104 protein-coding genes, 1 pseudogene and 1 riboswitch (1 of these 106 running past the window's edge) are annotated in these 115,343 nt (G+C 46.9%); of the genes and pseudogenes, 30 read left to right on the forward strand and 75 right to left on the reverse strand.

The window, feature by feature from the left end:
* Positions 1-276 precede the first annotated feature (276 nt).
* The 20 genes from ACFQ0N_RS14755 to modA all read right to left on the reverse strand — a co-directional run bounded on the left by ACFQ0N_RS14755 (position 277) and on the right by modA (position 23,466).
* Positions 277-864 carry a DUF1349 domain-containing protein gene (locus tag ACFQ0N_RS14755; protein ID WP_379327332.1) on the reverse strand — a complete coding sequence of 196 codons (588 nt, stop codon included), beginning with the start codon at positions 862-864 and terminating at the stop codon, positions 277-279.
* A 143-nt stretch (positions 865-1,007) separates the two neighbouring features.
* A complete protein-coding gene (locus ACFQ0N_RS14760; protein WP_379327334.1) occupies positions 1,008-1,550 on the reverse strand; it encodes a DUF418 domain-containing protein in 543 nt (180 codons plus the stop codon).
* A 102-nt stretch (positions 1,551-1,652) separates the two neighbouring features.
* Positions 1,653-2,285, reverse strand: a complete 633-nt coding sequence (locus ACFQ0N_RS14765; RefSeq protein WP_379327336.1) for a GNAT family N-acetyltransferase — start codon at positions 2,283-2,285, stop codon at positions 1,653-1,655.
* Positions 2,282-3,073, reverse strand: coding sequence for a helix-turn-helix domain-containing protein (locus ACFQ0N_RS14770; protein WP_379327338.1), 792 nt, complete (start codon positions 3,071-3,073; stop codon positions 2,282-2,284). The genes ACFQ0N_RS14765 and ACFQ0N_RS14770 overlap by 4 nt, the downstream gene beginning before the upstream one ends.
* A gap of 184 nt (positions 3,074-3,257) precedes the next feature.
* A complete protein-coding gene (locus ACFQ0N_RS14775; RefSeq protein WP_379327340.1) occupies positions 3,258-4,448 on the reverse strand; it encodes a hypothetical protein in 1,191 nt (396 codons plus the stop codon).
* A gap of 35 nt (positions 4,449-4,483) precedes the next feature.
* Positions 4,484-5,371 (reverse strand): carbohydrate ABC transporter permease, encoded by an 888-nt coding sequence (locus ACFQ0N_RS14780; protein ID WP_379327342.1) that lies wholly within the window; start codon positions 5,369-5,371, stop codon positions 4,484-4,486.
* A 17-nt stretch (positions 5,372-5,388) separates the two neighbouring features.
* Complete coding sequence (locus ACFQ0N_RS14785; RefSeq protein WP_379327344.1) at positions 5,389-6,294, reverse strand: ABC transporter permease; 906 nt, start codon at positions 6,292-6,294, stop codon at positions 5,389-5,391.
* 28 nt (positions 6,295-6,322) lie between these two features.
* Positions 6,323-8,002 carry a type 2 periplasmic-binding domain-containing protein gene (locus ACFQ0N_RS14790; RefSeq protein WP_379327346.1) on the reverse strand — a complete coding sequence of 560 codons (1,680 nt, stop codon included), beginning with the start codon at positions 8,000-8,002 and terminating at the stop codon, positions 6,323-6,325.
* Between the two features lie 115 nt (positions 8,003-8,117).
* Positions 8,118-9,794, reverse strand: coding sequence for a response regulator transcription factor (locus tag ACFQ0N_RS14795; protein ID WP_379327348.1), 1,677 nt, complete (start codon positions 9,792-9,794; stop codon positions 8,118-8,120).
* Between the two features lie 24 nt (positions 9,795-9,818).
* Positions 9,819-11,954 carry a twin-arginine translocation signal domain-containing protein gene (locus ACFQ0N_RS14800; RefSeq protein ID WP_379327350.1) on the reverse strand — a complete coding sequence of 712 codons (2,136 nt, stop codon included), beginning with the start codon at positions 11,952-11,954 and terminating at the stop codon, positions 9,819-9,821.
* A 97-nt stretch (positions 11,955-12,051) separates the two neighbouring features.
* The gene (locus ACFQ0N_RS14805; RefSeq protein WP_379327352.1) at positions 12,052-13,809 is read right to left on the reverse strand and encodes a sensor histidine kinase; all 1,758 of its coding nucleotides are present in this window, start codon (positions 13,807-13,809) and stop codon (positions 12,052-12,054) included.
* 163 nt (positions 13,810-13,972) lie between these two features.
* Positions 13,973-15,115, reverse strand: coding sequence for a Gfo/Idh/MocA family protein (locus ACFQ0N_RS14810; RefSeq protein ID WP_379327354.1), 1,143 nt, complete (start codon positions 15,113-15,115; stop codon positions 13,973-13,975).
* 17 nt (positions 15,116-15,132) lie between these two features.
* Positions 15,133-16,086 (reverse strand): nucleoside hydrolase, encoded by a 954-nt coding sequence (locus tag ACFQ0N_RS14815; protein WP_379327356.1) that lies wholly within the window; start codon positions 16,084-16,086, stop codon positions 15,133-15,135.
* An 828-nt stretch (positions 16,087-16,914) separates the two neighbouring features.
* The gene (locus tag ACFQ0N_RS14820; RefSeq protein ID WP_379327981.1) at positions 16,915-17,310 is read right to left on the reverse strand and encodes a RidA family protein; all 396 of its coding nucleotides are present in this window, start codon (positions 17,308-17,310) and stop codon (positions 16,915-16,917) included.
* Positions 17,311-17,565: 255 nt separating this feature from the next.
* Entirely contained in the window at positions 17,566-18,414 is an 849-nt protein-coding gene (locus ACFQ0N_RS14825; protein ID WP_379327358.1) for a GNAT family N-acetyltransferase, read from the reverse strand.
* A 72-nt stretch (positions 18,415-18,486) separates the two neighbouring features.
* The gene (locus ACFQ0N_RS14830) at positions 18,487-19,368 is read right to left on the reverse strand and encodes an NAD-dependent epimerase/dehydratase family protein (RefSeq protein ID WP_379327360.1); all 882 of its coding nucleotides are present in this window, start codon (positions 19,366-19,368) and stop codon (positions 18,487-18,489) included.
* Between the two features lie 170 nt (positions 19,369-19,538).
* On the reverse strand, positions 19,539-21,233 hold the full coding sequence (locus ACFQ0N_RS14835; protein WP_379327983.1) for a M3 family oligoendopeptidase: 1,695 nt from the start codon (positions 21,231-21,233) through the stop codon (positions 19,539-19,541).
* Positions 21,234-21,361: 128 nt separating this feature from the next.
* Positions 21,362-21,880 carry a GrpB family protein gene (locus tag ACFQ0N_RS14840; RefSeq protein ID WP_379327362.1) on the reverse strand — a complete coding sequence of 173 codons (519 nt, stop codon included), beginning with the start codon at positions 21,878-21,880 and terminating at the stop codon, positions 21,362-21,364.
* A gap of 101 nt (positions 21,881-21,981) precedes the next feature.
* A complete protein-coding gene (gene modB, locus ACFQ0N_RS14845; RefSeq protein ID WP_379327364.1) occupies positions 21,982-22,650 on the reverse strand; it encodes a molybdate ABC transporter permease subunit in 669 nt (222 codons plus the stop codon).
* A gap of 3 nt (positions 22,651-22,653) precedes the next feature.
* Entirely contained in the window at positions 22,654-23,466 is an 813-nt protein-coding gene (gene modA, locus ACFQ0N_RS14850) for a molybdate ABC transporter substrate-binding protein (RefSeq protein WP_379327366.1), read from the reverse strand.
* Between the two features lie 172 nt (positions 23,467-23,638).
* Between modA and ACFQ0N_RS14855 the strand changes: the two genes are divergently transcribed.
* Positions 23,639-24,658: a ThiF family adenylyltransferase gene (locus ACFQ0N_RS14855; protein ID WP_379327368.1), complete on the forward strand. Its 1,020-nt coding sequence runs from the start codon at positions 23,639-23,641 to the stop codon at positions 24,656-24,658.
* Positions 24,659-24,675: 17 nt separating this feature from the next.
* Here the strand turns inward: ACFQ0N_RS14855 and moaC are convergent, their stop codons facing one another.
* Positions 24,676-25,182, reverse strand: a complete 507-nt coding sequence (gene moaC, locus ACFQ0N_RS14860; RefSeq protein WP_379327370.1) for a cyclic pyranopterin monophosphate synthase MoaC — start codon at positions 25,180-25,182, stop codon at positions 24,676-24,678.
* Between the two features lie 65 nt (positions 25,183-25,247).
* Between moaC and ACFQ0N_RS14865 the strand changes: the two genes are divergently transcribed.
* The 4 genes from ACFQ0N_RS14865 to moaA are packed head-to-tail and all read left to right on the forward strand — an operon-like array spanning position 25,248 to position 28,241.
* Positions 25,248-26,510, forward strand: a complete 1,263-nt coding sequence (locus tag ACFQ0N_RS14865; RefSeq protein ID WP_379327372.1) for a molybdopterin molybdotransferase MoeA — start codon at positions 25,248-25,250, stop codon at positions 26,508-26,510.
* A gap of 24 nt (positions 26,511-26,534) precedes the next feature.
* On the forward strand, positions 26,535-26,945 hold the full coding sequence (locus ACFQ0N_RS14870) for a molybdenum cofactor biosynthesis protein MoaE (RefSeq protein WP_379327374.1): 411 nt from the start codon (positions 26,535-26,537) through the stop codon (positions 26,943-26,945).
* 14 nt (positions 26,946-26,959) lie between these two features.
* On the forward strand, positions 26,960-27,199 hold the full coding sequence (moaD, locus tag ACFQ0N_RS14875) for a molybdopterin converting factor subunit 1 (RefSeq protein ID WP_379327376.1): 240 nt from the start codon (positions 26,960-26,962) through the stop codon (positions 27,197-27,199).
* Positions 27,200-27,227: 28 nt separating this feature from the next.
* On the forward strand, positions 27,228-28,241 hold the full coding sequence (gene moaA, locus ACFQ0N_RS14880; RefSeq protein WP_379327378.1) for a GTP 3',8-cyclase MoaA: 1,014 nt from the start codon (positions 27,228-27,230) through the stop codon (positions 28,239-28,241).
* Positions 28,242-28,301: 60 nt separating this feature from the next.
* Here the strand turns inward: moaA and ACFQ0N_RS14885 are convergent, their stop codons facing one another.
* A complete protein-coding gene (locus ACFQ0N_RS14885; protein ID WP_379327380.1) occupies positions 28,302-29,630 on the reverse strand; it encodes a sensor histidine kinase in 1,329 nt (442 codons plus the stop codon).
* A 1-nt stretch (position 29,631) separates the two neighbouring features.
* Positions 29,632-30,318: a response regulator transcription factor gene (locus ACFQ0N_RS14890; protein WP_379327985.1), complete on the reverse strand. Its 687-nt coding sequence runs from the start codon at positions 30,316-30,318 to the stop codon at positions 29,632-29,634.
* A gap of 200 nt (positions 30,319-30,518) precedes the next feature.
* Between ACFQ0N_RS14890 and ACFQ0N_RS14895 the strand changes: the two genes are divergently transcribed.
* Together ACFQ0N_RS14895 and ACFQ0N_RS14900 are read left to right on the forward strand one after the other, a co-directional pair.
* Entirely contained in the window at positions 30,519-31,553 is a 1,035-nt protein-coding gene (locus tag ACFQ0N_RS14895; protein ID WP_379327382.1) for a DJ-1/PfpI family protein, read from the forward strand.
* Between the two features lie 50 nt (positions 31,554-31,603).
* Positions 31,604-32,236, forward strand: coding sequence for a DUF2306 domain-containing protein (locus ACFQ0N_RS14900; protein WP_379327384.1), 633 nt, complete (start codon positions 31,604-31,606; stop codon positions 32,234-32,236).
* A gap of 12 nt (positions 32,237-32,248) precedes the next feature.
* Here ACFQ0N_RS14900 and ACFQ0N_RS14905 read toward each other — a convergent pair whose 3' ends face one another.
* Positions 32,249-32,980 carry a hypothetical protein gene (locus ACFQ0N_RS14905; protein ID WP_379327386.1) on the reverse strand — a complete coding sequence of 244 codons (732 nt, stop codon included), beginning with the start codon at positions 32,978-32,980 and terminating at the stop codon, positions 32,249-32,251.
* 340 nt (positions 32,981-33,320) lie between these two features.
* Between ACFQ0N_RS14905 and ACFQ0N_RS14910 the strand changes: the two genes are divergently transcribed.
* On the forward strand, positions 33,321-35,033 hold the full coding sequence (locus tag ACFQ0N_RS14910; protein WP_379327388.1) for a PQQ-dependent sugar dehydrogenase: 1,713 nt from the start codon (positions 33,321-33,323) through the stop codon (positions 35,031-35,033).
* Between the two features lie 118 nt (positions 35,034-35,151).
* Here ACFQ0N_RS14910 and ACFQ0N_RS14915 read toward each other — a convergent pair whose 3' ends face one another.
* The 3 genes from ACFQ0N_RS14915 to ACFQ0N_RS14925 all read right to left on the reverse strand — a co-directional run bounded on the left by ACFQ0N_RS14915 (position 35,152) and on the right by ACFQ0N_RS14925 (position 36,371).
* The gene (locus ACFQ0N_RS14915; RefSeq protein WP_379327390.1) at positions 35,152-35,493 is read right to left on the reverse strand and encodes a hypothetical protein; all 342 of its coding nucleotides are present in this window, start codon (positions 35,491-35,493) and stop codon (positions 35,152-35,154) included.
* Between the two features lie 25 nt (positions 35,494-35,518).
* Positions 35,519-36,037, reverse strand: coding sequence for a DUF3231 family protein (locus ACFQ0N_RS14920; RefSeq protein WP_379327392.1), 519 nt, complete (start codon positions 36,035-36,037; stop codon positions 35,519-35,521).
* A 169-nt stretch (positions 36,038-36,206) separates the two neighbouring features.
* Positions 36,207-36,371, reverse strand: a complete 165-nt coding sequence (locus ACFQ0N_RS14925) for a hypothetical protein (RefSeq protein WP_379327394.1) — start codon at positions 36,369-36,371, stop codon at positions 36,207-36,209.
* Positions 36,372-36,488: 117 nt separating this feature from the next.
* Here ACFQ0N_RS14925 and ACFQ0N_RS14930 point away from each other — a divergent pair.
* Positions 36,489-37,554 (forward strand): IS630 family transposase gene (locus ACFQ0N_RS14930; RefSeq protein ID WP_379327396.1). Its coding sequence is split into 2 segments (ribosomal slippage): positions 36,489-36,986 and positions 36,988-37,554, totalling 1,065 coding nucleotides; the frame shifts between segments, so codons are not numbered across the junction.
* A gap of 57 nt (positions 37,555-37,611) precedes the next feature.
* Here the strand turns inward: ACFQ0N_RS14930 and ACFQ0N_RS14935 are convergent.
* The 3 genes from ACFQ0N_RS14935 to ACFQ0N_RS14945 form a co-directional block, all read right to left on the reverse strand.
* A complete protein-coding gene (locus ACFQ0N_RS14935; protein WP_379327398.1) occupies positions 37,612-37,971 on the reverse strand; it encodes a hypothetical protein in 360 nt (119 codons plus the stop codon).
* Between the two features lie 44 nt (positions 37,972-38,015).
* Positions 38,016-38,606 carry a hypothetical protein gene (locus tag ACFQ0N_RS14940; protein ID WP_379327400.1) on the reverse strand — a complete coding sequence of 197 codons (591 nt, stop codon included), beginning with the start codon at positions 38,604-38,606 and terminating at the stop codon, positions 38,016-38,018.
* 95 nt (positions 38,607-38,701) lie between these two features.
* Positions 38,702-40,918: an S-layer homology domain-containing protein gene (locus tag ACFQ0N_RS14945; protein ID WP_379327402.1), complete on the reverse strand. Its 2,217-nt coding sequence runs from the start codon at positions 40,916-40,918 to the stop codon at positions 38,702-38,704.
* Between the two features lie 429 nt (positions 40,919-41,347).
* Between ACFQ0N_RS14945 and ACFQ0N_RS14950 the strand changes: the two genes are divergently transcribed.
* The 4 genes from ACFQ0N_RS14950 (at position 41,348) to ACFQ0N_RS14965 (ending at position 43,857) form a co-directional block, all read left to right on the forward strand.
* A complete protein-coding gene (locus ACFQ0N_RS14950) occupies positions 41,348-41,911 on the forward strand; it encodes a PadR family transcriptional regulator (RefSeq protein ID WP_379327404.1) in 564 nt (187 codons plus the stop codon).
* Complete coding sequence (locus ACFQ0N_RS14955) at positions 41,908-42,636, forward strand: ABC transporter ATP-binding protein (protein ID WP_379327406.1); 729 nt, start codon at positions 41,908-41,910, stop codon at positions 42,634-42,636. The genes ACFQ0N_RS14950 and ACFQ0N_RS14955 overlap by 4 nt, the downstream gene beginning before the upstream one ends.
* Positions 42,627-43,376 carry an ABC transporter permease gene (locus tag ACFQ0N_RS14960; protein WP_379327408.1) on the forward strand — a complete coding sequence of 250 codons (750 nt, stop codon included), beginning with the start codon at positions 42,627-42,629 and terminating at the stop codon, positions 43,374-43,376. The genes ACFQ0N_RS14955 and ACFQ0N_RS14960 overlap by 10 nt, the downstream gene beginning before the upstream one ends.
* A 118-nt stretch (positions 43,377-43,494) precedes the next feature.
* Positions 43,495-43,857 carry a hypothetical protein gene (locus tag ACFQ0N_RS14965; protein WP_379327410.1) on the forward strand — a complete coding sequence of 121 codons (363 nt, stop codon included), beginning with the start codon at positions 43,495-43,497 and terminating at the stop codon, positions 43,855-43,857.
* Here the strand turns inward: ACFQ0N_RS14965 and ACFQ0N_RS14970 are convergent.
* From ACFQ0N_RS14970 to ACFQ0N_RS14980, 3 genes are all read right to left on the reverse strand, one after another.
* Positions 43,835-44,419, reverse strand: a complete 585-nt coding sequence (locus tag ACFQ0N_RS14970) for a TetR/AcrR family transcriptional regulator (protein ID WP_379327412.1) — start codon at positions 44,417-44,419, stop codon at positions 43,835-43,837. The genes ACFQ0N_RS14965 and ACFQ0N_RS14970 overlap by 23 nt on opposite strands.
* A gap of 4 nt (positions 44,420-44,423) precedes the next feature.
* Entirely contained in the window at positions 44,424-45,173 is a 750-nt protein-coding gene (locus tag ACFQ0N_RS14975) for an alpha/beta fold hydrolase (RefSeq protein WP_379327414.1), read from the reverse strand.
* Between the two features lie 293 nt (positions 45,174-45,466).
* On the reverse strand, positions 45,467-45,808 hold the full coding sequence (locus tag ACFQ0N_RS14980; RefSeq protein ID WP_379327416.1) for a cytoplasmic protein: 342 nt from the start codon (positions 45,806-45,808) through the stop codon (positions 45,467-45,469).
* Positions 45,809-45,910: 102 nt separating this feature from the next.
* Between ACFQ0N_RS14980 and ACFQ0N_RS14985 the strand changes: the two genes are divergently transcribed.
* Positions 45,911-47,365 (forward strand): glycoside hydrolase family 18 protein, encoded by a 1,455-nt coding sequence (locus ACFQ0N_RS14985; protein ID WP_379327418.1) that lies wholly within the window; start codon positions 45,911-45,913, stop codon positions 47,363-47,365.
* A gap of 525 nt (positions 47,366-47,890) precedes the next feature.
* Here the strand turns inward: ACFQ0N_RS14985 and ACFQ0N_RS14990 are convergent.
* Both ACFQ0N_RS14990 and ACFQ0N_RS14995 read right to left on the reverse strand, forming a co-directional pair.
* Complete coding sequence (locus tag ACFQ0N_RS14990) at positions 47,891-47,998, reverse strand: transposase (RefSeq protein ID WP_379327987.1); 108 nt, start codon at positions 47,996-47,998, stop codon at positions 47,891-47,893.
* A gap of 234 nt (positions 47,999-48,232) precedes the next feature.
* Positions 48,233-48,748: a DUF1281 family ferredoxin-like fold protein gene (locus ACFQ0N_RS14995; protein ID WP_379327420.1), complete on the reverse strand. Its 516-nt coding sequence runs from the start codon at positions 48,746-48,748 to the stop codon at positions 48,233-48,235.
* Between the two features lie 305 nt (positions 48,749-49,053).
* On the opposite strand from ACFQ0N_RS14995, the gene ACFQ0N_RS15000 reads away from it, so the two are divergent.
* Positions 49,054-49,641: a uracil-DNA glycosylase gene (locus ACFQ0N_RS15000; protein WP_379327422.1), complete on the forward strand. Its 588-nt coding sequence runs from the start codon at positions 49,054-49,056 to the stop codon at positions 49,639-49,641.
* A gap of 14 nt (positions 49,642-49,655) precedes the next feature.
* On the forward strand, positions 49,656-50,276 hold the full coding sequence (locus ACFQ0N_RS15005) for a DNA-3-methyladenine glycosylase (RefSeq protein ID WP_379327424.1): 621 nt from the start codon (positions 49,656-49,658) through the stop codon (positions 50,274-50,276).
* A gap of 176 nt (positions 50,277-50,452) precedes the next feature.
* Here ACFQ0N_RS15005 and ACFQ0N_RS15010 read toward each other — a convergent pair whose 3' ends face one another.
* The 8 genes and pseudogenes from ACFQ0N_RS15010 to kdpA all read right to left on the reverse strand — a co-directional run bounded on the left by ACFQ0N_RS15010 (position 50,453) and on the right by kdpA (position 60,871).
* A complete protein-coding gene (locus ACFQ0N_RS15010; protein WP_379327426.1) occupies positions 50,453-51,481 on the reverse strand; it encodes a serine hydrolase domain-containing protein in 1,029 nt (342 codons plus the stop codon).
* Between the two features lie 61 nt (positions 51,482-51,542).
* A complete protein-coding gene (locus tag ACFQ0N_RS15015) occupies positions 51,543-52,367 on the reverse strand; it encodes a MerR family transcriptional regulator (RefSeq protein WP_379327428.1) in 825 nt (274 codons plus the stop codon).
* Positions 52,368-52,466: 99 nt separating this feature from the next.
* Positions 52,467-52,652, reverse strand: coding sequence for an EamA family transporter (locus tag ACFQ0N_RS15020; protein WP_379327430.1), 186 nt, complete (start codon positions 52,650-52,652; stop codon positions 52,467-52,469).
* Positions 52,653-52,732: 80 nt separating this feature from the next.
* Positions 52,733-53,950 (reverse strand): aspartate aminotransferase family protein, encoded by a 1,218-nt coding sequence (locus ACFQ0N_RS15025; RefSeq protein WP_379327432.1) that lies wholly within the window; start codon positions 53,948-53,950, stop codon positions 52,733-52,735.
* 144 nt (positions 53,951-54,094) lie between these two features.
* Positions 54,095-56,437: a histidine kinase gene (locus ACFQ0N_RS15030; RefSeq protein ID WP_379327434.1), complete on the reverse strand. Its 2,343-nt coding sequence runs from the start codon at positions 56,435-56,437 to the stop codon at positions 54,095-54,097.
* A 58-nt stretch (positions 56,438-56,495) separates the two neighbouring features.
* Complete coding sequence (kdpC, locus tag ACFQ0N_RS15035; RefSeq protein WP_379327436.1) at positions 56,496-57,107, reverse strand: potassium-transporting ATPase subunit KdpC; 612 nt, start codon at positions 57,105-57,107, stop codon at positions 56,496-56,498.
* Positions 57,108-57,145: 38 nt separating this feature from the next.
* On the reverse strand, positions 57,146-59,176 hold the full coding sequence (kdpB, locus tag ACFQ0N_RS15040) for a potassium-transporting ATPase subunit KdpB (protein WP_379327438.1): 2,031 nt from the start codon (positions 59,174-59,176) through the stop codon (positions 57,146-57,148).
* 13 nt (positions 59,177-59,189) lie between these two features.
* Positions 59,190-60,871 (reverse strand): annotated as a pseudogene (gene kdpA / locus ACFQ0N_RS15045) (potassium-transporting ATPase subunit KdpA).
* Between the two features lie 235 nt (positions 60,872-61,106).
* Positions 61,107-61,270: riboswitch (cyclic di-AMP (ydaO/yuaA leader) on the reverse strand.
* Between the two features lie 340 nt (positions 61,271-61,610).
* Between kdpA and ACFQ0N_RS15050 the strand changes: the two are divergent.
* From ACFQ0N_RS15050 to ACFQ0N_RS15080, 7 genes are all read left to right on the forward strand, one after another.
* Positions 61,611-63,182 (forward strand): ATP-binding protein, encoded by a 1,572-nt coding sequence (locus tag ACFQ0N_RS15050; protein WP_379327440.1) that lies wholly within the window; start codon positions 61,611-61,613, stop codon positions 63,180-63,182.
* Positions 63,169-63,870 (forward strand): response regulator, encoded by a 702-nt coding sequence (locus ACFQ0N_RS15055; protein WP_379327442.1) that lies wholly within the window; start codon positions 63,169-63,171, stop codon positions 63,868-63,870. The genes ACFQ0N_RS15050 and ACFQ0N_RS15055 overlap by 14 nt, the downstream gene beginning before the upstream one ends.
* A gap of 111 nt (positions 63,871-63,981) precedes the next feature.
* A complete protein-coding gene (locus ACFQ0N_RS15060) occupies positions 63,982-64,584 on the forward strand; it encodes a DedA family protein (protein WP_379327444.1) in 603 nt (200 codons plus the stop codon).
* Positions 64,585-64,769: 185 nt separating this feature from the next.
* Positions 64,770-65,903: a glycosyltransferase family 4 protein gene (locus ACFQ0N_RS15065; RefSeq protein ID WP_379327446.1), complete on the forward strand. Its 1,134-nt coding sequence runs from the start codon at positions 64,770-64,772 to the stop codon at positions 65,901-65,903.
* Positions 65,900-66,901, forward strand: a complete 1,002-nt coding sequence (locus ACFQ0N_RS15070; protein ID WP_379327448.1) for a phosphotransferase — start codon at positions 65,900-65,902, stop codon at positions 66,899-66,901. The genes ACFQ0N_RS15065 and ACFQ0N_RS15070 overlap by 4 nt, the downstream gene beginning before the upstream one ends.
* Before the next feature lie 48 nt (positions 66,902-66,949).
* On the forward strand, positions 66,950-67,741 hold the full coding sequence (locus tag ACFQ0N_RS15075) for a YheC/YheD family protein (RefSeq protein ID WP_379327450.1): 792 nt from the start codon (positions 66,950-66,952) through the stop codon (positions 67,739-67,741).
* On the forward strand, positions 67,738-68,832 hold the full coding sequence (locus ACFQ0N_RS15080; RefSeq protein ID WP_379327452.1) for a glycosyltransferase family 4 protein: 1,095 nt from the start codon (positions 67,738-67,740) through the stop codon (positions 68,830-68,832). The genes ACFQ0N_RS15075 and ACFQ0N_RS15080 overlap by 4 nt, the downstream gene beginning before the upstream one ends.
* 280 nt (positions 68,833-69,112) lie before the next feature.
* On the opposite strand, the gene ACFQ0N_RS15085 is transcribed toward ACFQ0N_RS15080, so the two are convergent.
* Positions 69,113-70,015, reverse strand: coding sequence for an aldo/keto reductase (locus ACFQ0N_RS15085; protein ID WP_379327454.1), 903 nt, complete (start codon positions 70,013-70,015; stop codon positions 69,113-69,115).
* Between the two features lie 1,275 nt (positions 70,016-71,290).
* Entirely contained in the window at positions 71,291-73,033 is a 1,743-nt protein-coding gene (locus ACFQ0N_RS15090; protein ID WP_379327456.1) for a histidine kinase N-terminal 7TM domain-containing diguanylate cyclase, read from the reverse strand.
* Between the two features lie 332 nt (positions 73,034-73,365).
* On the opposite strand from ACFQ0N_RS15090, the gene ACFQ0N_RS15095 reads away from it, so the two are divergent.
* Together ACFQ0N_RS15095 and ACFQ0N_RS15100 are read left to right on the forward strand one after the other, a co-directional pair.
* Complete coding sequence (locus tag ACFQ0N_RS15095) at positions 73,366-74,277, forward strand: EamA family transporter (protein WP_379327458.1); 912 nt, start codon at positions 73,366-73,368, stop codon at positions 74,275-74,277.
* 84 nt (positions 74,278-74,361) lie between these two features.
* Positions 74,362-74,697: a hypothetical protein gene (locus ACFQ0N_RS15100; RefSeq protein ID WP_379327460.1), complete on the forward strand. Its 336-nt coding sequence runs from the start codon at positions 74,362-74,364 to the stop codon at positions 74,695-74,697.
* A 26-nt stretch (positions 74,698-74,723) separates the two neighbouring features.
* On the opposite strand, the gene ACFQ0N_RS15105 is transcribed toward ACFQ0N_RS15100, so the two are convergent.
* The 13 genes from ACFQ0N_RS15105 to ACFQ0N_RS15165 all read right to left on the reverse strand — a co-directional run bounded on the left by ACFQ0N_RS15105 (position 74,724) and on the right by ACFQ0N_RS15165 (position 90,452).
* Positions 74,724-75,650, reverse strand: a complete 927-nt coding sequence (locus tag ACFQ0N_RS15105; RefSeq protein ID WP_379327462.1) for a phosphotransferase family protein — start codon at positions 75,648-75,650, stop codon at positions 74,724-74,726.
* 95 nt (positions 75,651-75,745) lie between these two features.
* The gene (locus ACFQ0N_RS15110) at positions 75,746-76,660 is read right to left on the reverse strand and encodes a GNAT family N-acetyltransferase (RefSeq protein WP_379327464.1); all 915 of its coding nucleotides are present in this window, start codon (positions 76,658-76,660) and stop codon (positions 75,746-75,748) included.
* 348 nt (positions 76,661-77,008) lie between these two features.
* On the reverse strand, positions 77,009-77,563 hold the full coding sequence (locus ACFQ0N_RS15115; RefSeq protein WP_379327466.1) for a GNAT family N-acetyltransferase: 555 nt from the start codon (positions 77,561-77,563) through the stop codon (positions 77,009-77,011).
* Between the two features lie 89 nt (positions 77,564-77,652).
* A complete protein-coding gene (locus ACFQ0N_RS15120; protein WP_379327468.1) occupies positions 77,653-79,341 on the reverse strand; it encodes a beta-L-arabinofuranosidase domain-containing protein in 1,689 nt (562 codons plus the stop codon).
* 30 nt (positions 79,342-79,371) lie between these two features.
* On the reverse strand, positions 79,372-80,265 hold the full coding sequence (locus ACFQ0N_RS15125; RefSeq protein ID WP_379327470.1) for a carbohydrate ABC transporter permease: 894 nt from the start codon (positions 80,263-80,265) through the stop codon (positions 79,372-79,374).
* Positions 80,266-80,288: 23 nt separating this feature from the next.
* Positions 80,289-81,191 (reverse strand): ABC transporter permease, encoded by a 903-nt coding sequence (locus tag ACFQ0N_RS15130; RefSeq protein WP_379327472.1) that lies wholly within the window; start codon positions 81,189-81,191, stop codon positions 80,289-80,291.
* Positions 81,192-81,287: 96 nt separating this feature from the next.
* Positions 81,288-83,066, reverse strand: a complete 1,779-nt coding sequence (locus tag ACFQ0N_RS15135) for a type 2 periplasmic-binding domain-containing protein (RefSeq protein ID WP_379327474.1) — start codon at positions 83,064-83,066, stop codon at positions 81,288-81,290.
* A 141-nt stretch (positions 83,067-83,207) separates the two neighbouring features.
* Positions 83,208-84,836, reverse strand: coding sequence for a response regulator (locus ACFQ0N_RS15140; protein ID WP_379327476.1), 1,629 nt, complete (start codon positions 84,834-84,836; stop codon positions 83,208-83,210).
* A gap of 4 nt (positions 84,837-84,840) precedes the next feature.
* Entirely contained in the window at positions 84,841-86,535 is a 1,695-nt protein-coding gene (locus ACFQ0N_RS15145) for a sensor histidine kinase (protein ID WP_379327478.1), read from the reverse strand.
* A gap of 210 nt (positions 86,536-86,745) precedes the next feature.
* Positions 86,746-87,420, reverse strand: coding sequence for a M24 family metallopeptidase (locus tag ACFQ0N_RS15150; protein WP_379327480.1), 675 nt, complete (start codon positions 87,418-87,420; stop codon positions 86,746-86,748).
* A gap of 468 nt (positions 87,421-87,888) precedes the next feature.
* A complete protein-coding gene (locus tag ACFQ0N_RS15155; RefSeq protein WP_379327482.1) occupies positions 87,889-88,371 on the reverse strand; it encodes a hypothetical protein in 483 nt (160 codons plus the stop codon).
* Complete coding sequence (locus ACFQ0N_RS15160; protein ID WP_379327484.1) at positions 88,368-89,165, reverse strand: DUF3100 domain-containing protein; 798 nt, start codon at positions 89,163-89,165, stop codon at positions 88,368-88,370. Before ACFQ0N_RS15160 ends, ACFQ0N_RS15155 begins: the two co-directional genes overlap by 4 nt.
* A 24-nt stretch (positions 89,166-89,189) precedes the next feature.
* Positions 89,190-90,452: a M20/M25/M40 family metallo-hydrolase gene (locus ACFQ0N_RS15165; RefSeq protein WP_379327486.1), complete on the reverse strand. Its 1,263-nt coding sequence runs from the start codon at positions 90,450-90,452 to the stop codon at positions 89,190-89,192.
* Positions 90,453-90,710: 258 nt separating this feature from the next.
* Here ACFQ0N_RS15165 and ACFQ0N_RS15170 point away from each other — a divergent pair, with 258 nt between their 5' ends.
* On the forward strand, positions 90,711-91,514 hold the full coding sequence (locus ACFQ0N_RS15170) for a DUF2935 domain-containing protein (protein WP_379327488.1): 804 nt from the start codon (positions 90,711-90,713) through the stop codon (positions 91,512-91,514).
* A gap of 20 nt (positions 91,515-91,534) precedes the next feature.
* Here the strand turns inward: ACFQ0N_RS15170 and ACFQ0N_RS15175 are convergent, their stop codons facing one another.
* Both ACFQ0N_RS15175 and ACFQ0N_RS15180 read right to left on the reverse strand, forming a co-directional pair.
* Positions 91,535-92,608 (reverse strand): NAD(P)H-dependent flavin oxidoreductase, encoded by a 1,074-nt coding sequence (locus ACFQ0N_RS15175; protein WP_379327490.1) that lies wholly within the window; start codon positions 92,606-92,608, stop codon positions 91,535-91,537.
* 25 nt (positions 92,609-92,633) lie between these two features.
* Positions 92,634-94,112, reverse strand: coding sequence for an Lsa family ABC-F type ribosomal protection protein (locus ACFQ0N_RS15180; RefSeq protein ID WP_379327492.1), 1,479 nt, complete (start codon positions 94,110-94,112; stop codon positions 92,634-92,636).
* Positions 94,113-94,530: 418 nt separating this feature from the next.
* Between ACFQ0N_RS15180 and ACFQ0N_RS15185 the strand changes: the two genes are divergently transcribed.
* A complete protein-coding gene (locus ACFQ0N_RS15185; RefSeq protein WP_379327494.1) occupies positions 94,531-94,755 on the forward strand; it encodes a hypothetical protein in 225 nt (74 codons plus the stop codon).
* Between the two features lie 358 nt (positions 94,756-95,113).
* Here the strand turns inward: ACFQ0N_RS15185 and ACFQ0N_RS15190 are convergent, their stop codons facing one another.
* The 3 genes from ACFQ0N_RS15190 to ACFQ0N_RS15200 form a co-directional block, all read right to left on the reverse strand.
* A complete protein-coding gene (locus ACFQ0N_RS15190) occupies positions 95,114-95,575 on the reverse strand; it encodes a DIP1984 family protein (protein WP_379327496.1) in 462 nt (153 codons plus the stop codon).
* Positions 95,576-95,639: 64 nt separating this feature from the next.
* Positions 95,640-96,278: an HAD family hydrolase gene (locus tag ACFQ0N_RS15195; RefSeq protein WP_379327498.1), complete on the reverse strand. Its 639-nt coding sequence runs from the start codon at positions 96,276-96,278 to the stop codon at positions 95,640-95,642.
* A 26-nt stretch (positions 96,279-96,304) separates the two neighbouring features.
* Positions 96,305-97,285, reverse strand: a complete 981-nt coding sequence (locus ACFQ0N_RS15200; protein WP_379327500.1) for an ROK family protein — start codon at positions 97,283-97,285, stop codon at positions 96,305-96,307.
* 184 nt (positions 97,286-97,469) lie between these two features.
* Between ACFQ0N_RS15200 and ACFQ0N_RS15205 the strand changes: the two genes are divergently transcribed.
* Both ACFQ0N_RS15205 and ACFQ0N_RS15210 read left to right on the forward strand, forming a co-directional pair.
* The gene (locus ACFQ0N_RS15205) at positions 97,470-97,916 is read left to right on the forward strand and encodes a VOC family protein (protein WP_379327502.1); all 447 of its coding nucleotides are present in this window, start codon (positions 97,470-97,472) and stop codon (positions 97,914-97,916) included.
* A 383-nt stretch (positions 97,917-98,299) separates the two neighbouring features.
* Positions 98,300-98,890: a TetR/AcrR family transcriptional regulator gene (locus ACFQ0N_RS15210; protein WP_379327504.1), complete on the forward strand. Its 591-nt coding sequence runs from the start codon at positions 98,300-98,302 to the stop codon at positions 98,888-98,890.
* A gap of 139 nt (positions 98,891-99,029) precedes the next feature.
* On the opposite strand, the gene ant(6) is transcribed toward ACFQ0N_RS15210, so the two are convergent.
* From ant(6) to ACFQ0N_RS15230, 4 genes are all read right to left on the reverse strand, one after another.
* Positions 99,030-99,884 carry an aminoglycoside 6-adenylyltransferase gene (gene ant(6), locus ACFQ0N_RS15215; RefSeq protein WP_379327506.1) on the reverse strand — a complete coding sequence of 285 codons (855 nt, stop codon included), beginning with the start codon at positions 99,882-99,884 and terminating at the stop codon, positions 99,030-99,032.
* A 179-nt stretch (positions 99,885-100,063) separates the two neighbouring features.
* On the reverse strand, positions 100,064-101,215 hold the full coding sequence (locus ACFQ0N_RS15220) for an MFS transporter (protein WP_379327508.1): 1,152 nt from the start codon (positions 101,213-101,215) through the stop codon (positions 100,064-100,066).
* Positions 101,216-101,281: 66 nt separating this feature from the next.
* The gene (locus tag ACFQ0N_RS15225) at positions 101,282-101,878 is read right to left on the reverse strand and encodes a TetR/AcrR family transcriptional regulator (protein WP_379327510.1); all 597 of its coding nucleotides are present in this window, start codon (positions 101,876-101,878) and stop codon (positions 101,282-101,284) included.
* A gap of 72 nt (positions 101,879-101,950) precedes the next feature.
* On the reverse strand, positions 101,951-102,931 hold the full coding sequence (locus ACFQ0N_RS15230) for an aminoglycoside phosphotransferase family protein (protein ID WP_379327512.1): 981 nt from the start codon (positions 102,929-102,931) through the stop codon (positions 101,951-101,953).
* Positions 102,932-103,075: 144 nt separating this feature from the next.
* Between ACFQ0N_RS15230 and tlp the strand changes: the two genes are divergently transcribed.
* Positions 103,076-103,306 (forward strand): small acid-soluble spore protein Tlp, encoded by a 231-nt coding sequence (gene tlp, locus ACFQ0N_RS15235; protein ID WP_379327514.1) that lies wholly within the window; start codon positions 103,076-103,078, stop codon positions 103,304-103,306.
* Between the two features lie 105 nt (positions 103,307-103,411).
* Here tlp and ACFQ0N_RS15240 read toward each other — a convergent pair whose 3' ends face one another.
* From ACFQ0N_RS15240 to ACFQ0N_RS15275, 8 genes are all read right to left on the reverse strand, one after another.
* The gene (locus ACFQ0N_RS15240) at positions 103,412-104,395 is read right to left on the reverse strand and encodes a carbohydrate ABC transporter permease (protein WP_379327516.1); all 984 of its coding nucleotides are present in this window, start codon (positions 104,393-104,395) and stop codon (positions 103,412-103,414) included.
* Positions 104,396-104,413: 18 nt separating this feature from the next.
* Positions 104,414-105,319 (reverse strand): carbohydrate ABC transporter permease, encoded by a 906-nt coding sequence (locus ACFQ0N_RS15245; protein WP_379327518.1) that lies wholly within the window; start codon positions 105,317-105,319, stop codon positions 104,414-104,416.
* Positions 105,320-105,323: 4 nt separating this feature from the next.
* Positions 105,324-107,897 (reverse strand): DUF5696 domain-containing protein, encoded by a 2,574-nt coding sequence (locus ACFQ0N_RS15250; RefSeq protein ID WP_379327520.1) that lies wholly within the window; start codon positions 107,895-107,897, stop codon positions 105,324-105,326.
* A 3-nt stretch (positions 107,898-107,900) separates the two neighbouring features.
* Positions 107,901-109,949 carry a YIP1 family protein gene (locus tag ACFQ0N_RS15255; RefSeq protein WP_379327989.1) on the reverse strand — a complete coding sequence of 683 codons (2,049 nt, stop codon included), beginning with the start codon at positions 109,947-109,949 and terminating at the stop codon, positions 107,901-107,903.
* 28 nt (positions 109,950-109,977) lie between these two features.
* Entirely contained in the window at positions 109,978-110,850 is an 873-nt protein-coding gene (locus ACFQ0N_RS15260) for a carbohydrate ABC transporter permease (RefSeq protein ID WP_379327991.1), read from the reverse strand.
* 5 nt (positions 110,851-110,855) lie between these two features.
* Positions 110,856-111,743 (reverse strand): carbohydrate ABC transporter permease, encoded by an 888-nt coding sequence (locus ACFQ0N_RS15265; protein ID WP_379327522.1) that lies wholly within the window; start codon positions 111,741-111,743, stop codon positions 110,856-110,858.
* A 13-nt stretch (positions 111,744-111,756) separates the two neighbouring features.
* On the reverse strand, positions 111,757-114,657 hold the full coding sequence (locus tag ACFQ0N_RS15270; protein WP_379327524.1) for an extracellular solute-binding protein: 2,901 nt from the start codon (positions 114,655-114,657) through the stop codon (positions 111,757-111,759).
* A gap of 80 nt (positions 114,658-114,737) precedes the next feature.
* On the reverse strand, positions 114,738-115,343 hold the final stretch of the coding sequence (locus ACFQ0N_RS15275) for an ABC transporter substrate-binding protein (RefSeq protein WP_379327526.1). Its footprint extends 762 nt past the window's final position; only the last 606 of its 1,368 coding nucleotides appear in the window; its start codon lies off the right edge, out of view — the gene reads right to left on this strand; it ends in the stop codon at positions 114,738-114,740.

A 115,343-nucleotide genomic window follows, 5' to 3' on the forward strand; every position in this document is an offset into this window, starting at 1 on the left:
AAGGGAGTTTAGGAAGAGACTCCACTTGAGGCACGGCGATCCCGTAATCCGAAATGGACAGTTGGTTGGTATTCTCATTGGACATGTTTGTGTTTGACATTGGAACTCCCCCCGGCTCAGATCATGTAAATATGATTATACCACGAAAACGAGAGAATTTGTGAGAAAATGAAAGAAAACCCTTCATTTCATGGAGAAAATGAAGGGATCCGAATCATGAGATTCATCGCACAGGGCAAGTTGTGAAGAATTAATCGACGCTCTCTCTGGAATCTCCTATTCATGCGCTTCCCATTGGCATTCCGTTATCTCCATCTCCCTAAAAACAGATTTAAAAGAAGAATTTCCAGGACTACATGCATAAATCCCCAGTTGAATTTCCCCACTGCCTTCAAATAAATGAAAAATGCGCATTTGTTTATATTCTAAACCATCACATGAATTTTCGATGCAGAAATCGCTTTGACGACGGCTAAGTCTGTAAAACATACTTTTAATATTAGAATTAATATCTGTAGTCGCCCAATCTGAATATCCGTTGTTCGTAACGACGCTTCCTAATCGTTGATACGTTTCATTTTCGTATTCAATTGAAGCCTTGAACCAATTATCACTGTTTTGGTAGATAACGACACCACATTGGTCAAAACGATCTTTGCTATCAAACTCTGTTCTAACAACGAAAGAAAAATATGGCTCATTTATCTTGAATAACAGCGCAGGAGCATTATCGTTTCTAAAACCATAGTAGGTGCGCTGCCAGAAGTCAGTGCCAGGGTCAGTGTTAATAACAACCTCATCTTCCTCAATAGAATAACTCACGGGTTCATTTAGCCAAAACAATTTTTTCGAATCGTATCTCATCAAGCATCCCTCCAGAACTGTTGTTGAACTACCCCTTCTTCTCATGTTAAGGATAATGGATTGTCCTGGAAGGAGCAAGATCGTTTTCTGGACCTGGTCTATCTTGTACATTCGCGACCCGCTTTGCAGCCATTCGGCCGCACTTAGCATAATTTTCTCATCATTAGCTCAATCGGCCCTCTCGTCATCCATTTTCTCCACGTATATGAAAAGATAATGGCTATGATAAAATATGAGGTACCGTACATCATGGCAAAAGCAAGAGAGCGATTTTCCAAATAGCCCGTTATTTGAAGCAGCCCCAATCCGGTCACCACATGTCCGATATAATGTGATAACGAGAACATACCGAGTATTATATTATCGGATACGGTGATCAACACCGCAGCCACAAGCATGAACACCGCATAATAATGAAAAATATCGGCGCTCCAGTCCATTAACAATAAAAGCATGCCGGCAATAAACAAGAAAGCGGCTCTTCGGTAAAAGCTGTTCCGGTTTTGGTGAATAAGCTCCCCGTTCATTGAGCTTCGGGCTTTCGAAGTCAATAGTGTTACTCCGATGCCGGCCAGCACGACAAACAATGCCGATGCTCTTCCTTCAAACAGGCCCGCTATCGCCTGCAGCCATGCCGGCCCGCTGCTCTCTGCCTGCATCGCAAGCTTGTAGTTTACAATAATCATGCGAAGATCGCCAACGCTCTTGCAAAATCAAGGCCAGTGATCCGCGCTTTCGATTGGCTCATTCCCTATCCTCTCCCTGTCAAACGAATGCAAGCTGTTCTTTTAACCCTTTATCACGTTAACCATATATTCCCATTCAAGCTCATTGAATAAAAAATGCCACACATAACTGTTCTCTTGCAAATGCGTTTGAAACGATAGCTGTTCGTATAAATGCTTGGCCCGCGGGTTTTTGCCGGAGACATACAGGCTGAGTCTATCCAGCCGCGGCTCTGACAGCACAAACTGGTGAGCCCGCTCTAGCAGCAGTTTGCCGACGCCCTTGCCTCGATGATCCGGGTGGACAACGACGTCAGCAATATAACATTCCCCCGCCTCCGGCTTATGATCGAGAAAATACAACCCGACCAACATTTTTAGCAGATTCCACTTGCTGAACATGTTGAAATTTTTCCACGAAGGCAGCTTCTGTTTTTCTTGTTTCCTATCTGCCTCCACTTTCCATTTCAAAGACAATGTGCCAACGACTTCTCTCCCTTGCACCGCTACCATTCTTTGGCCGGCCGGCTCAGCAGGATACTGATCAAAAAGCTTTTCGAAAAAAAGCGCAAGCTCTTCGTCATTCAGATTTGTCAGGTGCTGAAATTTCCCGCGAAACCCGTGAACTAACAACTGGCCGACCTGAGGATTGTACTTGAGCTGCATAGGTTCAATCATTATCTGTGCAGCCGTCATGATTGACTCCCCCCTTCCGAATTTGGCGTGCGGCTGATCATGGCCTGCAGCTCGTAATGTAATTTATTTTCACTGAACAGGGATAAATAAGATTTTTCGATGAGGATTAAAGGCCCTGTTATGACATAAGACTGGGCTACAGCATAGTCGCAGAACTCTTCCATCATTGGTTCGAGCTCATGCTCCTCCTCCACCAGCCTCTGCATACAAAGATAATCACCCGCAGGCAAAGAAATATCGCCAGGCGCTTGCGTTTCAGCGCATAAAGCAATGGTGTCCGAACCATCAAAAATATGATGAACGTCCGATTCGAATAAATACGGAATGCGTTTCGGCTGCTCAGCCAGCAGTTTGGCGGTAAGCTTTGCGGTCATATCCATTTCCATCCAGCGGGCCAAATAGGTAGTGTCCTTCCGCTTGATTTGATATTGGTCAGGCTGTGAACTAAAGGTATGCTGTTCATGCAACACTTTCTTGATGAACTGTCGCAGATCTGTAAGCCGCAGCAGTTCCGCCTCCACTTCCCACAAGGAACGGTGAAGCAATTGCCGATACTGGTCTGTAGAAAAGGAAGTCATGCATTCCTTGATGGCATGAACTGGCACGCCCAGCTTGCGGAGTAACAATATTTGTGCGAGCTGATAAATTTGTTTCACGCCGTACATTCTGTACTGATTGTTATCGGTGTAGGCAGGTTCGAGAACTCCTTTTTCCTCAAAGTAACGGATTTGATGAACCGACACGTTCATCAGCTTGACCAATTCACTTATCGTAATTTCCGTCTTCATATGCATCCTCCTAAGGGCTGCGGCTTGGAATACCTTAACAATACACCTTAGGTCTGACCTAAAGTCAAGAAATTTTTGTTCAGTATTTTTGCCAAGAAAAAGAACGATCAGAGCCCGGCCTTTCGGCCGAGCTCTGAATCTATGACTATCCTATAGCAATGAACATCGCCAGATGAGCACCTAGCTATACATACAGAGATTGTATAAACATCGCCGATTCCGATATAAACCGCTCGCACGCTTCTTCCGAATAGGGAGTCGTCTCGATCTCATACCCTCTTAATCCTTCCCCGAACGCCTCCAGCGTTGGTAGATAGCCGTCATAGCCGTTGGATACACCGGCGGCAAGCGTGAATCGGGCCGGCGAATGTGTTCTGATTTGCCCGGCATAACCATTAAACGTCTCCAATGAGGTAGCAAACAGCAGAATATCACCGATCATCAGCGCATGCATAGTTGCTTCTAAGGATGGCTGATAATAACGCTCATTCGTCGGCAAAGCCACTTTTTTTTGCGCACTTCTTATTGGCGCTCCAGCAACCGTTTGGGCTTGCGGAAGCAAATCGATAATATTTTCACACAATGCTTGCCCCATTTTTACGACCTTCGGATACGTATCGGTCGTCTCTGCCCAAAATTGATTGATTGGACCAACATCGCCGCTAAAGCCTTGAATGAACGTGGCGACGAACTCGCCGCCGAAGCGCTTTTCCAGCCCGCTCATCGCCAGTCCGACAAATTCTGCCGACACTCTGGAAGACGTATGCGTTAATAGTGTCGGATGAACGGCACAATTTACAAGTGCGCCGAGCGGCTCACCATTGGCTGATTCAAACAGCAAGACATGAAGCGAGCGATCTATCGCCAAGTCGTCATTATGGCGCAGATTCGGCCGGCGATTGACTGACACTGCGCATTCTCCGGAAGCGACCTTCACAGTTGCCGGCTGTAATCGGCTTGTCATCTTCTTGATTTCGGCTGCGATCCGCGACGTATACTTCTGTCCGATATAAGCTGGCGCAGTATGCGTATGGGTCGCATGGGTGGTCACTTTGTCGGCAGTTACACCCGCAGCTTCCCCCCACAAGCGCTTCGTGCCCTCGGGGAATGTCGCTGCCAAATAATTGAAGGCAACCTCTTCCACAAAAGGCTTAATGGGCAGAAACGGTTCCTCATTTACTAAACAACAGTCCACACTAATGATTACATTACGCTCTGCGCCATCGTCCAGTATAACAATTTTTGCATACAGTTCATCCAATATATCCTGCGTGGGATTCGCAATATTCGTTGTAACATCGTAGCCTTGCAGTGGAGCGTATTCCTCTGGCGTAATGTTCACCTTTCCGAATGCAGCCCGCAACGTTTCCGGCATGACAGCCATCCTCCTTCACTCCATACAATCTGGTCTTATCCTTTCGTACTGCCAAGCACAATACCCTTTACAAAATATTTCTGCAGAAACGGGTAGACGAGCAGGATCGGCAGCGCGCCCAGAAAGATTTGCGCTGCGCGCGTGGTTCGGTCCGATATTTCTGCAAATTTAAGAATATCGCCCGCGCTCATCTTCATCGGGTCACTATTGATTACGACTAACTGAAGATAGGTAGACAGCGGGTACTTGTCCGGAAAGTTCATCAGAATCATCCCGTCGAACCAGGCGTTCCAGTGACCTACGAGCGTAAACAATGATATCGTTGCCAGAGAAGGAAGCGATAACGGAACATACATCTTCCATAGCACCTTCCAGTGTCCTGCTCCATCCATAAATGCAGATTCTTCAATCTCTTTGGGCAACCCCCGAAAAAAATTCAGCAGCAGAATCACATTGAAGACAGGTACGGCTCCAGGAATAACAAGCGCCCAAATCGTATCAATTAGTCCCGTCTCGCTCACCGTTAAATACCATGGAATCAGACCCCCGCCGAACAAGATGGTAAAAATAAAGTACCACGCATAATAGGTCCGGTATTTGAAAGCGCTCGTTTCTTTGGAGAGCGGATAAGCACATAGAATAGACATCAGCATATTGAGGATAAATCCAAGTGCAACCCGCTGCAACGTAACGAGGAATGACTGGATAAACTCCTGCTTCTGCAAAATATACCGGTAAGAGGACAGTTGAAAATCAACCGGCCACAGCTTTACCAGGCCGGCCCCTGCGGCAGAACTGGAGCTAAAAGAAATAGCCAGCACATGAACAAGCGGGAACAAGCATAAAAAAGACAGAAAAATAAGAAAGGTATAATTGCCGGCGATAAAAGCCCTGCGGCCAATCGACAGATGATGATGCTGCAAAAAATTCCCCCCTCTCTTCAAAATATGCGATAGTTGGCCAAACGATAAGCCATATAATAGGAAATCGAGATCAGTACAGTGGATACGATCGATTTCAAAAGCCCTATCGCTGTAGCAACGCCGAATTGCGCATCTATTAAGCCCATCCGATAGACTACCGTATCCAGAATGTCTCCACTCTCATAGATCGCTGGACTATAGAGATTGAAGATTTGGTCAAATCCGGCATTTAACACATTGCCTAAGCTTAATGTGGTCATCAGGATAACAATCGGCATCATGCCAGGAAGAGTAATATGCCAGGTTTGCCGCCAATGGGAAGCGCCATCCATAATGGCTGCCTCATATAATGTAGGATTAATCCCGGTAATGGCTGCCAAAAATACGATTGTACCAAAGCCAAATTCCTTCCAGACCTCCGATACTACCATTACATAAGGAAACCATTTATTCGATCCCAGGAAGAATATAGGGTCAATTCCTGCCAGTTTCAATATTTGCGCAATAATTCCTTGAGAAGGCGATAAAATATCGATCAGGATCCCGCCCAGTAGTACCCATGACAAAAAGTGCGGCAAATAGATTAGCGTCTGAACGCCTCGTTTGACCACTTCCTTCTTCACTTCATTCAATAATAGCGCAATGATTAGCGGAGTAATCAAGCCCGCGATTATTTTCATCGAGGCGATGTACACCGTATTCCACAATACTTGTAAGATATCCGGCATTTGCAGCACATAACGGAAGTTCGCCAGCCCGATCCAATCCGATCCGAACAAACCGTTCGTGGGAAAAAAATTTTGAAATGCGATGGAGATGCCAGCCATGGGGATATAATTGTAAATAAACAAGATGACTACGCCTGGCAGCAGCATCACATGCAAAGGAAGTTCACGAAGAAGCCGTCTCCTTGATTTTGTCATACCCATTATCTCTCACTACCTCTTCCAGCTATTGCATTGCAGCCTGAACTTCCCGGGTAATATCATCACCGCCAAGTTTTTTCCAATTGGCGACGAACTCATCAAAGGAATCAACGGAGGCTTCGCCCATTATAATTTTCGTAAAGGCACTCAGCTCCAATTTGGCCAGTGTATCTCCGTGCTCGACCATTTTCGGTGTCGGTACCCCGATAAATTCCGTTATTTTAAAAGCATTGTTTTTGTCGTATTCAGTCAAGACGGATTGCGAACCTTCGGGACCGAAATCCATGTAGTAACCCCATCCGTTGATAACTCCATTGAGATATTCTTTCATATGTTTATACACATCCGGCTCACCTGAGTTGGGGTTCAACACAGATTCATCATTATTATCGATGGCGGCATTCACATTTCGATAGGCATCAAGATTTTGCGTCGGAATTTGATTATGGACGAGCCTGTACACCCACTTTTCAACCCCATTATTGAATTCAAGCTTCGGTGCCAGGTTCCGTTCCGGATATTTCTTGCTCCATAATACCAGGCTTGCGTTCATCATTTTCACTAAAGCCTCAGGATGTTCAAATCCTTTACGTACCGCATAATAAGCATTAATCGGATAGCCGGCCTTCGGTTTGGCGGGTGTATCATCGATCGACAACAGCGGATAAGGCTTCCATTCCATTTCAGGGTCCTGATTTTTGCCCGCTTGCAAGTAAAGCGGCAGCCAGTCGACAGAGTAAGTGATTCCTATTTTCCCGGCGTTAACCATTTGTCCTACTTTATCCGCGTCTTTAACAACTAACTCCTGATCGAGCGTCCCATTCTTATATAGCGCTTGCAGCTCCGCCAAGGCCGTTTTCATTTCCGGTTGAATACTGCCGTAAACGATTTCCCCGGCTTCATTCTTGATCCAAATTTTCGGATAGGCATGATAACTGTTGAAGAAACCGTCCACCCCAAACAAATCCGTATACAAATCTTTGTTGACGACAAATCCATACGTATCCTTAACATTGTTGCCGTCCGGATCCTGATTCACGAAAGCTTCTGCGATTTTCAGGACGTCATCCATCGTTTTAGGTTCGGGCAAATTCAGCTTTTTGAGCCAGTCGGTGCGAATCCATAATAACGGCGCCGAGCCTGTATAACCGCCGAGCCAAGGCAGCGCCAAAATTTTTCCGTCCTTCGTCACGGTGTCGAGGCCAAGCTTCCCTCCGCCCGTGTAGATCTTTTTCAAATCCTCTGAACCGTATCGCTCAAGCGCTTCGCTCAAGTCTTCCAGCTGATCCGTCTCGGCCAGCCGTTTAAACTGATTGCCGCCAAGCGGCATAATGTCAGGCAGCTTACCCGACACCATCGTAGCATTCATCTTTTGATCAAATTGGTCGGAGACCCATAAATACTTCAGCTTAATGCCAAACTCGCTTTCATAGAAATCCATCCACCCATTCTTTTCATAGGTTTCCCCTTCGTCAAATTTTAAAATAGTGGCTGCCCGGACAGCAGTCACCTCAATAGGCGGATCATACTTGCCGAATGGGTCATAGCTGTCCTTGTTGTTCGAACTGCCGGTTGGCGTCGTCTTTGGCGCATTGTTTGCCCCAGTATTCGGTTTGTCATCCGGGCTGTTGCTGCTGCAAGCCGTGGATAAGAGTGCACATACCAGTACAGCGCCGACAGTGCCATTCAATCGTCTGAGCTTCATACCATAATACCCTCCCGTTTTTTAGATGTTGTACTTCCTTTTGTATTTACAGCTTAATTATAGTGAACCGACAAGCCGCAAGATACGAGCATCCTTTTACTTTTCTTGACCGCTGTTATCCATTTCTATCAAGCTGCTGAAAGGTATCCCGGTATTCTTGAGGCGTCACATTGAACCACTTTTTGAATGAACGGGTGAAAGTCGGCGTGGACTCATATCCGACCTCAGCGGCGATCTGGTGGATCTTCATCGCAGTTTCAGATAATAACTCCTTCGCTTTTGTCATACGGCACTCGGTAATGAAATTGAATAAGGTTACCCCCGTCTCTTTTTTGTATAATCTGGACAAGTAAGCCGGACTGTGGTTCACGAAAACAGCCAGACTCGTTAACGTCAATTCTTGCTCCAAATGGGTCTTAACGTACTGCTGGATAATTTGAATGGTTCTTTGTGTGCCCATATCCGAGTGGTTTTGCCTGCCCGCGAACAATAACTGAGCGAATTCCAAGAAATAGTGAACAATGTCTTCCCATCTTTCATGAGCATCAAACTGTGTCATTTTGCCGATATTGATTTTAGAAGAAAGAAGATGCAGCATCCCTGTACGATTAGCGTAAGATAACAGAGCAAGAGAAACGGAATAAAAGCGTTCAAGCAGGTCGGTATTCCTACAAGTGGGTTCTCGCTCCACGATCTGCCCGTAGAGTTCCATGAATGCACCGGATTGACCGCTTTCCAGATATTCTTCCAATTGCCCAAGCTGTTTCCTAAGCTTATGCGAACCTGCAAAATACTTGCGATTTTTATCAATATCTACACCGCCAAGCCGATTCCCATCTTGAATCAACAACTCCTGCTTGCCATCGAAACCGTGTCCGAGCAACATCTTCAAATAATTGAATTGCTTGCCGAATCCCTCCCAGCTAACTGCTTCAGAACTAATGGCAAAGGAAACCGATAGCTTCAGCATTTGCTTGCACGCCGACTGCGCATCCTCCATAATTCCTTGCCCGCTGGCGATCAAGCGCTTCCATAGCTGATCCTGCTCTGCTTTCGAGCCGTTTGAACTGACCGGTTGCAGTAACCAAAGGAACTTATAATGATCGAAGACCACTGACACGCATATAGACACAGCACCCAAATATTCATCCACGATATTTTGCACGGCAAAGGCTAGAAGCTCCCGATCCTTCCCGCACTTAACATGATCCCAGTTATCTATCCTTCCTATAATCTGATAGACGGGTTGATTGGCTTGAAGCGGCATTTCAACCTGCCGGAATTTCTGAGTCAATAGCGCCGGGGAAGGATTATGATCGTAAATCAAATCGAACAAAACATTTTTTTGCGCGGCTGAGAGCGCCAGCTTCAGCTTCGTTCGCGTCCGCAAGGCATAGCTTTCGGACTGGGCCTGTGCGTCGATGATGGCAATGGCCTTCTCTACCGATTGCAGGATTACATCATCCTTCTCATGCTTAAGCAAATAATCGCTCACACCGCCGTTTCGTATTGCTTGCTTGGCGTACTCGAATTCATTGTACCCGGTCAAAAAAATGATCTTGCACAGCGGCCATTTTTCCACAATGAGCTTTTGCAGCTCAATGCCGCTTAATCCCGGCATGCGAATGTCGGAGAGCACCACATCCATACGGTGCTGCTGCAAAACGTCCAAGGCGGCATAGCCGCTGTATGCGCGGTAAATCTCCAGATCCAAATGGACGGCCTCGCGAAACAATTGATACATACTATTTACGATAATCGGTTCATCGTCGACAATTAATAGTCTGTACACATGGATTCTCCTCTTTCCAATCGGCTAAAATTCGAAGGCTTTCGTATTGAAGTCTACAACGGCATCAAGATTCGTAATAGGACTGCCAAAGCTGAATTTCGCTCCCCCGTGTACTTCCACGCCAGAAATCGGGCTTTGCACCGGACTAATGAAGGTCATTACGGCTGAAGCAAGCGCCTTGGCCTTCGGTGCCATATCAACAGTGACTGTGCTCAGGGCTGTTCCGGATAGAACGACTGCGCGGCGTTCGAAATAACGCTGTACAATTTCTAATGTCTCCCCTTTCGTACGATCATCGTTGCTTGCGCATAAACCAAAGTCACCCTGATTAATTCGAACACCGGTAAACTCATACCAAGCTGGAGAGTCCGGCATCCGCAGCTCCAACATAAACCAGGAATCCTCGGTTAAACTGGCATGTGGGCCTACCCAGAAAGGAAAGGTAAATTCCTGAAAGCTGGATGTCAGTGCGACGTTTTCCGCTTTGATTTCCGCCGGTTCAATGGCTGACCGCGAATAAGCCGCTTGCGCGACGACACGCAAATTGGCAGCCGAGGAAGCACGGGCGAACAATTGAACAGTACATACATGACCTGCCACTTCACTTAAGGCCGGCACCATGAAATAAACGGATTTGTAACTGCCGGTGCCTCCCGGAGCGAATCTCAGCGCGTACTGTGATTTTCTTGTCCGCATTAAGTCGGCATTGTTCAATTGAACACGAGATGCAGAACAAGCTGTAAAATCGGTCTTGACATACCACATATCTGCCAGTGGCGTAAGCTTGCTCGGAGGAACCGTAAAATTATCACCCAACTGAGACACCGCAAGCGCGCCGTTTACGACTTTTTTATGATGAACACCGTCTACATCAATGACATGAATCGGATTCGAGGTGACCGGCAAAAGCGGCTGGTAAGAAGCTGTAAGATTACGTACCTTGACCGCTTGTCCCGGCTGATCGTTCAAATGAAACACAGGCTGTTGTTCCCCGCCCATGATGAGGGTTACGCCGTCGATGTTGAGGCTGGCGACTACACTGGCATTGGCCGTATCCAGAAACTTCCCCTGGTTGTGCAAATTAACGAAAATATCTTTAACGTTGATCAATAAAATGTTGTTGTTCGGCTGAGGGGTTGGATCTCCCAGACGAATCGAGGTTCCTCCCAGCGGCTGCTCAAAGTAACAATTGACAACCTCCGACATCAGCGAAGGGTAGCCAAGCTGCACGCCAACTGCCGCATTTTCAAAATCGCTCCGGCTGATTAACGTCTTCACGGCATTGGTGTAAATGCCGATACCACCAACAAGCACACCGTGCCATTTGCATTTGTTATCGATGAAATTCAGACGCGAATTGCCTGAACCTCTATAGGCGCCGCTGCGTCCATCATCGATGGCCTTTACAAAATTCTTGGCCAAGTCATCCAATGATTCCCACCGGCACCCCGTAATTTCCGGCCACCAGTTTTGTGCCTCAAAAGTAATCGCCCAGCTGTCAGGATGGCCAAACTGGTTAAAAATACAATTTTTTATGCGTGCCATAAGTCCGGTAAACGGTGCGAAGCTAATGCCGGTTGTCATATTTTTGCCGCCGGTAAAATGAAGCCCCTCCAAAATGTAATGGTCGTCGTTGAAAAGGTTTCCACTGTTGCGTCCATCATCCGCTCCCATAGCCAACATGATGCCTGAACCTGTATAATTCAACGCCTTTGATACGCTTCCTACGATCTCCACCGGCCTGGTAAATCGGACACCTGTGTTGAACGTATATTTTAACGGGGCAGATGCACGGTCAATCTCGACTCGTACCGGTATACCGTCAACAATGCCGAGCGGCTGGGTTCCATTAGGAAACCCATTCACATATCCAGCCAAAGCGATCAGCGCCGCTGTGTCAGCCTGTACTGTTCCGTCAGCGCCAAAATCGACAAGCTGAACTTGAACTTCGGGATCATTCGGATCGAAGTGATTATTAGCTTTTCCCTTTTCCTTGCCTTTTCCCTTCCCTTGCTCGTCCGCTGCAAACGCACCTGATGGTAACAAGCTCCCTGCAACGATCGTCGCTCCGGCAACTCCTAGCGCTGCTAACAACTTTCTTCTGGTAAAACTACCTCCTGCCCCAAACCGTTGTTCAATGGCATCTTTATCCTCTGACATTGTTCATTCCTCCTTCATTAGTTTTGCTGAGGAAACGCTTACATACACTACTCTTTCTATTATAAAGATGCTTTTCTCCCGATCAATGGGCTTATTTCTACTTTTGTTGACACTCATTGTCTTTAATTGGTATGCTCAGTCGTACCAGCAGTCCTCCCAAGCTGCTATGCGCGATTGAAATTCCTGAGCTCTCTCCATATTTAAGCTGAAGCCTGCGGTGGATATTGATCAGCCCTGTGCTTTCTCCGCCATTCTCTACTTGATTCAGCTTGTCCGTTAGGTCGTTGAACGCCGACTCATTCAACCCCGAACCATTATCTTCTACAATAATTCGCAATTGTTCGTCAGTTGCTGCGAAACGGATCGTCAACTTTCCGTGCTCAACGATTTCTTCAAGTCCATGCTTATAGGCATTCTCAATGATGGGCTGTAAGATTAGCCGCGGAATCTGAATTTGATGAAATTGTGCGGGTAATTCTTCAAATATGGCGTTGATCCGGTTGGAAAAACGGACATTTTGTATTTCAACGTAGGATCTGGCATGCTTCACCTCTTCCAAAAGAGAAACTTCCATTTTCGCATTCCGTGTAACATACTGAAAATAGTCCCCTAAATTTTCGGATATTACTTTAGCGGAATCGATGTCATAATTCAGGATCAAGCGATGCAAAATGAAAAAACTGTTATAGAGAAAATGAGGGTTAATTTGCGCTTGCAGCTGCTGCAGTTCTGCATGCTGACGCCTGATCTTCTGTACATAAAGATCATCAATCAAAACCTTTAAATTGCGCACCATCTTATCAAACTGTCTAAACAAGTAACCGAATTCATCTTGATTTGAATAAGAGGCGGATACATCGAATTGTCCCGCTTCCACTTTCTTGAATTGCTCAATTAATCGTCTCAACGGTTTATGTATAAGCATATAAATAATATAGGAAAATACAACAACAACAATCAAAGAACTGACAATTAGCAACCAGAACCAATTTTGATAGGATTTCAGCGTACCGAGTACCTGGTCTTCAGGAATAATGAAAAGAAACCTTGTATCCAAAATCAGAGACTTTTCAAAAAATATGAGATAGTTTATACCTGCTATTGAAATCGTCGACTGTAAACTTTCAGAAGCTTGATTGAAATCCAGTTGACTGCTAATTTTGTCGAAGAGCATTAAATCTGTATGACTTCCTACAGCCCATGTATCACCGAATAATACTGTTTCTCCGTTTGGATGAAAATTTTGCAGTGTAGTTCTAAGCCCATCCGCGGATAGTTCCATTTGCAATATAATGGATTCTTTTTCATCTGAATACTCGGAAACCGAGTAACGGGGTGACTTTAAATTGATATAAAGACGTTCATTCAACGAAGCGAGCGGGAATCCTTTATTGAAGATAGCTTGTGATATCGCCTTCACGCTATTCTTGGTGACTGTATTTTCGCTGGAATTTGCAGTTGTAATCACATCATTTAGCGAATGTACATATAGGCTGGCATCTTTAATAATTGCACTGGATTCCTTGAAGCTCTTTAATTTTTTTTCTAAATAATTAATTGTTTGGGCTTTTTCATAGCTAGATAAAATCGATTCCATTCCAACTAAATTTTGCAATTGCTCATCATCGACGATCTCTTGTTGGTTCTTAAGAATTTGCTGAATTTCATTCTGAAGGGATAATGAATAATAGTGGATTTGCGATTTCATCGTGTTTGACAATTGCGTTTGCACTTCTGCTTTCCCTAGCTCATTCATATAAAGACTGAGACTGAATAAAGGTAAAGTAATCAAAACAAAGGCCAGGATAAGCTTATGTAATATAGATAGCTTTCTTATGTGTGACAGTATCCGCACGATGTTATCCCTCCTAAAAAGAAACCGTTTACATTTTCTTGTTTTAATTATAGCAGAGCATTTATCATACTGCCAAATGACCTATATGATGAAATTTCCCCTTCATTTAAAGCTGATAGCGACCCTTAAGTCAAGAGTCGCTATCACTTTATGTATTGGCTGTTTATTCCGACCACTTTATTTCCTGAAAAGTTCGTGTTTCTGCTGACTCTTTTGCCTTCAAGCAAAGTAGTGCACTTTGCATAGCCTCTTCAAAGGGGGTCTGGGAAGGAAAGCCTTTCGTAATTGTATCAAGCAGGCTTTGACATACGACTATGTCACCCCCACCATGGGTGTCATCCCCAAAAGGAATATCGTATATTTCACTCCGTGTTGTGTGATGCATATTTACATGTATACGGTTTGTATAATAGTCGAACTCCATAGTTCCTTTATATCCCAAAAATCGAAACATTCGCGTTGCCGCTTTATTCCGGGCAAAAAAGTTTTGGGAATAGCTGGCATGCATCCCGCTCTCATATTGGATGATTGCACTTCCAGAGTCCTCATTTCCGGTATCAACTGCAAAACAACACATTTCGCCATGAACAGGTTCCCCCTTTTCCCGATGCAATATTGCACTTTCCGGGCACGTATCCTGCTCTTCGCATGCTGCACATGTCAGTCCAGCCGGTTTATCACCTTTGAATATTTGTTTGGACTTTACTGCACTGATCCAGATCGGTCTTAATTTTAAAATATACTGGATCATATCAAAATCATGAGTTGCTTTTTGCAAAAAAAGTCCACCGGTTTCCTCATCATCCCTGTACCAGTGTTGAAAGTATACTGATCCATAGGAAACATTATTAATCGCCTGTACATGCTCAATTGTCCCTAGAATACCTGATTCTGCAATTTCCTTCGCAGCTTGACCGAGTGTATTCAGCCTCAAAGAAAAAGGTACAGCGACTTCAGTACCGCTCCTTTCATACGCTGACTTGAGAGCCATTAAATCCTTCAGATTAGTGGAAACGGGTTTCTCAAGAATAAAAGGAATTCGTTTCTCCAAAACTTTAATAGCAATTTGAGCATGGGATGAACATCTGGTGCTGATAATAATACCATCCGGTGTTTCATGATCAAGTAACTCATCTACAGTGTCGTAAAAATCGATATGACCTGAGCTTTCCCCAAGTTCATTTTTAATTTCCTCTATCCGGTTATCAACGATAGCTGATATCTTAACATTTTTGTTCATTTTCAACATTAGATTACTTAATACTTTCCCTCGAAAACCATATCCAACAACCGCGATGTCTATCATTTACGTTGTCCCTCCATTTAACCTTTGATATATTTGACATCAATTTCTTTGCTCATAAGCTCGTCGATTATTGCCTCAATCTCAGCCTTTGCTCCTTTCATCTTAATGTAGCTATGCTCCTTGTTGGAGATTTTTCCTGTATTCCATTTGTTTTCACCCATTTCATTCACTTCAACCCAACCCTCATGTTCTACATCCCATAATTCACATTCACCTCGTACACCAATCAAGACAGTAATCGGATCCCAACTGCTCCTGGTTTGTCCCTTTTCTAAATATAGTTCATAAGCTTTGCGTACAGGGTGATCTGCAGCTGTATGACTGAACAATCGTGATCCGGTTAGTACATCTATACCCACTTCATATCCGCAAAATGTTACAGGTGCAGGCCAATGATCGACAACAAATTTCGCTGCAATGGGATGCATTTCGAAATTCCATTCTTTCCCTGATGGATAAACCCCACCCATGACGACCAATCTGTCAACCTTTTCCTTAATCAAAGTTTCGCCATCCCATGGATAAATATCATCGGATTTAGAATTCATTAAATGATATAAATTAATTAAAGGCCCGATTGCGATAATCACTACACTTCGATCAGCGGCTGTTGCCAGAAGTCTTCGATATAAAGTGGTTGCATCCTCAGCATCTCTCCCTTGTCGAAGAGAGTGCAGATAATGCTCAGAGAGGTATATATTATACTTTTGATACACAGCATCATTCAAAAAACAACCATCTTGCAAAGTACCGATTGGAATGTCCGCTCTTCCAAAGTAAGTATTGATCGCGGAAATACATCCGCTTCCCCAAGGGCTTGACGTACAATGCATAACGCCCAAAATTTCTGCTTCCCCCTGATTAGCCAACGATAGCAAGACAGCGAGCGCTCCCGCATCATCGCAATCGGGACCCATATCCGTATCTAAGATGACTGGTATCGCAGCATTCTTTTGACCCTTTTGTTTCAAGACGAATCACCCACCTGCTCTGTGCTTGATTAGCGTTCAACGTTTTAGATTTGAATCAGTCCTGCTGTTGCACAAACTATTATAGAAAAGGATTGACCCGAAAGATACAAGCTTTCTTTTACTTTCCTTGACCTCCGTTATCCATTTGGATCGAGCTTCAGAAATTTGACGTACAAAGAACAGAATCGCTTGCCAGCTCCATCAAACTTTCAACGTATAGACGAGCTCATGTTCTGGCATACACACAAATAAAGAAGCGATCTTGCAGTCGCTCCCCTATTACTTGTCTTATTTTAGAATTCGCTCGAACTCTTTCTGCAAACGATCCATAGCTTCTTTTGGGCCAATCTGCTTGGTTAAAGCTTTGTGTGGACGTAGAATGGAATCGCGATTATTACTGGCGGAATGGGACTTAACTCCTGGCATGTAAATTTCAATCTTCGAAGGAATAGAACAATTAATTAGCGACTTCAACGCTAGGATTTAATGCTTATTTTGGTTGTATCGTCTGTGGGGACGAGAATGTGTACCATAAGTCTCATCTGGATTTGCTATTGAAATGCATGCAGCAACTTAGAGTTTCTTCAAATGAAGGTTTACCCAAATTTCACCAAAACACAATGGTTTGGGGGCTTGTATCGGAGGCCTCCACTTGCAGAAATGCTTGATGAAGACGGCGCCCGTGCTGGGCGTACTATGACAAAAAGCTGGTGTTTTTAAAACACCAGCTTTTTTTAAAATATATGAACGGTTTCTACTCTTGGAATTGTCCAGCCCTCAGTATATGGACCGAGCCGCAGCATAGACTCTCTTATTAGGATTTCAAAATCAACCGGCCGCCCAAACATCTAATTCAATTTTTAATTCAGGTAAACCTAATCCTTTAATATATGCAATCGTCATTGAAGGAGGTGTAGTACCGAATACTTTATCCCATATTTCATCAAAATGATCCCAGTCAATCTCTTCTGTGGCCCAAATGTTAATTTTAATAACATTATCAGGAGTTAACTTTTGAGAAAAAAGGATTTCAACAATATTGCTCATTGTATTTGTTACTTGTTCATTGAAATCTGTAGGGATATGATTGTTTTGATCGATACCAATTTGACCAGAAAATACATACAAATCAGCATTTCTACTTATTTTAGTTACATGACTATAGTTTCCAACAGGTTTCGCGATATTTTCTGGGTTATATCTTGAAATTATATGATTATTGATGTTCATCGTTTAAAGTCTCCTTTTAAATATTTTTTCTCTCAATTTTAGACAGACTTATCCCGCCAAAATCAATTCTAGAAAAAAATGGCAGTAGAATACCCAATGCCCGAAGATAAATATTTTATCGATCTTTTTTTCATCAGGTATTCCCTCCTTCATATTTAAAAGGAATTATTTTATACGTCAGAATTATAACATAAAAGCAATTGAGTTGCTAATGGAAGGAACAATGTGAAGCACAGTGGGTCCAATTGGTCACAAAGCTTTCTCCATCTCATATTGCTCAATATAAACGTTAAGACCTATTCTTCCAAGGAATCGGATAGATTCGGCATCTCGTTTGTCTACATTGTTAACGGTAACGGTCGAATGCCTCTTTCCAATCCACTGAAATAAAGAATATCCGTATCCCTGGTTTCTTTTTTCGTGCAGGACGCCGAACTGAAGAACCGCCCCATTGGCCGATTTAACGACAGCATACCCATACACCTTGTTATCTTCCCTGATCGTGATTACATCGTATAAATGCGGATTACGTAAAATAGCGTGAACGGATTGTTCCCAGGAGGGTTCAAAATTCCAATAAGAATGCGCCGATTTCCAATCGAATTCATCCGGACGAACAACAATGATGGATTCGTGTCGATGGTCGGCTGGAAGGTTTAAATCTACACAGCCTTTCAAGCAAACCAGTTCTCTTTTGATTTGAAAGCCTAAAGCGCTATACGCTTTAATCGCTTTTTCATTCGTTTGGATTACTTCAAGCAAACATTTTTGCACATGATGTTCTTTAAGAATGGGAAAAGCATGATGATAGATTTGGCCGACAAGCCTTCTCCCTCTGTATAGAGGAACAACTCCTGTAGCGGAATTGTAGGCTGTTTTTTCGCCGTTTCGGTCGCCGATGCCATGCATAATAAAGGCAATCTGCTTATCTTGATCAAAGGCGCCGAACGACAAATGGTAATTGACCCCAGCACCTGCAAATTTATCAGCTAAATAATCTGCAGATACGTGAAATGGAATGATGTAGTCGGAGAAGGCTTCATTAAAGCAAGTCGCAAACTTTTGTAACTTAATATCTTCAAGACTTTTGATGATCATGTTACTCACCTCTTATCATTTTAGCATGATACGAACAGTAGCAGTATCCGCCGCTGAAAGCTCTCGTTTTATCTATGAACTCCGCGACATCTGCGCCAATCTGTGTACCAGCGGGATGAACCAGCCCGTCAATTCAGAAAAGGCAAACCCAGCTTCCCGCGCGTGCCGATTATCCATAAACCAATGTCCCGGCACACCAAATGGCGAATGATTCTCCTCGGTAGGCGGTACGATGATCGCTGCCCGGCCGACAGCCTCCTCTACTACTTCTACAATACGGGCGAGAGACAACTCCCCGTTGGAGCACGCATTGACAGGTCCCGCACCGGGATGATCTTTCAACCAGTATAGAACTGAAGCTGCTTCATCCGAATCAATAAACGACATTTTCGCCTCCCGGTTCGGGATGCCAATCGGCTCCCCTCGCCGCACCCGTTCCACATGAAAATGAAGCCGCCGCGTATAATCATCCTCGCCGAGCACAATCGGGAAACGAACGGCATAGACCGGGATATCCGCTTGCTGGAAAAAAACCGCTTCTGCCTGCCGCTTCGCTTCGCCATAGTCCATCTCAGCAGTTGTTTCAGCTGCGACCGGATAGTCATACGGATCGAAGCCCTGCTCCGCCTGAGCGTGATTCGCCCATGGATACACCGACAACGACGACGTAAAAACATATTGCTTCACCTTGCCGGCAAAAAGCTCACATGCCATCTGTGCTTCCTGCACCGTAAAGCAAATATTGTCATAGACGACATCCCATACCTCGTCCCCGATCGCTGCTTGCAGCGAATCGCGATTGCTGCGATCGGCCCGGACACGCACCACCCGATCACCAAACGGATCTGGCGCGGCACCCCGTGTTACAATCGTAACCTCATCGCCATTGTCGATCAGCTTCTGTACTAACCGCTTCCCGAAATACCTCGTCCCGCCCAAAACGATAATTTTCACTTTGCTCCCTCCACCTCTTCGTATCATCTATACAATACAATATCTATTATGATAACGAACGAGATAAGCCAAAAGATACGCAGTTCGCCTGCTTACAGAAAAGCCGCACACGCCCTTCTGCGCATGCGGCCTTGCCACACTCCAACCAATAGCATTCTACGATCCTAGATCTACAGCCTTGTATCATCCACTTCATTCAGCCATCGTTCGATTACACCGATAACCGATGCTACACATCCGTCCTCAAATGGCGAGATAAGGCCGGCTACAGAGACTAGTCCCGTAAATGACTGACTGCCGCCGGAACGGCACAGCTTCAAGTAGTCAGACCATGCCGCTTTGTAATCTTCGTTCATGCGCTTCCAGAATTGGAAGGCACAAATTTGCGCCAATGTGTAATCAATATAGTAGAATGGAGAGCCGAAAATATGTCCCTGCTTATGCCAGAACCCGCCGCGTTCCAAATAATCGCAGCCTTCATAATTGCGGTGCGGCAAATATTTGCGCTCAATCTCGCGCCAAGCCGCGCGCCGCTCCGCTGGCGTCGCCTCCGGATGCTCATAGACAAAATGCTGGAATTCATCGACCGATACGCCATAGGGCAAAAAGAGCAACGCAGACGACAAATGATCAAATTTATATTTCTCCGTCTCCTCTTCAAAGAACAGCGTCATCCACGGCCACGTAAAAAACTCCATACTCATGGAATGAATCTCGGCAGCTTCCAAAGTCGGCCAGTTATATTCCGGCACTTTGAAATGTCTGCTCTCATAAACTTGGAAAGCATGTCCCGCTTCATGCGTCAGGACATCGATATCGCCCGAAGTGCCGTTGAAGTTCGAGAAAATAAACGGCGCGCCGAACTGGCTCAAATAATCGCAGTACCCCCCGCTTTGCTTGCCCTTCTTGCTGACGAGATCCATCAGCTCATTTTCAACCATAAACGTAAAAAATTCATTCATTTCCAGAGACAATTCTGCATACATCTTTGCGCCATTGGCAATAATCCAGTCCGGATCGCCCTTTGGCGTCGCATTTCCACTCTTGAAGCTAAGCCCTTCATCATAAAAACGAAGCGTATCGACACCGATCCGGTTGCGTTGGCGCTCGCGCAGCCGGGTCGCAAGCGGCACGATATGGTCGAGCACCTGCTGGCGGAAATTCGCAACCATCTTCGCATTATAATCCGTGCGGTTCAGCCGCGCATAAGCCAGCTCCAAGAAGTTCGTATAGCCCAACTTCTTCGCCATCTTCGTGCGAACCTTCACCAGATCATCATAGATACGGTCAAATTCCGCTTCATGTTCCGCCATAAATTGATAATACGCCTCAGAAGCGCACCGTCTCATCTCCCGATCCGCAGACTGCGCGAACGGAGCCAATTGCGCCAGTGTGCGTTCCTCGCCTTCGAACTGAATTTTAGCGGATGCAATCAGCTTATTGTACGCTGTCGTCAGCTTGTTCTCCTGTTGGAGATCTTCAATAATATCCGGGTGGAACGTCTTCACCGCCAGTTCAGCCAGTTGGAACAATTGGACGCCCCATTTTTGCTCCAGCTCCGCACGGAATTTCGAACCGGTCAACGCCCGGTAATAATCAGTTATGTATTCTTGAAATACCGGAGCAACTTCATCGACATAATCCTGCTCCGCCTTGTAAAACTCATCATTCGTATCAATAGAATGACGTATGGAGGCAAGCTGGCATTGCGTGTCGAAATGACTGCGCAGCTTATTGATCGCTTCCATGGCACGATCTTGCTCCTCCAGAGTCGCCGCTGCCGTGAATGTGTGCAGATGCTCCTTGAATTGCTTGCCTAGCTGTTCGATATTCGGACGTTCATAACGAAATTCGCTAAATTTCATGCCTTTCACACCTTTCAACGATAATTTTGCTCTCCTTTATTGTACAAAGACACCTCCAAGGTTGTCTCTATATCTTACAACATAGGAACATTCTCTTGAAGGTGTTTAGATTGTAACACGTTATGGTCTTAACGGACAGTCCAATGCCAAATCAATGCTTGCTTTTCAACTTTTTTCACAAAATCGTTTTTTCCGTCCCCATACCCCTCTATGTCATTTGGATATTTTTTTGCCAGTTCTCTTTTTAATTCACCATACTCCTGCGAAATTTCAGGATGATGGCAAAGAAAGTCTCTAAAGGATAGATGGCGCTCGATTTCTTGGACGTTATCATACTGGAAAGCGTGAATTTGATGTGTTCGGTTGTCTCCTCCTTTACGGAAGTATCTTCTGCCACTAATACCGAACTCGCCCATCACTTCGTAGCCAAGCTTTTCAAATTGTATGGTGTAATGATCCAATGCATTGATGTCATTCACTACAAGCAAGATATCAATAATGGGTTTCGCTTGCAGGCCAGGAACGGAAGTACTGCCAATGTGAAAGCTATTCACTAATTCACCTTTGAGAATCTCTTTAATTTCGCTTTCTTCCTTTAGATACTCTTCCTTCCAATAAGGATTGTGTTCCACAACAGTGATATTCATAGATTCACCTCTTTTCGCATTCAATATTTTCACCTTGCAACCAAATGAGGGCATTACATCAATGTACAAAATTTGGGCCATTGTGTCAATGAAATTGCATTTTACTTTATCGCACGAGCTAGTAACAACAAAACAAATGAGATGTGAATCATCACCAAAGTCCATAACCAGGTGAGAACCATCTCATTCGATTCTACAGCCCCATAAATTGCGGTTGGTATCGTTTGCGTTCTGCCCGGAATGTTTCCGGCAACCATTAACGTGGCGCCAAATTCACCAAGCGCCCGTGCAAAACCGAGTATGTAAGCTGTAATTAAAGAGGGCTTAGCTAGCGGCAATGTAATCGAAAAGAGGACCTGCCATTCGTTTGCCCCATCCAGCCAGGCCGCCTCTTCATGTTCGAGTGAGACGTTTGAAAATCCGGTTTTGATCGACTGGTAGACAAGCGGAAAAGTTACAACGATTGCAGCAATCACCGCAGCAGCCCAGGAGAAGATAATCGGCTGACCCGTTATCCATTCGAATGCCTTTCCTATCCAACTTCTGCGACCTAGCAAAACTAATAGAAGAAATCCTACAACGGTCGGCGGAAGAACAAGAGGCATCATAATGGTTGTTTCGAGAAATATTTTCCCAATAAATTTATGTCTAACCATCCAATACGAAATGATAATGCCTAGTGCTAACGAAACCGTACTTGCTATCAGACTTACCTTCAACGAAAGCAAAAGCGGCTCTGCAAATAAACTCCAATTTAACGCGCAGCACATCCTTTACCCTGCCGGACGGAAGCCGTATTTTTGAAAAATACTTTGCGCTTCGGTGTCTAAAAGGAATTCGTAAAAAGCCTGGGCTTGCTTTGTATGCTTCGTATCTTTGGCTGTTCCTACATAATAAAGAATTGGGCTATAAGCCGCTTGATCCACAATGTACGCCATCTTAACTTTATCTGAAGACAAAGCATCTGTTTTATATACAAACCCAGCATCGGCATTTCCGGTTTCAACGTACGCTAACACTTGGCGCACATTATTACCAAATACGGCTTTATCTTTAAGAGCGTCCCATTGTTGTGAAAAACGCAATGCTTCTTCGGCATATGTGCCTGCAGGAACGATACGAGGTTCACCAAGCGCAACGTGTTTGAATGAATCCCGTAATAGATCTTGAATATGCTCAATGCGATTTGTGCTTTCTGCTGGCACCACGACGACAAGTTCATTACCCAATAACGCCGATTGCCGATTGATATCAATCAGGTCTTGATCGACCAGCAACTTCATGTTTTTCTCGTCGGCTGACAGGAACAAGTCCACTGCTGCTCCCTGTTCGATTTGCTGGCGAAGTGCGCCGGAAGCCCCGAAATTAAAGTGGATTTTAACCTTGGGCTGCTTCTTCTCGAACACCGTTTTAATCTCCTCCAAGCTGTCAGATAAGCTAACTGCTGCCGAAACAAGCAGATCTGTTTTGTCGGAAGCTGATTGGTTGGCCGCTCTAATCTCCTTAATTATTTCGTTTCCGATAAGTGCCACCGCGATTATCATAACTAATAAGAAAAATAAAGGACGTCCGAATCGTTTGAACACGACATTCACTCCCGTTCATGCTCTGGCGTTTACAATAAACTATGCTAAATCGTATGTAGGGTATGTTATAGAGGTCATATTTAAATTTTCTCCATAATACTGTTATTAACGAAAGGGTCAACCATGTTACCGAGCCGGAAGACTGTTGTCTTAGGAAACGGAGGGAAACTCGATGGATGAGCGATATTCGCGGCAACAGAAGTTCAAACCGATAGGTCAACATGGTCAACGTCTGCTGGAGAAAGCTACAGTTGCAGTTATCGGCTGCGGAGCCCTCGGTTCCGCTATCGCGGAAATGCTCGTACGTGCGGGTATAGGCCATCTTCATCTCGTGGATAGGGACGTTGTCGAAATCTCCAATTTGCAACGGCAACAACTTTTCTGTGAACGACAAGCCAGGGAAACAATGCCGAAAGTGGTGGCTGCAGAACAACGATTGCGCGAAATCCGGTCGGATGTGCAGTTGACGATTACGATTGATCATGCAGACGGTACGCACATTGAACATCTGGCAAGACAGTGCGACCTGCTCATGGACGCGACAGATAATTTTGAAACGAGGATCATGATTAATGACGCGGCATATAAATACCGCCGACCGTGGGTTTATGGCGCATGTGTTGGCAGCACCGGCGTTGTATTCCCCTTTGTCCCCGGTTCTTCCGCATGTTTGCGTTGTTTGTTGCCCTCCCTCCCAGCCGTTAACGAAACATGCGACATGGCCGGTATTATCGGATCAGCAGTTCAAATGACAGCCGCTTTGCAGTGTACGGAGGCATTGAAATGGTTAACTGGCAATAAGGATGCTTTAATCCGTAAGGTTCATCATTTTGACTTATGGAGCCATACACGAATTGATTCGGGTTTAACAAGGATAAAACGTTTGAATTGTCCGACATGCGGAGATTCGCCGACTTTCGAATCCTTGTCGCCGATAAGAAAAACGCAAATTGAGATGCTTTGCGGACAGAATACCGTACAAGTGATCCCCGGCAATAGTCGGACAATTGATTTTGATGAAGCAGAAAGGACTGGAAGACTTGCAAATATTTCCGTTCGGCGCACGCCATATTTTGTTGAAATGCACATAAAGGAGTATCGCATGATTTTATTTTCCAACGGACGACTACTTATTCATGGATTGAATGATGTTCATCAAGGAAGAAAGCTCTACCACCAGCTTTTCGGTTAGCGCACTTTTCGACGAAGTTAAAAAGAACTTTCGCTGTCTATACGCAAATAATCACCGTTTTTGCCTCCGGTTTTACTGACTAACAGGGTCGGTCCGATTATGATTTCTTTTCCGGCAGCCTTGCACATATCGTAAATCGTCAATGCGGAGACAGCCGCTGCGGTAAGAGCTTCCATCTCAACGCCCGTGGGACCTTTTGTTTTCACTTCGGACCTGATGTAAATGATGTAACGGTCCTGCTTTTCGTCAACCTCCCAACGGAATTCAATGTTCGAACCGGTAAGCAGGATTGGATGGCACATCGGAATGAACTGCGCCGTATTTTTGGCAGCCATAATCCCGGCAACTTGTGCGACAGCAAATACATCCCCCTTTTTGTTGGTTCCATCCATAAGTTGACGATAGATATGGGCATTCACCATGACTTGAGACTGTGCTGCCGCTGTGCGTACTGATTCATTCTTGAAGCTAATATCGACCATTGTTGCCCGTCCCTGTTCGTTAAAATGGCTAAATCCAGTCATCGTGATCATCCTCTTTTTTAAATTATCCGTTCCCAATATAAACCTATGCCGAAGGAGTGCGCGACATGGCAAAAAGCAGAATTGCTATTTCCGTAACGGAGGCGGTGGATCTTGTAATGGCCCATGTAAAACACTTCGAGGCGGAATCAGTCCTTCTTCCGCACAGCTATGGACGGATTTTGGCCGAACCGGTTATCGCCAGACATGATGTCCCGCCTTTTCACCGGGCTCTTTATGACGGTTTTGCCATACGTTCGCAGGATTCGGCAGAAGCGGATGAAAACCGTAAGATTTTGTTTCGCGTGGTTGATCATATCGGTGCGGGAGATATCGCTGGCAGAGCATTATCTCACGGCGAAGCGGTGCGCATCATGACCGGGGCAGCGATGCCTCCTTATGCCGATGCCGTTGTCATGCTGGAACAGGCAGAAATCCTGGAAGCGGGTCACTCCTTTGCGGTTCGCAAGGCGTTCAACGCGATGGAGAATGTATCACCTCAAGGCGAAGACGTCAAAGCAGAAGAGTTGGTAATCGAATCGGGCCGTTTCATTCATCCCGGAACGGTTGCACTGTTGGCTACATTCGGTTACACCGACGTAAAAGCAGCAAAAAAACCCGTTGTCGGGGTCATCTGCACGGGGTCAGAACTGTTAGAAGTATATGAACCGTTAAGTCCCGGTAAAATTCGTAATAGCAACGGACCGATGGTGAGCGCGCAATTAGCCAGAATTGGGATTCATTCACGAATCTATAAACAGACGAAGGATGATCTTGGCATCTGTCTGGATTTAATTCAAACCGCGTTATCTGAATCAGATTGTATCATCACGACAGGCGGGGTATCGGTAGGAGATTATGATTATTTGCCGGCAATCTACGAGCGGCTGGGAGCAAAAGTATTGTTCAATAAAGTAGCAATGCGTCCGGGAAGTGTGACTACAGTTGCCGTGCTGGGCGAGCAGTTTTTGTTTGGCTTATCCGGCAATCCTTCAGCTTGTTACATCGGATTTGAGGTATTTGTCAGGCCGGCTCTGCTAAAGATGATGGGATGCCATAGACCATTTTTGCCATATACCCAGGCCGTATTAACGGAGGATTTCGTTAACCCCAATATGTTTACACGATTTATTCGTGCGATCTATCAGTTCGACGGTACACTGGCAACGATCACTCCAGCGGGATTTAATCAATCCAATGCCGTGAGTTCAATCGCTCGAGGCAATGCGATGATGATTTTGCCAGGCGGTACGGATAAACACGCAAAAGGAACTTATGTTGGCGTCTTATTACTCGGGATAGAGGAAGGCGCAAAAGAATGGAGGATCTGAATCTCATAGGGAGGAGCGTTCTAGATGGGAAGATATGAAATTGTAGAGGACCCTATTTGTATCCAACCCTATATCGATGCTGTGTTACACCCTGGTGCGGGTGCGGTGACTGTATTTACAGGTCATGTTCGCGAGTGGACACACGGTAAGCGGACACACTGTCTTTCTTATGAAGCTTATATTCCGATGGCGGAAAGAAAATTGGCCGAAATCGGCGCTGAGATTGAGACAAAGTGGCCTGGGACAATTGCAGCGATCGCCCACCGCACTGGTGATCTGCAGATTTCGGACATTGCCGTAGTCATTGCTGTTTCTGCGCCTCACCGCAAAGCGGCTTACGAAGCCAACGAGTATGCCATAGAAAGAATCAAAAAAACAGTACCGATTTGGAAAAAAGAAAGACCGGCTGACAATGAAACTATAGACTACAAATAAGGGAGTGCATTTACTTGATTACGCTTCGTTATTTCGCAAGTTTGAAGGAGATTACCGGGAAAGAGCAGGAAAGCATTCCATTAATCTCGACGACCGTACGGGAATTGTGTGAATGGGCCGCGCTGACTTACGACAACTTTCCGAGCAGATCAGGGTCCATCCATGTGGCGGTAAACGAAGAATATGCTCTGCCCGAAGATGAGATTGTGTCGGGTGATGTAGTTGCTTTCATTCCGCCTGTAAGCGGGGGATAACAAGTATGTTAAGGAAAGTGAAGCAGCGATGATCCAGCCAGTAAAAGATAGTCTTCATAGACTTATGCGCGACTTGAGGATATCTGTCACCGATCGTTGCAATTTTCGCTGTACGTATTGTATGCCGAAGGAGATTTATCATGATAATCACGCTTTCTTCAAGAAGCAGGAGCTGCTGTCGTATGAGGAAATCCGCCGATTGGCGGAATTGTTTGTGTCCCTGGGCGTAAAAAAAGTCAGGCTGACGGGCGGAGAACCCCTTTTGCGAAAAAATCTTAACGAACTTGTCAGGCAAATTGTTTCCATCAAAGGAGTGGAAGATATTGCGTTGACAACCAACGGATTGCTGCTGCATCAACAAGGCCAGGAACTTTTTAAAGCGGGATTGAGAAGAATCAATATTAGTCTGGATGCCTTAAATCCGGAAATATTTGGCCAAATGAACGGCAGAGGGTTCGATCCTGCACAGATTCTGGATAATATCGATTACGCAACGCAACTTGGTTTTGAAATTAAAGTGAACATGGTGATACAAAGACACATCAACGTTAAAGAGATCATTCCGATGACAACCTATTTTAAAGATCGCAATTTAACGATTCGGCTGATTGAGTTTATGGATGTTGGCAATGACAATGGATGGGATTCCAAGCAAGTTGTTACGAAAAAGGAACTGCTGCAACTGCTGCAGAAAGTGTATGAACTTGAACCGGTGGAACCGGCATATCTTGGGGAAGTCGCTCAATATTACCGTTATAATCAAAGCGCGGCTAAAATCGGTTTTATCAGTTCGATTTCTGAACCTTTCTGTTCCGCATGTACACGGGCAAGACTGTCGGCAGAGGGAAAACTATTTACCTGTCTTTTCGCTTCGGACGGGTTTGATTTACGTTCGATGTTGCGCGGCGGAGCATCAAATGAAGAATTGCTGGAAGCGATACAACGGGTGTGGACGGAGCGAAACGATCGCTATTCAGATGAACGCAGCACCCACAATACAGAACAGCGGAAGAAAATCGGTATGTCCTACATCGGGGGATAAAATTCAGCAAAAATAGGCTATTGACATCCAGAGTCGAAAGCCTATTTTTCACTTCGTCGGTCATTGAGCACCGCGCGGTATCCAACCAGTTAGCAGAGCTCCACCTTCCGAATGGTTACCTGCGGCAAGCTCACCTCCGTGTCGCCTGACAATTCTTTGAGAAATGGTTAAGCCTAATCCGCTGCCTCCAGTTGAACGACTTCTGGATGCTTCCCCGCGATATAGCGGTTCAAAGACGCGCTGCAGTTCTTCCGAAGAGAACCCCGGCCCTGTATCATGTATCGTAAACTTTACTTTATTGCCATCTTTATAACATTGAACAACAATTTCGCCACCTATGGGTGTGTGTCTGACGGCATTATCCAAAAGATTGTTCATGGATCGTTCCAATAAGTCCAGGTCGCCGCTAATGATGCAACCGTCTGTACAATGGTTTGAGATAGAGATGTGTTTTTGCCGAGCTAGCGGACTCAGACTTTCAATAGACTTTAGGAGTATGAATTTAAGATCAACAGTCTTATCGTTAAGTTTCGTCTCCACATACTCCATCTTTGTAAAGGTGAAAAGGTCCTCTACCAGCCGATCCAATTGTGCCGATTTTTCCTTACAAACTGCCAAATATTTCGTTATTTTCTCCGGTGATTGAGCAATCCCTTGTTCCAGACCATCCAAATAACCTCGTAAAGCAAACAACGGTGTCCGTAAATCATGCGCGACAGCTGCAATCACGAATCGGCGTTCTTCTTCCAATTCCACTTGTTTCTGATAAGACTTTTGAAGTCCATTCACCATAACTTCAAATCCATCGCGTACTTCGGCAATTTCTGTGATCCTGGACATGGGTAACTGCACATCCCAATCTCCTGCCGCAATTTGTCTGGCTGCTAAACTCATCCTTTCGAGGGGCTTAAGAAGGAACCTTCGCATTCCCACACCAATAATAAAGAATGCTAGTAATAATCCAGCAAATATCGAAATCATTTGAACCGTATTCGACTTCGGCAAATAAATGACAACTTTCCCAAGTAAATGACCGTCCTCTATGACGGAGAACCGTTCAGTTGATGACAAAGCGCCCCGGCGCCCCGGGTTAGACCGATAAATATCTTCATCTGACGCAGTTAGAATAGCCACGTCCATCTTCGCTTTCTGTAATTGGATATGCAATTGGTTTTGCCAATTGGGGTCCATCCATTTGTCCGTATTGGTTTCGATCAGGTGGATCGTCTCGGACAAATGTCTTTGCAAAGTTTCATTTTGCGAATGGCTTTTTGCAAAGCTTAACGTTTTGGTTTCCATGAAGTGAGCGGCAACAAAGAAGAGCCATGGCAATGACAGAATGAAGAAGAAGCAAAGCAAAGTAAACGTACGAATGCGAAGTGTCTTCATCTTATCCTCCCTCGAAGCGATACCCTACTCCCCATACGTTGATCAGGTATTGCGGATGGTTCGGATCGGATTCAATTTTCTCGCGAAGCCGACCGAGATGGACCCGAATCGTATGCTTATCGCCCACCCCATCCCAAAATTTTGCAAGTAATTGTTCATAGGAGAAAACATGTCTGGGGTGTTCAACAAACAATCGCAGCAACTCATATTCCTTAGGAGTGAGCACTACGTTTTTCCCCTCCACTACCAATTCTCTTGCCGACAGATTGAACTGGAAGCGTCCATAATCCAAGATTCTTTCATTCATTTGCTGCTGGGAAACGGAACGCCGCAATACAGCTTTTACCCTGGCAACAATCTCTCCAGGTGAAGCGGTTTTGACGATATAGTCATCGCCGCCAAGCGTCAGCCCGCGAATCTTATCCACATCATCGCTGCGCGCACTCAAGAATAGGATCGGGACGTTGCTCTCCTTCCGAATCTGACGACATAACTCAAATCCATTTTGTCCCGGCATCATGATGTCAAGCACTATGCAATGTATGGAATTCTGCTCAAACAATGCCCATGCTTCAGAGGTGTCACAAGCAGTTAATACTTTAAAATTTTCGTTCTCCAAAAAGTCCCTCAATAGTTCAACGATACTTTGGTCATCGTCTACAACGAGTATCGTATTTAATAGGCTCATGATCATCCCACCTTCACATCCAGTTTATCATTTTTTCTGCAAAAACAAACGAAACTCTATGTTTTGTGATGAATTGTTTATTGTTTTGTGACCTTTTAACAACTTCATTTGAGATATTCGTTTGTTATGATTCTATTGCAAAGACGAACATCATCATAGGAATGACACATGATGTACTTAGGATAAGGGGGATTTATTTAATGTTAACGGCTCAAATCGCACTTTTTGATGGTTTCGATCTTCTGGATGCTATTGCACCCTATGAGGTTTTTTGCGCCGCTGCAATGAATGCCGACAACGCGTTAAAGGTAGAATTTGTCACCGCGGAAGGGCCGAGGTCCGTGACTAGCGGCATCAACGGATTAAAAATTGAAGCGAACGGTAGACTGGATCCAGAACGTGCAGGCATCATTCTCGTGCCTGGTGCGTCCGGTGAGGTCGAAGGAGATGGTCCTGACTCCATCCCGGCTATTCTGGGTCGAGCCATGAATACAGAATTGACGGGTTTGATTGGACAGGCACTCGGGCAAAAAGACATCGTAATCGCTACGGTATGCGGCGGTTCTCTGATTCTCGCTATGGGAGGATTGCTGGAAGGCAGACCGGCGGTAACGAACCATCTGGGCATGGATTTACTTGGAGCAACCGGGGCCATTCCTATCCCGGCACGTATCGTGGATGACGGTAACCTGGTTACCGGCGGCGGCGTAACTTCCGGTCTCGATGTAGCACTGTATTTGGTGGAACGTGAGCTTGGACCGCGGATCGCGCACGCGGTTGAACGATTGTTCGAATTTGAACGGAGGGGAACGGTGTGGAGAAAAACAGGAATGGCTCCTGGCAGTAATAAATCATCAAGGGGCGGCGAACCGAACATCGTGGCAGACACAGTGACGAGGAATTACGGCGCCATAGATAACAAAATCGCACAGGCATCTATCTTCGACGGGGATTGGGATACGACAATCGCTACACCAGTTGGGAAAATGGAGGTCAAGCTTTCGATATCGACAAGTGATAGTATGATCAAAGGAACAGCAACACAAGGTGATGAAACGGTCGAATTTATGGACCCTGTGCTTCAGAGCAATAAGCTTACCTGGTCGCTTCGAATCACGAAGCCAATGCGCTTAAATCTGAAATTCGAAGTTGCAGCCGACGGAGATCAAATGACCGGAATCGCCAAAGCCGGTATACTGCCGGCATCCAAATTAACAGGAAAACGGATCTTCTAAAGCGGCATTGTTTAGTGATATTAATATGGAATTGCGGGTGTTTTGATCACATGAAGAAACGAAAAAAAACGTTATACGGTCTTTTGACCTGTGTAAGCATTCTATTTATCCTGTACGCCTTGGTGAAAAATTACATGATTGATCCCGGAGCCGAAGGATTTTTAAGCCATAAAACCGGACTCAAGCGTCAGCTTAATCTCCCCGTCTGGCTGAATGTAATGTACGTTCATGTTGCATTTGCATGTATGGCCATGGCGTCGGGGCTGCTCAACTTTTCTACTCGTCTTTTTGAAAAAAGCCGTAAGCTTCATCGCATCAACGGCTACGTTTATTTCGTGTCCGTACTTCTTGTCGTGGTGACTTCCGGATATATGGCGCCTTACGCCACCGGAGGAAAAATTAGCAGTATGGGGTTTAATGTGCTAAATATTGTATGGCCGCTTATAACCATTATGGCGCTCGTACAAATTAAAAAGAAACGGATCATTCAGCACAGGAACTGGATGATCCGAAGTTACGCCTTCTGTTTTACGAATATGTTGATTCATCTCATCTCCTCCCTTTTTCATCAGGGATTCGGTCTCATTTACGTTACCAGCTATACAATTGGCGTTTACGCCTCCCTTGTGCTGTTGCTGGTTATACCTAACGTCATTATTAGAACGATCGGTCAATCCAGGTAGGCTTCGCCGTTTTCATTTATCCCGTTCGATTCCCCAATCCAACACGTCGAGCCCCCCGAAACCTATTTTGGCTTCAATTGACGAACCCTCCGGCGAAGCCACTTTCTTTAGTTTAAAAAATCCTCCTTGATCCTCTACCGGGGAGATACCGGGCGGCAGCAGTAGATCCACACCGCCGAAGCCGCAATGAACTTTGATTCGCTCCGTTCCGCGCAGTTCCGTCCAGCCGAGCGTAGCGCTGCCGAGCGAAACATGGATATCGGCCGTGCCATGCAGCTCATTCAGCGATACGTCGCCGCCGCGCAGGCGAATGGTTACGCGCTCGGAATGTGTGATGCCGCTGACTTCGCCGAACTTTCCGCGAATGTTCACCTCTCCCGTACCACCGCTCAGGATCACGACGCCGGCCCAGAACGAAATATTGACCTTCGTATGCTCCGGTACGCGAATTTCAATAAGAATCTTTAGCTTTTGACCCGATCGGAAATACGAGCCGAGGTTACGCCCCTCCACGACCAAAGTATTACCCTCTCGTTCGACCCGCTGTGGAAGAAGGTGCCCTTCTCCCGCAGCGGTTACAGAAACATCGGTTTCCGCATCAAAGCGAATGAGTACATTTCCTAATGTTTGTACATCGATACGCAACTCTTCCAAGCCAGCGGCAGGAAAAGATTTTGCTATTAGCGGGTCGCGGATCTCCCCGATCGGGAATTGCTGCAAAGACTTCGGAATAAGCAACGGCATATGGGTGGCCTCCTGTTGATCATGGCTTTTTCTTTATTATAAAAGGCCATGGAACTGAAGACATTGAGCGCAAGGTTGATTTTTATCTCCTTCTGAGGTCGGAGAAAGTTCCTCTTACGAGCATCTCCTTTGAAATCACCACATATTTTACCGCAGACTGTTCTTTCCCTTGAAATGTGGACTCTTAGCGTTGAACTCAATTTGGCCTTCCACTGGTCTTCCGGTTCCGGTTCTAACAGATCTCGTTTTTGAATATACATTACGGTCATTTTTTAAAAATCCGGGGGCAGATGGAGATCATCGGGTCGTTTCCGATGACGCGCAGAGGAGGTTAGCGATAATGAAGGAGTATATTCCTAATGGCATGGTTCAGAAACAATATCGATGGGAGTGGGTAAATTATTATCTCTATCAATACCTGCAAGAGAATAACGCATTTCCCAAATTAAGAGATACATTTGCCGAGCTGCTGAATGAGCAAGAAAAGCAATTGTCGTCTTTGCAAAAGCTTGCCATGTCGCAAGGGATCCGCATCCCATCGGCAAGCATCAAAGTAGAGTTCAAGCGCGTACTTGAATGCATCAAGGAGCTGTATGACCGGGAATATCAATTATTGCAGGAATATAAGAGTTATGCGGAATACTTTTTACCAGCCTCTTCCCCGCAGTTACGGATCCCAGAGCTCGTAAACAGTCAGCTTGCTCAATTGAATACACTTGTCGGGCTAAAACAAACTTTATCTGAATTATTCAAGGAAGAGGGACATACCCAAAAACCAAGTTACATATTGGAAGAAGGCTATCGGTTGGAACGGATCGCGATCGGGCTCACATTTCCGACCGTGATTGCTTTCGATGAGCAAGGAACAATTTATATCGCAGAGGCGGGGTTTGCGTATGGAACCGAACCGGGGAAAGGTCGCGTCATGCGAGTGGAGAAGGACGGTTCGTTAACTGAATATGCCGCTGGCTTCGGGGGGCCTGTTACAGGTCTGGCATGGCACGAGGGTGATCTGTTTGTCGCAGCGGGTTCCCTCGGCGAAGAGCACGGTACTGGATGCGGCCAGATCATCCGAGTGTCGCGCGGCGGCATGAGAGAAACGATTGTCACCGGTCTCCGAACATGTGGGGATCACTACACCGGGGACGTGCTGATTGGCCCGGACGGCAAGCTCTATTTCTCTGTTGGGACCGCAACCAATTCGGCTGTCGTTGGTCTCGACAACGGCTTGATCTTAAAGTATCATCCCGATTTTCACGATGCTCCGGCTCGAGACTCCGTATTGGCGGGAACGAACTTTATCACTCGTAATCCTTCGACGGATCATCCTGATGTGGCGGTGACGGGGGCATATAAACCGTTTGGAACGCCAAGCCGCGACGGTGAAATTATTCCCGGACAACTCTCTGCCAACGGGGTTATCTATCGCTGCAATCTGGACGGAACCGATTTGCAAATTGTTGCCGACGGATTCCGGAATACGTTCGGCTTAAAATTCTCCCCGTTCACCGGGAAGTTGATCGCGACCGATCACGGAGCCGATCCGCGTGGAAGCCGGCAAATCCGGCAGGATTGGGATAAAATGTGGGAAGTCACGCCTGGCGGCTGGTACGGCTTTCCGGAATTGTTCAGTGGTTTGCCCGTTACCCTTCCTCATTTTTATGTGCCAGAACAAGCGAAGCCCACTTTTTTGTTGAAGGAACATCCCCCACTCGCTAGTCAGCCGCAAGTTCGTTTCCAACCGCACAGCGCTGCCATGAAGTTTGATTTTTGTACGAATGCCGATTTTGGTCATTGGGGGGAAGTGTTTGTTGCGCAATTTGGGGGGTTCGGAGTCGTAAGAGTAAATCCTGATACGGGACAGATTGCTAATTTTCTGGTGAATCCGAACGATGAGTCTACTGCGGATGGACCTTTTCGGCCGATTGACGTCAAATTCAGTCCTGCCGGAAGCGAGCTCTATATGGTGGATTTCGGGATGATGGGAAGTGGTCATACCGGATGGAAACCGAAACCGGGCACAGGAAGCCTTTGGAAAATCGTTAAAACGTGAAAATGAAATATCCGGGGCGAATACGGCACCTGTCTGCAGAGGTTCAGCGTAAAAGCCCCAAAAAGGAAGCCCCGGCGAAGAGGCTTCCGTTCATTCTCTTTTGAGGGGATTCCGATTTTTATTGGTAATTTCTAAATGTACTATAATTGTTGCTTGGCGTATATGCTTGATTAAACTGCATCGCGTTATTAGTCTGAATCGACTGTCCCAACTGCTTGCAAATTTGTGTGACTTTCTGCATTTGCTGCATTGCCTGTTGATGACCTTGCAATGCTTGTTGAATCGTTTGTACGGCTTTTTGTTCTCTTTGGGCCAATTCTTCTAGCCGAGTTTTGTTTTGTTGTTCTTGTTGCAGCAATTGCTGGTACATTTGCGAAGCCTGCTGAGTTTGATTCATTAACTGATGAATAATTTGCTCACATTGATTGATTTGATGCGTCAGATTTTGTTGTTGATGCATTTTTACTTCTCCTCATTTTTAAATTTTATGCTTCAACTAGCTCGGGTCGTTTTACATGCAAAGGAGGTGGTACAAGCCAGCCTTTTTCTTTGCTCATCTGTAGTATTCTCAAACCCGTAGCTGCTTTCAAGGCATTGTATTTTGCAAATAACGCTCCAATATCTTCCCGAATCGATTTGCCCATCGTTAGGCTGCATGCAGCCATGCTTGCAGCTATATCTGCAGCAATTAGCGGGGCAATTTCTTGATCTGTTAGCCTCGCCCCTACAGGAATGTCATTTAAATTTGCTTGTGGTCGTTCAGGTAAGCTGGGACTTGGCGCGATTCCATTATTAATTAAAACAGCATCACATTCTTGTTCTTCTAACTTGGATTGCTTAATCAGATCGTCAAGAAGGTTTTTCAGATCTTTATCGCCCGCATGGTAATGGTAAGCTTGATAGATTGAAACACATCCTTTTGCTTTCACAGAAAATGTCCACAGATCGTATATCTCTCCATAGTGAAGAGGCTCGTCTTTAGGATTCCCGCTTAAAATTCCCATTCCTGTTCATCTCCTTGTGCAATCGTTTTTGTTCTGCCGCCGAAATATTCCGGCTTTTGTATGTTGGCCTATCCATCACTTTTTATTCGTTTGTATTTCTGGATCAAAAAATGAAAAAATGCCACCAGGCATTGGCGGCGATCGGTATGACAATCTTCTATTGGCCTTGTTATAGTTGAATTGGCTTATAACTAAGTGCTTTTTCAACGACCTGTTCTGGTGTCAGTTCAATTTCATTCCAGAATATTAGATCACTAACTTCCGGATGCGGAACGCTTTGTTCAAGAAGTTCAATCATACGATCAATTTCTTCTTCAGTGCCTTCAATGTTCATAATTTTTCTTACTATATAAGTTCAAGAAAAGAACATCCCCTGCAAGAACAGAGGAAGGAATTACCTCCCACGGCTGTTGAAATAAATAGATAGCCAAAATCGACGGGAGAGAATGGGATGGATCACCAACAAGACATCAATGAATTAGAACGCCGAATGAAGAAAGAAAAAGATCGCCGGATGTTCGAGCGCTATCAGGCCGTGTATCTTTATACGCAAGGCAGGACACGAAAAGAGATTGCAGCGATCATTGGGCGCAATGAAAAAACGGTTTCGAAGTACATTCAAGCGTTTCAAGACGGTGGTCTCGACGGACTGCAAATGAATCACTCTCCCGGTGCGCCGCGGCGGCTGACGTCCGAGCAAGAGGAGCAATTCAAACGTACGGTAGTCCAGCACCTTCCACATGAGGTAGGTTTTCCTTCCAAGTTTAATTGGACGCTGAATTTGATGGGAGCGTACATCAAGCGCGAATTTCAAGTGTCCTACTCGCTTCAAGGGGTTGCCGATCTGGCGAACCGACTGAATCTCAGTTACACCAAACCGACCTATACATTGGCTGCAGCAGATCCGATCAAACAGCAGACGTTTCGTGAAGTGGCGTTCCCCGAGTTAAAAAAAACTGGAAATCGGAGAAATCGACCACCTTCTGTTTGAGGATGAGTCTATGATCCGCGACTACCAAGCGCTACAATATACCTGGTTTCTGAAGGGGAAACAGCGAATCATTCCCACGACCGGCAAACATCGGGGCGTGAAGCTGTTGGCCACGCTCAATTATGAAACCGGGCAGATTCATTGGACAGAAGATGAGCAATACAATGCCCAGACCTTTCTGGCCTTTCTTCGGCAGATCCTTTCGGCCTATCCAAGTGGCAAAATCGTTATGGTATTGGATAACGCCAGGATTCACCACGCTCGTTTGCTGCAACCCCTTCTGGATGAGAACCGGGATCGGCTGGAATTCGTTTTCTTACCACCGTACAGCCCGCAATTGAATCTGGTCGAAGGATTGTGGAAATGGTTGAAGGCCGATGTCATCAACAACGTGTTCTATTCGACTGTTGCCGAAATCCGTCGGAATGTGACCGGGTTCTTGGAACGTATATCTCGTGAACCCCAAACGATCATTGATCGCCTTTGTCTCCGTCTGGAAGATGACCATCTTCCGGATTTTCTTTAGTTGAACTTATATAGTTCAATTAAATCCTCTTCGCTTAACTCCTTCATTATGCGTCTCCTAATTAGGAAATTTTCCTTGCAGGTAAGAATCCCATAGATTATTGATAAATTCAATATCGGTCTTGTTGTCAAACGCCTTGGAAATTAGACCAAAGTCGTCCGATGTATACCCCGCCAGCTCTGAATTCTGAGTGATCCGAAAAGTTTGCTTGAACACAAACTCCCTAATTTCTCTGATCATCTTATTTTCAGAGGGATCAATTTCATTAATTTTATCGTAACTGGAATTCCATGCCGCTTCGAATTCAATTGCATCCCTAGCGTCCAATTCAGCGTCCCAATCAACATTTTTATTAAAGACATTCTCAAAAAAACTGCCATTACTGATTATCGAAAATATCTCATTCGCTGTTATCAACGGAACCCTGCCTCCTTCAATTATAATAGCCTCTTCAGATGGCCCTACAAAATAACGATACCCGGTATCTTTTCCAACAGCACCCTCAAATCGCTCTGATCGACCTTGTATTCTTTTGCAAAAACAGCAGCATCGCCAAAGATCACGTTGCATCGGGTTGAATTATCCGTGTAGACGTCCATACGGATCCCCATATTGGACGGCCACGTCTGCGTCAGCACATAATCCCTCGCAAGGTAGGGATTGACGATAGAGAAACGAGGCCAGACCGGAAACACGATTCGTTCCGGGTCACACTCGTAGACCCGTGAGTCGCACACCTTTGCCTGCGAGAAATCGCAGTCAAGCGCCTTTCCGGGCAATGATTCGCTGTTATTCCCGAAGTCGCAGCCGACAAACGTTCCGGTGAACTTCACACCGCTGAATATCACACGGTCGAATTGAAAATTTTTGAGCGTCTTTCTTTGATCAAAAAAACCGCCGACCATTTCCGTATTACTGACAATTAGCGACCGGGTCGTGCAGTCTGAATTGATGGTGCAATTCTCAAGTTTGAGATTGGGCCCGAGCGTATGCACTTCCGTGGCATCCAGATCAATAACCGAGTTGCTGATTACCTGATTTCTCAGCTTCATTCCGTCCTCCTAAAATGTGATTATTCTGAGACTAGTCTGGTAATCAATATAAATTCGATTCTTTTTTACCTCCCACCTTCTTTTTTTAAAAAACACTACATTTTCACTTTCAGCATATTAATTATCGCGGTTACGGCCTCGGCGCGAGTCGATGGCTCATTCGGCTTGAATTTGTTGTCAGTAATGTAGCTGGCAATGCCATACATTTCGGCTGCGGCTGCGTTGCTTCTCGCAAACTTGGGAATATCCGCATTATCCAGGTACCCAGTCGCTGCACCATCTGCGGTCGGCAATTTGCCTGCCAGGACGACCATATGAATCATCTCGGCATGGCTGATCGTTTTGTTCGGACGAAACGTGCCGTCGGGATAACCATGGATGATGTTGAGCTCTACGCATTGCATAATTTCTTTCGCTGCCCATGAACCGATCGTGCCCTTGTCTTTAAAGGTTAGCTTCACGCCATTGGCAGAAGGCTTCAGCGCATTCATTAACATTACGGCAAACTCGGCGCGAGTAATTTGACGATCCGGCTTGAAGGTGCGATCGGGATAACCACGCACGAAGCCTGTGCTCACCGCCTGCATGATTGCATCTTTCGCCCAATGTCCGTCGATATCTGATAGAGCAATATCCTGCGCAGGCAACTCCTTCACATTATTCGTTTCACTTACACGCACGACACTAACGGCAGTAAATCCTCCATCCTCTGTCTTCGCGGTAATAGTCGCCGTACCAGTAGATTTCCCCGTTACTTGGCCGCTGCTGTCAACATCGGCGACTTGTTGATTATCGCTGCTCCACATGACTTGCTTATTTGTCGCATCGGAAGGAGAGATCGCCGCTGTCAGCTTGCCTATCTCCCCTGTTTTCAAGACGATTGTCGGCGGATCTAGTTTAATGCCATTAACACCCACTCCGGTTACAGTCACAACGCATTGCTTATAGTAACCTCCCTCCTCCGACGTTGCCGTAATCGTTGCCGTGCCTGGCGCGATGCCTGTAACTTTGCCGGTAACGTCCACTTTAGCTATACGATCGTTGCTGCTGGACCACGCGATTTCTTGATATGAAGCGTCTCCTGGGGCAACTGTCGCCTGCAGCGTTTCACTTTGCCCAGCTTCCAATTTGAGCACTGTTTTATTCAAGTTTACTCCGTTAACGTATACCATTCCGATGGCATATAATTTATGGTCGCCAGATCCAATATATACCGCTCCGTCAGGACCGACAGCCGCTGCAGCGACGATTTGGCCATTGGTTTTGAACTCCCATTTCTTCGTTCCGTCCGGCTTTATCGCATAGAGCTTACTATCGGCCGATCCGACATAGATGGCGCCGTCCGCGCCGACTGTAGGCGTAGCGATCAAAATGCCGCCCGTGCCCGGTTCGAATTTCCACTTCTTCGTTCCGTCCGGCATGATTGCATATATGCCTGAGCCACCCGCTCCGACATAGATGGTGCCGTCTGCACCGATCGTTGGCGAGGAATAAACAGTGCCTCCATAAAGGCGATTATCCAATTTATATTCCCATTTTTTCGTCCCATCCGGTTTGATTGCATACAGACTCTCGGCGCCAGAAGCGATATAGATGGTTCCGTCTGTGCCGATCGCCGGCGAGGTTTTCACTTCATTGACTGTAGTGAGTTCCCATTTCTTCGTTCCGTTCGGTTTGATCGCATAGAGCTTCTTATCGCGGGAACCGACATAGATGGTACCGTTAGAATCGATGGCAGGCTTGTAGCTCATCGGTCCCCCTGTTGCGAACTCCCATCTCTTCGTACCGTCCGGATTGAGCGCATAGAGTTTCCCGTCCTCACATTCGAAATAGACGGTGCCGTCTGCTCCAATAGCCGCTGTGGAGTAAACAGCGCCTCCTGCTTCGAACCGCCACTTCAACATTCCATCCGGTGCAATTGCATATAGATTGTGGCCAGACCCAATATACACGGTGCCATCTGCGCCAATTGTCGGTGAGGAGTATACTTTATCTTCTGTTGCGAATTCCCATTTCTTCTTTCCCTTTTTATCGGCTGCATAAAGCTTGCCGTCCAATGATCCAATATAAACTGTGCCGTCGGCACCGATTGCAGGCGAGGACAAGTTGATCTCTCCCCCTGTTTCAAACCCCCATCGCTCCACGCCGTTTGAACCTGGCAAATAAAGCTTTGTGATAATGTTCGGGTTCACCTCTAGCTTAATATCCGATTTTATTTGATTATCAAGTGCCTGAGCGGATTGAAGCGGAGTTAAGCAGGCTAGCAGCAAAGCACTAATGAGAACAGCATATAGCGATTTCTTATAAACCATATGAAAGCCCCTTTCTTGATCAAAAGAAACACGATGACCGTTAGCTGCACATCAAACTCGCATACATGGGAGAGTGCCGCAGTGATCATTCGAAAAAAACGACATAAGCGCGGAAATCCCTCCTTTAGATAAGTGTAAAGAAGAGATCGTTTCAAAAGCGCTTCAAAACATCAGGGTATTGATGTAGGCGGAGTATCTTATTGGGAATAAACAGAGAAAAGAAGTTTGGGGGAGGTGTAACGATTGCCGCACTTTTGGACTTTGCTGCTGTACATGGCTGAGGTAGAGTAATTCGGCATGCTGCCAGCTCAAGGAAAAGCATTTAGTACGCGCCGCCACACACCTTTACACTTCAGAAAGAATATGGTAAATTGAATGAAGATATAGTCAACGTTGACTATACAATATCGTATGAATTGGGGTGATAGCATGACGCGGCTCATGGTGTTAGGTTTATTGACGAAATATCCGATGTCGGGGTACGAGATCCAGCAGATTTTGCAGCAATCCCAAACCGACACATGGGCGGGCATCCTGCCGGGATCGATCTATCATGCGTTAAAAACGATGGAGAAAGAGAAGTTGGTGGAAATCGATTCGGTGCAGCAGACAGGGCATCGTACCAAAGCAGTTTACCGTATTACGGAACAGGGACGCCGGGAATTTGTCAAGCTGTTGGAGGAAGCTTTGCGGCAGTCCTCCATCTCCTTTCCGACTACGACCTATACCGCCATTACTTTTCTGTACGCACTTCCTCGAGATATCGTGCTGGATGCATTGGCCGAGCAGCGCAAATTGATCGAACAGCAATACGCACTGATGAAAGCCGGTGAACAACAGAAGGTAACCTACAAGGATTACACCGAGATCGTCCAATTAACCTTTCAAAACATGTACGACCACTATGAGATTCAATTGAAATTTCTTGCCCGGTTGGAGGAATTGATTCAGAAACAACCTCATTTATTTTCTGAAAGGAGTGCAGTTCAATGAATGAAAGAATGCTGCTGCTTCAAGCGGAACAGCTGACGAAAAGCTATGGCCCCCGCACCGTTGTCAACCAGGTAAGGCTTCAGGTTCATGAGGGAGAAATACTGGCCGTTATCGGGCCCAATGGCGCCGGCAAATCCACCATGATCGAAATGCTGCTCGGCTTACGCCGCCCCGATCAAGGGAAAGTCACCTTTTGGCGTCAGGACCATTTATCTCAAATAGGGGTTCAATTGCAGGAGACCCCTTTCTTCCCGAGCTTAAGCTGTATCGAAAATTTAAGACTATTTGCAGCCTTTTACAAAACAAAGCTCGACATGGAAAAAGGAACAGCGCTGCTTAGCTTATGTGGATTGCAGGACGCCGCGGGCACCGAAGCCTCTCGCTTATCCGGAGGCCAGCAGAAGCGCCTCGCTATTGCCATCGCTACGGTTCACGATCCGCAGCTCGTGTTTCTCGATGAACCTACCTCCGCTCTGGACCCGAGAAGCCGGCTGGAGATTCATACCGTCATCCGCAAGCTGGCCGCTTCCGGAACGGCAGTCGTATTTACCTCCCATGATATGGAGGAGGTTCAGAAGCTTGCCGATCGGGTAGTGATGATAAGCAGCGGCTCCATAATTGCCGAAGGGATTCCTGAGCAGTTATGTGAGCAGCATGAGGTAAGTCATATGAATGATTTGTATTTAAAGTTGACAGCGAAGGAGGTGCAAGCCGCATGTTCATGACCATATTTCGCTCCATGATCGTCACAGCACTAAGGGACCGAATTTCTCTTTTCTATTCCATCCTGTTTCCGGCTGGCCTGTTGATCGGACTCGGCTTATATTTTGACTCGCCCGAATACCGGTTTACCCTGCTCACAGGCACTGTCGTATTGAGCACGGTTTTCTGGAGTGTTCAGGGGACCGCCTTCCAAGTCCATCAACAGCGAAGCCGCGGTGTTTATAAGCTGCTAAAAGTGACTCCTTGCTCCAATCTTTCCTTTGTGTTCAACATGACTCTTGCCCGAACGGTTCTCGGGTTAATGATTAACGGGATCATTCTAGCTGGCGGGATAATCGCTTTCGGGATTTCAATCTCTGGGGCTAATCTGGCCGTCTTGGGATTCATGCTGGCATTGGGAACTTTATGCTTTACGGCCATGGGCTTCTTCGTCACAAATCTTGCCCGGAACGAAGCGCAGATCAACATGTTCTCGAATCTGCTTTATATTCCGATGCTGTTCGGCTCCGAAACTTTCTACAGCTTGCAGAGTGCACCCCAATGGATAAAAACAGCGGGCAATTTGTTCCCGTTAACCTATCTGGTTAAGGGCGTGCGATTTTCTTTTACCGATTTGGGGGAAGTGCTTCCTTATGTAGGGATCGTCACTGCATATACCATTGCATTAATCTTTTTGGCCGCCCTGACCTTCCGCTGGGATGCCGAGCAACCGCTCCTATCCAGAAGAAGCCATAGCGTCTAGTTTATTTTTTACCACAATAGTCAACGTTGTATATTCATCATTAATTAAATTCCCCTTTCTGGCGTTTAAGCAGAAAGGGGTTTTTGCCAACGCGTCGGAGTTCAAATGATACCTACGTTTGTTATGCAGCGCAGACTTCCCCGATCCTGACGGCCCAGTCAGGAACAGAATAGCGTTATTTGCAGGTGACGGAAATTTAGAGGATCCCGACACACCGGTTTCCAGCATTGATTCGCCTAACGAAAGAACTTTACGTCTTGATCTTTTGGGGACGGTGATGGTAGAAGGCAAGTTAGAACAAGATACAACCTATGACAAGGCAAGAATCAGCATTATGAAGTCCACAAAAATCTACAAAAAAGCAGGTGAAAAATTAATTGCCTCACAATTTAAAGACCTGCAAGTGATACCCAAGCCAATATCGATGAAAGGCACCCGGGCTAAAACGATCTCTGGTATCATTCACAAAATTCCAGAATGATCTGTGCCTTGATTTCTTCAATAGGAAACTGCTCCGGATAGGTTGAGATCATCAACATAATGCCTTGAAGCGCAGATGAAAAATACAATGACCGTTTTCTCGGCTCTTTAACCCCTAGGTTTTGGAACATCTCGCATTGTAAGTTGAACTGTCTGGCGCTTTCTTCGATCAGCAGTTTACTGTATTTTGCCAACACTTGGTCGGATTCAGGCTGTGTCTGTAAATGAAGATAGAACCGGAACACTTCCGGTTTTTCTTTGACATTATCGATTGCGCCTTCAGCAATATGCTTAAGCTGCCCGGCAGGCGTCTCCTTCGTGGCCGCAACTTCCATAACCTGAACCATTTCATTGATTCTGGCTTCAACCATGGTCCCAAGCAGTTCTTCTTTCCCTTTGTAATAATTATAAAGCAGACCTTTGGATATATTCGCATGTTTGGCTACATCGTCAATAGACGTAGCGTGATATCCCCGCTTCATGAACAACTCCATGGCAGCCATGAGAATTTTATCTTTGGAAATCTGACGAATGCGTTCATTTTCTTCCTGCGTGCGCGGCATCACTTCACCCTCCCAAAAAACGGATCATATGGCGGCACAGTTCATTAGGATGGGTTAATGTAACCATATGATCTGCACCAGGTATTGTAATCGACTGAAAATCCGGAATATCCCGGAAACATTCTGCCGTCCGAATGTTATCTGGCAGTTCTTCATCCCCAATCAAAAGCATTGTCCTGACCTGCATGTCTCCCAACCGATCAATAGCTGGGGGCTCTGGCCAGACCGATTCAAAGGTGCCCCATTCCGTCGTCTTCTTCAAATGATGCCGGAACATGTCAATCATCAATTCCCAATGCGGGCTTGACTTAATGATGCGATACGACGGAGCATCGAAGGAACGTTCAATGACCTTATCTATATCAGGGAAGGCCGCATTGATCCGCTGCATCCATTCCTGGAATTCCTGAGAGAAGTTAAAACCTGACAGTGCAGGACCGACAACTACGAGTTCCGATACACGATCAGGGTGTTCCAGCGCAAAATCGGTGGCGATTCTGCCGCCCATCGAATGACCGACAATCGCAGCTTGGCCAATCTCCAGGTGATCGAGGAGAGCCAGCAAGTCTGCAACATAGTTAGCCGGTTCCGTGGGCGAAGGAGAATTCCCTGCGCCGCGCCCATCAAAAGCAACTACTTGATAATGGTTTGCCAAAAAAGGTACGACATACGTCCAATCCCGTAGATCTGCACCACCACTGTGAAGGAGCACAACAGGCTTTCCATTCCCGCTGACCTCGTAATATAAGTGCATTTACAATCCCTCCATCTATAAATTTTAGTAGGCTTACAGATTAATTTTATTATTGAGTGAACGTTTAGTCAATATAAAAGTCTTCAGTTTCTCCATTGCAGCTTCACTAAGGAAGGCGTCAGTGCTATGATCTACTATTTGAACAAAATAAGCCTACCATTTTGGCCGACATATTTTGTCATGGAGTCACTTTAGAATACTGATTTAAAGCAGAGTCAGTAAGGTTACCGAACTTTTGACCGCGCGGCGCCATCAGAGGAATGAAGAGGTTACCAGCATCGAGCAATTTACCTCTACTTTAATAACGTCGAAATCAACTGCTCATTTTTCACTTCTTCAAGATACTCCTTATACACATGATCTCTACCGCCATTTTCTTCATACCATTTATTTATTCGTTTAAGGTGTTCACTGTCACTCCTAACATTTGCTTCTATTTCTTCGTACTTCTCATAACAGTCATACTCCCAAACAGCAAAAATCTCTGTGGTTGAATCATCGTGTGGTGTCATCCACCTTCCTACCAATCGAGCTCCATGCTTAATTTGATTAGGCAAATTAGTTTCATTAAAATGTCTGTTGAAAATATCAACAAATTCATTTTTTACGATATAAAACTTCCTTCTATAGAACAAACTGGTCACACCCTTTCGATTGTTTGAAAAATAGATAATCTGATTGGTTCAGCCTTCACTAATGTGCTCGTAATGGTATTATCAAATTACTCCAGGAATATAATGTATAAACTAAAACGAAGAAGCGAGGTATTCCTTGTGCACATTCATGTGGTGCAAACTGGAGATTCTCTATGGCGACTGTCTCAGCAATATGGTATTGAAACCAATGAAATAGTTCGTGCCAACGGTCTTGAAAACCCCAATCATTTAGTAATTGGCCAAGCAATCATCATTCCTACACCCTATGTTAGGTATACGGTGCGGCCAGGTGACACCCTCTCAAGCATTGCTCAGCAGTATGGAACTACAGTACAGGCGATTATGCAAGCGAGCCACATCACAAATCCTTCTATGATTTATCCAGGACAAACCATTACAATCCCCGTTATTTTCTATACAGTAAGACCGGGAGATACGCTTTGGAACATCGCGCTGTATTATGGAACTACAGTGCAGGCCATTATGCAAGCAAATCGGATTGCGAATCCCGATCAAATCTATCCGGGACAGACTTTAACGATCCCGGAAAAACCGAAACCAACGATTGACGTGAATGCTTTTACGACCCAATTCGGGCCGGCAGGTGCGCAAGGCGTTCGTGAGGTGGCCTCTGATTTGACCTACGTAAGTCCTTTTGGATATCGCATGCGCGCGGATGGAAGTCTGGAGGGCATCGATGACAACGCGATTATACAAGCCGCGATATCCAATGGTGTCGTTCCGATGATGGCGATCACGAATTTTTCGGCAACGGAGACAGGCACCGCGCTTGCGCATACGATTTTAGCCGACCCCGAATTAGTCGAAAAGCTGTTGACGAATATCATTAATACGATGAAAGAGAAAGGGTATCGCGGACTTAACGTAGATTTCGAAAATGTCGCGCCCAACGATCGCGAACTATATAATCAATTTCTAAAACGTACGGTCGACCGGCTACATCCCGAAGGTTACTTTGTATCATCCGACTTGGCCCCCAAAACAAGCGGAGAGCAACCGGGCTTGTTATACGAAGCGCACGATTACCCAGCGCACGGACAGATCGTCGACTTTGTCGTCCTCATGACGTATGAATGGGGTTACAGAAAGGGCCCGCCACAAGCCATATCTCCAATTGATCAAATGATCGCGGTTCTGGATTATGCCGTTACCGTCATTCCCAGAAACAAGATTTTGATGGGATTTCAGTTGTATGCGCGCGACTGGATTGTTCCCCATGTCCCAGGTCAAGAAGCCGAAACATTTGATATGCAGGAAGCAATCCGGCGGGCGATTAAATATCAAGCAGAAATTCAATATAGCCAGACTAGCCAATCGCCATTTTTCAAATATAGGGATGAAAAGGGACGCTATCATGAAGTCTGGTTCGAGGATGCGCGCAGCGCCCAGGCCAAGTTCGACTTAGTGAAAAACTACAATTTAAGAGGGATCAGTTATTGGGAATTGGGTTATCCGTTCCCGCAAAACTGGGTACTTCTGGAGAGTAATTTTAACGTTCGAAAATATGAGGTTTAAGCTGCAAGTGACGCATATCTCTTTTATTACAAAGGGAAGTTGTATCTTTAAAACTGAGACTACAACTCCCCTTTGGCCGCATTTCGTTTCGTAACGGATAATGTCGACACTCGAATTTGCCGCGGCTAAACTTATTAGTCAAATTTTATGATCTTCGAACGTGTTCCATGCTTTGTAATAATCATTAATTGTTTGGAAGCGATACCCCCTTTGACGGGTATTGAACTTTCGAGGTGAAAATAGTGGGATTAGCCACTAAAATTCACCTCTCTCAAAAATGTCAGTAAGTGTGGTGATGTCCGTTCCAACGGTGACGAGTTGCGGTTCATCACTATGAATTAATATTGGTTCCATCGATCCATCAGGACGGTAATGGATGTTGTCGAAGCGTTCGAAGCTCATGTCCTTGTCGAACTTCGGTTTGCGTACTGTCGCTCTCGTGCCGTATAAAACCTTCGCTCTCAACACATCGTATGAATACCCCTTTCCTGCCTTTTCTACCGACTTGATGATGTTATTCACGCTTTAGGTGTAGGCGTTTGTTAATGGATGCAAGAAGTAATTGAATATCTCTTGCTTGAAATTGTTGAACGTCTTCTGGATCTCCTTGAACTGCTTAAACTCGGTCGGTATGCCTTGCTCCCATTGGTAGAAGCGTTGAAACGCCTCATAGCGATCTTTGGAGTTTTTGTTCTTTTGTGATTACATTGAATTCTGATAGATTAAGCATTATCTTCACCTCGAAAGTTGTCTAATAGGTGACGTTATACAACTAACAAGGCTTTTGGTGAACTTTCAAGGTGATCAATCGTTATCTATGCACTCGTAGGTGTTTTTCTCTTCATTGAATTTGTACCAGGATGGTATTTAACCGTTTTCAGCTAAATCAAACGCTAATTCGTATGCTTCCTTAGAGCCTGATTGATAATGAATTTCTTCTAATACTTCATTCTCTTTAAAGCGATAAATGCCACAATTGCTACTTCCTAAATCTTCATTTGCAAAACTGTATTCAAGTGTCACATTGGGGAAAATCCAAGCTATTTTTTGTATAATATCTGGCACACCGTTCCATGCGGTTTGAAAATATAAAGTATCTTCGGTATTACGAGTATCAGGCTGAGAAAAGGCATTCCATTTAGTTCCCCAATGCTGTCTTGCCCAGCCTAACGATGTATTTTCTCTTCCCCATTTTTTTTCGTCAGAAAGGCTGATGCCCATTACGTCTGGGGAGCTTCCGTATACCCATCTCGGCATTGGTGTAATTTTATTGAAATCGATTGTGCCAATTCCTTCACTATCGTATTTAATAAATTCCATTACTTCTTTCACTTGTTCATTAGTACCAATGATTCTTAATTTATTTGAAATATGATCCGGCATGATTATATCTCCCTTTGAATTGAACTTTTTCACCCTTATTGTTCAAGAAAGTTTAGCATTGCTTATCTATCGATTGGAAAGAGTTTCACCCTGAAAGTTGCATACCCTTTTGTTATCATTCCTACCACCCTACTTGGTATATTACGCCACCAGTTGCTAGTAGTGAAGAGTTTTCTGTTAATTTGTCCGTCCCCCTTGAAATTTGCATATAAATCGTCTGATTGCAAAAACTGTAAATATTTGCAGCGTTAAATCCGTCATCGGACAAATCGTTGTTTTATCCAGAAAGAAGGGAACTAAACATTATGGAAGGTTTCAACCCGCGTTTATTGAAGGAAGAACCACCTCCTCCTTTCGCTGTTCAATGTCAAAAATGCGAACTGTCCAATCACCGCGAACGCGTGATCTGGGGTGAAGGTAATCCTTCGGCTAAGATTTTTATTTTATTGGATAATCCTGGTATGCGTGAAGATGCTGAAGGGAATCCATTTGTTTGCGGGACCAGGGAAACGCTGCAGCGCGGCATCTTGGATGCGGGAATGGAACTCGACAACGTCTATATTAGTTATCTGCTAAAATGTCGTCCGAAACGGGCTTATAATAAACCGCTTGCCAGAGACGCTTGTTTTTCACATTTTCAGCACCAGCTTGCAGAGAAGAATCCCCGCTTGCTTTTGGGATTGGGTAACACAGTTGTCGAAACGCTTTTTCCGCATTCGGATGCCGATGTGAAAAGTTTGAGGGGGAGATGGCATATTTTCGAAGATATACCGGTTGCATTTTCATACCACCCTTTGGCGATACGGCGAAGACCAGTGCTTCATAAGTATTTTATTGAAGATTTGAAATTACTTGCACAAGAAGCATTAAAATATGGATTAATTGAAAACTAACAAGGGGGACCACAATGATTTTACAACCTGTATCCGCTTCGTTTTTTGAGCTTCCGACGCAAGAACTGGCCCAAGCTTTGCTGGGTATGGTATTAGTAAAGACAACAAGAGATGGTACGGCCTCCGGATGGATTGTTGAAACAGAATCATATATCGGGCCGGAAGATAGAGCAGCACACAGCTATGGAAATCGAAGAACGCCAAGAACGGAAGTAATGTTTGGTCCAGCCGGGCACGCCTATACGTATGAAATGCATACGCATTGTCTTTTGAATGTTGTTAGCGGAAGAGTCAATCAACCTGAAGTCGTGTTGATACGAGCAATCGAACCTTACACAGGAATACATTTGATGCGTGAACGTCGCGGGCCAGGCAAAACTGACCGGGAACTTACTAACGGACCGGGCAAGTTAACAAAAGCACTAGGTATTACAAAAGCGGACTACGGCCATCCGCTATTCGAAGAGCCACTTTATATTGCCAGCGGCAAACATATCGACTCGATCGCCATTGGACCGAGAATTGGGATTGATAACAGCGGCGATGCTAAACATTATCCGTGGCGATACTGGGAGCATCAAAATCCTTTCGTTTCGAAACCGGTGACAAATGTGACTGAAATTCGTTATATGTAAGACCTTTGCCTTATATGAAGTCGCATGTTGTGACATAAGGTCAAATAAATAAATCTGTGAGTGCTCCATTCATTTTGGCAAATTGGAGCTTCCGGTGCTGTCCAAGAATAAAGTTCCTTCTCCATCATCTTACCGAATTTCTGCCAGGTGATCAATCAATATGGATGAAATCGCATTTACAACACCTCTATTACAGCCGGGATAATATATTCCTTAATCAGTGTCCACTGGTCCCGAGGATTCATGATGAAGCCTGATGCAATTGCCAGGACGAGGTCTTTTTCTGGAATGCAACAAATGAGATTACCGCCATCGCCCTGTGCTGCGTACGCAAAAACTCCGTCTTCCTTGCGCAACCACCATAGATAACCGTAATTATAGGGGTTCATCGCTGTAGATTCGTCAACCCATGTCTTGGGAATTATCCGATTTTTGTCCCAAATGCCACGGTTCAAATATAGAAAACCAAAACGGGCCATATCGCGCGGAGTTAGTGTAAGTCCCCATCCTCCGGTGGAGTTACTGCTGGGGTCATTAACCCACCCTTTAATATTTTTCCCGAATAAATCCTCAAACCCAAATGATGTCATTTCATAATCCGGTATCTCTTTCATACCAATGGGTTTAAATAAGTGTTCGTTGGCAAACTCACGGGCACTTTTTCCTGTGCTGCGAGTGATGATGCTTGAAAGTAGGTGTACCCCTGCGGTAGAATACTTAAAAGTCCCAATATCTCCTTTTTGACCCAGAGTATCGAGGATATACTTTATCCAATCAGGCTGCATACACATCTGGTCCAGCGGTTCGTGCCAGTCCTCAAAAGGATAGGGAGCCGTCATAGTGAGAAGGTGGCGTATGGTGATTTCTCGTTTCTGCTTGTCAGCAGCATCGGGCACATATTCAGGGAAAAAATCCAGCACCTGCTGATCTACATTTTTAATATATCTTGCATCTATGGCAATACCAATAAGCGCCGATATTATACTTTTCGTTACAGATGCCACATGGTGTGTATCATCCGGGCCGTAGCCATTATAATATCGCTCATAAGCGATATAGCCATTTCTCACAACAACAATACCGTTTATATTGTTGTACTCGGATTTTATTATAGGTTCAAGCTGTGAAAGCTTTTCAGTGTCCATGCTCAAAGTTGCAAGGTCTGCGGTCTGCCATTCTGCAGTTGGCCAGTAGTTTCTTTTCATGATTAGATCCCTCTCTAACAGACGTTTTTGGTTTAGCGAGCTTTTAGGAAAATGTCAGGTCTTACTTTTTCTTCACAGGAAAATACACCTCAGTAACCATCTCCTCAGGGACGGCAGCTCGCTTGGGGTCGGTTACATATACTTCATAAGGTGAGTTCACCAATTCATAGCCTTCATTTTCTATCCATTCCCTCAACCTAGCATACACCGATGTCAGTTCTGAATAGGAACCCTTTAAAACAGATTTCGCACAAAGGCCTCCCGGCAAATCTCTCGTTTCCTCTACAGACTCTTCTATTGGAATGGCGAACTCTATATCATTGCTGGCGGGATTAAATTCAGGGCTGTGATAAATCGTCATGGGCGTACCGCGCAAGGTGAGTTTTTCTGCAGCAATCTTTTCATATAACCTGCTAAAATACTTCCCGTACCCTGCAGCATAGTCATCACTACTCATCATCTGACGGATATTAAGGATATTCATTGGCTTAGTCTTAACAAGCTGGACTTCGATATCGCCAAGGTACGCCATAATTGGAATGCCCTTCTCTAAATTTAAAATATCGTAACTTAGTTGTTTCAGAGTATATTCAAACGCATTTAGCTTTTCCTGTATTTCCCTTCTCTTGCGGTTAAGAGCAGAATAAAGCTTCTCTTCTGATTGATCCTCTTCCAGTTCCAGAATGGCTTTAATTTCTTCCAGTGAAAAATGATAAGATTTCAAACGATTAATAAAGAGCATCTTTTCTAGCTGCCTGATGGAATAATACCTATAACCATTTTCAGGGTTAATCTCATCAGGATTAATTAATCCAATTTCATCATAATATCGAAGCGTTTTTGTAGATACTTCGCATATCTTCGAGAATTCTCCAATCGAGAGCAAGAGACTGCCTCCATTCTTCATATTCTTTTGTTCAATTTCACTGTACACTTTACCCTAAGGGCAAAGTCAACTGCTGCCGCTTCAAAAAAAAGCCGCGAATTACGCGACTTTTTTCTGAGAGGACTTTCTTTCTGATATGAATAATCCAATAAGCGTAAGGAACGTCCCCAACAATGCCGCGGTAGTGATTTTTTCGTTTAAGAGCAGATATGCAGCCGCCACGGTCACTATGGGAACCAAGTAAACCAGAAAAGCGCGGCAGAAGGTTTGAACGATATTGCTCATGTATGACTATATAAAGAGATCGCTTAAGAGGAAACAGGAAACCGATTGGTCTTGCAGCTGCTGGTCTTCTCTTTCTTTTGTCACCTTGTTAACCTCCTCGCATGATATATGTTTTCTAATGAGACAGATAAAATACTTATCATCCTATCTATTTCAATGTTAGTGACTATTAAAGGCGGCATAAGACGTATTATATTCGAATTGGGCGAATTAATAAGTAAGCCTTGCCCCAAACATTCAAGAACCAGATCATTCCCTGCAGGCAATGGAAGGTCAAATGCAACCAGCAAGCCTTTGCCGCGTATGTTACTTAATTGATAAGTATCTTTTATTTCATTTAATTTATCTATTAGATATTTGCCTTGTACTTCTGCATTTGCAGCTAAATTTAATCGAATAACCTCATTAAGCACCGAATATCCTACGGACATAGCTAGAGGTTGCCCGGAATAAGTGCCGCCTTGGTCACCGCTCTCAAAAATATTATACTTTTCTTTTGTTAACATTGCTGAGAGTGGAAAACCTCCCCCAATCCCTTTGCCAAGAGTCATAATATCAGCTTCTATTTCGTAATGTTGATAAGCAAATAATTTCCCTGTTCGAGCTATTCCTGTTTGAATTTCATCAAATATTAACAAAATCCCCTTTTCGTTACAAATCTCTCGTATTGCTTTTAAATACTCATAGTTAACGGAGTGAACTCCTCCCTCACCTTGAACAAGTTCCAGCATGATGGCGCATGTATTATCGTCAATTGCGGATACACATGCTTCTATATCGTTTAAAGGAACATGTTTAAACCCAGGGACTTTCGGTGAAAATAATTCTTTCCAATATGATTTGCCAGTAACAGACATAGTTGCAAGCGTACGACCGTGGAAACTATTTACAAGCGATATGATTTCATAGGCTCCGCCTAATACCTTAGCACCATACTTTCTTGCTAGTTTAATTGCACTTTCATTTGCTTCTGCCCCACTACTTGCAAAGAAAACTCTATCGAAACATGTCACTTCTGATAATAATTTCGAGAATTCAATCAAAGGTTTATTATAGTATGCAGGACTAGCATTAACTAAAATTGAGGATTGTCTATGTAACGCTTCTCTAATTACGTCTGGCGAATGTCCTAAGCAGGTAACAGCCCATCCACCGATAAAATCCAAATATTTCTTTTGATCTGTATCCCAAACATACATACCTTTTCCTCGTTCCATAACGATCTCAGGTCGTACTGCTGTAAAAAGTATTGAATTCTTTGCCTCTTCCAAGAGTTGAAAAGTTGCTAAATTGCTCATTAACAGGCCTCCCTTTTATCATTGTATAATTATACATATAAACATTTATTTATTCAACACTCCATCGTATAACGGACAAATAAAAAATAAGCCGTCACCTTTTTCATTTACTTAACGAGATGGCGTTAGATCGCGACCCAGCGTTTAGCCTGAGCTAGGAAAAAGCTGCTCACAAACCTCCATATCGGCAATTACCAACACATCCATATGTCGCCCATAACGCAGAATCGGCCTGATTACGGATCGTTTCCATAATCTTTCCCATAAGGTTCGTCTCGATTGTCCGACAATCATCTGCGTACTATGAATATCGTTGGCTTTATTCAGCAACAGGTATGGAATCTGTCTTCGGTTCCGGGCAGAGAGCAACACAAACTTCCCGCCCAACCGGGTTGTCAAGTCTTCCAACACCTTGATGCGTTTTTTTAACTCATCCGCAACCGCAGCATGATCGTGAACGTAGCATACCACCCACTCTGCCTTCAAGCGGTACGCAATTCGAAAGCCCCGCCTGATTAAACGCTCGGCATTGGTGCTCAATGTTACGCCGACAAAGACCGTCTCCTGTTTTCTCCACGGTCCGCGGAGTGAGTCGTTTCTTTCCCAGGCTTCCAATCGCTCATCGACATCGTCCGCGATTTCCCGCAGAGCCATTTCACGCAAAGCAATCAAATTGCCCGTACGAAAGAAATGACACAAGGCCTGATCCACTTTATCGAGCGCATAAATTTTACCTTCTTTCATTCGCTGCTGCAGCGCTTTGGGCGCGACATCGATGAGCTCGACCTCATCGGCCATGCGCAATACGCGATCGGGTACAGTTTCCCGAACCCGTACTCCGGTAATCTGCTCCACCGCATCGTTCAAGCTTTCCAGATGCTGCACATTCATCGTCGAAATAACAGAAATGCCCGCGTTCAAAATGTGTGCAATATCTTCGAACCTTTTTTTGTTCTTGCTGCCAGGCACGTTCGTATGCGCCAGTTCATCTACAAGCACCACTTCCGGATTGCGGCGAACGATAGCCGCTACGTCCAGCTCTTCCAGATGTGCCCCATGATATTCGAGCTTCGCCCGCGGAATCGTTTGCAATGAACCGACTTGCGCCAACGTCTCTTTTCGGCCGTGCGTTTCAAGCAGTCCAATGACGACGTCAATGCCCTTTTTCTGCAAATCGTTCCCCTCACGGAGCATAGCATATGTTTTTCCGACGCCAGGGGCGGCACCGATGAGCACCTTGAACCGTCCTCTGCGGATTTCCCCTATTTTCCGCTCCACTTCATGGTCGCTTAACCTGCGGTAACGAGCATCCCCCCGGTTCGCCGCCATCATTTTAGTCGGCAGTATCCGTTCGCCTTCCTTATCGGCGCGATCTGCCACGAAGTAAATATCCGTCCGTTTCGTTTTTTTCAGAATGGCGTTGGCAATCGACCCTCGCCACAGCTCTTGCCAGCGGCTTTGTTTGGAATGGCCAAGTACGATTCTCGTCGCCTGGTGTTGGGCTGCAAAATGAGCCAGCATACTGGAGAGTTTCCGTTTGCTTGCGAGCGGAAGTTCTTCAAATCTGGCGCCTATTTTTTCCACCAGTTTTAAAAGGGAACGCTTAAATGCGGCTGCTTCCCGCGATAACGTTTTTTTCGGATGGACGAACGTCACGATCGTCAAATCCCCACCCAACCTTTTGGCGATTTGCTGGCCGCGGCGAACGTGAATGGATCCGTTCCAGTGGTACTGCGCCGAGACGAGAATGCGTTCGACCGAACCGTATGGCCCGGTTAATCCTCGTTCCATACGGTATTTTTCGAGCGAATCGCTCACATCCTCCGCCACAAGCCGCAAGGCGAGCTCTCTCAATTTTCCAATGTTGCTTCGTTTAAACAACGCGGGCGCGGAGTCGCCGTTGACGTGCCCCTCCTCTAGCCGCTTCAGCATCGTTTCCGGCGATACGTCGATCAATTGGATTTCATCCGCCATCTCCAAGGTGTTCGTTGGGACGGTTTCCTCTACCGCGACGCCCGTCCATTTTCTCATCAGTTCCGTCGCGCCTTCAAGTTCATAGACATTAACGGTCGTAATAACGCTGATCCCCTGGCTGAGCAAAAATTGAATATCGTCAAGACGAGTCGGAAACCGGGCTCCATCCCGGTTACGATGGGCAAGCCCGTCGACCAGCACCACTTCCGGATTGCGCTCTGCCAGCTTCTCCAGGTTCAGATCTTTGCGCTCTTTTCCATCCTTGAACCAGTGAATGCTTGGCACACGCTCCAAATTTCCGAGCTGCTCCACCGTTTCCGGCCGCTGTCTTGTCGAAACCGCACAAATAACGACATCGATTCCCTGCTGCTTCAAATGCTGGCCTTCCTGAAGCATATGGTACGTCTTGCCCGAACCGCTGACCGCACCGATGCAGATTTTGAGAAGGCCATGCTGAAGCTTGGAGATGGAGTACAAAATTTCTTCCGGTGTCTTCCTGCGAAAGCTATCCATTGTGCCCCCCTTGAACGCCCCTTCCTATAAGGCAATAGGCAGGGCTTGTGGCTGATTCCTACTTTTGAATTAGTTCGCGCAGCGCTATATTCAGTTTTAACACATTGACTCGCGGTTCTCCGAAAATCCCCAAATCCCGTCCTTCGGTATGCTCTTGCACCAGCTTCTCCAGTTGACTCGCAGGCAATCCTGTCAGCTTGCTGATGCGCGGAATTTGCACGTTGGCCGATTCCGGCGTAATATGAGGGTCCAGACCGGAAGCGGAATTCGTGATCAAGTCAATCGGCAAACGGCTGACAGGAACGAAAGGATTGTCGGTCTTCCAGGCTTCAATAGTTTCTGCCGTCCTTTTCAGCAAGTCCGGGTTCGATGGCCCGTAATTGTTGGACCCAGATGCTTCCGCCTTGTATTCAATGCTGGAGACCCTGCCCTGAAAAAATTGCCGATCGGTAAAGTTTTGCCCGATCAGTTCGGACCCGATGATTTCCCCGTTGCTGCCTTTAATCAGGCTGCCATTAGCCTGACCAGGCATCAATACTTGGGCGATGCCGGTACAGACTAAAGGATACACAACTCCGCATAGCAGGATAAACAACAGACTGAGCCGAATGATGGAAAACCAGTACGATCCGCGGAATGCTTCCTGAACATGCTGCTCTGATTGATTCATGCGCTTTCCTTCCTCTCTGTCATACGAATACGTTGCAACTACACCCATAAGTGCACGACCATGTCGATCAGCTTGATGCCGGCGAACGGCGCAATGACGCCGCCCAATCCGTAAATAAACAGGTTCCGGCTGAGCAGTTGGGCAGAGCTTTCCGGTCTGTAGGCTACGCCCTTCATAGCCAGCGGAATAAGCAGCGGGATGATGATAGCGTTGAACACAAGCGCCGACAAAATGGCTGACATCGGCGAGCCCAGTCCCATCACATTCAGTGCGTTCATTTCCGGAATCGCCAGCATGAACATGGCCGGGATAATCGCAAAATATTTGGCAATATCGTTCGCCAAGCTAAAAGTGGTTAAAGCTCCGCGGGTCATTAGCAGCTGCTTGCCGATCGCCACCACTTCAATGATTTTCGACGGATCAGAGTCAAGGTCGACCATATTGGCCGCTTCCTTAGCGGCGGTCGTGCCGCTGTTCATTGCAAGCCCCACGTCTGCCTGCGCCAATGCGGGGGCATCATTCGTGCCATCGCCGGTCATCGCTACCAGTTTGCCGGCCGCCTGCTCGCGCTTGATGACGGCAATTTTGTCTTGGGGCTTGCTCTCGGCGATAAAGTCGTCCACCCCGGCCTCGCGTGCAATCGTCGCTGCCGTCAACGGATTGTCTCCCGTACACATGATCGTTTTGATACCCATCTTTCGCAGCTGGTCGAATCGCTCTCGCATGCCTGGCTTCACCGTATCCTTCAAATAAATCAAGCCGTAAATGCGATTGTCGACTGCAACGGCGAGCGGCGTTCCGCCTGCCGATGCGATGGCGTTTCCTTTGCTTTCCAAATCAGCGGGAATTATTCCCCCTTGCGCGCTGACCCAACGTTTAACCGCATCAACCGCGCCTTTGCGAACTTTTCGTCCGTCCGGCAAATCGATGCCGCTCATGCGAGTCTCCGCTTTGAATGCAATGAACTCTGCGCCGGCGGCGGCATCCTCAGGATACGCGTACCCTTCTTTTTTCATCAGTTCGAGCACGGATCGACCTTCAGGCGTTTCATCCTTCACCGAACTGACGGCCGCCCATTCAGCTACCGTCGCCGCGGATTCATTCCCAACGGGGATAAATTCGCTGGCCATCCGGTTCCCGAACGTAATTGTACCGGTTTTGTCCAGAATCATCGTATCGATGTCCCCTGCCGCTTCAACCGCTTTTCCTGACATAGCCAGTACATTGAAACGGGTCACGCGGTCCATCCCGGCAATGCCGATTGCGGACAATAAGCCGCCGATTGTCGTAGGGATGAGACACACGAGCAGCGAGATCAAAACGGGGACCTCCAGTTTGATTCCCAAATAATCGGCCAGCGGAGCCAACGTCACTACGACGATCAGGAAAATCAGTGTCAGGCTGACAAGCAGCGTATTCAGCGCAATTTCATTTGGCGTTTTCTGCCTCTTTGCACCTTCGACCAGCGCGATCATCCGATCTATGAACGTTTCGCCGGGATCGCTTGTAATCCGCACGGTGATCCGGTCACTAGCGACCCTCGTACCGCCGGTTACCGAACTGAAGTCGCCCCCTGCTTCCTTAATGACGGGAGCGGATTCCCCGGTAATGGCCGATTCATCTACGGAAGCCAGACCGTCAATGACCTCTCCGTCCCCCGGAATCGTCTCCCCTTGGGAAACAACCACAATATCTCCTTTGCGCAGTTCCGTGGAAGGAACCACCTTTACGCTGTTACCGGACACTTTATTCGCCGTGATTTCTTTCTTCGACTTTTTGAGCGTATCGGCTTGCGCTTTCCCTCGGCCTTCGGCCAACGCCTCAGCGAAGTTTGCAAATAGCACGGTAAACAATAAAATGAGAAAGACGGACAAATTAAAACCGGTGCGTCCTTCGGTACCGAAAAATCCAGGAAAGAGCGTCATCAGCAATACGACGAACGTTCCCGCTTCCACGACAAACATGACCGGATTTTTCATCATGCTGACCGGGTTGCATTTGATGAAGCTGTCCGCGATCGCTTTTTTAACAATCACTGCAGACAGCATGCTTCTTCTTTTCGTACTCATGGTTTCACCTCTTCTATTTCTGGAGCGTCAAATACTCTGCAATCGGGCCGAGCGCAAGGGTTGGCAAAAAGGTCAATGCCCCGATAATCAATACCGTCCCGATGAGAATGCCCGCAAACATTTTGGTGTCGGTACGGAGCGTTCCGATATTTTCCGGCACCCATTGCTTTACCGCTAAGGAACCGGCAACACCAAGCAGTGCCACGATGGAAACGTACCTTCCGAACAGCATGATCAATCCCGTTGAAATGTTCCAGAACGTCGTGTTGTCACCCAGACCTTCGAGCCGGAGCCGTTATTTGCAGCTGAAGACGTATATTCATACAACACCTGCGATATGCCATGGAATCCGGGATTGCTGATGGCCCCTTTCCCCAAGTCCGTCAAAAAGGCAATGGCCGTCGGCACTAGAATAATAAACGGATGAGCCAGTATCGCGATGGCAATCAGTTTCATTTCGCGGGCTTCAATTTTGCGGCCCATAAATTCCGGCGTACGGCCAACCATCAACCCGCAGAGGAAGACGCCCAATATCGCATACATGAGCATGTTCACCAGCCCCACGCCTTCGCCGCCGAACACGCAGTTTAGCATCATTTGCACCAGCGGGACAAGACCGCCCAGCGGTGTCAACGTATCGTGCATGTTATTGACGGACCCGGTTGTCGCCGCGGTCGTAACCGTCGTAAACAAGGCAGACTGCGCAACCCCGAACCGGACTTCCTTGCCTTCCATATTCCCTTGTGAAGCATCGACTCCAAGCGCATTGAGAGCCGGATTCCCCCGCATTTCCGCTGTGTACGCAAGCGAGAGGAAAGCGACAAACATCACGAGCATCGCGCTGAAAATAATCCAGCCCTGTTTTTGATTTCGCGCGAATCTGCCCAACGTATAGGTAAGCGCGGCCGGAATACACCACATCGACAGCATCTCGATCACGTTCGTGAGCGGGCTCGGATTTTCGAACGGGTGCGCCGAATTAACGCCCATATATCCTCCCCCGTTCGTTCCCAAGTGCTTGATCGATACGAGGGAAGCTACCGGACCGATCGCAATTTGCTGCGTCTCGCCTTCAATCGTTGTCGCCTGAACGGTCGGATTGAGCGTTTGCGGCACTTTCAGCGCGACCAGCGCCAGCGTCACGATGACAGCCAGCGGGATGAGCAGGCGCGTGTGCGCTTTGACAAAATCGGTGAAGAAGTTGCCGAGCGTTTTTCCTTTGCTCGTCAGACCCCGAATGAATGCGATCGCTACGACGATGCCGGTTGCCCCCGATGCAAACATCATCATCATAATGACGGCCATTTGCGAAAAATAGGACAGACCCGTTTCACCGCTGTAGTGCTGCAGGTTCGTATTTGTCATAAAGCTGATGACGGTATTAAAAGAAAGCGCAGGCTCCATGTTATCTATGCCATTCGGGTTGAGCGGCAGCCCTTTCTGCATGCGTAATATCAAATAACTGACCACTACCAAGACAACATTGGTCAAGATCAAACTGAGCGTGTACCGTTTCCAGCTCATTTCCGCACGATTTTTCAAACCGGCTATCCTGTAGATCATTTTCTCGACCGGTCCGAATATATTGTCCGTCCGGTTGGGCTGATCGGAAAAGACATGAAAGATGTACGTCCCCAAAGGTTTGACCAGAAAGATTAAAAACAGAATGACCGCTATCAGCTGCAAAATGGCCATATCGTGCCCTCCTCAAACATTTTCATAAAAAGCGATTAAAACTTTTCCGGGTTCGCCAAGGCAAAAATAAGATACAGAAAGATAAAAACGGTAAAAATGGCAACTACAATCATGAACGTTCTCCCTCCAATCCCGATTTCTTGATTTTGGCAACAAAAAAGAAGCTTTCAGAAGAGGAACTCTTCGTCAGCTTCATAAGCACAGGAAAAACACTGTGTCTAATGACGACAATTGTTGCCTCTCTTAAAGACGCTTACGAGGTTAGCTGCCGGATTCGGGCGTAAGAGTCACCCTACGCCGGATTTACCGGCGATTCACCCCATGAAGCCGGTATGCCCGGCTTCTTAATTGGTTCCCCCGCTCCTTCGTTTCAAACGAAGAATTCAGCGATGTAAATCATTTTCAGATCATGGATCGTATGTTACTCCTAGACCAAAAACCTGTAAAGCGAAGAACAATTGTATAACCGTTAAAATATAGCGTTTATGGTTGGCAAAAGATAAGCTTTGCAGAAGATCTTCATTTTTCTCGGTTTTTCTCACTCTTATAAGGCTTTTCAATCATTTTTATGGAATTTTTACACCTTACGCCTGTTTCTTTTACTCCTTTTTTACGGTAACCTAGAGAGTGAGCTTCCAAGCTGAAAAGGCAGACGCGGTCCTTGGCGCGAGGCAGCCATGTATATGGTGAAACTTATACTTTCTTATATTTTGAAAAAAAGAGCAGGATGTGGTTCGTTATGCCTGGACTGAATACGGTATGGACGCCGCTGCGATCCTACATAAGCACGACTGTGCTGATCGTTCTTCTGACAATGGTATTAAAACCATTTGGTCTTGCGTTTGATTTAGTTAATATTGCCATTATCTATCTACTCCCGGTTCTTTTCAGTGCCGTCTTTGGGGGACTGGGCCCTGCTTTTTACGCGGCAATCCTGGGTGTCTTGGCCTTCAACTTCTTCTTCGTACCTCCTGTCCTGAGCTTTAGCGTGTCGGACTTGCGCTATCTGGTTTCATTTGGCGTTTATTTGGCGGTTGCAGCATTAACAGGCAGCTTGGCGGCCAGGCTGAAGCAGCAGGTCCTCTATTCGAAGCAAAAGGAGGCTCACACCGCTGCCCTGTACGCGCTTAGCAAACAGATGAGCGCGAACGCGGACATCCATTCCATGCTGGACAATTTTTCTAGGCAGGTTTCGCAGACCTTTGACATGGAAATTGCGATCTATTTGGCGGATGACAGGAACAAGTTGGCGCTTGCCCATGGTTCCGCCAATCTTCCCGATTACAGGCAAGAGAATGCGGAAGTCTCTGTTGCGGCGCGGTTGTTTGAACACGGTGGCGAGGCGGCGGGAATGAGGATTTCGCGCTTGCACGAAGTCACGGGTTATTTCATTCCGCTTCAGACCGAGGACCGCAAATATGGCGTCATGGCACTTTATCCGAAACAAGAGCGGACCGAGATCACAACAGAGCAAAAGCGGCTACTTGAGGCTCTCGGGAGCTTAGCGGCCAGTGCAATCGCTCGTTTCAAGCTAGCGGAGGAAGCCAAAATCGCGCAAATCACGGCAGAATCGGAACGGCTTCGTACCGCTATTCTGAACTCTGTCTCCCATGAGCTGCGCACCCCTTTGGCAGCCATCATCGGCTCGGCAACCGGTCTTATCGAAGGGGAGCATCTTTTCTCTTCGGAAGATCGAATGGAGCTTCTTTGCACGATTCGGGACGGCGCACTTCGGATGAATCGGCTGGTGGTGAATTTGCTCAGTATGGTACAGCTTGAGAGCGGGATGCTGCGTTTGAAGAAAAATTGGTGCGATGTGGAAGATTTGATCGGCGTCACGTTATCGCAAGTCAAAGACTTTCAGCAGCATCGCAAGCTTCGCGCCGAGCTGCCGGATGACGGCCCCATCATCGTACTGGGCGATGAAGTGCTGCTGGAGCAAATGCTGGTCAATATAGTCAGCAATGCGATCAAATATAGTCCGGATTACAGTGAGATCGTCCTGTCCGTACGGATAGGGGAAGACATGATTGTCATTTCTGTCTCCGATGCAGGGATCGGACTGAACGAGTATGAATACGACCGGATCTTCGAAAAATTTTACCGTTCAGATAAAGCGAGGCAAATTACTGGTACTGGATTGGGGCTCGCTATATGCAAAGGAATCGTGGAGCTTCATGAGGGCACGATCGCGGCGAACCCGAATCAACCACAGGGTACCGTCGTGACGATAACGCTTCCCTTGAACAAGCAAGACACCCTCCCTGCCGCAGCTCAAGAAAGGGGAACGAAAAATCATGACTACGAATGAACATGGGGCGCGCATCCTCATTGTCGATGACGAAGCCCAAATTCGCAAACTGCTGAAAGTAACCCTGCAAGCCCATCAATTTGCCGTCTACGAAGCCTCAACAGGAGAGGAGGGTCTCCGACAGGCTTCCTTGGTGTTGCCGGACTTGATCGTTCTGGACCTCGGATTGCCGGACATAACCGGGATGGATGTGCTTGGCCGCATCCGGGAATGGTCCAATTCGCCGGTCATTGTACTAACGGCAAAAGATAGGGAGGAAGACAAGATCGTGGCGCTGGACAGCGGCGCCGATGATTATGTAACCAAGCCGTTCGGAATGGGAGAACTGGTTGCCCGAATACGTGTCGCGCTAAGGCACGTGGCCAAATCGGCGAACGAGCCCCTCCTCCAGATCGGCGAGCTGACCATCGATTTGGCACAGCGAATCGTGGAATTGAAGGGAGAGCGCATAAAGCTGACCCCGACCGAATACGATCTTTTGAAAGTGCTCGCCTCCAATGCCGGGAAAGTGGTCACGCAGCGTCAGCTGCTTCAACAAGTGTGGGGCAGTAACCACAATGAGTCAGACAGCCATTATTTGCGAGTGTATATTGGACATCTTCGCAAAAAACTGGAAGAAGACTCGACCCAGCCCAAGTTTATCGTGACAGAGCCGGGGATCGGCTATCGCTTCTTGTCCAGGGAATAAAATAAGCCCCGACTACGATCTTTGTTTCATGCATGTGTGGATGTTTCCTGCTACATACTAAAGGTGATGATATTACTATCACGCAATTCGAATCAGAATTGAGGGACCTTTATGGAGCAAAATTTAAGTGAACTGATTTCCCGTTATGGCTATTGGGGAATTTTTGCCGCGTTATCCTTAGGCATTATAGGCTTGCCGATACCTGATGAAGTTTTGATGACTTATGTCGGTTACAATGTATTTCAAGGAACGCTGAATTATCCGCTGGCAATCGTTAGTGCTTTTATAGGAGCCTCAACAGGAATTACGATTAGTTATAGTATCGGCAAGAAACTAGGGCTTCCCTTTCTGCATAAGTATGGACCTAAATTTCATATTACCGAAAAGCGCATCCAACGAACTCAGACCCTTTTTGAAAAATACGGAAACTTCTTGCTATTCATCGGATTTTTCATACCGGGTGTGCGGCATCTTACTGCCTATGTTGCAGGAATATCCAATTTGCAGATCCGTAAATTTATGTTGATTGCCTATTCTGGCGCTCTTGTTTGGTGTGTTACACTGATCACACTGGGGCATACATTAGGCGAAAAATGGTTCTTGGTGAGTACTTACCTACATCGTTACAGCCTCTATCTTATCGGTGTCTCCATTTTCATTGCAGTGGCAATAATTGGTTATCTTAGCCTCAGAAAATCAAAAATAACTTCTTAGTATCTGCCTCACCTTACCGCGCCTCCTCCCCTCCTTAACGGCAACAGATGGACAGGAACCTGCCATTACATTGTTGCTTGTACGCTGATAAAACAGAAACAAATGCACATTTTCCATTTTTAATTCCCCAATTGTGTTCGAGCAACATAATATGTATTCTAAATTCGTCGCTATGGAGGGGAATAATGGGGAGCACGAGCAAATTGAAAATATGGGTCATGACGAATGAGTTTCAACCCGCAATAATCGGAGGACTGGGAACAGTCGCCACTCAATTGACGAAAATGTTGAGCAAAATCGGCGCAAACGTTACAGTTCTGTGCCCCGGAAATTCCAATCGATTAACGATATCAAATCCAAACGGCAATTTACGCATTCTCAGATTCCCAAAAAGTCCAAGATACTTCAATCGGGCCAAAAAATCATTCAAAGCCGAAGCTATTATGAGGATCGCGTCCGCTGAGAAGCTCGTCAAACCCGATATTATTCATGTGCATAGTATAGAATTTGCCGATACAGCCAAGATGGCTGGGGACCGCTTCGGCCTTCCCATCGTCTATACCTGTCATTCTTTGGCATCACGGGGGAATGCTTCGCCTCATGGTAAAAACCAAGCCAAACTGATTCGCACCGCAAGACGAATCGTCGTTCCGAGTCGCTGGCAGGCCGATGTAACAAAAAGGCTTTATTCTGGTCTCAAGGGAAGTAAAATGGCTGTCATCCCCCATGGCGTGACACCCGTATCGAACCATTCAACAGGTGCCCCGCACAAATTGCTCTATGTAGGAAGGCTGATTCCGTCAAAAGGTATTGAGCCCTTAATTAAAGCCGTTCCCCTCTTATCCAGGGAAAAAAGGCAAGTTCATTTGACCATAATCGGAAGCGGCAAAGCGAGTTATCGGAGCAAACTACGTACCCTAGCAAGGCAATCTGGCGCCCTAAAGCGAATTCGCTGGGTCGAAAAAAAACCGCACGAAACAGTACAACGGATGTACGGTTCTTACGGCGCCGTAATTATTCCTAGCAAAGAAGAATCGTTCTGCATGGTTGCACTTGAGGCTATGGCCAACGGTGTTCCGCTTATTTCGACACTTTCGGGAGGGCTAAAGGAATTTGTCAACACCCGAAACGCCCAGGTCATTCATTCAATAGATAGCGTGCATATAGCTCGTGCCATCAAGTCGTTCTGGAACAACCCATCACAATCAAGAAAGCGGGCAGTCAATGCTCGTGCGACTGCCGCCCTGTACAGATGGCCTGTAATCGCCCACAAGTACCTTTCACTATTTTCGAACTTGAAGAAAGGCGGGCCTACATGAGTGATTTCTCGAAAATCCATGTTACAAAACTTGTGAAACAGTTTGAGGTAAAGGTAAGTGTACAAAAGCAAATCCGAGGAGGAATATACCGGATTGTAACCCCAAACGGACGAACATTCAGCCTGAAACGCATGGCGAAACAGCTTGCACGGTTACGATGGATTGATCGAACACTGCTGCGCGTCCAACGGAATGGCCCTCTTCTAGCTTGGCGCAATCCACAAAAGCCGGAAGGGCGTAAACCATATGCAATATCGCAAAAGGGAGAGCTCTTCGTACTGACGCCTTGGATCTCAGGGAGGAAACCTTCGCCGCTCTCTTTAACGGATATGCGGGCATGCGGTATTGCATTAGCCCGATTTCATAAGGCAGGGCAATCTGCGCTAAAAGGAAAAATTGCCTATAGCGAGATTGGAACCTGGTATTCCACATTGCATACCCAGCACCGATATATTCAAAAAAAGATTGCAAAAGCAAAGAGGAATGGCTTTAGTCTGCCGATTAGCCGATTTATCCAACAGCATGGATCAGAGATTCTGCGTTATGCAAACCAAGCGAAAGCATTTTTACGAAGCAGTGGATATGAGTCCTACCGACAAAGTCGTCGACAAAACGGAGTATTGTGTCATGGGGATGGAGGACCGAGCAATTTTATTATAAAAGCCAAAGGCACGTACCTTATTGATTTCGAAACGTTGCATGTCGATCTGCGCGCCTACGATTTATATCGGGTGATTTATAATTCATGCAAAGACTACCGATGGAATTTTTCGATTGCAAAAGCAATTTTGGATGGTTACCGCAAGGTCACGAAACTGAACAAAACCGATTATAAACTTATTCGTGTCTGGCTGCGCTTTCCGTTAACGACTTATTTAGTGCTTGGCTCCTCCAAGAGATTTCCGTTCACAAAAAGCCGGCTACAGTGGGCGCTTGAGAGTGAACGGAGAATCGGCCCTTTTCTGCAAAAACTAGAGGAATATGCAGCGAGACATTGATCTGCAACAGGACAGTAAAGAAAAAATACTCGAAGAAAAGGAACCCTTATGAAAAAAACAACAGGACGTTATTTGGGCGACAAATGGATCAAAACGAAAGCACTTTTACAAGACAAAGAGTTGCAGGCTCTCGTACCGGATACAAAACGTATGAGCGCCACATCGCTACGCCGAATGTTAAATCGTTATTCCATGGTTTATATAAAGCCGGTGTTGGGAAGTTTCGGAAATGGAGTTATGCGCGTGGAACAAAGCAGTGGATCGCGCGGTACGGTTTTCACTTACCAACTCGATCGAAAAAAAAGAACTTTTAAGTCGTTCGACTCCATGTACCAATCAATTCTGAAAAATAAAAAAAACGGTCCTTACCTGGTACAAAAAGGGGTCCAGTTATTGAAGCACAAAGGTCGCAGATTTGACATCCGGGTTATGGTACAACGAAATGCGAAGATGAAGTGGGAAACAACCGGCATTATAGGTCGCGTTGCACATCCCTCAAAAATCATTACAAACTATCATGGCGGCGGAACGCCGAAACCCGTTATTTCACTGTTAAAACCTCATCTTGGCGCCGCAAAAGTTCTGGAATTCGAGCGTATTTTAGCCAAAGTGGGAGAAAAAGCTGCGAGGGCACTAAGTCGAAAGTACCCGTACGTTTCTGAAATCGGTGCGGATGTCGGGGTGGATACAGACATAAAACCATGGATTATCGAGTTGAATACAAAACCGGATCCTTACATTTTTCGGCATTTGAAAAAACGAAGTGTCTATCGCAAAGTGCTTCGGTATCATAAGACGAATTTGCGAATGTTGCGAAAAGCAAGGAGGAATTCGCAGTGAAAATCGTCATTATTGCTCCCGAAGCCATTCCCATCCCTCCGATTTTGGGCGGTTCAGTCGAAATTTCGATACTGGCCATCGCCAAGGAATTGAGTAAATGGCATTCGGTTACGATTGTCAGTAGAGCGCATCGCCGTTATCCTCAACATTCCGTTATAGGCAAGATCCACATTCACCGCGTTCCTGCCGGCGGTCCAATGAAATATTTGGCCAATGTAAAACGATTCTTGAAGGGACGCAGTTTTGATATTGTGCAAATCGACAACCGGCCGAAATTTGTTGGACCGATCAAATCCATGTTTCCAAATACTACAGTATCCTTATTTCTTCACTCGCTGACTTTCGTTAAACCACCCTATGCAAGCCGTGCTGCGGCGAGGGAGGGCTTGCGGAAAGCCGACTTGATTATTGCCAACAGCGCATCGCTTAAAAATCAGCTTTCTGCCCGCTTTCCAAAGGTATCAAACAAAATTCGGGTAGCATGGCTCGGCGTCGATACGTCACGATTTACCCCGTCAACAAAACGCGCTCCTCGCCGTGCTTTCACTTTGTTGTTTGCCGGCAGGCTTATCCCTCGCAAAGGCGTTCCTGTTTTGCTGAAGGCAGCTAAGCTGGTCCGAAGCCGGGTATCCGAACCGATCCAAGTGATTATTGCCGGAGGATCGACGCGTCGCCAGTACACCAAACGTTTGCAATCCATCTCAAGCGGACTTGGAGTACGCGCTCGTTTTCTTGGGACGGTACCCCACCATCGTATCCATCGCATATTCAAGCAAGGCGACTTATTCGTTTGTCCTTCACAAAAACATGAAGCGTTTGGTCTTGTTAATATCGAGGCAATGGCCAGCGGCCTTCCTGTCGTTGCATCGAATAATGGCGGCATCAAAGAGATTGTCGAGCACGGCCGTACCGGGCTGCTGGTCAAACAATATCGCAAGCCCCAAGCTTTTGCTGATGCGATTGCGCAGTTAATCAAAAACAAACCGCTCTATAGGAATATGAAGAAGGAGGCTCGCAAGGTTGCCTTGAAAAAGTTTAGTTGGCGTGCAACTGCCTCTAAACTCAAACTCGTTTACGAGTCCGAAAGATGAATATTCAAAAGTACTAGACTTTTGTCAATAGACTGAACCTTAAAACCGAGAAAATTACGCAGCGGAACGGATCATATATTCGCATATATTAGACGTAAGATACCCGATGGAGGAGTGGTTTTTTTCCATTCCTTGGCTTCTTTCCTGGCTTTGAATTTGTGCAGGTAGACGAGCTTTTTTTATGCATAATCCGTAAGCATCTGGTCAAACAGCTCCGGGCAAAACCTACCTGGAGCTGTTTTGTATTGTTGGACAGTTCCGTTCCATCGAACCTGATGTCTTATCGATGCTGCTCATACCTGCCCGCTTTACTGATTCGGCGAATGAGCTGCAATTCCTCTCCTGACAGCTCCTCCACCGAGGCGGCAGCAATATTCTGCAGCAGTTGCTCGCGCGAGCTGGCTCCAGGAATTACCGCGGCAACGGCCGGATGACTGAGTGAATAACGAATGGCAAGCTGGGTAAGGTTTCTTCCCGGCCGCTCCAGCTCTTGCAGTTGCTTGCGCAGCGCCTCTAGCTCCGCCAATTCATAGCCGTGCACTCCCTTGACCGGCTGCCTGCCTGCCGCAAGAGCTCCGCTGGCCAGAGGTCCTCTAGCGATAACACTTATCTTATTTTCCTGCAGCAAAGGCAGCACAGCCTCCTCAGCCCTCCGGTCAACAATGTTGTATGCGTTCATGACGCTCACTGCCCCGGATCTTGCAGCATACTCGCGGATAACATTGGGCCGAATCGACGAAATTCCGTATTCCCTAATTAGCCCTTCCTGCTTCAATTGCTCGAAGGCCGCTATCGTCTCGTCGATCGGATCGTCAATCGTTCCCCCATGCAGCTGATACAGGTCAATGTAATCCGTCCCAAGTCTTTTCAAGCTTTCTTTTACCGCCGCGAGAATATAGGTTTTAGATGGGTCCCAGACCCAGCCCTCCTGTCCTGGGACTCTCCGGTTGCCGACCTTCGTCGCAAGCACCACCTGTTCCCTTCTCCCCCGAATAGCCTTGCCTACAAGCTCCTCATTGCGCCCGCTGTCGTACAAATCAGCCGTATCCAACAAATTAACGCCTTGCTCCAAAGCCTCATGAATAAGCGCAACAGCCTTGCGCTCCTCTGTACCCAAGGACATGCAGCCGAGTCCAATCTCTCCGACGATCAGTCCAGAAGTGCCCAAATGGTTCATCTTCATGTTATGTACCTCTCCTTCTGGCAAAAAATACGGGGAAAGATACAATTTCCCCCTGCTATTCGGTAATTATATCATAATTTATGCGTGTTATAGCTTTGCTGCTGAGCTCTTCGAGCATGAACGAGGGACGGATGTCACGGCCGCTATTTTCAATATTTTGACCGATCTGAAATTGTAACGGATCTGTACGCCGTTATTTGATGATTAGGAGCACGATTTCGTCAGAAAACGTCCAATTAAGATCGCTCAGATCCGTTAGATTTTCAAAAAGGGGGTTATTGGTGAAATAAGGTCTGTGGCTTCCGTCAAACAGCTCTCTGGCTTAAACCCTTTGGGGCTCGAACCTCTGCGCACATCGCCTCCAGCGACACGCTCTGCCAATTGCTCATAGGACGAAATGTTGTATAAACTACGCCAAGTGACGAAGTCAAAACCTTTTCGAGCGTTGCTGGAGGGGCTCCAAGTAATCGGGCGAACCTATGAAGGCTGACAATCGTCCAAGGCGTGTTCAAGGAGGTGGATACGAGCGACCAACTTTGAGACATGCGGACCTACGATCCGTTATTTGCTCGAAAAACAGGTGATTGGAGGTTTTGGCGGACAGAGAATCCGTTATTTACTGTTTTTCTCTAATTTGTTCGGGAAATTGAGGCAAATAACGGAACCAGGGTCCGCCGCCCAGCCCTTTTGGCATGTTGCGGATCTACGGTCCGGTCAGGTCGCTTCGCGCACCTTTCCATAAGTAAGACTTTGTCTACAGTTAATAGACAGTCGTTACATGAGCAACAAGGGGGATTTCAAGTCATTAGCGTGTTGACGTTTCGTTAACCCGACAAGGCCTCATCCGCCAATGGCAATAGCTTCATATTACATTGTGCTTATTCCAGATTTCAATGTGAATGTCATGATTTTGAGCATCAATAAAAATAATATCGCATCACGAGATCTCTTCGTTGAATGGGTTGGTTCGGATAATAATTAATGGCATTAACAATAAAGTTAATGCCATTAATTATTATCTCAACTTTCGCAGCACGTTTTTGTCTGTTGGCTTGGCAGCTAACGAACCTGACAACCCTTATTCGGCTCAAAATGGGGGCTTGTGGGCTGTAACGAATCTACGGATCGTTATTCACCGAAAATCGGCCGCTTCCCCGCCTTTTTTCCAGCAATAGCGTGTCCCAGGTTCGTTACACGCGGAGCAAGCCGATTTTTCGGCCAGTAGCGTGTCTCAGGTTCGTTAGCCAGGCAGCCAGACCACGATCAGCTGGCAAGCTACAGTTCCGGTTCCGCAATCCGTACAGTGTTTCGGCCGGAGCGTTTTGCTTCATAAAGTGCATGATCCGCCTGCTTCAGCAGTTGCTGCAGCACAGCGCTCTGCCAAGCCGCATCTTTCATAGAAACTTTCATGTTCGCGGCTTCTGCACCTTCAGCAGCTCCAGATATTTCTGTGTCCGCAGAGGCAGCTATCGCCGCCGCCGTTTCCGCCAACACTTCTGCAGAGCCGGCGAACCAACCCCCAACTTCCCCAGGGACGTTCCCTTTGTTCGGTACCATTGCTGACACGCCGAAGCTGGCGGTGATCGACAGCAGCCCCTGCGGTGCAAGCATCGGTTGAGCCGCTAGTGCCGCGCGAATGCGATCTGCTGCCATTGCGGCCGCTTCCGCTGTCACGCTTGGCATGGCGATGACGAATTCTTCGCCGCCATAGCGTGCAAACAAGTCATCAGGCCTCAGAACCTTGAGGCATACGGCAACAATGTGCAGCAGCGCCTGATCGCCAATGTCATGGCCGAAATTGTCGTTGATGCGCTTGAAGTGATCGATATCGAACAGTAAAAATGATAACGGCTGCCCGCTGCGGACTGCTTCGCAAATCAGCATATTACTCTGTTTTATAAAATGTGCCCGGTTATAGATGCGCGTCAAACCATCGTAGTAGGCCATCTGCCGCAGTTCCTCCTGAAGACGGGCACGTTCTGTTACGTCGATAAGAACGATCAATCGGCCAACTTCCTGGCCTCCCTGATTTCGTACGATGGAGGAGCGGATCTGGTAATTGAACATTGCGCCGCCTGACTGCCATTGAATCTCCTGAATATCAGTTGTCTCATCGTTCCCCTTCCGTCCCAACATACTGAAGATCGGATCGTCCGTGTGAAGACGCCATAAATCATACAATGGTTGTCCGATTGAAGCAGCGCTCAGTTCAGGCATCATCGCGGCCGCTTCCGGATTATAATCCACTAGCCGGTCGTTCCGGTCAAGCACAATGACACCGTCACGCATACTTGTAAACAGGTTATCTCGCGCGATCGGCGCTACATGAAACAAGCCCTTCGATGTAAGCGCCCACAGATAAAACGCGGAAGTGATCGTCATAATGACAGGAATCGGGTCCATCCCGTCAGGCGTCAATCCGCCAAGATAAAAAAAATCGCCTGCCAGCGGCAAAATTAAGCCGATCAGCATCGTACCAAGCTGGAAACGGTAGGATCGCATCTTGCTCCAACCCCGCAGCAGCAGCACAACACCGCCGAACATGCAAGCAAAAGTATAAGCGCCTTGGATGATGTACCAGGGACCCGCAACGACATCCGCTTTCAGATACGGTGTGCCTGGACGAAGAAAAACGTCGCGATAATAAAAATGATGGATTTCATTGGTCATAACCAGCAGCAGAGTTGCGGCCGGGATGGCGAACATCGCAATCCATAGGCCACGTTTCAAATACCGTTCCATCCCAAGATAAGACATAATAATTAACAAGTTAAGCGGCGGCAGAAACGGCATCCCTAAATATTCAACCATGATCCAAAATTTAATCTCTTCCAATGAACCGCTGGCATGCTCCAAAGCCGAACCAAACGTATAAATTGCCGCCAAAATACAAAATATGAAGAAACTTTTGACCATCGTGAGCTTCGATTTTCCGGAAATGACAAAGAGACCCATGATAACATTCAAAACGCCAGCAGTAACAATAAGTGTAAGGATAGCCGAGTAAGGTGTTCCCATGCAGTAATAGACTCCCAACCATACGGGTGGTTTGCCGGTAAAATAACCCGGCAGACTCTTAACTCGATGTTACCATAGCTGGCCTATGCCGGACAATGCTCCATGAGCAGCCAGAGTATGACGAGTATTCTAAATTGGCCATCGTTATTAAGGGGGCTATGTCATTTTGTTATTGATTGACAAACTGCATCGCTGATTTTATACTATGAAGGAAATTGTATAATAAAACCTTTACAGGACGTGGATTTTTCTAGGGGAAACCCTATTTTTCGCCACACAGCTGCCGATGGGCAGCTGTGTGGCTTTTTTATTTCAAAAAAGGGGGCAACATCATGAAAACCTGGCATTATGCATTCATCGTTTTTCTGGGGGGATGCTGCTACGGAATTTTATCGACATTTGTTAAATTAGCCTACTCGGCAGGCTATTCGGCGACAGAGGTATCAGGCGGCCAATATTTGTTTGGCACATTGCTCGCTTGGGCACTATTTCTGTTTACAAAAAAACAGAAAATATCGGTAAAACAAACGTACAAGCTGCTATTATCCGGGATTCCATTCGGCTTGACGGGCGTGTTTTACTATCAAGCCCTGCAAACCCTAAATGCTTCGCTGGCCATCATTTTTCTTTTTCAATTTGTGTGGATTGGCACTCTGTTTGAGCGGGTATTTCATAAGAAAAAGCCGACAAAAGGAAAGTTGGCTTCGATCGCCATTCTTTTGATCGGCTCCGTTCTGGCTGCAGGCCTGGTTTCGAAAGGCGGAATCCATCTATCCTGGCAAGGGGCAGTATGGGGACTGCTTGCGGCTTTCACATTTACAACCTTTATTTTTCTTAGCAGTATGGTCGGGAAAGATACACCGCCCGTACTAAAAAGCGCTTTGCTCTCTACAGGCGGCCTGATCGTGGTTTTTGTACTATTTCCGCCGGTGTTTCTCTTTGACTTGCCTGTCTTGGCGGGGGTAGCGCCTTATGGATTGCTGCTTGGCTTTTTTGGCGTCGTCCTCCCTCCCCTGTTATTTTCAATTGGCATGCCGCATATCGGACCGGGACTAGGCACGATCTTAACCGCTTCCGAGCTGCCGGTAGCCGTTTCTATGTCTTCGTTGGTATTAGCTGAAACGGTCAGCGCCCCGCAATGGATTGGAGTTGTGCTTATCTTGGGCGGAATTGCGGCCGGTAATGCAACGCGCCCAACCGGCAAAATAAAATCAGAATCTCTACAAAAAAGTTCTGCTTTATGACAAAATTCGAGCTAAAAGATTAAGCTTCCGTTCAGGTATTGTTCAGTTCCGCTACCTCGCAGGTACTACAGATGGCTGGATTTTTTGCCGGCCGCAAGTCTCCTTATTGCCGTCATCAATGCGGTTAGCGGAGATACTTCTATTCTGGCGTTATTGATTTACTTATCGACATTGGCGATTTTTTTGTGCACGATCAAAAAACTGTTCAAGATGGACGGCATTATAAAAGTACCCAAGTACAGATGGCTGCGCATAATTCTTTGCATTTGCGGAGCAGGGCCTATCATTTTGGCGCTTATGCTTGCGGGAGAGATTCGCTACAACCCTGTCAGCCATCTTGGTAATCTGAGCTATTCCAAAGCATTTGTCAAAATGAACGAGCGGCTGGCGGCAGAATACCTGAATGACAGCAAAACATAAGCTGAACGGAAGCTGAACAAAATAATTTAATGCGTCAAATTTAACAGAAAATCGCGAACGTGGCAGTAAGAATCTTTCCACCCCATCTTGGCGTAAAAGCGAAGCCCGTCCATACCTTTGAAGTAATGGGCGCCGATTAATCTTTCCTTGAAGTCGGGGATATGAATTCCGGCTTGCTCCTGGTAGTCCACATAAGCTTGAACCACATTAACTTTCGGCATCGTTCCTTCCAGTGTGGCGAGATCCACAAGAAAATCGCCATAGGCACAATTTCCATCGATAATGCCGGTTATGTGCTGACTGTCCGACAAAATATTCCAAGGGTGAAAATCACCATGAATAAAATGGCGGTGCGGTTCATTGTAGGAGCAATATGCCATCAAACGGCTATAGCATTCATCAAAAACGTCTTTTTCCAAGCAGGTTGTCTGGAATAAGTCATACCATCCTTCCCAAAATGTCCCGGCCTGATCCTCCGCGAAAGTTGCCACCATGTAGTCCTTCCAAGTGGCATATTTTCCATTTCCGCCCGGCTCGATCCACCCATATCCGGTTGTTGCTCCGAGCTCTACGCGGTTCATTCGAGTCAAAATCCCGATAAGCTCCGGAAGCTGGCAGAGCTGCTGCTCCGCACTACAATCAGCTAAATTTCCCCCCTCAATTCTTTCCAGTATTGAGTATGATAAAGATTGCCATTTTCCTTGTCCAAGACACTTGGGAAAAGGGACTCCCTGGCGTGTTAACAGCTCCGAAATAAAGCTTTCCGTATCATAAGCCCCTGTTAAGTCGCTAAATTTGACGACGCAGCCTTTCCCTTTAATGAGGAAAGAAAAAACGCTGCTCAGATTTCCTCCTTCTAAAGGTGTCACTTCTATTGCCTTCGAGCCAAAAAGATCGCTCACCATACTTTCCACATCTTTAACCGTTATATTCGGTTTTTTATATTCAGACATGACGGATCACACTCCTCATGCAAAAATTCCAATCATAATCTCGTTCGAATACTATTCTTCGAGGAGAGCTTATTTCCTCCTCTCAAGCCGGCAGATTACTTAGGCTTGCACCAAACAAACATTCTTCCAAATTCCTGAAATCCGACCTTGCTATACACGCGCATGGCATCATCAGGCTCAGAATCTAAGGTCCATAACCCGCCATGATTGATGTAAAGTTCGCTGATCCCTAACCTTTTTAACCGATGCATGCTTTCGTACAACAAGTTAGTCGCCAGCCCTTTTCTCCTGTGAGATTCAACTGTTCCAAATGGTTCAATAATTGCAATATTATTTTGAACATCTTGCCATATATTCGCAAATCCCACCACCTCATTATTTTCAGTAACAACTACTAGATCTAATTCTTGCTTGTATGTCGGACTAGACATCAACCGTTTGTAAATATCCATCGTAGGTGCTGTCAAACCGGCAGATCCCCTCATGATGATAACTTTTTGCGACAGATCGCCATCTTGAATAGGTCGAACTGTATACCCTTCTGGAAATCGCGGTTCTGGAATATTGGAATTAAGGTCAATTACTCCTGAGTACATGTACCAAGTGTGTTGGGTGTAACCTCTGTCTGATAAAATTTTCACCCTTGTCAGGTCTTTTGAATATGCCCAAATGTACACTTCTTCCCCGCTTCGATCTTCTAACGCGGTTCCACAATACTTTTTCTCCGCCCAAGCAAATATTTCATCTTCAAGATGCGAAAACTCAGGACCTGTAAAACAATATAAAATTCTATAATGTCCTGGCCAAACGGCGCCGATAATTGTTCCGTCATCTCTTTCACAAATCGTTAAGTTTTTGAAAAAGGGATCTCCGCCAAAAGAACGATTGTAATCGAGATCTCCAAGACTCGGATAAAACCGGCGCTTGGGATCGGCAAATTTTTGCATGATTAAACTGCGAAGTGCCGAGAAATCATTGCTATTTTCATACGGACGAAACATCACTGTCATCTCAGATAACCTCTTCTCTTCACATATTAATTCAATTGTAAATTGCCGGAAAAGTTTATGAAATGTTCAAAACGGTTTATAATCATTTTCTACAAGCTCTATTTCACATGCGAATGCAAGCCATGCTCACCGCATTCGTTGTAAACATTGATAAAGCTGAATGGACAAATGCAGTCCACCTCATAAGAGAGAATGGACTGCATTTATTTGTTTTTATACCACATTTTAATCTTCTCTAAATATTCTGGAACGTTTGTAATCATTTGAAGTTTCCGCATTATTAATACCCCAATGCCCCGGGACGAATGTCTCCGGGGCATTGGGGCGCTCATCTTCAGTTCATCTTGATCATAGCTGAATACGAATATGCAGCGCTTCCGCTATGTCGTTCCAGCGTTTGAATTGATTATCGTGCACCACATTCGGGACAAACCCGATTTTGAAATATATTTTCAGTGCTGGGATGCGGAAATCGTCCGTATGCAGCACAGCTTTGCTGCATCCTTCCTGCTTCATTGCATGCAGCGCCGCCAGACTGATCTGCATGCCAAGCCCCTTGCCCGCGTACGCCGACAAAATACCGACCATGTGCAAATACCCGCATTCCTGCCCATACTCTTCGCGATGCCATGCGGACGCCGTTGCAACGGGACGGCCGTGATGGCATATGAACAAAACCCGCTCCGGAAGGTATTGCCCGTCCTTCTCCATCTCTTGGACATAATCGCTCTTTTTCTGGAACGAATCGTTAACGATTTCCTCCCAATGCCGCTCATCGCCGGGGTGAAAGCTGCGCACGGCGTAGCCTTCGGGCAGCGTTACCGCCGGAAGGCCAGCAAGATCGTCCAGCGTCATAAACAGCTGAGGACTGAATAGGTTCGTTTCCTTTTCCGGGTCCGTCATATACAATTCCCTCCTACAATTTAATGATTTGCTCCCTGTAAGATCGGCTATTGCGGAAATTGGGGATCTCCATCGCCCGGCCGCCGGAGCTATTCAGACATGAACTGCAGCTGTGACTGCTCATAAAACAGTACCTGCTTCCTGTTTTTTACGGCAGCCTCATGCGATTTTTCGATCAGGTCATTAATGGGGGCCAGTTCCTTGCAGGAAGAAGTCATTCTGTACCTTCCGCTGCCAAGCGCTGCAAGCTCTTCGTCTCTGTCCAATTCCACTGGCGATTCCCCCCCTTCAATACCAAGCACCATAGCTCCGTGCCGGTATGAAAAAGCGCCCTGGGAACTGTCCGGTTCATATTCCTTGCGCAGGGAAATATCAAAGGAAAGCTCGATTACGGAGCCTTTTTTCAGTAGCTCTGTTAATGTTACAAATCCATTTTGCATGTCAGCGCTTCTCTCCTGCCCTTCGAAACGCAAGCGGATAGATGATTTCTCCGCCCATGAAGGCACGTAGAGGCCCACAGTAACAGGATCGGCTGCTGCAGATTCAAGCACTTCAAGATGAACATCACCCTCGTAAGGGTAGCCGGTGCGCTGCCCAATAACGACATGTCCACCACTCATCCCGATCCGCACAAGACCATCTGCATAAAAAGGTACAAATAAATGCCCGCTGTCCTCCACAAAGTAGCAGTATTCGACCGCGCGGGCCAGCCCTTCTCCCCCTCGCATCGTACAGCACCAGAAGGCCTCGAACAACTCGGGTGATTTCGGCGCAATCATCCTTTCGCCATGGGCGCCTGTGCAAACGTCGCAGCCAAATCCTCCATTAGGCCGCTGGCCGTAGCCGATGCCGTTATAATAAATATGATGGGCAGCGTCAAGATACACCGCTTTGCCCGTATGCTGCCAGAGTGAGACTGCAACGATAAAGGAATCGACAACCGCGCAGCTTTCCGTCCATTCCGACCGGCCGAACCAGTTGTAATTGGCGAAGGTTGCAGTCATTCCCTTTTGCAAATATAGCGCAAATACTTCCTCCGCCTTGCGCAGCAGCGAAGCATCGCCCGTCGTCTCGTAGTGCCGCAGCACACCGCGCAGCGCCGACAAGGTCGCGTGCGTCTGAAAGGAAAGGCCGGCCAGGTCGATCGTCTTGAATTTAGCAATCATTTCATCAATCAAATCTTTCAGTTCCCGCCGCGGCACAATTTGATAAGCCTGGGTAGCCCCATCCAGCATAATAAAAGCGCAGCCGATATCGGTAGACAGCCGCCATGCCCCGATCTGCTCCTGCTGGAGGCCGCCGATCGCCCCGCCGGCGAAGACTCGCTGCTCCGGCAATACCGGGTATTCCGCGTAATGTCCGCGCGCTGGCAGCAGCAAATGCTCAATCATTCGTTCAATAACCGAGAGCGAGAACGGATCCTGTCTCCATTTGTAATGTTCAACCATCGCCCGCAAAAACCAGCTGTTTCCCGATAACTGCTGCTCGTCAATTACGCCCGCTTCATGGCAGGCCCCGAAGAAGCCCTGTGCATTCAGATAATCCGGCAGACGCTGCATGATCGCGGACAGATGCCGCGGTTCCCGCTGCGTAGCCTGAGCCAGCAGCACAAGCGCCAGCAGCGTCCTCCCCTCCCAATCGCCAGGCCACTCATAAGCGGCTGGCTTGAACACCGTATCCGGTTCGTACGGCTCCGTCTCCAACCGGTCAAAATTGAGCAGCGCCCTTCTGCGCTGCTCGCCATGTACATCAAGATTGTCCCATGGTATTGTTTTCACCCAAGCGATCCTCCTTTTTCTTCATCAACATTATTCTTTCACACTGCCAAGTGTAATGCCTTTTACGAAATACTTTTGCAGAAACGGATAGACAAGCAAAATCGGCAGCGCGCCTAAAAAGATTTGGGCCGCTTTGGTCGTCCGGTCATTGATTTGGGAGATCATTTTCAAATCCTGGGCCGTGCCGCTCTGGATCAGATCAAGCGCCGATTGGACAACGACGGTCTGCAAGTAGCTTTGCAGCGGATAATGCTCCGGGCGATTCATATAAATTAAGCCGTCAAACCATGAGTTCCAGTGAAATACGATCGTAAACAAGGTTATGGTGGCAATGGAAGGCGCTGAAAGCGGCACAAAAATCCGCCACAGTATTTTCCAATGGCCCGCTCCGTCAACGAGCGCAGCTTCTTCCAGCGCTTTCGGCAGCCCGCGAAAAAAATTAAGCATCAGCACAGCGTTGAAGACATTAACTGCCGACGGAATAACGAGCGCCCATACCGTATCCAGCAAATGCGTTTCCTTTACGATCAGATAGGTTGGAATCAGCCCGCCGCCAAACAGCATCGTAAAGACGAACACCCACACATACAAGGTTCGCTGCCGAAATACCGCCGTCTCTTTGGACAAAGGATAGGCAAGCATAATCGTCAGCAAAATACTGACCGGCACACCAAGCACAACCCGCTCCAGCGTACGCCACAGCGCCTGCCAAAACTCCGGTTTATTGGCCACATACTGGTACGCATTCCACGTAAAATCAACCGGCCAAAAAAGCACCTCGCCTCCCGTGACCGCTGCGCTGCCGCTAAATGAAACCGCCAATACATGGACAAGCGGCATAATGCACAGCAGCGAAGCGCCGGCCAGCAATATATAATTGAGCGCCGTGAACAGACGGCGGCCATTTCCATATTCGTACAGCACGCTTCTCTCTCCTCTCCCGCCATTCAAAAAATTCGATATCCGGCAAATCGATACGCCATCGAGTAGGAAATAGCGATTAATCCAAACGAAATGAGCGACTTGAACAGACCAATAGCCGTTGCAAACCCGTATTGCGCCTGGCCCAGCCCCATACGATATACAAGCGTATCGATGATGTCCCCGCTTTGATAGACGGCCGGACTGTACAAATTGAAAATTTGATCGAAGCCGGCGTTCAAAATATTGCCCAAGCTGAGCGTAGTCAACAAAATAATAACGGGAACAATGCCCGGAAGCGTAATGTAGAGCGTCTGCTTCCAGCGGCCCGCTCCATCCACAATGGCCGCTTCGTAGAGCGCCGGATTAATAGCGCTAAGCGCGGCCAGATATACGATCGTGCCGTAACCGAATTCTTTCCAGACGTCCGAGATGACGATAACGAACGGAAACCAGTCATTCCTTCCCAAAAAATAGATGGGCTCTATACCCAGCAGCTTTAGTCCCTGATTGACGATTCCGGACGACGGCGACAAAATGTCGATTAGAATACCGCCCAGAATGACCCAGGATAAAAAATGCGGCAAATAGACCAAAGTCTGCACGCCACGCTTGAAAAGATTTAGCCTCACTTCATTCAGCAGCAGAGCGAACACGATCGGCACTATCAAATTGGCGGCAATTTTCATGCTCGCAATAAAAACCGTATTCCATATAACTTGGAGCGTATCAGGAAAAGCCAGCAGCGTGCGAAAATTGTCCAGCCCGATCCAATCCGATCCAAAAAGGCCGCGCGTCACGCGATAGTCCTGAAAGGCCATCAGTACCCCGAGCATCGGACCATAGCTATAAATGAGGACGATGATCAAGCTGGGCAAAATCATCAGGTGAAACGTCATATTAGATAGCAGCGGTTTTCTTGCCTTCATCGTCATCCCCTCCCTTTTCCTGTGCAGCCTGCCCGCCCGGCACGCAGGCAGGTCAGGCAGGCTTGCTGCAGGCTCAATCTTGCTGGTCAGCGGCGCTTATTTGCGCGCCTCATACCATGCATTCACTTCTTCCGTAATCTTATCTCCGCCCAGCTTGCGCCACTGATCCACAAATTTGTCGAACTCATCGATGGAGGCGCTGCCCATCACAATACGGGTCATCATGTCTTTTTCGGCTTTGCTCAGCAGCGCCTGCTTCTGCTTCATCGTCTCAGTCGGCGGTCCGAGATATTCATCGAAAATATAGCGGTTGTTCTGCATCGCTTCATCGATGACGGCTTGTGTGCTTACCGGACCGAAAATCATGTAATAGGCCCAGGAGGTCGCAATCGTTTGATCAACCGGCTGTCCGGGCGTCTCCTTCCACTTGAGATACGCATCCATGTTCTCGAACAGCTGCTTGTCGGAAGTTTCCTGGAATGCATATCCCGCCGGATCTTTCAAGTACTCCATGTAATCCTTATGGTCCAATACATTTTTGTTCTGAAGAAAGACTACAAATGGCATCACGTGAAAATTCGCTGACGGCGTATCGCCCACTTGGCTGAAATAAAGCGGATTGTAGTCCTGATGGGTTTCCTTGCTGCGTTCGCCGAAGCCTACGTCTCCAAACAGGTTCAAGATTTTAATAAGCGCTTCCGGATGCTTGGCGTCTTTGCTGACGACATAGTAGGAAGGAGGAGCTATTTTGGCTTGAGACAATACCGGCTTCCCGTCGTTGGAAACGAGCTTGTACGGCACCCAGTCCGCCTGCTCCTTCTGGAAGCCGCTGCTTGTGCAGCCGAGCGGGTCAGCCATTCCGCCAAAGTAAATGCCGGCCTTGCCGCTAGCCAGCGCACTTTCGCATACTTTGCCATAATCCTTGACGCCAAACTCCTGATCAATTATTCCGCTCTTATACAGCTCCTGCAGCTTGCCAAGCGCTTCCTTCATCTCCGGTTGAATGCTGCCATAGACAAGCTTGCCATCCTGACCCTTAACCCACATGCGGGGATAAGCGTGATAGCTGTTGAACATTTGATCGACGCCGCCCAGATCGCCTTCGAGATCTTTGCGCAGCGGCAACCCGATCGTACCGGCACCGCCCGCTTGCTTGTCGACAAACGTCTGCGCAATCTGCCAGACATCGTCCAGCTTCTCCGGAGGGGTTAGGCCGTATTTTTGCAGCCAGTCATTGCGAATCCAGATGAAGCCTTGTGTATCGCTGTAGCCGAACGGCTTGGGGATGGCCATCAGCTTGCCGCCGATCGTCGCCGCCGACAATGAAATGCCTTTATCAAAATCCAGCAAGTCCTTCAGTAGCGGCGAACCGTAATTGTCATACACCGCTGTAAGATCGGCAATTTGTCCATCCTCGGCCAGCTGCTGCAGCTGCGATCCCGACACTTCGAAGAAATCCGGCAAGTCGCCCGAAGCTATCGTGACATTCATCTTTTGTTCAAACTGCTGCCCCTCCGCCGGAGCCAGCCAAATGTTTTTAATTTGAATGCCCAAAGTCCGCTTAATCAGATCGAACCAAATATTGCTGTCCCATGATTGGCCGGGAGCGAATTTGACATTCGTCTCCGTCGCTTTCACGGTCTCAACTACAATTTCCGGCTCATATTTGCCGAAAGGATCAACTTTCTCCGCAGCGGCTGGTTCTTTTTGCTCCGGCTGGCCGCTTCCGTTTTCACCAGTTTTATTTTGACCGGCCTCGCTTTTGGCACCCGTTCCTGCATCGTTATTTCCGCCGCCGGACGAACATGCCGCCAGGAATAGAAGACAGACTACTGCCGATATCGCCAGAAATCGCTGCCATACTTGATTTGTCATTGAGCCGCTCCCCTTTATTCCTCTCAAATTTTTAGGTCCTGTTCGAATATGCGGGATGCATCCACAGCTTTATTGTACGCCAGCCCTTTTCTGCAGCAAATCTTAAGATCTTTACTTTCCTCTTCATTTTTTTACGATGCTTCAGCACCAGGCTTCCCGGTACTCTTGGGGTGTCATCGCCGTCTTGCGCTTGAACACTTGGCCAAAATAGGACGGTGATTCAAAGCCGACCTGCACGCTCACCTCATGAATTTTCAGCCCCGGATCCGCCAGCAGCTGCTTGGCTCTCGCAATTCGGGTGTCCGTAATATAATCAGTCAACCCCACGCCTGTGAGCTGCTTGTAAACCCGTGACAAATAAGAAGCATTCAAGTATACGATCTCGCCGAGCCGATTGAGCGACAAGTCATCGCCAAGATGATGATCGATGTAGCTGTGCAGTCGGTGAATGAAATCAAAGGAGCGTTTTTCCCGCTCCTGCTCGCGATAGTCCAGCAGACAGCGCGCCAGCCTGAGAAAATATTGATCAAGCTCCTCCCAGGAACGATGGGTTTCCATCTGCATCATTCGTTCGACCTCTGCCGCTTCCTGCAGTTCCGGCGCCAGCTCCCAATCGCTCAGAAGCGTCATGAAATGAGCGGCAAGCGTATAGTAGATTTCTTTCTGGACATGTACCGGCAGCTCGGTCCGCGGCTGATCCCCCCAAATCTCGTCATAAATACGGCGGAAGTCATCCAGCGTTCCCCGCTCCCAAACCTCTTGCAACGCCTTTACTTTGCCGGCATTTGCCCACAAGCCGGGCGCTTCCCCACCAGCAGGCGCATCAGAGGCTATGCTTCGGTCGGTGACAATCATTTCGCCGACCGGCCCGATCCGGCGCTGCAGCAGCTTTAGCAGCCGCTCAAAGCAGACTGGGAGCGATGCCCAGCCGGCCGACCTGCTGCCGACGGCAAATGAAAGCGACAAGCCGAGCAGCAGTTTGCAAGTCTCCTGAATCCGTTCCGTAAGCGATTCGATCTGATCAGACGGCCAGTCATGAAGCCGTTCCTCGCGCGATTGTAAAATCCAGACGATCCGCGAGCGGTCAAAGGGCATTGCATAGAAAGAAAAGAACTCTCGAAAATGCTCTTCAGCAATATTTTGCACGGCGTAGAGCAGCAATTTCCGATCCATCGCGGAATGCCCTTCCGGCCAGTTGTCCACACTGCCGATCATTAACGCCACTGGCGCCTTAGTCTGCAAACTGACCCCCAGCTCCTGCAGCCTGGCAGCGTCCTCCTCCTTCCAGCGGCAGGTTCCTTCCAGCAAGCCGGTTATAAAATCCCGCTGCAGCATCGGTTTTGCATCCTCAAGCTGCTCGCTGGCCCGGCGCAGCAGTTCCGTTTTCTCTCCTGATGCGCGCAGCCCTGCTATAGCCCGCTCCAGCGCGGCAATAATGAATTCAAATCCTTCCATTTTCAAAATATAATCAACGCCGCCGCCGCGTATCGCAGACTGGACATAATCAAAATCGTCATAGCCGGTTAAAAAAATGACTTTACAATGCGGATACAGCTGTATGACCTTTTGCTGCAGCTCAATGCCGTCCATACCCGGCATCCGGATGTCGGTCAGGATAATATCTGCTTCGATTTGCTCCATCATCGCCAGCGCTTCGTCCGCTGCGTATGCTTTATAAATGTCCAGCTCCAGCTCATTACGCCCGGCTATGAGTGTGCATAGGCTGTCGACAATGAACGGCTCGTCATCAACGATCAATAATCGGTACAATTTTTCATCCCCCTTGTTCTTCGCGACCGGAAACCGGCAGTTTCATCGCAACCTTCATTCCGCCAAGCCCGCTGCGGCTTACAGCCAGCCCTGCCTCCATGCCATATCGCAGCTGCAGCCTGCGGGAAACGTTGATCATGCCTGTCGTCTCCGTATCGAGCGTAACATGCTTTAATTGAAAAGAGATCTGCTCCAATTTTTCGTCGGACAGCGACTCCCCGTTATCTTCAATTAAGATGGTCAGCGATTCCTCTCCAGGCACAAATCCCACCTGTAGAAGACCTTGCGATCGTTTGGGCTCCAACCCGTATTTGTATGCATTCTCAAGTACCGGCTGCAATATTAAGCGGGGAACTGCGATATTGCGGCACGCTTCCGGCAATTCTCCAAACTTTGCGGCAATCCGCCCGCTAAACCGGAAAGATTGAATATGCACATATTTCTGTGCATGGGCCACCTCTTCGGCAAGCGTAACTTCAGCGGAGGCGTTGCGCGTGATATATAGGAAATAATCGCCCAAGTAGGAAGTGAAGCGGTCAATATTTTCGTTATCGCGCAGTTTGGCCATTAATTGTAAATTGAACAAGGCATTGTATAAAAAGTGGGGATTGATCTGCGCCTGAAGCTGCCGCAATTCGGATAGCTGCGCACGGTACTTTTGCTCGTAGACATCATTAATGAGCGTGCCGAGCTTGACAACCGTTCCATTAAACTGGGCAAATACATAGCGGAACTCATCATGCGCCTCATGCTTGACCGTGATGTTCAAGTTGCCTTCCTCCAAATGGCGGAAAGCCCGCACCAGCTTGTTTAACGGGTTATGAATATTGCGGTGGATCCATAGCGCAAAAACCAGCACCGCCGCTACCGCGAAAGCAGACAGCAGCCAGTACCATTGTTTGTATTTTTTCAGCTTGGCATAAGCAATCGTCTCAGGCACATAAGCAGATAGAGTCAAATTGAGCTCAGAGGAATGATTATCAATGGAAACAAGTCCTTCGTCAGCAGCAGCGATCTCCTTATCTGAGGAAGAAATGCTCCAGCGGTTCTTTTCGCTCGCCAGTCTCGCATAGCCTTCGCTATTCGTATTCATTTGCTTCAGCAGGTCCCGGATGCGAGGAATATCCAGCTCTACTGCAAGCAAATAAAGCGGATCCTCATGATCGCGGTAGGACCAGCCCGGAGCCGGCATTGTGATGAACAGACGATCCTGCCAATACGTAAAATGAGAGATTTGCGCCCCGTTCGTCCGCAGCAGCCCTTGAAACAAATCCCGATCCAGATCCTCAAACGGACTGTAAGCGGATACAATTCTGCTCATTGCCGGCAGCATGACAGCCACATCTTTAATGTACAGGCTGGAGCTCTGCAGTAAGAGCAGACGCCGCTGCAGCCGCTCCGACGCATAGGTGCGTTCCGGAAAGGACATAAACTCCCAGCCTCCGCTAAGCTCCAGCAGATCGCTGTCATTGACATACTGGCGCTGGAACTGAATGATTTTCGACAAATCCACTTCCAGCAGCTTCATATAAAATTCCACCTTTGATTCCATCGATTGGGCGATTTCACTCGCCACGCTTCTGGATGCGAATTCATTGTTAAACCAGCCGACTGTAAATACTGGCAGCAAAATGAGTAAAAACACGAGCACGAGCTTCACAAATATTGAGCGCCTGTTGACATTCAATTTATACCTCATATTTTATTCGCCCCCTGATGCGGTACCTCTATTTTCATGTGCACTCTGGTGAAATCTCGCGTTTCAGTATTATAGATCCATTCTGTGCAAAATCATATCTCAAAATTTTTACTTTTCTATCACAATTCATACGAGTTATGCGCAAAGTATCGGCCGCCGCGCGCTCCATACGAAGCAACGTGGCGGCCGTTACTATTCTGTGGACCGCTCCTATTCAACTGTTAGCAATTGCTCAAAGAAACCGCCGATTTCCAACTCACGATTAACAAAATGAATCTCCAGGATCCAATCCCGAGGCTGGCCATTCTTATCCGGTTCCCTCATCGGAATTCCATTGTCAGGATGGATATAGTTTTCCACTTCTTCGCCTTGAATTTGCTCATGGGGAAACTCGCCGATGAGATGGCCGGCATGCGGGCCGCCATACTCCCATCCATACTGCTTCGCCAGGCCGCAGACATAGGAAAAAAGCTCACTGCCTGTAATATCCGGCTTGGACTGAAAGTAGGCTTTTCCTTCTTTCCACGCCTGTTCAATATCATTGCACAGCTTCATTTTGATCGGATCTTCTCCTAAAACATATGTCCTCCCGAAATCGGCTTCCCATTCTTCAAAAATAGGACCAAAATCAAGAAAAATAATATCCGTTTCCGACACGGTCAAATCGGGCGGATTTTCTCTGTACGGGAATAAAGTGTTCTTTCCCGCCCGCACAATGCGTTTATGCCAATATTTCTTAATACCAAACATTTGAAAAGCGAGCTCATAGATTTCGCGATTGATTTGTTTTTCCGTTACACCACTGCGCAGTATGCCTTTCTTTTCAACGGCACTAAATAACTCAGCCGCCTTCCTTTCAGCATCCCGCAAGGCCAAATGTCTCATTAGCTGTCACCTCTATTTTATTGTAACAGAAGCTCTCGCCGTTGAGCAGAGCCGCTTCAAAAACATCGATTTCGTGATCTCGCCTGAAGGAGCGTAAGCTGCAAAGCGGCTTCATCTAAACGGAAGCTACAGACGTTATTTCGCCAATTACCTTCCTTTTTGAAATCTAACGGATATGGGCGACCTTAATGGGACGTTTTTTGGTGGAATCGTGCTTAAGAGCATCAAATAGCGGCCCACAGCTCCGTTACAATTTCAAAACGGTCGAATTTTCGAAAATAGCGGCCGTGGTATCCGTTAGCTTAGGCAACACCACAAGAAGAAACGGCTGACGCCGTCCTTTGCGCGAGGCAAGTTTCTTCCCTCAGAAATATAAGCTGTGTATAAGGTGAAACTTATACTTTCTTATATTTTAAAAAAGGAAACAGCTCTGCGCCAAAAATGACGAAAGCCGTTTCCTTTTAAACACTATTTACCGGACAAATAGAGGCCGACTTCAGATAAAAGCGCACTGCCTACATAGGTCCCCGTAAAGACGAAAACCGCAATAATGGCGACGCGCCAGGAAGTTTTGCGCAGATCGGCCAGCCTGTCCGCGACGGAAATGCCGGCGAATGCCAAAATCGGCGTCGTAATGGATAAGAAATTAACGTTGCCGATTGCTTCCACCAGATCATTCGAGATCAGGCAGCCGATAAGCGAAACGATGGATACCCAGCCGAGTACCGGGAACTCCTGCAAAATTTTTACCGGAACCTTTTTCATAAGCTGTGAGATCAAAACGCCGATAAAAGAGAACATCCACAGGACGGCCAATCCGGCGATCGTCCCCATCGTAATAGATCCTTCTCCGCTTTTTATAAATTTCATCTGCTCTGTAAACAGAATGAGGCTGACACTAAGGAGCAATACTAGAGCATACTTTACATATTTATTTAAGCCGGCACTCATTTCTTTCCACCTCTTACCATAAGGTTATACATAAACCGCTGCAGCGGCACCGCTAAAAATACCATCGTATAAGTTCCTAAAAAGCTGGTTAAAAGCTGGCTGGCTGCGGCGTAACTGTTGATCGTCTGCGTCAAGTCCGGAGCAATCGCCACCAGCGCTGAGGATGAGCCCGTCATCATACTGGCGGAGCCGACGCCGGATGCCATAGCGAGCGCTTCGATCGAGAAGCCGGCAGCATGCATGACTGGTGCAATAATGCTAAAGAACAATGCGCCGAACAGTGTACCGATAATATATAGGGAGAGAACGCCCCGGCCTTCGTCGGAGTCGAGGGTGTATTTTTCGGAAATGTACGCCAGCTCCCCTTCGCGGCCCAGCCCCAGCGTCGAGCCGATCGCTTCCCTTCTCAGTCCAAGCAAAATAGCGATAGGCAAACCGAGCAGAACCGTTCCCAGATTGCCGATCTCCTGCACAATGAACACCCAGCCGACCTTCATAATCTCTTCGATTTTGGGCGCTACGTCCGCGCCGTATCTGGCCATAAGCGGCAGCATAATAAAAATCAAATATTTGCTGGAGAAGCCCACGTTCTCCTTACTGTAAATCTTTTTAAGAATCCCTTTGCGAAATACCGCTATCCCCAGCACCATCGTAATGACGATTGCAAACACAAGCGGTAGCAGATTGATTTTGATCGTACCGACCTTAACCGACTGGATGCCGATCAATTCGGCTGCTGCAATAACAACGAGCACAAAAACAAGCAAGTAAACAAACGAAAGTTTCGACTTCAACACTTGATCCTCTTTTCTGTACAATTAGTCAGCTTTAACAATCGATGACAAGAGCTGTTCATATTCAGCGAAGGTGCGACGGTACAATTTTGAACGGTCGATGCGGCCATTCATCCGGTCCAGTACCTGCGCCAAAAATCTTGGAAATATCTCAAAAATAAACTCAGGATCAATATCTTTGAAATCGTCGCCATGTATCGTTCCAGTAAAGCCGCTGTGCCCGATTTGAATACACGGTATCATAAAAGCAAGATCCCCGATATCGCCTGCCGCGCTTATCGCTTTGTTATTCGAGATTTCTTCGATCTCCGCATTTTCCTGGAATGCTTCCATCACAAATTCGGACAAATACCGGTCCTGAGTGAACGGCAAATATCCCATTCGCGTTTTGATCTCCACCTCGCCCTGCAAAGCGATCGCGCTTCCCTTGGCAGCAGCGTCCATTCTGGCCGACGCTTCTTTCATATAGTCGGTCGTTAGCGTGCGAAGATCAGTCCCAACTTGAATCCAGTTAGGAATGACGTTGGTTGACATATCCGAATCCATAATGATCGGATTCATCCGGACCTGCTCGCTGTCCTTCATATGCTGCCTGCTTAGTCCTAATGCGACGTTGAACAGAGTTGACATACTGTAGGCGTTTTTCGCGGAAAACGGATCGAAGCCTGCATGCGTCGCCTTTCCTTTAAAGGTATAATGCTTGTACAAAAACCCGGCCAAATCGCAATTGGTTTCAATCGTGCGTTTGGCGAATTCTCCCCCGATGGCATGAACGCATATTCCGATATCGATGTCATCAAATACGCCGAGCTTCATCGCCTCCGGCTTTCCGCCATAATAGGCAATCGTTCCTTTCGCAAGCAGCTCGTCCCGATAAGCCAGATCCAAATACTCCTCAGCCGGCACAAAGACAAAAGTTAATGTAAAATCATACGCCTCGTATGCTTTCGTTTCTACATAGTGCTTATACAAAGCAAGCGCAATTGCAACTTGCGTATAATGGCCGCAATTATGCGCCGCTCCAGTCTCCGGGTCCGAGCGCCAATGCGTCGGCGCATATACGGCATCCAGTTCGGCAATCCAAGCGATATTCAGCTGCTTGCCGCTGCCGAGCGACGTCTTAATCCCCGTCGTACTGAACGATTCCAATTCAGCCGCGGGATTCACTTTCTTTAAAAAATCCGCTACCATGCTGCTTGTTTTAAATTCTTTATAGCCCAGCTCCGGATTATTGAAAATGGTTCGGGCTATATCCGCAATTTCTTCATACTGTTCTTTAAAACCCATAGCTGTCTCCCTCAGTAGTAAATAGTTTTGTTCATTACTCGCTTCGTGATTATACCATAAATAAAGCAATTTGGGCGGCAAAGGCTTCTTCAATTGCAAGGCAATCATTATCGTCCCTTTATAATAAGGATGTTCAAACAAGGGGACATTTAATTACCGCAACAAACTTTTATAGGCACCCATACCGGCATAGCCTCATACTATGCATGAACAAAAACGCTGCCCGCATAAACAATTTCAGAGCTAGGAGAGGATCATATGCGTGAAAATGTACAATCGGCGATGTTCGAACATCTTTTTTGGCTGCAAATTTTGGGTGACCACGGAAGGTTTATTTTGAATGCTCTTTCTCCAAAAGAAAAAGGCGAGATTCAAGCCGCCCAGCAATTCATTCAACAATTTGACCATTTATTGCATCAGGCGCGGACCGAGGGAGGGAAACAGCTGCAAGAATTAAACAATCAGGCTTTGCAGCTGACCACCTTATTTAGAAATTTTAAATTAAGCTTGCTGCAAAAAAGGCTTACGGGGAATATCACGATTGGAATGCCGCCTACTTTCCTCAATCATATGCTCAATGAACTGGAGGAATATTTGCGAATATTAGATAGCTTGGTCGCAGGCAAAGGCGTGCCTCAGTTCGATGCCCTGCATCATGATTTTTTATGGCTGCCTGACGCCGCAGGTCATGCCACTTCGATCGCCTCTAATCTAGATGCGGTTGAAAAGCGGTTGCTTGCAAAAAGTCAGCAATTTGAGCAGCATTTTCAGCAATTTTATTTAAAAAGCATCGAGCTTGCAGGTTACATGAGAACACATCTTCAGGATTTTCCAGCATTTCGGCGATTCCATATTGATGTCGATGCAGAAATGAAACTGTTTACAGGTTTTCTAAAAGAAATTGAAGAAATGGAGCTGTCTGCTGAATTATTGAGTCGCATTAGTCCGTTAATGCCTGATCATATGCTGAGAGAAGAATGTTATTATTTGACCAAATTGGCGCAGCTCGGCTTGGTTACAGACCCTGATTGCAATCCGGCTAAGCCAAGAATAGAAGCATAAAGCCGATTAATTACCGCGGCCTACCCCAAAATCGCATTCGCCTGACCTACAATTTCAGCAAGGATCTCTTCCGCCTTCTGGCGGTTGGTCAGCATTCGCGTGCCTTGCCCGGCCCATAGCGACATATATGCGGCATTACTTTGTTCTGCAGCGGCGTTTCTAATGTCACGCGTGATGGTGTTTTGCGTCGGAAACGGCAGCGGCTCTACACCGCTGTCATGCCAATGCTCAATAAAGGCATTGACGATCCCTCTTGCAGGGCGGCCGGAAAACGCCTTCGTAATTACTGTGCTTTCTTCGGTACTATTCAGAAGGGCATCTTTATAGGCTTCATGCGCCCCCGATTCCAAAGCAGTCAGAAAACGCGTCCCCATCTGCACGCCTTGAGCGCCAAGGGCAAGCGCGGCAACAAGTCCTCGGCCATCCATAATGCCGCCGGCTGCTACTACCGGGATCCGTACGCGGTCGACAATTTGCGGAATCAATGCCATTGCCCCTATATTTGCTCCCATCGGATGCTCCGAGATGTCGAAGGTGCCGCGATGCCCGCCGGCCTCGCTGCCTTGTGCGACAATTGCATCGCACCCGGCCTGCTCAGCCAGCATTGCCTCCTTTACTGTCGTTACCATGGTTACAATTCGGATGCCTGCCGCTTTCGCCTGCTGCAAGCACGATTCTGGAAGCAGACCGAATGCCGTGCTGATGACCGGCACCCGTTCTTCCAGCAACACTGCAAATTGCTCTGCAAAATGATTGGGGGTGCTGACGCCTCCTTCCAGAGCCTGTGCGATCCCAAGTTGATCGCGTATCTTGTTAAGCTCCCGCTGAGCTTCGTCAACTCGGGTATTATCATCCGTTAGCCGAGTTGAAAAAAGATTGACGCCAAAGGGAGCTTGCGTAAGCTCCCTCATCTCATGAACAGCTTTGCGGATCGCCTCCGGTGTCATGTAGGCGGCTCCTAACGTGCCCAGCCCTCCCGCGTTTGATACTGCCGCCGCCAGCTTCACGCCTGGTATGCCCGCCATTCCGGCCAAAAAAATAGGGTACCGTATATTAAAAGCCTGGCAGAGCTCTGTTGTTAATTGAATCCCCATGTCTCTTCCTTCTTCCTGAACTTTTTTACAGCTCAATCGTCTTTGTCGCGATATTGCGGCAAAACTCGCGATCATGCTCGACAAACAGAATCGTCGGCGCGTGCTCAAGCAGCAATTCCTCAATCTGCATGCGCGAAATGACATCAATAAAATTTAGCGGCTCATCCCAAATATGCAAATGGGCCTGCTCACAAAGGCTTTTCGCAATCAGCACTTTCTTTTTTTGCCCGCCGCTGAAAAAAGCCATATCCTTTTCAAACTGCAACCTGGAAAAATCAAGCTTTCTTAAAATCGCTTTAAACAAGCTTTCATCGATGCCGCTGCCTTTGGCGTAGTCGGTTAAATCGCCCTGCAAATGCGAAGTTTCCTGTGATACGTACGATATTTTCAGCTGACTGCCCTTTCTGAATGTGCCCGTATAGTTCAGTTCCTCACCGCAAATGAACTTGATAATGCTCGATTTTCCCGAACCGTTTTGACCTGCAAGCGCAATCCGCTCACCTTGTTCAATTGTAAAGCTGACCTCGGAGCTGGCCGGCCTCTCGCCATAGTAAATCAAAACTTGTTCCAGCTCGACAAGCTGCTTCTTATGATATGCCAGCTGTGAAATTTTTAAAGCCTCCGAGCTTTCAATGTTTTTAAGCAGATTAGACTTTTCATCAATTGCGGATTGCTGTCTTTGCTCGACCGATTTCGAGCGTTTCATCATTTTGGCAGCCTTGTGGCCAACATATCCTTTATCTACCTTTGAGCCGGAATTTCTTGTTCCGTTTTTCGTTTTTTCCACTTCGTGCGACCAGTTGCTCGTACGTTTGGCCGACTCGGACAAGCGTTTAATGTCCTTTTTCAGCTTTTCATTTTCCGCAAGCTCAAAGTTGTCCTGTCTCTGTTTATTTTCCCACCAGTCCGAAAAATTCCCCTTTTGGATCTCGATATTGGTCTTATTGATCGAAAGAATATGGTCGACACAGTGATCGAGGAACGATCTGTCATGAGAGACCAGAATAAAGCCGCGCTTCGTATTCAGGTAATCGCTCACCAGCTTTCTTGCCTGCATATCCAGATGATTGGTCGGCTCATCGATCAGCAGAAAGCTATTTTCCTTGAGAAACAATGCGGCTAACAGCACCTTCGTCTGTTCCCCGTTCGACAAGGAAGCAAAGGGGCGGTACAGCACATCTTCGGAGACTTTCAGCAAAGAAAGCTCGCGCATAAGTTCCCAGTGAACATAATCCGGAAAAATATCGCTGATTACATCAAGCGTATTATCCTCCTTGTTTTCCACCGGATAAGGAAAATATTCAAAGCTGACATCTGCAGAAATATTTCCGCTGTACTCATGCTTGCCAAGCAGCAGGTTCAAGAAGGTTGTTTTCCCTCTTCCATTTCTTCCCGTAAACCCGAGTTTCCAATCCGTATCAATGTGAAAATTGACGTTCTCAAATATGTTATCGTAACTGCCTTCATAGGCAAACGTCAGGTTCGTAACTTTAATAAGTGACATATGCGTATCCCCCTGTATAAAAAATAAAAGCTACAAGAAAGTTACTTTTCTTGTAGCTCAAATAAATACAGCAAATCTAACCCTTCGCGGGGTAGATGAGGATATATTGTTTGAGTGAAAAGTTAAAGTAACTTTCTTGCTTATAAAAAATAAACATGCGAAATAACGCTTGATGTTTATTAATTTTATAATCTCAGCAAGAAAAATTACTCCATTATCCTTTTCAGCTCCAATCATTAAAGTGATTTTATCGTACCATACCCGTCATTCAATTTCAATAATTCCCTTGTTCTTATAGGCACCTATCCGACAAAACGCTAGCTTCGTTATCAGTACAAAGTTTATCATATTAATCTCGCTCGCGCCCTCACAATCTATCAAACCAAGCATACTCTATGATAGAAGGGAGGTGACAGACATGACCGCCATATATCAATCTTGCTGCTCGATGCTGAACCGCCGTGTGCGTATTAAGATGAAATCTGGAAAAATCCATATCGGTAAAGTCGTCAAAGTAACGGGCACTCATGTTTACTTGCAAAAAACTCGGCGCAAAAAAGGGAAGGCCCAAACCCATTCCTTCTTCGGGTTCTTCACCATTCCGCTCGTCTTGTTCGACTTGCTGGCTATAACGCTCCTTTAATTTGTCACTCGCTAACCGTTGAAACAGCCCCGGTTCTAGAACAAAGGATCGCACCAAAAAGACGCTTAAGCCCGCTTTGATGTGGCAGGAAGCGTCTTTTTGATTAAGCAAACAAAAAAGGATGCGCCGCATGGCTGCATCCTGTGCTGAAATCCCCGATCCCACCCTCACCAAATCAATATATCAGTACGCGGTAGTTACATTTAACTGTACATCTTAATTACATGCTGTAGCGCAATCTTGTTACATTACTGGGCTAATTCGTTAATTTATTAGACATGGCCCTGCATCTAATCAAGGAGTCCAACTTTCCCGTTGGCGGGTTGTACTCGCTTATATTGATTGGGTTACCAGCTTATTAATCCTCTAACAATTCCGTGTTCCAATTCTTCTCTTGTATCTTAAAATCGATTTCACGATATTTTTTGGAGAGCTCATCCACCTCTTTTTGAACCTCGACCACATCTATTGTACGGTAAAACTTAACTTCCGAGCGGCTGTATCTGTCTTGTTTTATCGAAGCGGCTTCCAATAATTCGTTTAACAGGTTTCTTTGTTGCATTAACTGGTCACGTTCAGCTAATGCATCGGACAAACTCATGTTTGAATTAAATGAACAAAATGAATTTGTTTTGTTTATCTTTTTTATCCATGCTGTAAGCTCATCTAATGTTCGTTTCAATTCATCAAGGAGCACCGCGGGTTGCTCCGAAGGCTGCTCGCCTTCTTGAACTTTAACTACTCTTTCAAGTCTTTGTTTTAACTGAGAAACCTTACGTTGGCAATCCGCTCTAAGAACAAGCGCTTCTGCTAGTTTCATTAAAACGCCTCCCCAATTTACTACAACCATTCTATTATAATTTTATTATCTGCACCTTATAAATTTACCTCTCCAGCTTGTTCAGTACTCTTAAGACGTCCTGTGGAGTTTCAAATTTATACTTTGCAGGAATATGATTATGCTGCTTACATCCCCACAAAGCTAATCCGAAATCAATGCCAGCGTCTCGGGCACATTCGTAATCGTATATGGTATCACCTATGTAAACGGATGTTTCAGGAGAAGCATTTGAAATTTTCATATATTGAAGCAGCGGCTCCGGGTTAGGTTTGTGTTTTTCAGTATCATCTGCACAAATAATGTGCGAAAAGTATTTCGTAATTCCAAATTGCACAAAATCCTCATCGAACTCCACATTTGTTTTCGAGGTTACAATCCCCTGCAACATCCGCTGCTTGTGTAAAGCAATTAGCAAATCTGTTATTCCATCAAATACGCTCATTGTGTGATAGAAATCCTTCATAAAAAAGTTCCATCTCTCATTGGCATGAGAAATATCCTTTATTCCAAGCTGCGGCAGTGCCACAGCTCCAGGTATCCCCAGCACAAAATATAGCTCTGACGCTTCAAGCTCTCGGTTGTAATCTTCTTTTAACATTTTTTGGAGCGAGTAAATCACAGCTTTTTCGGTATCGATTAATGTTCCATCCACATCAAAAATTACATGTTCATATCTAGGCATCACAAACCTCCTGTAGTCATGGGCTGTTAATATACCGTCTCAGCAAGCAAATTTTCGGCTAATACAAATAAGCCTCTTTCATAATGCTCATCAAAAGCAGCACTTATTTTAATGATCGGAACAGCTTGTGGAGGTAAATATTTTTCACATTCCCGGCGGATGGCTTCGTCTTGACCGGAAATAAGACGGTTTTCATACAGGACGATTCGGTCAGGGTTTAAAATGGATACATAGGAACGAATAATTTTCCCGTAATACTCTACGATATCAGCATGTTCAAAATTCGTTTTCGCATATTTAAGGTTATTCTCAATCGGAAGATAATGAAGTTCACCCGCAAAGGAAGACGCTCCATTCCATGCCTTCCCATCAATGACGATCCCGCCGCCAATTCCTATTTTACCAAGATAAATGCAAACCACTGCCCGGATTGAAGCCGGACAAAATGACCAGTACCCTGTGGAAACAATTTGCATGTCTCCTTCAACAACGGCGGGAAGTCCAAATCTATGGTTAAGATATGCAGACAAGTTAACGCCTCGCAGCTCATCGTAACCGAAGGCTTCTGTTACAACACCCTCATGTACGGTACCAGCTACCCCCATCGAGATTGCCCCGAGCTGCGAGTAACGCTCCTGTACACGCATGATCAGCGTGTCAATGGTTTGTAGTATTCCTTCACATATTTCTGTGCCGGCTTCCAGCTGATTACCAGTTAAATCACTTATAAACCAGCCTAATTCTTGTGCTTCTAAACGCATGGAAAGCGTGACTTTAAATGTCGGATTGATAGCATAAAGCTGCGCACAGCGTCCGCCTGTTGATTTCTCAGCCCCTTTGTCGAGCAGTTCACCTGCTGCAACTAAGGTGTCAACTGCACGGCTGATCGTTGGAAAGCTTAATCCCGTTTCCCTTGCCAACCTATTTTTACTAATAGGCCCTTTTTGCTTAAGCACATGGCGTATAGCATTTGTGTTCATATTTTTTATTTCCCCTGCGTCAGCCATACTACCTCCATGTTTATTTCACACTTTTTAAAACTATGTTAATAAGTTGATCTTAAGTTACCATTTATTCGAAAATAAATCAAGACCGTGTCGCCCATAAATGTACAAAAATATTTTACATACATACTGTATGTATGCTAAGGTATAGGTATCACGGATCCCAATAAAAGAGGAGAGGTTTTTTATGAAGCTTTCGAGTTTTTATCCCGTCATTATGACGGAGCGGGTTGCCGCCAGCTCCAAGTTTTACACAGACCACTTCGGCTTTATTCCAGTATTTGAAGCTGACTGGTATGTAAGCCTGAGGCAAAACAATCAAGATCAGCCGTTTGAGCTTGCTATTTTGGACGCCAGCCACCCTACGGTTCCCGAACTATTCCGAAAAACGGCGCAGGGCATTCTCCTAAACTTCGAAGTCGACGATGTAGATGCCGAGTACGAAAGGCTAATCGTTAAGGCCAAGCTCCCTTTGCACTTGGATATTCGCGACGAAGCATTCGGCCAGCGTCATTTTATTACGTCCGATCCGAACGGCGTGCTCATTGACGTCATTACCGTCATCCCTCCCTCCGAATCTTATAGTGAGCAGTACACAGAGAACATTTGGTCAGACAAGGAACAAAGCGAATGATATGAGTGAGTATACCCCAATCCGCACGTACGGCGGCTTGTCAGTAAAGGAACACGGCCGCGTCTACCGTGGGCCAAACGAATGGGCCCGCTTCATGGCGATCTGAGGCGAAACCTTGAACTGTTGGAACCTCTTTGGAACGATAATTCCTTTTATGTTCGCAAGTCCGTCGCCAACCATTTGAATGACTTGACGAAAGTGGAAAAAGTCGCTACTCTAGACTGGATATCGGGACGATTGAATAAGGGCGGAGAGTATACTCCGTGGATTATACGCCATTCGTTACGGTCACTTATTAAATCGGGAGACGCTGAAGCCGAGCGTATCGCGACAACAGCCGACGCAGCGGCCGGGAAGCGTCAATAGATAGGAGCTGCATAAGGATGAAACTGTCCAAAGCAGAGCAAAAAAAAGCTACGATGTTAAAGCTGATGGAAGTGGCGAGAGAACACTTTTCCGAACATGGTTATGCCGAATCTTCTTTGGAAGAAATGGTCAAACAAGCTGGGCTAACCCGCGGGGCGCTGTATCACCATTTTGGCAATAAAGAAGGGTTGTTTCTGGCCGTGCTCGAATCCGTTCAGCAGGAAATTGCAAATAGGATAGAAACGGATGCAGCTGCGAGCGGCGATCTTTGGGAGCAACTGCTCCTTGGATGCCGTGCGTTCATAACTTCCGCGGTCGAGCCTCGAAACCGGCGTATACTGTTATTGGACGGTCCTTCCCTGCTAGGCTGGGATTCCTGGCGCAGGACAGATGAGCAAAACTCAATGCTCTTGCTTCGGGAGCAACTGCAACTGTTGCAGCGGCAAAAATATTTGAAACCTATATCTGTCGATGCCTTGACGCATCTCCTGTCCGGCGCGATGAATGAGGCCGTGCTCTGGATCGCAGAAACGCCGGATCGGATGCAATCGCTCGAGGAGAGTATCGCAGCGATCACGCTTTTATGTGATGGCTTCAGGGAAAAGTAGTTGATGCGGATATTATTGACACGCTGCATTAAGAAGAAGCCGGCTTCCTCTCTAAACTTAGGGAAAACCGGCTTTTTTGTCTGGTCAAGCAAATTTGTCGAACGTCGTGCCCACTAAAAAGGCAACCAATTTGCATCTTTCATGTCAATGAGTTATAAACATATTCCGTATACTTAGTGATGGCTTCATCGTAATCTGGGTACTGATATCCGAGACTTCTGGCCACAGCCTTTGAGTATTTTCTAAATAACTTATAACAAGTGAATAAGGACTGCCACATTTCTTTATACCCATTCTCAGAATAGGTTGAGAGTAATACTTCCCAATCTTCATTTGCAAGATAGCGATCTATAAATTTATAGTTCTTCCCCACACTAAAGGTGTATCCTTGCTCTGATCCGACTTGCCAAGCCATCATCCTCAACAAATTGGGTCGTGCAATCTCATTTAAATGGTCAATAGCAAAAAGTATTTCTTTTCTCGCTAATCCCTTTACTACGTAAGTTGAAACCATCCAGAACTCATTGCAACAATCATCGAATTCCCTTGCAGTTGGCTTTTTAATCCAATATTGACGATCATCTGCGATCACTTCATTTTTGATTAGAGTATCCTTATCAAGCAAGACCTCGACCAAACCGTCGCTCTTTGCAAAGTAATCCTCTACCTCGTTAATTGGAATTAGTGTTAGGTCTAATTTATTGCCATCTTCAAAGATAAGTAAATATGAAAACCAATTACCTAATTCTGCTGGAAAAAGCTCCATATCCTCGGGTTTTTGCAGCATAATGCGATTCCCAAAAACTTCGATCCATTGATCATTTCCCTGGAAAGAATCAATATCTGTTACAAAGTAAGAAATGTCATAATCTTGGAATTTATCAGCGGGGATATTTTTGTTTGTACGTGATCCTTCCAAAGTTGCCAATCGGATTCTATCATCATTTCTCGCAAAATCTACAAGCATATTCATCATTTCTTGTTCACTTCTCAATACAGCGGTCCTCCCTTCCAACCTCTTGCTTTTGTAGCATTAAAAAAACATGATTTCAAGAGCATACTTTAATATTCGACGTTCTGTTGTCGTACTCCTTGCTGTATCGCCGCCGCGCGTTTGCTTGGGATCAGGCAATCACTAGCTGAAAGGCGCCTTAGCTTTTATTTGCTTCTTAATTATTGCCGTAATTGCCTCTTCATCGCAGTAAAATACGGAAGCAATGAAACTAAACCTAACGCGGATAAACAAGCCCCGATCCACAATGGCGATATAAGCCCGTAACCAGCACCGATCCCCATGCCGCCCAATGAAGAACCGATGACAACGCCAAGCGTAATGAAGGATGTATGGACGGTGTTTATCAAAGCTCCGCTGCCCGCTATTTTCATAACTCTGGCAACCATGGCCGGATTTAGCGCTACACCAGTCATGCCAATCAACAAAATGGAAATGAGAGCAATTGGGGAATGATCCGCACCCGAAGCAAACAGAACTAGCGCCACTAACAATATCATTAATCCAGATGCAAGAATTCTCATTGTAAAACGATCAGCAAACCTGCCAATGATGATGTTGCCAATCACCGTGGCACTGCCATACAGGCCAAGTACAAAGGGAATGCTTTCATTTGAAACACCCGTGACATTGGTAAGTATAGGTGTGAAATAACTAAACGCTGCAAACGTCCCTCCAATAATCAACATACTCGTCACATACGCCGCCCAAAGGTGGATGTTTTTAAAGCTTGCCAGTTCTCCTCTCAAATCCATCTGCTTTGTTGCATGGGTTGATGGCAGCAGCCACTGAATCATGATTCCTGACAGGGATACAAGTATGGCAACAAACCAAAAGCTGATCCTCCAGCCGTAATGCTGTGAAATCATTGTTGTCACAGGCAACCCCAACACCGTTGCGATCATTAAACCTGCAAGAACAATCGAAGCCGCTTTCCCTCTTGAATCGGGACGAACCAAGTCCGCCGAAATCGTGATGGCAACTCCAAAGGCTGCAGATGAGGCTATCCCCGTTATGATCCGCGCAACCATCATCGCGTTGTAATCCCAAGCGACGGATCCCAACGACTGGCCAATAAAAAAGGCCGCAATCAGAGCCAAGAGCGCTTGTTTTCGGCGAATTTGGCGGATGGCAGCAGTTACAACAGGACCTCCTATCACCATCGCTCCTGCATAAGCAGTAATTAAATAACCAATAGAAGAAACAGAAACTTGGAATTCATTGGAAAGCTCATTCATCATGCCTGCAACCATGAATTCAGATGTCGTCATCGAAAAAATCGCTAAAGCCAGCAAATAAATAATGGATGACATAAAATAAAACACTCCTCAGATATTATTGTAACGTTCGGTACAAAATTACTGTTAAAAAATAGCGCATTAAGCGCAAAAAATAGAATCTATTGTCCCCTTTATAATTTGTTCTGCCAACACCCGATTTTGCGTGGCTGTATTAAGGACGCGTAATCCGTAGTAACTGCTTAGAAATAAACTTGCTAACTCCGCCGCTGAGCGATTTTTGGCGATTTCGCCGGTTCGCAAGCCCTCTTCCATCACTTTCGTCAAAGCTTCGACAAGGAGTTTCACATGTTTGGCTACAATTTCTTCAACCATCGGATCGACTTTAGCCCGTTCCAAACCGGCGTTAATGAGCAAACAGCCCTTTTGGTCAGTCTGCTCAAAATCTTCATCCAATGCCCATTTCAAAAAATTGCTTAGCCGTTCCTTAACTGGAACCGGACTCTCCAACAATGCCTTTTGATCACTAATCCCCTTTTCATGGTAGCGTTCCAGCACTTGTGTAAAAAGCTCATGCTTGCTGCCAAATGTATGATACAAGCTGCCTTTGCCAAGCCCTGTCTCGCTGCATAAATCTTGAGTTGAACATCCCTCGTATCCTTTCATCCAAAATGTCTTCATTGCGACATCGACGATTGTAGAGTACTCGAAATCCCGAGGTCTGCCACGTTTGCTCAATCATATCTTCCTTTCATTGTGAGCTGCTATGGAGATCATACTATTTTTTGTACCGTTCAGTCAACAAATCATCTATTCTTCTATTCCCATCAACGCTTCAACGAAAGCAACTTGTTTCATCAGCTGCGGATATTGTTCCGGAGGTGCCCCATCTTCAACCATCCAGCACATTCCCATAACGGTTTCCACATAAAGACATTGCTTTAAAATACCGCTTGGTATATCCAGGTTTTCTCCCAATATGCATATTAGATCATTTATTTTCTGCTCTAATTCCGGCGTAATTTCATCGTCAAACTCATTCAAGATAAAACGCGGAATGTCGAATACAGGATCGCCGATTACACCTTTTGGATCGATAATAACATACGCATTACCAGGGCCAAGCAAAATATTGTCATGATGAAAATCGCCGTGCAGCAGCATCTTTTCGGAATATTTGGAAGCAATGGATAAGCAAATCTCTTTTGCCCTGCTCATATGCCGATATAATTCCTGACAATCTATTCGCTTGCTCATATAGGCTGTTATTCTCTCGACCCACTCTATGTAAGTCGGGTATATCGCTTCATTTTCAGGTGCTTCATGCAAATATTTATAAAGGGAGCAAAATACAGCCGCTCTTGATTCGAGGGAGTTTTCTTCCCTTAAAGGAGTTCCCGGCTGCACACGCGCTTCAAGAATGACGCCGTTTTCAAGATCAGCAGCAAACACTTTGCAAAAACGCCGGCCATTGTATTGACGCAAAGTATTAAATTCTGTCCTGATCTCTCTGGAGGAGGGATTGCCTATTTTAAGCACTGCATCTCCAAAATTTGCTGATTGGCATACAAATACAATATTTGCCGAGTAGGAAGGAATGAATTGCAAGGAAGTTAAATTCCACATTTCAGCATAAACATCAAAATCACGCAGAACCTTTTCATAAAAATCATTGCCAAAACGCTCAATTATTTTTGCCTTTTCATTTGGATTGAAACCATGACGTGTGCTCATAACCAGATCTCCCCTCAAATTCACAAGCCTTTTCAAGCCTTTTTCAATAATTAGCAAGGAGCTTCCTCCCTTCAGTCATTAGTATCATATTGGACAGAAATTAACAAGTTACGATACCCGAATAGTCCATTCTTTCTTGGCACATGCTATTTGGGACTGCCCTTATGCGGTCTTATCCATTTTTTTGAGGAGGCAATGATCATGGCATTTCCTGATAACCGCGCCAACAACGCCAAGCGTCTGAAAAAAGCAGTAAAAAACACAAAAGAAAATTTTAACGAAGCCGAACAGTATCTGGACGAGCATGCCGATGAAATTTCGTCATGCGAACGCGCGAACATTGAAGCCAAAAATGAAAACCGCAAAGAAAGCATTGCGGGAATGAAATCGGAAATTCAGGATGAAGAGCAATTTCAGCAGCGTCAGGAGTAGTTTCTGCTGACAACAAAATCGCCCCTGAACAATTGCGTAGTGCTCGCAACTTAGTCAGGGGCTTTTTCTTCACTGGAACAAACATCATCCGATTATCCGACGCGTTTATCCGACGAGTCCTGTCCGCTCGACACTCTCAACAAAATATTTTTGTGCAAATAAATATAAAATAAAAATTGGCGCAATCCCGAGCAGCGTCCCCGTGTTCAGCAGCAAGGATGTATGAGACACGCCTCCGACATGCTCCGGCCTGACGATGCCGGGCAGCAGGTCAAGCATTCTGGACAACAATGTTGAGTTGTGCATATAGAGCGTGACGAAATAGCTGTCGTTCCATTGCCATACGAAGGAAAAAAGCATGACCGTGGCAATCGCCGGCACTGCGTTCGGCAGCATCACCCCGGCGAATGTCTTGAATACACCGGCACCGTCAACATATGCGGCTTCTTCCAGATCCTTAGGCAGCGCTCGGAAAAATTGACGGAATATAAATACATATAATCCGTTCTTTAAGCCCATCGCCAAGGCTGACGAAATAAAGAACGGCCAGAAACTTTCGAGCAGGTTAATCCCTTTATTGCCGGTCAACAGTTCGTAGAAACCAAACACATCGAAAAATCGAAAATGCAAATAAGTCGGAACCATTAAGGTTTGCGGCGGAATCACGATCGTAAATATCACAATTGCAAACAAGATCCCGCTTCCTTTGAATTTCAGCCTTGCGAAGCCATATCCTGCGAGCGCGCAGGAAACAAGCTGGAGCGCAGACGTACCGATACTCAAAAAGAACGTATTTGATACCGCGCTATAATAATTCAGATACCCGATCATCGTCTTCACATTATCCAGCGTGAAGTTTCTCGGAATCCAGACGACGGTGGAATCGTACAGATCGCCCCGGTCTCTAAAGGCCAGCGAAAGCTTCAACAAGATCGGATATAGAATGATAAAGCAGATGCCGAAGATAATGACGGCGCGAACCGCTACCCATAGCCCGTGCTTCGTTTTCTCAACCGGATTATAACGGTCAAACCAATTAGCAACAGCGGCTGATGCCTTGCGGCTGCTCCGTTTGAGAGCAGTTTTCATGCTTCCTCCCCCTTGGCCCTAGTCATAGTAAAACACCCGCTTTGAAATAATAGACGTTGAAATGACCAAAATGACAGAGATGACGAGGAAGTAGATCCAGGACATCGCCGCGCTTACGCCAAAATCAAAACGGATAAAAGCCGCATCCTGAATCATACTCGTAACGCCGTTATTATAGAAGGAATCGATAATTGTATAGACGACATTCGTCAGGATGAGCGGCGAGATCATCGGAAACGTGATCTTCCAGAATGCTTCGTAGCCGGTCGCTCCTTCCATCTTGGCCGCTTCATACAAGGAAGGCGATATGGATTGCAGGCCAGCGAGAAAGATCAAGATCTGCACCCCTGAAGAACTAATGATTTGGTAAATGCGATCGACGGCATCGGTCAAATATTGGACAATTTCAATGCTCATTCCGGCCTGGAGCAGAAACGGCGCCAGCTCCAGGCTGCGCAGCCCTGAATAATTGCTTTCCGCGTCCTGGCTCGCAGAGCCGATCATTTGCGCCAATATATTGCCGCTGTCCAGCTTCGCAATGACTCCGGAGGCTAGGACAACCGGCAAGAATATGATCGCCCTTGCAAACATTCTCCCCCTGAATTTTTGCGACAGTAAGCTTGCAATAAACAGACTGAAAAAAATGATCAGCGGCAAGTTTAAAGCCATATTTACAACTGCGTCGGTCAAATTGCGAACATACCAGGCATCGACATAGAATACATGATAAAAATTCGCCCAGCCGATAAACTCCAAAGAATATCCGGTTGCTTCCACCTTCAATTTATGAAAGCTGAACACGATCGACTGATAGAACGGTACAGCCATCAACAAGACAAATCCCAGAAACCAGGGGGTGACAAACAGCATGCCAAACCTGGCCTTTCTGCGCTCCAAGCTCAATGTCCGCTTCTTTCTTGCCATGCTATCACCCCGCCACCACATAATCGCCCGCTTTGATCGTGATTCCGTCAATCACGGCATCACTTCCGCCATAATTGACGATCACGGATTTACCATTCTCATAATCCATTTGATAAACGCTCTCCGCCCGCTTGCGATGACGGATCATCTGTTGTCCACGCACAGCCTTCATCACACTATTGACTTCGGCGTAAGTGGTCGCCGCCTCTTCCAGCCAATGTACATAATAATGCGAGTTCAAATCGTTGTGAGACGTATTTTGTAAAACCGAAGGGTCCTCAAAGATCAAGCTATAGTACACCGAAGAGCCGCGTTCTATCGCTTGCAGCACATTCTTGCGCAAATTCTGATCGTCCGTGAGATTAAACGGCTTCCCCGCGTAGTCAATATATCCATGAAGCACCATCTGATAGAAAGGGACCGATTCGCTTGCAAGCTGGAAAGCATTGCTTTGCTGCGGCGCATTTAAGATGTGTTTAACGTAGGGGAGCAAGTAGATATTGCCGCCGCTTACCATCACACTATCCGTCTGTTCCGCGATTCGCTTTACCTGCTCTGTAACGATGCGCTTCGCCTCTTCTCTCGTCACTTCGCCATTGCGGCGAAAATCGGAGTGAAGGTCGGAACCGAGATCACGCAGCGACACCGATCCGAGCTTCAGCTCTGTATACTGCTCCAGAAAGCGATCCATAAGATTGGGCAGGGCATTCGGAGATAACAAGAAATAGGACGGCAGGTCATGTTCCTTGCGATATGTCGCCAGATTGTACGGATAAATCTTTGCATATTTACGCGACATATACTGAGCGGCCTGCTTGGACACGCTGAATCCGCCCGAGTTGCGGTACACCTTCATCAAGGCGACGTCCGGGTACAGCGCCCCGCCATCGTTCTGCAGCCGCCGCCCGATTTGCTGCCATTCATCCAGACTTCCCACATCCTGTTCGAGACGGATTTGCGCCGGGAATCCATGAAGCAGTCCGCCGTTAAACCAACCTTTAAAATTAATGTGAATATTCGCTACCTGATGTTCGTTTAGCTTGTCGATCAGTTTTGTCGTCTGTGCGGCGGTCGTCAGCGGAACAAGAGCTTCATAAGGAACGCCGAGCATGCTTTTTTCCTTTCTGATTCCGCCTGTCAGCTCGAGGTAAAAAGGCGTATCGCTGTTTGTATCCAGCTTTTGCAGCCCGTAACGCTTCGTCAGATAGCTGCGGTAATACGCGGCCATCCCGGAATAATCGGCGTCATCGCCATGCAGGAAAGCATAGCGCACTTGCAGGAGACCTTCGTACATATGCTGCGGTGTCTTGATCATTTCTTCGGTTCTGCTCAATTGAACGCTGTCTCGTGGCATGACAATAAACTGCGCGGATACCGTATGATACGGAAACAAGCGGCCGGCTACATCGGCGTTAAGCCTCGCGATCGCGTCTCCCGCTTCGATGATGGCGAACAGGGCATCATCCTGTTTCTTCATACCAAACACAGGCATCCGGCTCACCTCAAGATTGGTTGTCTTCTCCTCTGCGCTGATCGCCTGGTCATCGCCGTATAATGTGAGCATGATTGGCTGTGCGGTTGTCTTGCGCTTGTTTAGATCAATAAGCGTTCCTGAACCGTCCGGCAGAAAGATATAGCCTTCATCCTGCTCTTCAGCCGCGCCAAAGTAATCCAGCAAGCCAATTGCATGCAGGCGAGAGTGGGACGAAACGCCTTCTATCGCCCTCGTATCGATGACAGCGACCAGTTGATCCCCTTCAAGCCTGTACTCGAGCACAACCTTATACTGAGGCTTCGCGCCGCCACTGCCGTTATCTTGCCCGTATTCAGCCTGATCATAGGCGAGATCCTCCTCGGTATAGCCGGCTTTTTCGAATAGGGCGACAACCTTGTTCACCATCACCTTCGGTATTTCCCGGCGTTCGTAAACTTGTTCCGTCTCGTTGAAGCGATATCGCGACAGAAGCTGCTCCCGATCGCCTTGGTCTTCCAATCGCTGCAGCAGTTTTTCCTCGAACCGCTGCTTACTGAGCTTGAGCGGTAAGGAGTCAACCCCCTTCTCTGGATCGCCGAACCGGTAGTTCACCGAGACGCGATTGGCAGCAAGTTCTATCTCAAATTGGCCATGCTTAACACTATCGTTATAACTGTCATATTCCTGCGTTTGCCCGTTGTGGGTCAAGTAAACGAGGGACACTTGAGACGAAAGCTTGCCTGCCAGATGGGGCGACAACTCATCTGTCTGCGGCTCCGGCGGATTGGAATACCAGATCTTGCCGCTGTATTTGTCGACGACAGCCATTTCAGCCGTGCTGCGATTCATATATAGCCGCAGGGAGGCGTTCTCGATTGCCGGCTCCATGCCCGGCAGCCGCGGCTGCGAATCCTTCGCGGAACGCCAAGTTTTACTCGCTGCCGGCTCTCCGATCTGCCCAACGTCGGATATCGGATCTGCCGTGTCAAGTGAGCGGCTGCCCTCTTCCTTGCTGCAAGCAACAAGCATGGCGATGGCGAGCAGTAGGCACAAGACAGCCAATAGCGTATGACGGCGCGCTCTATGCGCTCTTTGTGCTCTCACCTCTTATCCCTCCCCGATTCTGAACATGATTTCTTTGTATACCGTCGTCAGGAAAGACAACATTTGCTGCACTAAACTGAAGAACAGCAAGCCAAGGAAGACGAAGATCCCGATTACGATTATCGTGAGCAGCATCGTTACGATCGTTTTCGCTACAGAGTATTGATGCACGGTCAACATCCCGACAAAGATCAAACCGATGCACCAGAGAAACGCGACCGTTTCGAGCATGGTGTAAAACGCGCCTTCCTGCAGCGTGATTACGTTCGACAAGGCGATTAGCGGAAGCTGCACAAGCACTAATGGGACCAATGCGTAACCGGTCGCCATAACGATCTCCTTGAACTTGCCCTCCCCGTCCATCAGCGTTGTCAGCGACCAGTTGGCTACACACCACAGGAAGAAGGGCAAGACGATAAACTTGACTTCATCCCAAGTGTTTACGGATTGTGCTGCATGAGGATTAAAAATAAAGCCGGTATATTGCCGCTTTAATACGTATAGCAAGGACAACAGCAGTAAAAGCAAGAGGGTAAACCAAACCTTTGCTTTCTTTTCATATTTCAGTTCCCAAAACCCTTTAAACGGGTGAAACATCGTATACCAGGCCATCCCGATTACGCCAGGCTCCTCTTTTTTTCTTGCTTTGCGCACAACGATGACAAGCCCGGCCAGACCTATTAAGCCGGCGGTCGCAATCTTGTCGAAATGCTCCCACATGAATTCCTTTCGATATCGTTCAAACGCCCGCGAATAGTATGGGCGATGCATACCGAGCCGGAAATTTTCCATCGCCGCATCGTTATTGCCGCGCCGCAGCTCTGCCTTGCCGATGCCAAGATACGCAATTTCAAGATTGCTGTTTAAAGTTAGCGCGTCGCGCCATGCGGCCACTGACTCCCCCTCCTGCCCGATGTCATTGTAGATCACCGCATTCCGGATCACTTGGCCGTATCTTGTCGGCTCGAAGATAACGAGATGGTTGAAGCCTTTATCCAGCACAACGACCCGATCCCCCAACATATCAAGCGCAACCGGCGTCTTGAAATTTCCGACCTGCTCGCCGAGTTGGCCGAAGATATACATCAGCTTGCCTTCGCGGTCATAAGTAAACACCCGTCCGCGTCTGCTATCCAGGATATGATAGATCCCGTTGCGGTCGATGGCGACATCGACGATCGATGAGGTGCCCGGCCTTGTCCCGCTCAATGTAAAGGTGATGTCCCCCTTTGGGTGAAAGTAGCCCGCACGCCGCAGCACATCGATTCCCGAAGGATTAAGGCGCTTGACAGGATCGTCGCTGTATGAATCGCTGCTCGTCGCAAAGATAAAGCCTTCGTTATCGATCGCAACATTCGTAAAGTCCACCGGGATAAACAAAACCATCTTCGAGCGCTGTTCCTTCGTCATGACCTGTTTCCAGAACAAGTCGATCGGACTGAACGTCACCCGGTTCACGCCCATAAACCCGGTAAATTTGCCGCCGGAGTCAAACTGCATAATGCCTTCAAACACCCCTTTGCCGACGACATACATCCGATCTGCCGAATCGACAACGAGCTTGGAGGGCTGATAATTGAATCCTTCACTAAGCACATCCGCTTCCGGCGCGCCAATTTCCCGTATCAGCTGCCCCTCGGGCGTTAGCTCGATGACGCGTTTATGCCCGGTATCGGCAACGTAAAGGTGGCCGTTACGATGAATAAAGATGCCCTGGGGAGCTGCGAAGCCGTCCGGCTTTCCTTGATTGATGAACGAATCGATAACCCTGTTGACATTCAAGTTGCTGTCGAGACACACAATCCGATTGTTGCCCGTATCAAGGATATAAATATCGCCGCTTTCCGAAATGGCAAAATCCTCTGGCGTCTTGAACGAGCCGATGCTCAACTCCTCTCCGTCAATCTGGCGTACAGGCAAATACGGCGCCGGAGCCGGCTCGGGATCGCCCCACCAGGAATAGTTATAGCCTTCGTATGGCGCGGAGAATACCGGAGCAGCCGTACCTGTCAACATCAGCAACAATGGAAAAAGCAGCATATATTTTCGCATTAGATTCACATTAGCCTCCCCTTTCCGATCAGTCTTTCATGCCGGAGGTTGACATGGTCTGGATGACGCTGCTCTGCGACAAGATAAAGATAAGGATCGGCACCGAAAGCATTAGCAAGGTCGCAGCCATTGAAGGACCCGTCCGTATAATCCCGCCTGCCAGTATTTGATTGAATGCATAATCTATCGTTTTCAACTGTTCGCTATAAATATACATAGAGCCTGCGGCGCCGCCAGCTCCCCACAATCCTTGAAACGAAAAAATAATCAGCGTCAGCCAGGCAGGCTTCACAATCGGCATCACGATGCTCCAGAAAATGCGGAATTCGCTGCAACCGTCAATCTGTGCCGCTTCCAGCAGCGCATCGGGAACCTGCTCCATAAACTGCTTCATCAGGTACAACCCCAGCGAAGAACCGATCGCCGGAATAATGACCGCCCAGTGCGTATCAAGCATCCCAAGCCAAGACATCGTCATATAATTCGTGATTTGGGTTACCGTCGCCGAGAACATCAGCGACAATACGACTATGGTGAACAAGACCCCGACACCGGGAAACTTGCGCTTTGCCAGCGGATATGCAGCCATCGAGGCGATAATGACATGCCCCGCCGTTCCGACAATCGCAATGAAAAACGTGTTAAAGATATATCTGGTAAACGGGACCCATGATCCGGAAAGCAAATCGTACAAATCCGTAAAATTGCTCAGTGTCGGGTTGTGCACAAAAAAATCAGGCGGAAACTTCAATATTTCATTGATCGGCTTAAATGCATTATTGACGACGAATATAAGCGGCAGCGCCATAAAATACCCGACTAACGCAAGCAGCGAGAACATGATGAGATCGCCGAACAACGAGCGGCTCATTTTCTTTCTGCGATAGAGCAATTTTTTCATCATGGTTACTCACCAACCTTCGTTAGCGCCTTGCGTACGATGAGGTTCGATCCGAGCATCATCGCAAATAACACCGTTGCAATCGCCGAGGCGTATCCCATTTCGAAGCGGATTGACCCGTAATCCATTAAATGGGTAACGATCGTATGCCCTGCATATTGCACGCTTGGAAAGCCGGCCAGTGCCACCGCAACCTCGGCCACGGCGAAGGACGCCGTAATCTGGATCACCGCGCCGAACAGCAGCATCGGTCTCATCGACGGCAGCGTAATATACCATAATTCCTGCCAGCGATTGCGGATGCCGTCAATCGAGCCGGCTTCAAACAAAGTTTTATCCAGACTTTGCAGCCCTGCGATGAAAGCGAGGAAGCTCGTGCCTAGACTGAGCCATAGTTGTACGACGATAATAATCGTCATGATGTATTGCGGGTCCTTCAGCCACAGGATCGGCTCCAGGATGAGCTTCCACTTTAGCAGAAAAGCGTTGATATAGCCGTAAGAATCATTGCTGAACAGCAGTGTCCAAACGATATATGCGCTGCCAGACAGCGCCGGAGCGTAGAAAACAAGCGTAGCGAACGCCCGCAACTTGGCGGACAGCTCATTGATGACCCAGGCGAGCACGAAGCAGGCGATATAGCTGATCGGACCGGTGACCGCCGCGAACAAAAGCGTATTTTTCAAGGCGATTAGAAAGACGTCGTCGCGGACAAAGAGATGAGCATAATTACGCCATCCAACCCACTCGGGAAATTCAAGCATATTGAAATTCGTCAAACTGACAAGGAGAGACAGGACGACCGGAAGGACCGTAAACGTAAAAAAAATAATAAAATAAGGGGCGATCATGGCATACAATGCCTTGCTCTGTTTGATTTCTTTCCACAACATCCGTCAAGTCCTCCTATTCTGCAAGAGTCGGCAAGTCGAATTCCTCGCGCTTGATCGTAATTTCCTGATTGATCGTGCGTACGTAGTTTTCCAACGTTTCACGCGGTTCGCTGCCATCGTTGTACACTTCATAGAACGCATTGTTCAAGTGACGGTCCAGCGAATAGCCTCCGGGAACTGCCGGTCTTCCCCGTACCCACGTGAACTGTTTCATCAACTCATTCAATTCTCTTGCAGACCAGGGCAAGCGTTCCAATGCTTGCAAGTTGGCTGCAGCGTACCTGGCAGATTCGCCAAGGATCGCTTCCATCTCCCGGCCAAAGGTCACCTGAGCTTCCGCGTCCGTCCACCAGCGAATAAACGCCCACGCCGCTTGCTTGTTTTTCGCCTTTTGGAACATTACCGTACCGCCTGCCGAACTTAACGTTTCGCGGTTTACAGCACCGTCAGCTGCACGTTTTCCGGGAAGCGGAGCAAAATTCCACTGTCCCCGGATTTCCGGTGCGAACACCGTCAGGAAGTTATAAGTGGAATAGTCGGCGATGCCAAGCGGCATTTCCCCTGTACGGAAACGATTGATAAAGTCGAATTCAAGGGGCAGCTTGTAATTCGTGTACAGGTCCGTCCATTTGCCGAACGCTTCGATGGCAGCGCCGGAATCGAGATCAGCCGCGATGCCGTCCCCCCGGTAATACTGGCCCCCGTTTTGATACAGCATCGTTTCAAACACAAGCGTATGCGGCATCGCCAGCTCCATATTATGCTTCTGCAGCTCCGGAATGATCTTGTACATGTCCTCCCACGTATCCGGTACCGGAAGCCCGAGCTCATCCAGAATGTCCTTGCGATAGAACAGCATCGGGAAGGATTGCGTTTCCGGAATCGCGAACACACCGTCCCGATATGTAAAGCCGGCGAACGCGCTGTCCATAAACCTGCTTTTCACCTGCTCGAACTCCGCAAACTCCGTCATATCCTGCAGCGCGCCCCGCATTGCGAAGTTGATTACATCTCCCATTGAGATCGCCACATCGGGCCCTTTGCCCGCAAGTGTCGCCGGCAGTATAACGTCTCCATTCACAAGCTGCAGGTTGACATGGATTCGGCTCTCGGGCGTAAACATATTGTCGATCATCGAGCGGAGCAGTTGAGCCTGATCCCGGCCAGAAGCAATCCAGACCGTAATCTCATCCTCTCCATCCTGGACGGAGCTATCGCTGCTGTAATCTTCGGAGAACGACCCCAGGAAGGAAAGCACTTCATGCCGCATCTTCCCGAACCATCCGCTTTCCGCCGGCGGCGTGTCCACATCGGGCGATTTAAAGAACAAATAATCGATTTCCAACGGCTGCTGATTCACCGTCAGCAGCCAGGTGCCGAGCGAGCTCACATTATCCTTGAATTGCTTCAAACGGGAGGTGATCGTCTCCGGGCGTGAACCGATATCTTGCAGCTGGTACGCCGTCGTGCGCAGAATCGTCGTGCTCCCGCTCGCCCCTCCGACCATCTCATCCATCTTATCCGCCGCCTGGGTTAGCGCTTCACTTTGCTCTCTAAACTTTTGCTCAAGTCCCGGAATTTTGCTCTCCAGCTGGTAATCGCGGAAAGGATCCGGCACCGTTCCGGTCAGCATGACGATTTTCAAATAGAGCATGTTCAGCTCCTGAATGCTGGTTCTCACCGTGCGGATCATGTCAGAAAGCTCGCCCATTGTCAGTTCCAGCTTGATTTGATGCGTGCCTTTCGGCAGATAAAACAAATACGGCTTGCTGCCTTCGCCGGGCATTCCCATTTGCCAGCCGCCGGCATATTGGAACGGGATCGCTTCTGCTTCTTTAAACGGCACTTGGTCGTCAATATAAAGTTTGCGCACCACATTGATGCCCCTGACCGTATTTTGCTTGTAACGCAACCCGAATTCATAGAGGCCGTCTTCAGGAATATCGACTTCCCAAGTGATCCACTGGCCAGGTATTTTCCAATTTACCCCGCCGATCGTATTCATTCTGATCTTGGATACGTGGTACGGTTCGGTCGCCGGACTGGATCGATCATTGAGCGGATATAGCGAAGGGTTGGATTTCAACACGGCATCTTCGCCCTGAACTTTCACGAACCGGCCGCTTGTCGGCTGATATCCCGCTTGCTCGTATGCCCGCGCAGTATCAACATAAGGAGCTGCCTGTTCTTCCTGATACAGTTTCAAATAATCTATAATCATCGGTTCCCTGAGAGAAACAAGTCCGATTCTATGCTTGCCTGCGGAGAGATAGAATGAAAAGGCCTCATTATAATAACCTTCAGCGTCTCTCACCACTGTCTCTTGCCATTGCGGGCTTTCAACTTGTCTTGGACGAAGATCGTTGCCCCTGCTGTCGCGCTCGATTTCGGACTGGCTATTGCGCCAGACACGGGAAAACACGAGCCGGCTCGCTTCCTCAAACGGCGGATTGCCGTCGATAAGCAGCTCCCGTTCAATCGGAGAACTGTTGCCTTCAACCGGATAATAACGAATGCCAAGATGATACAGCCCCGGCTCCTTGATAGCAATGTCCCAATAAATCGTACCCGTTTCTTCAGTCAACACTACCGGTCCCGTTGCCCCGGCAAATAACTCGATCCTCCTCGCTTCCATTCCCTCTGTGGCTGTATAGGCCTCCGCCTTTATGATCTGGCTCACTGCCGGCCTTTTTTCTTCGGCATGCCCGGCAATGTATTGTTCGTAACGGTTTAAGGAACTGCTCGTTGCCGCCGGATGATCCGCGAACCTAGCTTTCGCTCCTTTGCCGGACTCCAGAATGTGAGCAAGGCCGTTCGTCCCGCTTGCAGGAGCAAAGGAGGTGTACGCCACTACAAGGATCAGAGCGGAGAAGACGGCAAGGATGATTGTCTTCTTCCTGGAAAGCTTATGCACGCGAACCCCTCCTTCCTGATGTAATGGTTGGAAGGGGATTCCCGATTTCTGAAAATCCCCGTTCCCAAACTAACAGCCGCCTATTTGTTCGCATTCAGATTTGCATCGATCGAGTCTTGAGCAAGCTGCTTGTTTCTTTCCAATGCGGACTCCGGCGCCTCGCCTGTGCCGGATACGGACCATGCGATATCGCCGAGCGCTCCTCCCAACGGCAGGAACAACGGCAGCACATAATCGGAAATTTCCAGCATGACCTGAATATCTTTTTCGCTGGCGAGATTTTGCAATTCAGCTCCCTCCCGCTTCGCCTTGCCTACACGGTCCCACAGTTGAAGTTCTTGCCAGATCGCCGCCACTTCTTTCGGACGCTTGACATTCGCCGGCATATACCACATTTCAAAGTTTTCGATCGTATTGGAAAACTCAGTTGCTTTCGGTCCTTTCGGGAAAGGAACAAAGCCCTGCTCATCGGTCATCTGTGTCCGGGTTGCGCCTTCCCAAAGCTCGCCGGTCACCATAGCCGCTTTGCCGCCGGAGAATAAGGTTTGTGTATCGGCGTAGTCATCCGAACCGTGTTTGTTCGGCGCAGCGACTTTATGCACGTTAAACAGATCGCTCATAAAGTGAAGCGCCTCTACCGTATTTGGATCGTCATAGGCAAACACATACTTGCCGTCGCGATTGTC

It is taken from the genome of Paenibacillus sp. GCM10027626 (assembly GCF_042676285.1).
GTDB lineage: Bacteria > Bacillota > Bacilli > Paenibacillales > Paenibacillaceae > Paenibacillus_Z.

Coding starts and splice junctions, on each gene's coding strand:
- ACFQ0N_RS14755 (WP_379327332.1), bottom strand. CDS start 864: ATGAGATACGATTCGAAAAAATTGTTTTGGCTAAATGAACCCGTGAGT.
- ACFQ0N_RS14760 (WP_379327334.1), bottom strand. CDS start 1,550: ATGATTATTGTAAACTACAAGCTTGCGATGCAGGCAGAGAGCAGCGGG.
- ACFQ0N_RS14765 (WP_379327336.1), bottom strand. CDS start 2,285: ATGACGGCTGCACAGATAATGATTGAACCTATGCAGCTCAAGTACAAT.
- ACFQ0N_RS14770 (WP_379327338.1), bottom strand. CDS start 3,073: ATGAAGACGGAAATTACGATAAGTGAATTGGTCAAGCTGATGAACGTG.
- ACFQ0N_RS14775 (WP_379327340.1), bottom strand. CDS start 4,448: ATGCCGGAAACGTTGCGGGCTGCATTCGGAAAGGTGAACATTACGCCA.
- ACFQ0N_RS14785 (WP_379327344.1), bottom strand. CDS start 6,294: ATGACAAAATCAAGGAGACGGCTTCTTCGTGAACTTCCTTTGCATGTG.
- ACFQ0N_RS14790 (WP_379327346.1), bottom strand. CDS start 8,002: ATGAAGCTCAGACGATTGAATGGCACTGTCGGCGCTGTACTGGTATGT.
- ACFQ0N_RS14800 (WP_379327350.1), bottom strand. CDS start 11,954: ATGTCAGAGGATAAAGATGCCATTGAACAACGGTTTGGGGCAGGAGGT.
- ACFQ0N_RS14810 (WP_379327354.1), bottom strand. CDS start 15,115: ATGATAGACATCGCGGTTGTTGGATATGGTTTTCGAGGGAAAGTATTA.
- ACFQ0N_RS14825 (WP_379327358.1), bottom strand. CDS start 18,414: ATGATCATCAAAAGTCTTGAAGATATTAAGTTACAAAAGTTTGCGACT.
- ACFQ0N_RS14835 (WP_379327983.1), bottom strand. CDS start 21,233: ATGAAATTTAGCGAATTTCGTTATGAACGTCCGAATATCGAACAGCTA.
- ACFQ0N_RS14840 (WP_379327362.1), bottom strand. CDS start 21,880: ATGAATATCACTGTTGTGGAACACAATCCTTATTGGAAGGAAGAGTAT.
- modB (WP_379327364.1), bottom strand. CDS start 22,650: ATGTGCTGCGCGTTAAATTGGAGTTTATTTGCAGAGCCGCTTTTGCTT.
- ACFQ0N_RS14855 (WP_379327368.1), top strand. CDS start 23,639: ATGGATGAGCGATATTCGCGGCAACAGAAGTTCAAACCGATAGGTCAA.
- moaC (WP_379327370.1), bottom strand. CDS start 25,182: ATGACTGGATTTAGCCATTTTAACGAACAGGGACGGGCAACAATGGTC.
- ACFQ0N_RS14865 (WP_379327372.1), top strand. CDS start 25,248: ATGGCAAAAAGCAGAATTGCTATTTCCGTAACGGAGGCGGTGGATCTT.
- ACFQ0N_RS14870 (WP_379327374.1), top strand. CDS start 26,535: ATGGGAAGATATGAAATTGTAGAGGACCCTATTTGTATCCAACCCTAT.
- moaA (WP_379327378.1), top strand. CDS start 27,228: ATGATCCAGCCAGTAAAAGATAGTCTTCATAGACTTATGCGCGACTTG.
- ACFQ0N_RS14885 (WP_379327380.1), bottom strand. CDS start 29,630: ATGAAGACACTTCGCATTCGTACGTTTACTTTGCTTTGCTTCTTCTTC.
- ACFQ0N_RS14890 (WP_379327985.1), bottom strand. CDS start 30,318: ATGAGCCTATTAAATACGATACTCGTTGTAGACGATGACCAAAGTATC.
- ACFQ0N_RS14895 (WP_379327382.1), top strand. CDS start 30,519: ATGTTAACGGCTCAAATCGCACTTTTTGATGGTTTCGATCTTCTGGAT.
- ACFQ0N_RS14900 (WP_379327384.1), top strand. CDS start 31,604: ATGAAGAAACGAAAAAAAACGTTATACGGTCTTTTGACCTGTGTAAGC.
- ACFQ0N_RS14905 (WP_379327386.1), bottom strand. CDS start 32,980: ATGCCGTTGCTTATTCCGAAGTCTTTGCAGCAATTCCCGATCGGGGAG.
- ACFQ0N_RS14910 (WP_379327388.1), top strand. CDS start 33,321: ATGAAGGAGTATATTCCTAATGGCATGGTTCAGAAACAATATCGATGG.
- ACFQ0N_RS14915 (WP_379327390.1), bottom strand. CDS start 35,493: ATGCATCAACAACAAAATCTGACGCATCAAATCAATCAATGTGAGCAA.
- ACFQ0N_RS14920 (WP_379327392.1), bottom strand. CDS start 36,037: ATGGGAATTTTAAGCGGGAATCCTAAAGACGAGCCTCTTCACTATGGA.
- ACFQ0N_RS14925 (WP_379327394.1), bottom strand. CDS start 36,371: ATGAACATTGAAGGCACTGAAGAAGAAATTGATCGTATGATTGAACTT.
- ACFQ0N_RS14940 (WP_379327400.1), bottom strand. CDS start 38,606: ATGAAGCTGAGAAATCAGGTAATCAGCAACTCGGTTATTGATCTGGAT.
- ACFQ0N_RS14945 (WP_379327402.1), bottom strand. CDS start 40,918: ATGGTTTATAAGAAATCGCTATATGCTGTTCTCATTAGTGCTTTGCTG.
- ACFQ0N_RS14950 (WP_379327404.1), top strand. CDS start 41,348: ATGACGCGGCTCATGGTGTTAGGTTTATTGACGAAATATCCGATGTCG.
- ACFQ0N_RS14955 (WP_379327406.1), top strand. CDS start 41,908: ATGAATGAAAGAATGCTGCTGCTTCAAGCGGAACAGCTGACGAAAAGC.
- ACFQ0N_RS14960 (WP_379327408.1), top strand. CDS start 42,627: ATGTTCATGACCATATTTCGCTCCATGATCGTCACAGCACTAAGGGAC.
- ACFQ0N_RS14970 (WP_379327412.1), bottom strand. CDS start 44,419: ATGCCGCGCACGCAGGAAGAAAATGAACGCATTCGTCAGATTTCCAAA.
- ACFQ0N_RS14975 (WP_379327414.1), bottom strand. CDS start 45,173: ATGCACTTATATTACGAGGTCAGCGGGAATGGAAAGCCTGTTGTGCTC.
- ACFQ0N_RS14985 (WP_379327418.1), top strand. CDS start 45,911: ATGTATAAACTAAAACGAAGAAGCGAGGTATTCCTTGTGCACATTCAT.
- ACFQ0N_RS14995 (WP_379327420.1), bottom strand. CDS start 48,748: ATGCCGGATCATATTTCAAATAAATTAAGAATCATTGGTACTAATGAA.
- ACFQ0N_RS15000 (WP_379327422.1), top strand. CDS start 49,054: ATGGAAGGTTTCAACCCGCGTTTATTGAAGGAAGAACCACCTCCTCCT.
- ACFQ0N_RS15005 (WP_379327424.1), top strand. CDS start 49,656: ATGATTTTACAACCTGTATCCGCTTCGTTTTTTGAGCTTCCGACGCAA.
- ACFQ0N_RS15010 (WP_379327426.1), bottom strand. CDS start 51,481: ATGAAAAGAAACTACTGGCCAACTGCAGAATGGCAGACCGCAGACCTT.
- ACFQ0N_RS15020 (WP_379327430.1), bottom strand. CDS start 52,652: ATGAGCAATATCGTTCAAACCTTCTGCCGCGCTTTTCTGGTTTACTTG.
- ACFQ0N_RS15025 (WP_379327432.1), bottom strand. CDS start 53,950: ATGAGCAATTTAGCAACTTTTCAACTCTTGGAAGAGGCAAAGAATTCA.
- ACFQ0N_RS15030 (WP_379327434.1), bottom strand. CDS start 56,437: ATGGATAGCTTTCGCAGGAAGACACCGGAAGAAATTTTGTACTCCATC.
- kdpC (WP_379327436.1), bottom strand. CDS start 57,107: ATGAATCAATCAGAGCAGCATGTTCAGGAAGCATTCCGCGGATCGTAC.
- kdpB (WP_379327438.1), bottom strand. CDS start 59,176: ATGAGTACGAAAAGAAGAAGCATGCTGTCTGCAGTGATTGTTAAAAAA.
- ACFQ0N_RS15050 (WP_379327440.1), top strand. CDS start 61,611: ATGCCTGGACTGAATACGGTATGGACGCCGCTGCGATCCTACATAAGC.
- ACFQ0N_RS15055 (WP_379327442.1), top strand. CDS start 63,169: ATGACTACGAATGAACATGGGGCGCGCATCCTCATTGTCGATGACGAA.
- ACFQ0N_RS15060 (WP_379327444.1), top strand. CDS start 63,982: ATGGAGCAAAATTTAAGTGAACTGATTTCCCGTTATGGCTATTGGGGA.
- ACFQ0N_RS15065 (WP_379327446.1), top strand. CDS start 64,770: ATGGGGAGCACGAGCAAATTGAAAATATGGGTCATGACGAATGAGTTT.
- ACFQ0N_RS15070 (WP_379327448.1), top strand. CDS start 65,900: ATGAGTGATTTCTCGAAAATCCATGTTACAAAACTTGTGAAACAGTTT.
- ACFQ0N_RS15075 (WP_379327450.1), top strand. CDS start 66,950: ATGAAAAAAACAACAGGACGTTATTTGGGCGACAAATGGATCAAAACG.
- ACFQ0N_RS15085 (WP_379327454.1), bottom strand. CDS start 70,015: ATGAAGATGAACCATTTGGGCACTTCTGGACTGATCGTCGGAGAGATT.
- ACFQ0N_RS15090 (WP_379327456.1), bottom strand. CDS start 73,033: ATGGGAACACCTTACTCGGCTATCCTTACACTTATTGTTACTGCTGGC.
- ACFQ0N_RS15095 (WP_379327458.1), top strand. CDS start 73,366: ATGAAAACCTGGCATTATGCATTCATCGTTTTTCTGGGGGGATGCTGC.
- ACFQ0N_RS15105 (WP_379327462.1), bottom strand. CDS start 75,650: ATGTCTGAATATAAAAAACCGAATATAACGGTTAAAGATGTGGAAAGT.
- ACFQ0N_RS15110 (WP_379327464.1), bottom strand. CDS start 76,660: ATGACAGTGATGTTTCGTCCGTATGAAAATAGCAATGATTTCTCGGCA.
- ACFQ0N_RS15115 (WP_379327466.1), bottom strand. CDS start 77,563: ATGACGGACCCGGAAAAGGAAACGAACCTATTCAGTCCTCAGCTGTTT.
- ACFQ0N_RS15130 (WP_379327472.1), bottom strand. CDS start 81,191: ATGAAGGCAAGAAAACCGCTGCTATCTAATATGACGTTTCACCTGATG.
- ACFQ0N_RS15135 (WP_379327474.1), bottom strand. CDS start 83,066: ATGACAAATCAAGTATGGCAGCGATTTCTGGCGATATCGGCAGTAGTC.
- ACFQ0N_RS15145 (WP_379327478.1), bottom strand. CDS start 86,535: ATGAGGTATAAATTGAATGTCAACAGGCGCTCAATATTTGTGAAGCTC.
- ACFQ0N_RS15150 (WP_379327480.1), bottom strand. CDS start 87,420: ATGAGACATTTGGCCTTGCGGGATGCTGAAAGGAAGGCGGCTGAGTTA.
- ACFQ0N_RS15155 (WP_379327482.1), bottom strand. CDS start 88,371: ATGAGTGCCGGCTTAAATAAATATGTAAAGTATGCTCTAGTATTGCTC.
- ACFQ0N_RS15165 (WP_379327486.1), bottom strand. CDS start 90,452: ATGGGTTTTAAAGAACAGTATGAAGAAATTGCGGATATAGCCCGAACC.
- ACFQ0N_RS15170 (WP_379327488.1), top strand. CDS start 90,711: ATGCGTGAAAATGTACAATCGGCGATGTTCGAACATCTTTTTTGGCTG.
- ACFQ0N_RS15175 (WP_379327490.1), bottom strand. CDS start 92,608: ATGGGGATTCAATTAACAACAGAGCTCTGCCAGGCTTTTAATATACGG.
- ACFQ0N_RS15180 (WP_379327492.1), bottom strand. CDS start 94,112: ATGTCACTTATTAAAGTTACGAACCTGACGTTTGCCTATGAAGGCAGT.
- ACFQ0N_RS15185 (WP_379327494.1), top strand. CDS start 94,531: ATGACCGCCATATATCAATCTTGCTGCTCGATGCTGAACCGCCGTGTG.
- ACFQ0N_RS15190 (WP_379327496.1), bottom strand. CDS start 95,575: ATGAAACTAGCAGAAGCGCTTGTTCTTAGAGCGGATTGCCAACGTAAG.
- ACFQ0N_RS15195 (WP_379327498.1), bottom strand. CDS start 96,278: ATGCCTAGATATGAACATGTAATTTTTGATGTGGATGGAACATTAATC.
- ACFQ0N_RS15200 (WP_379327500.1), bottom strand. CDS start 97,285: ATGGCTGACGCAGGGGAAATAAAAAATATGAACACAAATGCTATACGC.
- ACFQ0N_RS15205 (WP_379327502.1), top strand. CDS start 97,470: ATGAAGCTTTCGAGTTTTTATCCCGTCATTATGACGGAGCGGGTTGCC.
- ACFQ0N_RS15210 (WP_379327504.1), top strand. CDS start 98,300: ATGAAACTGTCCAAAGCAGAGCAAAAAAAAGCTACGATGTTAAAGCTG.
- ACFQ0N_RS15220 (WP_379327508.1), bottom strand. CDS start 101,215: ATGTCATCCATTATTTATTTGCTGGCTTTAGCGATTTTTTCGATGACG.
- tlp (WP_379327514.1), top strand. CDS start 103,076: ATGGCATTTCCTGATAACCGCGCCAACAACGCCAAGCGTCTGAAAAAA.
- ACFQ0N_RS15240 (WP_379327516.1), bottom strand. CDS start 104,395: ATGAAAACTGCTCTCAAACGGAGCAGCCGCAAGGCATCAGCCGCTGTT.
- ACFQ0N_RS15245 (WP_379327518.1), bottom strand. CDS start 105,319: ATGGCAAGAAAGAAGCGGACATTGAGCTTGGAGCGCAGAAAGGCCAGG.
- ACFQ0N_RS15255 (WP_379327989.1), bottom strand. CDS start 109,949: ATGCGAAAATATATGCTGCTTTTTCCATTGTTGCTGATGTTGACAGGT.
- ACFQ0N_RS15260 (WP_379327991.1), bottom strand. CDS start 110,850: ATGAAAAAATTGCTCTATCGCAGAAAGAAAATGAGCCGCTCGTTGTTC.
- ACFQ0N_RS15265 (WP_379327522.1), bottom strand. CDS start 111,743: ATGTTGTGGAAAGAAATCAAACAGAGCAAGGCATTGTATGCCATGATC.